A 115,343-nucleotide genomic window follows, 5' to 3' on the forward strand; every position below is an offset into this window, starting at 1 on the left:
TTTCGATTATGATGCAAAATACGAAGGACAGGTAGAAGAAATAACACCAGCTCGTATCTCTGACGAAATGACAAAAGAAATAAAAAGTCTAACATCTAAGATTTACGATTTGGTTGGAGCCAAAGGTATAATCAGAGCCGACTTTATTATCTCTGATAATACACCATACTTACTGGAAGTTAACACTACTCCGGGTATGACTAAAACAAGTTTTATCCCTCAACAGATAGCAGCTGCGGGATTAAATATAACAGAAGTGTTGACTGAAATTATTGAAAACGAATTTGATGTAAATTGAATTTATGAGCACCATGACGAATAAATTTGACGATATAGCACCTCTTTATGATCACGAGGTAGAACAAGCAATTCAGGAGATCTTAGTAGATCCCGGATTTCAACATGCAGTAAGATACATTATGCCCGATATCAACTGGGATGATTTTTCTGCTGAAATGTCTTCCTACAAGACAAAAGAAGAGTTTCAGACAAAAATGATTTATCCTGTAGTTAGAGCTTTGGGCATGAAAGCATCCCCTAGCTTTAAGCTTGATAAGTGGGAAACGATAGACCGTTCGGTAGAACATCTGTTTTTATCAAACCACAGAGACATCGTGCTGGATGCTGGCTTGTTAAACATCCTTCGTGTAGAAAAAGGTTTCAAAACTACAGAGATTGCTATTGGAGACAACTTGCTTATTCACCCTTGGATAGATAAATTGGTCCGTCTTAACAAGAGCTTTATCGTTCGACGTGGTCTTTCCTTGAAAGAGAGGTTGATTGCATCAAAGCATATGTCTGAATACATACATTACGCAATTAACACAAAAAAAGAGTCTATTTGGATTGCTCAGCGTGAAGGTAGAGCTAAGAATTCAGACGACCGAACACAAGATAGTCTATTAAAAATGCTTGCGCTGTATCCTGAAGACAAATCATTTATTGAGAGTCTGAAGGAAATGAATCTTATTCCTTTATCAATCTCCTATGAATACGACCCTACTGACTATTTGAAAGCTAAAGAGTTTCAACAAAAGAGAGACGATCCTGACTTCAAAAAGACTCAACGAGACGATCTTTTGAACATGGAAATCGGTATTTTAGGATATAAAGGCAATGTTATTTTTCGGTTTGGAAAGTGTATTAATCCGGAGCTTGACAAGATCACTGAACCTGACAAACGTTTGCAGCCTCAACTAGCGGCTCAGATAATTGACAAGGAGATTCATTCTAATTATGAAATCTATCCATGCAATTACATTGCACACGATTTGTACAACAAAGAAAGACGGTTCTCTGATAAATATACCGATAGTCAGGAAGATGAATTTAAGGCTTATCTAGATAAACAAATCAAGAAAATAGATCTTGATTATATAGACTATGACTTCGTTTGGGAAAAGATGTTAGAAATGTATTCTAATACACTAAAAAATCATTTAGAAGCAACTAAGGGATGAACAAACAAGGATTGAGACCATACGTTTAATTTAATTATTCTTATATTTGTAATATACAAACAACAAACTATGAGAAGATATATCTTTATTATTCTTGGGATCATCCTAACTATCAACACTTTTGCTCAAGTTGCCAAACAAGGGGAAAAGTTTAATAGTGTGCCTGTAATTGAAGAAAAAGTTACTTTTCTGAAAGAAGTATCTCTTGTTGAAAGTATGTCAGCTGATGGCAATTATACTTTGTTAAAAGATTGGGCTATTGAAAATTACGGGAAAGATCCATTTCTCTCTAGCGTTAGGCACGATACTAAGAATAAAGAGTTTATCGCAAAATCAAGAATTGAACTATTGCTTCCTGCAAACAAAAAAGGAGTAAGAGAAAAAATGGTTATGCGTTATCGCATCAATGGATTTATTTTTCAGGACAGATGTGTTTTAGAAGTAACTGATATTTCTTACTTATACGAAAATTCTTCAAAAAATAAACTTTTACCTCGTATTATCAGAGCTGAGGATTTCATTACTGACAATGCGATCAATATAGATGACGAAGTAAAAGAGTATAGAGAAAACACACGTAAAAGCACATTATTCTTCCTTAACGAGTTAGGCGAGAATTTTGAAAAGCATTTTAGTAACCGTTAAAAATCAAGAGTTAGCTGCTTATCTTTCAGATTAAAACTTAAACGATGATATTCAGAGATACCATATTCCTTTATGGCGTCTCTGTGTTTTTTAGTAGGGTATCCTTTATTCCCATCCCATCCGTAATATGGATATTCCTGATGAAGACCCAACATATAGTCGTCTCTATAGGTTTTAGCCAGCACCGATGCTGCCGCAATAGGCATCAATTTTCCATCACCTTTTACAATACAAGTATGCGGTATATCTTCATATTTCTTAAAACGATTCCCATCGATAAGCAGATGCTGAGGTCTCACTTTCAACGACGCTACGGCTCGCTGCATAGCAAGAAAAGAGGCATTTAATATATTTATCTGGTCTATCTCTTTATGATCAACAATTCCGACAGCCCACGCAATAGCCCGCTCTTCTATCAAAGGTCTTAATTTATAACGAGCTTTTTCATTCAACTGCTTCGAATCATTCAGTTCCTCGCATTCAAAGTCTTTAGGAAGAATTACTGCTGCCGCAAAAACTGGTCCTGCAAGACATCCCCTACCAGCCTCGTCACACCCAGCCTCTATCAAATCTGGATTAATATATAATTGTAGCATCTATTTATATATATATATATTTCTTTATTTATTTAAAAATATTAACTTCTCACACAGATTTATTTCATTATAAATTTGATTGCTTCTTCCAATAGTTCATCGCGTCCTTCTCTAACACCTTTCACTGTGGGACGAACAGGAATATCAATTTTAAGTCCAACACGTTGACACACTTCCCAGTTGGGATAATAAGTGCCTAAACCTGTATATGTAACCGAAATATTACCGGGAAGGCTAAACGTTTGTATATTTCCATCCGCTCCTGCTGTCTGGCTGCCAATAATAGCACTGCGAGGAGCTTTACGGTATGCCATGGAAGAGAACTCCCCATGACTTTGCGTTCCTTCATTTACAACAATAGCGACTTTCCCTTTGTAATAATCCGAATTTGCTTCTGTTTTATACTCTGCCATAAATTTGAAATTTCCTACTTGAGTAGATTCATTACTAGAAAACCATACATAAGGATAAGCTTTATCTGTTAAGAGAGGCACTAATGTCCTCATAACATTATAGTCCGGATAACTCCGCATGTCAAGAATTATACCATTCTTATTTTCTCGTACTATTTTACTTATCTCTTCAGCTTTAACTTTACTAACATCTATATAGCCAATATTATATTTCTCTAGAGTGTAACTTTGAGGCTTTCTTATACCTACTCTCTCTTTAGCTTTAGTCAATTTTCCGATCATCTTTTCTATTTGATTTCCATCACGTTCTATTGTCAACCGTGTTGGAGTGGAATCAAATGAAAAAATATAGGGTAACAGATCTCTGTAAAGTGTCGATGGATTTGATGTAGCCAAGTAAGGTTCTCTCTCCTTTATAGCCTCATCGATAGTTTTATCACCAACTTTTAAAATCACATCACCTCTCTGAAACTCTTCCCATTCCGTTTCACTTACAACAACTTTTCCTTCTTGCGATTTTATTAACTTAAGAGAAGTTGGTTCAGCCCAATAACGGGGTATAAAATGTGAACCTGATAAACTGTGATTAGGTATTCTAATCCCCCCGTGAGATTCATTAACATTAGAGAATAACTTTACGATAGACAGTTCATACTCCGTTTTATTTTCCCGTTTCAGGAACAGAGGGATATATTCCTTAAGAAGTGTTCTCCATGGATTATCCGTCATTTCCACATAAGGAGCACAATATTCGACAGCATTCCATAGCCTGAATAAGGTGAGTATTCTATATCCTTGGTCCTCCCATGAAATATTTTTATAGGCTTTTTCCATCCCATTATAATCTCTCCCCATACCTCTATAAAGGAGCATATAATAATTACTCTTCTTGCTGCGTTTAGCATTTTTTACTGTATTGAGTTTTTCAATTAACTCCTTATTAAAAATAGATTCATCATTCAACCAATCTAAATTGATAATTCGTGAATATTTACTGGAGTCAGCGATTATATACTCTTCCTTGTCTTTAATTTCTCCGTACTTGTCGATCCATTTACCTATTTGTTTACTCCGTTCTTCTTTATCTTTTGCATTGCCAATAGTCGGAAGCACTTTGAACAACTCATAATCCCAGTTATATTTACCTTTGGTTACTTCCGGATGATAGTATTTTAGAAATCCCCATACCCTTCCTAAAGCTTCTAGGTTTTCAAGCATCTGTGGAGTAAGCGAATCCAAAACAACCTTAGAAGACTCATCAAATTCCTTATCTTCTTTGATCGTTGGCACAGATAATTGATTTAGAGACTTGCCATCAATTTCACCTTGCCAGTTGCTTGTCCATATCTTTCCTTCGCCTTTCGACAAAATAAAGAAAAGAATACTGTGGACACTTTCATCCATATGAGATGTAAGATCAAAATTCAACCAATCGGAATCACCATTAATCGTTATTTCCTCTGTCACTTTAGTTATAGGGTTTCCATTCGGCACGATTTGCTGAATTCCAAAATGAACTTTGAGGCTATCCTTTGCAGATACCTTAAAATTTCCACTGAACGAAACAGAATCTCCTTCTATATTGATTACATCAAAGTTATAGAATGTTTGACAAATTTTTGAAGGGTCATTTTCTGCCGGAGTAGAGAGCAAAGAATAGAGATTATCTTTGTACAGAGTTGTAGTATCTACAACAGTGTTGCCATTAACTGTGAACCATCCGGTTTTGGTATCGGATTTCATATAACTATCCCACCCTTTACGGATCTCAGCTCCATTAAAAGACATCGTATTATCTTTATTGGATACATTACAGGATATTAATACTACGAGTGTTAATAACGAACAGATAAGATTTCTCATAGGTCAATGATATTAAGTTTATAAATAATCTAAACTACTATTTTAGGGGAATTGGGCTAAAGACTAAAGATAGAAAAAACCGCTCTATTTATCTGACTTTTAGAACATTATTTCAACATTATTATCTGCAGGCCAAAAGTCAAGTTCTAGATCATCTACATCAAATGGAGCATCCATACTTTCTGATAGTCCTTTTATTGATTTCAATAGAGCATCGTTAGGTTCTTCATCGCCATAAAGATGCAATACGAATAATTGGCTTAATGCTTCCACAAATTTAGGTAAAACATCGGGTGATAAATCGAGTCCGAAATTCTTCAATTTCTGTGCAGCTTGTTTTTCGGCTACAATTTTCATTCGCAAACGATCTTCTTCTGCCAAATTCGTATTGGAAGGAATTTCCGTTATATTTTTAGTTCTCACAATCAATTTATCCTTATATAAATCAACATAACGGTAGGCATAGGGATAAGATGATAGTGTACCGGTCTCTATATCATATATTTTGTTATCATTATCTGAAACAGCGGCCGATATATCATTCGAGTGAAAATGTCCTGTAAATATTGCTTTCATTCCCTTATCGGCAAAAGTTTTAGCTAAACGTTGCCAATCATCAACTAAATACTGTTCAAAAAATTCTGACTGATAGACAATATGCTCCGTCAGTCCCCAATGCATCATTCCTATTACCTGAATATCTTTACCCTGTGCCTCATTCAATATATTCATAATCCATTCTTCAGTTTGAGGCAAGATGCGTCCACTTGAAATACTCATATTCTCATATTCAGCATAGCGAGCTGCATCAATAGCTAACAGCCATATTTTATCGTCAAGTTGGGCTAAATAACTCAAAGAATGATCATCTTTTTTCAAGGCATTTGCATAACCACAGTCTGCATATATTTCCTCAAAATCATCAACAGAAACATTATCAACCTTATATATTTCACCCTCCTTATAGCCTACAGCATTTGGCATATTTATATCATGATTTCCGGGGATAACAAAAACACGAACTCCCTTTTCTTGCAAAGGCTTTAGTTTTTCTACAAAATCGAGATGGCTCTGACGCTCTCCATCTTTAGTCATATCACCACAAACAAATAGCATTTCTATATCACTTTCTAAATAGTCAGCCAAAACTTTATCTAATACCTCTGGCGTAGCCTTTATACTTTTCCCACTTGCTGCAATATACTGATCGATAGCTGATCCATCCTCCATCAATTTCTCTGAGAGGTAATGCGTATCTGATATTACTCCCATTTTTATCTGCGACGATACACAGACTGAAATAATTAACACCAGAAGAATTAAAATAGATCTTTTCATCTTATTTTTCATTTACTACAAACAAAAGTAAGCCATTTAAATAAAAGACCTTCCAGTTATTATTCCTATTTTTGTAAGCACTTATTAAATTATGTTACCTATATGAATAAGAATACAATATCACTTCTTACTGTAATCATTGCATTTCTACTCTTCTTGTCTTCGTGTGGAGTACAAAAACAACGTGTTACGTTCGTTGATATCACACATCCTAAACGAGAATTCCGAGGAGCATGGCTAAGCACAGCATGGCAAACAAGATATAAAAATATGACCGTACAACAAATGAAAACTTATTTTGTACGGACTCTCGACCAGTTACAAGCTAGTGGTATAAACGCTGTCATATTTCAAGCACGTCCATATGCTGATGCTTTTTACAAATCAGATCTTGAACCCTGGAGTGCATTTCTTACAGGAGTACAAGGTGTAGCCCCTGAAGGAGGATTCGATCCTTTAGCCTTTCTTGTCGAAGAATGTCATAAGCGTAATATGGAACTTCACGCCTGGTTAAACCCTTATCGTGTATCGGCTAGCACAAACGACACATTTGCAAGAAATCACATTTACCACAGAGAGCCAGAACGCTTCGTTACTTACGGTGGAAAAATTTATTTCGATCCGGGTATCCCTAAGAATAGACAATTCATCTGTGATATTGTAAAAGATATTGTAATGAGATACGATGTAGATGCCATCCATATGGATGATTATTTCTACCCCTACCCTATTGCAGGAGAAGCTTTTCCTGACGATAGAAGTTTCAACCAGTATGCCTCACAACAAGGTTTTGCTAAAAATCAATTAGGCGATTGGAGAAGAAACAATGTAAACATGTTGATAAAAGAAATAAAACATACCCTCCAAACTTCAAAACCTTGGGTAAGATTTGGTATCAGTCCTTTCGGCATCTACCGCAACAAGAAAAGCACTCCTGATGGATCGGGAAGTAATACCAACGGACTTCAAAATTATGATGATCTGTATGCAGATGTGAAACTATGGGTGAAGAATGGATGGATAGATTACAATATGCCTCAGATATACTGGGAAATAGGTCACAATTTAGCAGATTACAAAACCTTGATCAATTGGTGGGCAAACAATAATTATTCTGAACATCTTTATATAGGACAGGATGTAAAACGTACAATGGATGCACAGCAACCATCGGGAGACAGTCAGCTGAAAGAGAAAATGATTCTATCACGTAGTTTTACTTCCATACATGGTAACTGTTTCTGGCCTGCTTATGAATTACTTGATAATTACAAAGGCATAGTGAACGAGCTAAGAACAAATTACCATAAATACCCGGCGCTTATTCCTGCTTATAAACATATGCACAATAAGAGTCCTAAAAAGGTCAAAAATCTGAAAGAAGTATATACCGAGACGACTCACTCTCTGACATGGGAAAGTAACTCTGAAAAATATGATCCCGAGTCGGCTCAATATTATGTTATCTATCGTTTTCCTAAAGGAGAAAAAGAAAACCTCGAAAATGCACGTTACATAGTTGCTACGACTAAAGATAAGAGCTATATCTTACCTTACGAAGGGGGTAAAAAAGAATACAAATACGTAGTTACAGCAGTTGATGGTTTTCATAACGAATCCAAAGGAAAGTCGAAAACTGTAAAATTGTAGAACCCAAAAACACAAGCTGACATGAAAAAATTATTTGTTGTATTGTTATTAATATCTGCTTTTTATTCTTGCAATAAGAATAACCCTGAAACAGTAAATATTAATGAAAAAGACATTGCTTCATTTCAGTTGAGCATGGATAGTATCATTGCAGACACAACCAAAATAATATCAACTGAGCTTCCTATACTAATAGATAGCGCCAGAAGTATTTTGATATACGAAGTAAAAATCATGGGCATATCTGAGAAATCATTCGGAAAATTAAACAGCTATTCTAAAGATGGAGGATATAGTACAAATTACATTACGAATCTTATATTCGAAGAAGTTCCTTTAAATTCAAAAAATACTTTAACTGATTTATCTCTCAATATCTGGAGTTATTCATTTCAAGAGGAAATATATAATAAAACAGGAAAGAAATTCATTTTCTATACTATAACTGATAGTGATTCGAATAAAAACAATGCATTAGATTATGTTGACATAAAAAGCTTTTATATTAGCGATATAGATGGTACATCATTCTCTAAAGTAACAAAAAATAACGAAAATTTTTCGGAAGGGAAATATATTTCGCCTCTGAACAGATACTACTTCAAAACAATAGAAGAAACCGATAAATATAACATATTGGCTACAAAGCATTTCTACTATATTGATTTTAACAAAGAACCTTATCAAATAGAGGAATATTTTCCTCTTGATATATTAAAAAAATAATAACTAAAAAAGATTCTAAAGAATGGTATTTGATTGCACATGGGATGATGGCATAAAATTGGAAAGTTGTATAACTGGAACTATCCTCCTTATCTGTGCTATCCTTATTACTTGGAATTTAATTAAAGGAATAAAAAGTAAATCCTATTGGAAATCTTCTTTTTTAGGCATTACGATCATCTTTCTATTGTATATTGTATCTAGCTCTTTACTAAATACCCCTAAAGAGATAGAACTAACGGACAATCATTTATCGATCAACAATTACATTAGTTATACTCAAATAGATTATCAGAAAATAAAAGATATAAAGCGAGTAACAAAAGAGGACATTTTGGGAGAAACCAGAACTTTTGGTTCTTCCGGAATAGGAGCCGACCAAGGCAAATGGAACAGCAAAAAACTAGGCTATTATAAAAAATACACAACCGATCCTAAAAATCAGGTATGGATAGATATTATAAACAATGAGAATATTATGTTTAGTTGTGACAACCCCGATCAACTAGTTGAAATGGTAAAAGCCAGACTAAAATAAAGAATAAAAGTAGCAAATGGGCTACCAAATCAAAGAACAATATAGATGAGAAGACAATTTACGATGATAGCCAAAACGATGGCAGGCCTTGAGGAGGTATTAGCTGAAGAACTAATCGCCTTAGGGGCAAATAATCTTGAAATAGGCAAACGAATGGTATCCTTCGAGGGAGATTTGGCTTTAATGTATAAAGCGAATATCCATTGCCGTACTGCCCTGAGAGTATTACGCCCGGTTTATACCTTTAATGCAAAAACGACAGACGAGATATACAAAAAAGTCAAAACGATGAATTGGTTCGAACATCTGACCGAAGACAGCACGTTTGCCATCGACGCCATTACTTTTTCCGATTATTTCAATCATTCCAAGTTTGTTGCATATCGGGTAAAAGATGCTATTGCCGACTATTTTATGTCCAAGACGGGGAAACGTCCTTCCGTTGATACAAAGAATCCCGACCTTCTCATCAATTTTCATATTGCACATGATAAGTGTACTTTATCTTTTGATAGCTCGGGTGAATCGCTGCATAAAAGAGGCTATCGCGTAGCACAAACAGAAGCTCCATTAAATGAAGTTCTTGCAGCAGGGATGATTCTCAAAACTGGCTGGAGAGGTGAATCCAATTTTGTAGATCCAATGTGCGGATCGGGAACATTACTCATAGAGGCTGCATTGATAGCGATGAATGTACCTCCCGGCATATATCGTAAAAACTTTGCTTTCGAAAAATGGAAGAATTTCAACTCCGAACTATTCGAAACTATCTACAATGATGATAGCGGCGAACGAGAATTCAAATATAAAATATACGGATCTGATATTTTGCCGGAAGCGATTGACATTGCAACGAAAAATATAAAGAGTGCCGGAGTAGAGAAGCATATAGAACTGCAAGTATTACCTTTTGAGAAATATGAGAAAGTTCCTGCTGATAGCGGGATTCTCGTTACCAATCCTCCGTATGGCGAACGTATTAAGCCTGAAGATTTATCGGGTTTATATGAAATGACAGGAGAACGATTGAAGCATGTATTCATGGGATATTCAGCTTGGATACTCAGCTATAAGAAAGAGTGTTTTGATAAAATAGGATTAAAGCCAACAAAGAAGATACAGCTTGTAAATGGTTCTTTACCTTGTGAATTCAGGAAGTATGATATTTTTGCGGGTAAACGTAAGGATGCAAAAATAGTCTAAAACATTTTATCTATATCCACACATACTGTATCTTCTAAATCAATCATTGCATTTATTAGATACAGTTTTGAATAATCATGAATATCCTCTACCCTAATCTTTTTCTCTTTCACTATACCTTTATCTAGCAATTGCTTGCGCTTTGTACCTCCCAGCAGATATGTAGATGGAGTATAAAGCCCTGTTCTATCTTCCAATACCACATTGCTAAAAGAGGTATCGGTAATATGACCATCTTTAATAATAAGAATCTCGGAACAATCTTCTTTTTTCAGCAATAATGTTTGTAACACAGATCGATCGGCAAACTTAAATGAATAATCAATGTCACCACCTTCCACTAGCTTAAGGCTATTTAGCTGTGGATAATGATATGGTTCATACTCTGTTTTCACATACGAGTATGAATAAACAATACGGCATTTTGTCACACCCGATTGTAAAGCTTCGGGGATATCTCCTTTCCATAGTTCCACAAACATTGTTGTATTAAAGAATGTTATCATCGTACGATTCATCCTATCCATATGGTAAGCTAAGTTGAGAAATTTACCATCTACAACCTTTATAGTCTCAATAAAAAAAGGCTCATTCTTCATATTGGCAAATATACTTTTTCAATTACTTCTTCATACTCACTCTTACAGTCACTGTATGCTGTAATCCCTCCCCCACTACGAAAATAATATTTATCTCCATCTTTCTCTATATAGCGTATCAACACAGCAGTATCAAGAGTATCTCCGTCATAATAGCCAAAAACACCCGTATAGAAACCTCTTGGTTCGCACTCTGCTTTCTGAATTATACGAATGGTTTCTTCTTTTGGAGCACCTGATACAGAACCGGCAGGCAACATTCCTATTACAATATCACCCAACTTTTTACTTGAATCTCCTTTTAGCCGTCCTGATATTTCGGAGCTAACTTGTAATATTGCTTGCTTATTTGTTCCTATACGATCGATATAACGAAATCTGTCTACCTGTACATTTTGGGCAAATATACTGAGATCGTTACGCAATAAATCGACGATAGTATTATGCTCTGCTGTCTCTTTAAAATCGTTCAAAATTTTATTCTCCGCATCAGGAATAGAAGCATCTATTGTTCCTTTCATCGGATTGGTTGATATTTTACTTCCTCTGATACACACAAAGCGCTCAGGAGAAAAGCACACAAATCTGTTTGGCACAAACAATTTGTATGGAGCTTTACTCATCCTCATTATATCCTCTAGAAAAAGATCGAATGAGACTCGTGTTTTTACTGTCAGGTTTGTAAGATAAGAGTCTCCCTTTCTTAATCCATCAAGAACGATATCAAATTTCTTTTTATAGTCTGTATATGAAAGTGGCTGATAGTCAAATCTGGATGAAACCTCTTCTACCATTTTAGTTTTCGGGATATTCCCTCTACCATTTATTTCAAATAAAATATCCGACTGTGATAATGGGTTTTCTATGATAAAACCTTCTGTCATTTCAAAATTGATAGCGAATAGGAAAGGTTTGTTCAACCTTCCAAATTCATTCATTTTTAATCGGATATCATTTATATCAGTACGAAACATATGTAAAACTTCAAACTCATTTATCATTTGTAGATAACAAAAGTATGAAAAGCAAAACAGGCAACCAACAATTGGTCACCTGTTCTTATTTATTTTTGCTTTCTAATAAATCTCAATCATCATCATTTTTCCGTTTCTTTTTTTTACTCGAGAATAATGAACGTATCCTTTTCATTACATAACGGAATAAAAGAGGTTGAGCTATTTCCCACATCAATGGATAATAGCCGGACAAAAAGCCAAATACATTTTGAAAGATTCCTGACGAGCCCGATGGTTCTTCAATGTTCTTTGCTTTTTTTGAAGAAATCCGATGGCCAAAACCGAAATAGCCGGCAACAGCATTTACAGCACCATTGAAAAGAATAGGCACTGCATTTTCTGATACATATTCCCAATGTTCGGACAAACAAACTTCACTTTCTTTTACTTCTCTTCTGACAATTTCTTTCTCTTGGAGAAGTTCTTCTAATGGACTTAATTTATTCTGCATCATTAGCCTCCACTTTTCTTAAGAATTCAACTGTCTTATTCAATATACCTCGTTTAATCTTCTTTCTTGAGAGAATTACTACCGTAAGAACTAGAAGAGAGAATAAAGCCAGTATTCCAAATCCGGCAGCTAAACTATCCAGTAACTCACCGATAAAGAAAGCAGCACCGATAAGAGAAAAGAATAATATTACGGCAACAATACTAATAACGATTATCCCATATCCAAGAATAGAGGAAGAGATCGCTCCTTTCTCATAAGCATCGAGTTTAAATAACCGTGCTCTTCTGTTGATATAGATTAAAACATCCTGCTTGATTTCTTCAAGAGGAGTTTTAGGGTTATCGTCATTTATATCCGTATTATTCAACATCGTTTATATCTTCTATTCTGGTTCTTCCTTTAGCTGTTGCAGCTCTTACGTTGCCTTTTACTTTATCCACAAGACCATTTATATCCTTCAACCATTCTTCCTTCTTATCCGAAGCGGCAATATATCCTACTGCTGCACCCAAAGCAGCACCGATAGCTAAAAATAATAAATTCGAGCCTGTTTTATTCATAATATTTTCAGTTTAAATTTTTACACACATTTATTGAAATAACATTTTTTCAATTCCCTTTTCCAAAGAGACTTCTAATATAATTACTTTTTAAAGAAAAATGAAAAAATGCTTAGTGAAATAATGTTACAAAGCACTACACCTCTTCTCCAAACAATGTAGCCGAAGTACTTCCTGTTATTTTCACATTTACAAAGTCTCCGACCCTGTGACTACCTTTATCAAAAATAACTACTTTATTTTGTGAGGTACGCCCGAACAGTTGTTCTCTGGATCGTTTAGAGAAGCCTTCTACAAGCACTTCAAAAACTTTACCAATATCACGTTTGTTACTTTCGTTCGAACATTGATTCTGTAATTCAATTATAGCCTGCAAACGCTCTATTTTCACATCTTCGGGTACATCATCTGCTAATTTCTTAGCTGCATATGTTCCAGGACGTTCCGAATATTTAAACATAAAAGCCGAATCGAAGCAAACTTCTTTCATCAGCGATAGAGTTTCTTGCTGATCTTCCTCCGTCTCGGAATGGTAACCACACATTATATCAGTAGATAGTCCACAACCCGGAATAATCCGTTTAATGGCAGCTATACGATCAAGATACCACTCGCGGTCATATTTCCTATTCATCAACTTCAGCATACGCGAACTTCCCGATTGCACCGGAAGATGAATAAATTTACACAAATTATCATATTTAGCAATAACCTCTAAGGTTTCGTCTGTCATATCTTTTGGATGCGATGTTGTAAAACGCACTCGCATCTTTGGAGCTTCTAAAGCTACAATTTCCAGCAATCTTGAGAAATCGACCATTGTGCCATCTTCATTTTCGAAGCGATATGAATTGACATTTTGTCCGAGTAATGTTACTTCTTTGAAACCCTTATCGCGCAAATCGGCAACTTCGTTCAGAATGCTTTGAGGTTCGCGACTACGTTCACGCCCTCTGGTATAAGGAACAATACAATAGGTACAAAACTTGTCACACCCACGCATGATAGAAACATAGCCTGAAATATGGTTTCCTCCTATTTTTAAAGGTATCACATCTTTATATGTCTCCGTTTTCGACAACTCTACATTGATTGCTTTTTCTCCTTTTTCTGCTGCTCCTACCAGATTTGGTAGATCAAGATAGGCATCAGGACCGACAACTACATCTGCATGATGATTTTCGAGCAAGTCTTCTTTAACTCTTTCAGCCATACATCCCAAAACTCCAATTATCATATTAGGGTTCTTTTTCTTTCTGATAGCCGAAAAATATTCCAATCGTTGAATTACTCGCTGCTCGGCATTGTCTCGCACCGAACAAGTATTTACAAATACGGCATCGGCATCTTCCAGCTTGTCCGTCATAACATAACCATCCATCTGCATTACAGATGCCACAACCTCGCTGTCTGCCACATTCATCTGGCATCCATAGGTTTCGATGAACAGTTTCTTTTCTTCTGTCGAAGTCGTGGATTTAAAGTCCAGTCCTTGATCTTTGTTCATAGAAATATAGTTTAATTTCGTTTATTAAAGCTACGGCTTATCTCAAACCGCTTAGAAAGACAAAAGTACAACAAAAAAGAGAAATCTACTTAGTCTGACATTATTAATATTACCAGAGACTACCCCTTACAGACTATAGGGATATGATTGATGAACTAGACAAAGACTTATTTAAACTTTGTGGCACCATTTTTGTTATTTCATAGAGGCAATTAATAAAGATTGTATCTAAATAAGTTATTAGAAACAAAATCTTATATTTGTATATAAGACATTAAACATCAAATAGACGGTTATGGAAAATAATTTTTCACAAAGAGTTCGCAAAATCATGACTTACAGTCGTGAGGAAGTTGGACGTTTGCAAACCAACTATCTTGCACCGGAACATTTGATGCTTGGAATTCTCCGCAATGGAGAAGGATTAGCCATACAGGCATTAAAGGATTTTGGAATAGATTTGGTTGAATTTAAAGAAAGTATTGATAACAACATATTAAAACAGCAGGAGGAAACATACCCAAACAGTGAAGTAGTTTTAAGTAAAAACACTGAGAAAATTCTCAAAATGAGTCTACTTGAGGCTCGATTGACAAAGAGTAAAGAAACAGATTCGGAACACTTACTCCTTGCTATTTTAAAAGATCATACAAATGTTGCAGCTATGTTATTAGAAGAATATAATATGGATTATAATGGTGCATTTACCTATATCAAGAGTATGGGTGATATCATGCACAAGAACGTAAAGCAATCGCCTAAGATGGGGGCTGACTTTACGGACGATGATGATGAAGAAGACGAACCGACAAGCGGTAGTTCAAATATAGGAACACAGCAACCTCGCCAAGCAACAGATACTCCTGTTCTTGACAATTTTGGCATAGACATGACAAAAGCTGCAATGGACGACAAGCTTGACCCGATTGTTGGCCGCGAAAAAGAAATAGAACGCTTAGCTCAGATACTTAGCCGTCGCAAAAAGAACAACCCTATCCTGATAGGAGAACCCGGTGTAGGTAAATCGGCTATTGTAGAAGGGCTTGCTCTACGTATTATCCAAAAGAAAGTTTCCCGTGTATTGTTCGACAAACGAGTTATCGCGCTAGATATGGCATCAGTAGTAGCCGGCACAAAATATCGTGGGCAGTTTGAAGAACGAATCAAAGCTATACTGAACGAGCTTTCTAAAAACCCTAATATTATCTTGTTTATAGACGAGATACATACCATTGTCGGTGCTGGAGGTGCTACAGGCTCGCTAGATGCTGCCAATATGCTCAAACCTGCTCTTGCTCGTGGAGAGATACAATGCATCGGCGCTACGACTTTAGACGAATACAGAAAGAATATCGAAAAAGATGGAGCTTTAGAGCGTCGTTTCCAGAAAGTAATGGTAGAACCTACCACTGCTGAAGAAACGTTACAAATATTGCATAATATAAAAGAACGTTACGAAGAGCACCACAATGTAAAATACACAGAAGATGCACTAGAAGCTTGTGTTAAGCTAACTGACAGATACATTACAGATCGTAACTTTCCGGATAAAGCTATTGACGCTTTGGACGAGGCTGGATCTCGTATGCATATAGCAAACATCCAAGTTCCGGAAGAGATCGAAAATATCGAGAAAGAGCTTAAAGAGGCAATAGAGCAAAAAAGTGAAGCAGTTAAGGCTCAGAAATATGAATTAGCTGCAAGCTTTAGAGATACTCAACGTCAGTTGATGACCAAACTCGAAGAAGCTGAAGCAGCCTGGAAGGCTTCATTAAAAGAAAAGCCGGAGACAGTAGACGCTGAAATGGTAGCTGAGGTAGTATCTATGATGTCAGGAGTACCAGTACAACGTATTGGAGAGTCAGAAGGTATCAAGCTTGTTGGCATGAAGGACAAATTGACTGCATCTGTAGTTGGACAAGATGAGGCCGTTAAGAAGATCGTAAAAGCTATTCAGCGTAACCGTATCGGATTGAAGGATCCTAATCGTCCTATAGGTTCATTTATGTTCCTTGGGCCAACGGGTGTAGGAAAGACTCACCTAGCCAAAAAGATAGCTGAAGAATTATTCGATTCTGCTGATGCACTTATCCGTATCGACATGAGCGAATACATGGAAAAATTCAATGTATCGCGTTTGGTCGGAGCGCCTCCGGGATATGTTGGGTACGAAGAAGGTGGTTTATTGAGTGAAAAAGTTCGCCGCAAACCATATTCAGTAGTTTTACTTGATGAGATTGAAAAAGCTCACCCCGATGTTTATAACATCCTACTACAAGTAATGGACGAAGGTCATTTAACAGACAGTTTAGGACGTAAGGTTGATTTCAAGAATACAATCCTCATTATGACATCGAATGTTGGGACTCGCCAACTGAAAGATTTTGGTGGAGGTATCGGTTTCAACAAGAAAGATGCTGCTAACAGAGAATATTCGAGAAGTGTATTGCAAAAAGCGTTGAACAAAACATTCTCACCGGAGTTCTTGAATCGTGTAGATGACATTATCACATTCGATCAGTTAGATAAGAGCTCGATAGAAAAGATTATCGATATCGAACTGAAAGGGTTCTATAAGAGAATGACCGAACTAGGCTATACTATAGAGCTTAGCCAGGAAGCTAAAGATTTCTTAGCCGACAAGGGCTATGATGTGCAATTTGGAGCTCGTCCTCTTAAACGTGCAATACAGAACTATATAGAAGATGAAATTGCAGAGCTAATCCTTTCGGGAACAGTAAAAGAAGGAGGAACAATAAGCTTTGAAGTAGACAAAGAAAACGACAAACTTAAAGCTATTGGTAAATAAGCCCCCTATATATAAATACGGTAAAAGATCAGGCACATTCAGTGACCTGATCTTTTTCATAATCGTAATATTAAATTCTAATTTCTTTACAAAAACGTAACTTATCGGGGATTAAAAAACACTATCTTTGGTATAAATAAAATAAGAAAAGACAATATGAGAAAAAAATTAACAATAGCCTTGGTAGCACATGACCATCGCAAAGCAGATATGGTAGAATGGTGTTTCTACAACTCAGATTTCTTAGCAGAACACCATCTTGTTTGTACAGGAACAACAGGTACTCTTATAAAACAAGCCTTTGAGGAAAAAGGGATACATGCTGAAATTACTCGCATGAACTCCGGACCTATGGGAGGGGATGCAGAAATTGCAGCAATGGTTGTTCGTCACGAAATAGACTTGGCTGTATTTCTTATCGATGACTTGAACCCTCAACCACATGAGGCTGATATCATGATGCTTCTCCGCCAATGCCGTGTACACAATGTACCTATTGCATGTAATAGATATAGTGCGGATCTGATGATTACTAGCACACTTTGGGATGACGAGACCTATAGTCCAATGAACCCTAGATATGAGAATTTCGACAGGGCTAATTTTGATGCTAACTTCAGAAGAATCAAAGAATAGTTTATCTATTATTACAAAAAGATCTGACAAAGGTAACCCTATATAAAATAAATGAGATCTGTTACTTTTGTCACTTTTTAGTTAAAATCTTTTTTTTGATGTACGATTATGAATGACTGGAAAGACCGGCTAAATGTTGTGTATTCTACAAATCCGGACTACAAATACGAAACAGAAGAAGAGAAAGAACAAGATACCCTGCCTAAAGAAAAACAACTATTACGTATTTCTTTAGATAAAAGAAATAGAAAAGGAAAAGTAGTCACCTTAATCACAGGTTTTATTGGAACTACCGAAGACTTGGAAGACTTGGGCAAGTTTCTGAAAGTTAAATGTGGCGTTGGAGGATCGGCTAAGGATGGTGAAATAATTATTCAGGGTGACTTCCGCAATAAAGTATTAGAACTTCTTCAAAAAGAGGGTTATGTCAAAGCACGTATCATTTGATGACGAAATAAATCTACATGTATATAAAGCTTCGGCAGGTTCGGGTAAAACACATCGCCTGACTGCCGAATATTTGTCTATTCTATTTTCGTCTCCGAATGCATACCGCCATATACTTGCCGTAACCTTTACCAATAAAGCTACCGATGAGATGAAGACACGTATCATCGAAGAGCTGGCACATTTAGCCAAAGGAGATAAATCGCCTTACCTGAAAGATTTATCTGAAGAATATGGCTTAAACGAAGAACAGGTAAGAAAAGAAGCTAGAGATATACTGGTCAGAATCTTGCACGACTACTCATCTTTCTCAGTCAGTACCATTGATAAGTTTTTTCAACAAACCATGCGTTCCTTTACTCGCGAAATAGGATTGGGAGGCGGATACAATGTTGAACTTGATACTGATAAGGTTTTAGGAGAGGCAATAGATGATATGCTCTATGACCTGGAGAGCAGTGACAAAAAACTACTATTAGACTGGCTATTACGTTTCTCCGAAGAAAAAATAGAGAATGGAGAAACTTGGAATATAAGAAACGATATACAATCACTTTCTTCCGAAATATTTAAAGAAAGCTACAAGGCATACAGCAATCAAGTACAGTCTGACATATCAGATAAAAAACTGATGACAGACTATAAAGATATGCTATTTTCTATTATACAAACCTTCGAAAAGACATCTCAACAGCTAGGCGAGAAAGGACTGAATATTATATCCCGCTATGGGTTGAAACCTGAAGATTTTAAAGGAGGAACACGCTCTCCTTTTTTCTCTTTAGTCAAGTTAGCAAATAAAGAGATCAATGAACCGACTAAAACTTTTCGAGAACTGGTTGACAATCTTCCCAATTGGTATACAAACAAAACAGGAGGAGGCTTAAGAAGTAAGATAGAAGATGCTTTTCCAGAGCTTAACAGTTGTATAAGTGAAATAGTCAATCACTACGATGATTCTCGCATATATCAAACTGCCTTTGAAATAAATCGCTATTTCTTCACATTGGGAATACTTGGAGATGTTGACAAAAAAATCAGAGAAAATGCTGCCGGAAACAATATTATGCTAATCTCTGACACTACAGAATTACTCAATCGCATTATTGACGGTAACGACTCACCATTCATATACGAAAAGGTGGGGATGCGCATCAACAACTACATGATTGATGAATTTCAAGACACATCAGGGATGCAATGGCAAAACTTCCTGCCATTGGTAAAAGATAGTCTGGCGGCCGGGAATAGTAATTTCATTGTTGGCGATGTCAAGCAAAGTATCTATCGTTGGCGAAACTCGGACTGGAAGCTACTAGACGAACAATTGGACAAAGATTTCGCTAAAGAAGGGATTGACCACGAGACGTTGGATACCAATTGGCGAAGCGCTCGCAACATTGTTAAGTTCAATAATACTATATTTTCTTTAGGCTCTCAACTTCTACAAGAAACTTATAATAAGTCGCTAGAGGATAATGCTGACGAACGATTGCAACCATTCTTTCATCGTATCACAAAAGCATATAATGACCTTTGCCAAAAAATACCAGATCCTCATAAGGATAATGAGGGACATGTACGAGTAGAGTTTATCGATACAGATGAAGGTAACTGGCTAGATTATGCCTTAGAACAACTTCCAGGACAAATAGAACAGCTACAAGACAAGGGCTACAGCCTTAGAGATATAGCAATACTTGTGCGAACAAAAAAAGAAGGAGCAGCCGTAGCAAACAAGTTATTGGATTACAAGAATGAACATCTTGACTCTAATTACAAGTATGATATTATTTCAGACGAAGCCCTCTTTGTTAATAATTCGAAGAGTATAAAATTGATTGTAGCTTTATTGAAATATCTGCACAACCCTTTGGATAGCTCCTTAAAAGCCTTGGCTGTATATGAATATTTCAAATATAATAATCAGCTGGCTCCGGAAGATGCTTTACAAAAGTATTTCTCGGCAAATGAGGATCTTCCTGAAGAGATAGCTTATAAACTTGGTCAGATAAGAGAGTTGCCACTGTATGAAATGACGGAAGAGATTTTCGAGCTGTTTCGTGATGCCATGGAAGACGATGAACAAGTATATATTCAGTCTTTTCTGGATATGGTATCAGACTTCAGTGTAAGAAACTCATCCGACCTAGATGCTTTTATCAGGTGGTGGGACGAAACGGGTATAAACAAAACCATCTATACGCCGGACGGACAAGATGCTATCAGGATTATGACTATCCACAAATCGAAAGGACTAGGCTTTGAGGTTGTGCTTATACCTTTTTGCAATTGGGAAATAGACCATAAACTGACAACAATATTATGGTGCCATCCACAGAGTGAACCTTTCAATCAACTACATTTGGTTCCGGTTAAATATTCACAGAAGTTGAAGAATACAATATTTGACTTCGAGTATTTCAACGAGCGCCTGCATGCATTCATCGACAATCTCAATATACTGTATGTAGCCTTTACCAGAGCTAAAAATGATCTCATCATATTCGCTCCTAAGCCGAAAAAAGATGAGATTAATAATATTTCTTCTCTCTTAAATTCTTCTATCAAGTCTTCTGATGAAAGAATGAGCGAAAGTAAAACCTTCATCAACTTATCTGATTTTTTGGATGAAGAAACAGCTATATTAGAAATTGGCGAAGATTATAAACCTAAGGTTAAAATAAACTCCAGCGAGATAGGTGAAATAAATGTAAATACGCTATCAAGCACACCTTTCGGTGAACGCATCAAGCTCTTGTTAAAAAACAAATATTATTTTTCTGACTCCGGGCAACGCGATTACGGTACATTGATGCACGAAATAGTCAGTCAGGTGCAGACTGAAGCAGATATAGATGATGCTGTAGAAAGATATCATATTTCGGGAGATATTACCATAAGCCAAAAAGAAGAAATCACCTCTTTACTTAAAACATATCTTTCCGATCCCCTTGTTGCCACTTGGTACTCTGGAGAATACAAAGTATTGAATGAAGTTCAAATATTGCAACCAAAGGGTACTTTTAGCCGTCCCGATCGTGTTATGATAAAAGGGAATGAAGCGATTGTAATAGACTACAAATTCGGGGAGAAGGAAGATAAAAAATATATTCGACAGGTAAAATACTATTCAGATCAGATAAGAAAAATGGGGTATAAAAATGTAAAAGGATATATATGCTACATTACATTAGGCAAAGTTCTTGAGATTTAATACTATTCGTCAAATCTCAGGCTTTCTACTTTTTCCAAGCGTCCTTTTAGTTCATCAAATTGTCCTTTACGAATTTCTAGAGTCATCTTGCAATCCATATCATAGCTTTGACTTATAATAGTAGGCTCCATATCTTTTACAATCTTCATTACGTCGTTCATAAAAGGATATTCAAACTCAAAAAAGATTTCGCAATCGACTGTTTTCTCTATGATAGTAGCTTCAGATATTGCTTCAGCAGCGGCTTCTCTATAAGCAACGATCAGGCCACTTGTCCCGAGCTTTATCCCACCAAAATAGCGTACAACAGCAATCAGTATATCAGTCAGTTCATTCGCATTTATTTGCCCTAGAATAGGTTTTCCTGCTGTTCCTGAAGGTTCACCATCATCATTCGCTCTGAAATCTTTTCTCTCAGCTCCTAACATATATGCCCAGCAAACATGACGAGCATCGTAATATTCTTTACGTAATTTATCTATTTCTACTTTGACTTCATCTACTGTGGTCACAGGAATAGCATAAGCTATAAACTTACTTCGTTTCTCTGTATATATAGCTTTTGATGATTCTGTAATGGTTTTATAGACATCTTCCATAGTTGCAAAGATAATATTAATTAAAAATATTTTCTAATATAGATCAATAGAGTAGACTAAGCTTTATAACAAAAAAAGAAGCCTAAGACATTTCATCTCAGGCTTCCCCTAGTATATTATTATAACAATTGACTAATTACGTCCTCCTTTTTTCCAATTACGGCTGTAATATCCTTCATCCAAACGGCTAATAATCACCCCTTTCTTTATTGAAGCATGAACGAATTTCCCTTCACCCAAATAAATTCCAACATGATTGATATATTTCTTGCCAAAAGTAGAGAAGAATACCATATCTCCCGGCTTTAGATCTTCTTTATCATGAATAGATTCTTTCACATTCTTTGCAATTGTAGTACTTACCCGATCTAATTTCTGATCAAATACATTTTTGTAGATGATATTTGTAAAACCTGAGCAGTCAACAGCTTTGCGACTCATTCCTCCTCTTCTATAGCGAGTACCTAGCCAATCTGCAGCCTCTCTGTAAAGATCTAACATAGAAGCATCAGTAATAGTTACTCCCAATACGGAAGAGAGTTCTTCCATCTCTTTACGCTGAATCAATAATTCTTGCAGAGCCTTATTTGTTTTAGTAAGATCTATTTCAGCGAGTAACTGATTTTCTTTTACTATGGTAGATGGCTGGTCTACTATTTTCTGTTCCACTTTAGGTAAAGCTACTGTATTACCTCCTTTGGTTTTAATCTCAATATTCTCTTTATGAGATTTAACTATTTTTACCTTTTTAGGAGTTAATACTGTATTTTTCCCCGATTTATCTTTTTCTTTATTAGGATATAATGTAGTAGCCTTCATCTCAGGAGCAAATGCGCCTGACAATAAGATTGCGACCAACGATACATGTAATAATTTTGAAAGAAAAACCATGTTTTTAATTTTAAATCGGATAAAAATAGAGAATCTATTTCAATATAAAACAATCAATTAGCTTTTTTTAAACATTTTATCCAATTTCAAAATTATTTTAGTCGCCCACCTTTCTTCCATGTACGACGATAGTAATCTTCATACAAATGACTAACTATAACGCCTTTCGATGTAGAAGCATGAACAAAATAGCCATCTTTCAGATAGATACCTACATGATTTATTTTATTCTTTGATGATGTTGCAAAAAAAACAAAGTCTCCCGTTTGTAAATCATTCTTAGAAACTTTTTTCATTTTCATTCTTGACAGATCAGCCGTTGATCGAGGTATTTTCTTCCCATAAACCTTTTGATACATTAAGAAAGCAAAACCCGAACAATCAACTCCTTTGCGAGATAACCCTCCCCCACGATAAGGCACTCCTAACCATAGTGAAGACTCTGCATACAAAGGCATATTTTCATCATCATCTTTATCTAAGTTGCTTAATCTAACACCTAGTTTAGCCGACAAATTAGAAACTTCTGCGGGATCGTACAACAACCGATTACTCGTCATCTTTTGCGAACCACACGAAGAAAACAAAAGAAGAGAAACGACAAACGATAAGAGATAGGCGAATTTATGCTGTTTCATATGATAAAAATTTCAGATAAAGATACTCATAAAAACAGAAGAAGGGTGATTTTATTTCTAAAACCACCCTTTGTATCTAGTAAGATTCGAATCTAAATTATTTTTTATCGCCCGTGAAACTTACTTCCACATCTGGAGTACCTTCAACTCCTCCTAATTTTATCTTTGTAACACTTATATTTAAAATTAGCTTTCCATTTTTCACAGTAGATTGATGTAGCTTTACATCTGCTTTCAATGCACCTTCAGCCAAGCTGTATTCAGATAGAGTAACATCTGCTAATTTTACAACTCCTTCATTTTCTGAAACTGCAGTTGATACTTTGATATCACCTACAGGCATATCCATAAATGTAAAATTATCAAGAGACAATTCTATTGAATTATCTGCTTTTCTGGCAATTTTTATATCTCGTGTTATTGGATCTTGCTCTCCTCCTGCGGTTCCCAAATCAACAACCAACTTCCCATTATATGTTCCTGCAATCTGTGCCGCATAGTCAACAGCCGGATCTTCTTTTTCATCATCTCCACATGCTGTAAAGCCTAAACCTAGAGATAAAACAAACGCTACTAGTAAAAAAAGTTTCTTGTTCATAAGTTTCATATTATTTAGTTAGTAAATTTCGACGTTAAGACTTTAAGTATAAAATCTTGTGTGTTTTATTGAGCGCTACAAAGATAACCTTGTTTCCCCTGATTTTATCTTTAAGATTCTATTTATACACTTTTTATATCTTTTTTTAACAATCAGTTAACCATTCCATATAAAAAGAAACTCTCTGTTTTAATAATTGAAACAGAGAGTCTTTACTGAAATTGTATATCGATTATCTAATAAACAGAAGTTCTCTGTATTTCGCTAACGGCCACATATCATTATCAACTATCAATTCTAATTTATCAACGTGATAACGGATTTCATCCAAATAAGGAGCAACATTGTCGTGATAAGCAATTGCTTTCTCACGTTCCTCTTCTATACTATTCGCTACCTTACGAGCATCTATCATAGCATGCACTTTTGCATTGATTGCATTCACATGATTAGAAATTTTCTCTATCAATCGTAATTGTTCTGCTCCGAGCGTTTTATAATCATCAAAGACCTCTTTCAGTTTCGATACATTAGTCAATAAGATTGATTGGTACGAAATAGCTACTGGAATTATATGATTCAAAGCCAAATCGCCCAACACACGAGACTCAATTTGGATCTTCTTTGTAAAGATTTCCCACTTAACCTCATTGCGAGCATGCAATTCGACTTCTGATAAGATTCCCTCAAAAGTTTTGACACTTTGAGCTGAAGTATAACTATCATATATCAAGGGAACACTTGTTTCACAATCAAGACCACGACGACTAGCTTCCTCTTTCCATTCGTCACTATAGCCATTTCCATCGAAGCGAATAGGACGAGACTCTTTTATATATTTCTTTATTATCTCATACAAAGCTTCTTCTTTAGACTTGCCCTGAGCAATAAGACTATCTACCTCTTCTTTGAATGTTCTCAATTGTTCAGCAACAGAGGCATTCAATGCTGTCATAGCGGAAGCGCAGTTAGCCGAAGAACCCACAGCTCTAAATTCGAATCTATTACCTGTAAAAGCGAAAGGAGAAGTACGGTTGCGATCTGTATTATCTAGCAATATTTCCGGAATTTGCCCTACTCCTAAACTAATTTGTTTCTTACTATCAACTACTATCGCATCTTTTACTGAGCTTTTCTCAAATTTATCCAGGATGTCACTGACTTGACTTCCCAGAAAAACTGAAATGATTGCAGGAGGTGCTTCATTAGCTCCTAAACGATGTGCATTTGTAGCTGAAGATATAGAAGCTTTAAGCAGTCCGTTATTTTTGTGTACTGCAGCTAAAATATTAACTATAAAAGTTATAAAGCGTAGATTATCTACTTTATCTTTTCCTGGCGAAAGTAGGTTGATTCCAGTATCTGTTGTCAGCGACCAGTTGTTATGCTTTCCGGAACCATTTACACCTTTAAAAGGTTTTTCATGGTATAAAATTTTAAAAGCATGCTTACGAGCTACCTTATCCATTACAGACATAACCAACAGGTTATGATCTACCGCCAGATTACATTCCTCATATATAGGTGCTAACTCAAACTGATTTGGCGCAACTTCATTATGGCGTGTTTTCACAGGAATACCTAAAGAATAAGCTTCATATTCCAACTCTTCCATGAATTTTTGTACTCTATCAGGGATTGCTCCAAAATAGTGATCTTCCAGCTGTTGATTCTTCGCACTTTCGTGACTCATCAACGTTCTTCCTGTTAATGCAAGGTCGGGACGAGCCATAAACAAGTCTTCATCAACCAAGAAATATTCCTGTTCCCAGCCAAGGTTTGTTTGTATCTTCTTTACATCTTCATTAAAGTAATGAACAACGGATGTTGCTGCCTTATCAATTGTAGCTAATGATTTCAACAATGGTGTCTTATAATCAAGAGCTTCTCCTGTATAAGAGATAAAGATTGTAGGAATACACAATGTATCTCCAACGATAAATGCGGGAGAAGATGGATCCCAGGCTGAATAACCTCTTGCTTCGAAAGTATTACGCAATCCTCCCGAAGGAAAACTTGAAGCATCCGGTTCTTGCTGAGCCAATAATTTACCCTCAAACTCTTCGATCAAGCCTCCATTACCATCATGTTCTACAAAGGCATCATGTTTCTCTGCTGTACCATCCGTCAAGGGATGAAACCAGTGAGTATAGTGAGTTGCCCCATTTTCTAAAGCCCACATTTTCATTCCTGCTGCTATATGTTCGGCTAGGTTACGATCTACTGCCTCCCCTTTATCGATAGCATTATTTAGCGCCTGAAACGTTTCTTTCGAAAGATATTTAGACATTGCTCTCTTATTAAACACCTTTTCTCCGTAATATTCGGATGTTTTGAATTTAGGTATTTTCACTTCTATCGGTTTTCTTTCCGATGCTATTGCCACTGCTCTAAAACGTAACTTTGTCATAAAAAATGCTATTTCTTGTTTAATACAAACACACTCAAAATTGATGGGACACAATATAAAACAATCGCTGTTTTAAGTATTATTCAAATATAAGAATTATATCTATATTTAAGACTTGTATCGAGCAACACTCACAGAATATTGTTTAACAACAATATAAATAAACTTTGAACGTTTTGATATTATATCAAACAATTTGACGATGCAAATTTCATCTAATTTATTCTATCTCACAAGAAAGCTTAAACTTTTTTATACTAAAAAATGATGCTTTTTGAAGTTAAAATACGACTTGTAAATCTTAGCAGAAATAACGTTTGAACAAAAGGGCTATACAAATCTTTATTATAGCATTATACATAAAACATTTAAGCCTAATTTTAAGATTTATATATATCTTTGCATTACTTTTACAAAACAAATAAATTTCTTATGCGTAATACATTAACTGCTATATTTTTAATATGCTCAATCATAGCAATTACTTCTTGTAGTAAAAACAACGAATATGTAGAATCAACCCTTGACGGAGAATGGACTACTGTCGAACGACATGTTGATATAGATATCGATCCTGATTCTTTGTTGAGTCAAAGTTTCAAGAACTTATACGCCTTAGACGATAAAGACTATATCATCAAACGCGTATTCAGCGAATCTGAGAAAGGGCAAGGACACCTACAAATCAAAGCATTAAACAGAGAAACAGGATATGAAGATCGCTATAGGACAGCCGACTATCATACAGTAAAAGATACTTTATACATAAAAGACTCTGAAGCTGCGCAGACTTCATCTATTTTCAGACTAGACGGAAGAGTTCTCATCACATGGACAAAACTCAAAAAGAAAGATCTTGATTTTATTTATCGAGAAATAGGTGGAGATCCTAATTTAATCCCAGATGATGCTGAAGCAACACTAATAATGAGAGAAGTAAAGTAAGTTTTTCTTCAAAAACATTTGAAAAACTCACCACATTTTATTATCTTTGCCACCCGATTGCCAATAGGCCAAAAAGAAATCACATAAGGTGGTTCGCCTCAGGCACATAACCTGTAATATATAAAAACAGATGTACGTAATCGTAGACATTCAAGGACAACAAATGAAGGTTGAAAAAGACCAAAAATTGTATGTTCACAGAATCAACGCTGAAAATGGAGCTAGCGTAGAATTTGACAAAGTTTTACTAGTAGACAAAGATGGTTCTGTTACAGTAGGAGCACCTACAGTAGAAGGAGCTAAAGTTGTGGTAGAAGTAGTATCTCAAGTAAAAGGAGATAAAGTTCTTGTTTTCCACAAAAAAAGAAGAAAAGGTTATCGTAAACTAAACGGTCACCGTCAACAATTCTCTGAAATTGTAGTTAAAGAAATTATTGCTTAATCAGTTAAAGACAGAAGAAAATGGCACACAAGAAAGGTGTAGGTAGTTCGAAAAACGGCCGTGAATCGGAAAGTAAACGATTGGGCGTTAAGGTATTTGGAGGAGAAGCTGTAAAAGCTGGAAACATCATAGTTCGTCAAAGAGGTACAACTCATCACCCTGGTGACAATGTAGGTATTGGCAAAGACCATACTCTATTTGCTCTTACAGATGGAACTGTAGTTTTCCGTAAAAAAAGAGACAACAGATCTTTCGTATCTGTACTTCCTGCTACTGAAGCAGAAGCTTAAAAATACAGTTTTTAGAATATAAAAAAGCAGTTTGACTAAGTCAAACTGCTTTTTTGCTTTCTAGCTACTAACTAATAATGATAAAGTGTAAAAAAATTCATTATTATTCGGTATTGGTTTAAGTTTATACATCACGTTACTTTGCATTGTACACAAAATGGTAAACTTAAAACAATATACAATGACTAAAATAGGGATATACTACGGTTCTACAACAGGAAACACTCAAGACGTTGCCGAAGAAATAGCTAGAAAGCTAAATATTACTAAAGAAGACATACACGATGTAGCAAAAGCTAATGTAAACTTTTCCCCATATGATCTTATATTATTTGGATCTTCTACAATGGGTTTTGGAGATCTACAAGATGACTGGGAAGACTATATTGACAAAGTTAAAGACGCTGACCTTTCGGGTAAAAAAGTTGCTCTGTTTGGCTGCGGAGACTCATCTTCATACAGCGATACTTTCGGAGATGCAATTGGTAAAATTTATCAGGTAATAAAAGATAAAGGCTGTCAGGTTATTGGACATGTGGAAACCAAAGGATATACTTTTGATGATTCTGAAGCAGTTATAGACAATAGATTCATAGGGCTGCTTATCGACAACGATAACGAATCTGATCTAACAGATGACCGCATTGACAATTGGGTGACACAACTAAAGAATGAAATCTAAGATATGATTGATATGCGTTTTCTTCATCATCTTATTTACGAGTATAAAAAAGGAGTCAGAGATTTTATCCTTTGTACACTTAGCGGTGAATCTGAAGATAAAGTAAAGTTCAAATTAGAAAGAAATGCCATAAAATATGAAATACGTAAACTTGATAATGGAAATATTAATGTATTCTTCGGAAAGGACGAATGCATGAGAGTAGCCAACAAGATATGTATAAATAAACCTCTAAACTTATTAAGCCCTGAAGAAGATTTCATTTTAGGGATTCTGTTAGGATATAGCATCAGTGAGCAATGCTCCAGATATTGCAAAAGACGAAATATTAGAAATAAAGAAAAAGAATATGTTTAACTCATAACTTTTCTATAGATAGTTTTTTTAGTTGATCTGTAATCCTCATAGACGCGATGTCTGTGAGGATTATTTTTTTCGCTATCTTTATTATGTTATTTTGACACCGAAACTCTTTTTCATCTAAACAAAAGTATTACATTCACGTTATATAATAAACACAATAAATATAGAGAATGGATTTATTTGAACTAAGGAGAGATTTCACTCTACAAACATTGAACGAAGAAGATGTACCACAAATCCCAATACCTCTATTTGAACAATGGCTTAAAGAGGCAATAGAAGCGAAAGCACTAGAACCCAATGCAATGAATATTGCAACAGCAACTCCAGAAGGGAAACCCTCTTCCAGAACGGTTCTTTTAAAACAAGTAGCAAATGATGGTCTTATTTTTTTCTCTAACTACGACAGCAAAAAAGGAAAACAGATCGAACAAAATAAATACTGCGCTCTAACATTCGTCTGGCATGAGCTAGAGAGACAAGTTAGAATAGAAGGAATAGTGGAAAAGACTTCAGATACAGTATCAGACCTCTACTTCGAATCTCGCCCCGAAAAGAGTAAGCTTGGAGCCTGGGCATCTCCTCAGAGTGAAGCAATTCCAAACAGAGAATATTTAGAAAACTTAATAACTGACTTTGAAACTAAATTTTCAAATAAAGAAATTGCTCGTCCATCAAATTGGGGAGGATATATCGTAACCCCTTATTTAATAGAATTTTGGCAGGGAAGAAGTAGTCGTTTGCATGACAGAATTCAATACTCTTTAGAAAAAAACAGCTGGAAAATTGAGCGTCTTGCCCCATAAAAGGTTATATTCACATTCTGAAACTATCTAAATTACAGAATAAAATAGGCCCCATCTACCAGATTCTGATGAAAATAGAAAAAACAAATGCAGTCAGACTACTCGATAAAGAGAAGATTCCTTATGAATTAATCTCATACGAAGTTGATGAATCTGACCTTAGCGCAACTCACGTTGCAGAACAACTACAAGAAAATGTAGAGCAAGTATTTAAGACACTGGTTTTAAAAGGAGACAAAACCGGAAATTTCGTTTGTATAATACCTGGAGCAGAAGAATTAGACCTAAAAAAAGCTGCAAAATTATCAGGAAATAAAAATTGCGAAATGATTCCCATGAAGGAACTACTTCCCACTACCGGATATATTAGGGGAGCATGCTCACCTATCGGGATGAAAAAATTATTCCCTACATATATACACAACTCTTTTCATAGTTTTGACACCATCTATATTAGTGCCGGAAAAAGAGGGTTGCAAATACAAATAAATCCAACAAACTTAATAAATATGATAAAAATAAAATCAGGAGATCTTATCCTGAACCAACACTATACAGATAGTTAACAATAAGTTTTCTATCTTTTTTGCATAAATAAGTCTTATTTTATTACTTTATCAAACCAAATTCTTGTTTCAACAAAGGCTTAAATTAATGTAAGAAAATTTGATCTTGGTAATTTTGAGTAAAAGCTTAATATAATTTTATAAAATGGCTAAAATAAAAGGAACTGTGGTAGTAAACGAAGAACGTTGCAAAGGATGTAACCTTTGTGTTGTATCGTGCCCTTGTGATGTTCTGGAACTACAACCACGTAATGTAAATCAGAAAGGATATCATTTTGTATATATGAAAAATCCTGATGATTGTATAGGATGTGCAAATTGTGGCTATGTATGCCCCGATGGCTGCCTAACTATCTATAAAAAGAAATTTGAATAGCAACAACGAGTTACTACACAACAAAAAGCACTAGCAAAGCTATCGGTAATTCGTTCTAACCAAATTAGAATTTATGTCAAAAGAAATATTTTTAATGAAAGGCAATGAAGCGATTGCTCATGCCGCCATCAGATACGGAGTAGATGGATATTTTGGGTATCCTATTACCCCACAATCAGAGATTATGGAAACCTTAATGAGCGAGGCCCCTTGGAAAACAACCGGAATGGTTGTTCTGCAAGCAGAAAGCGAAACAGCCTCTATTAATATGGTTTACGGAGGTGCAGGATGCGGAAAGGCAGTTATGACCTCTTCTTCTAGCCCTGGTATGAGCCTTATGATGGAAGGAGTATCTTACATTGCGGCAGGAGAACTCCCATGCTTACTTGTAAACGTAATGCGTGGAGGTCCCGGTTTAGGTACAATACAACCCTCTCAAGCCGACTATTTCCAAGCAGTAAAAGGAGGAGGACATGGTGATTATAAATTAATAACATTGGCTCCTGCATCGGTACAAGAAATGGCGGACTTTGTTACTCTTGGATTTGATCTTGCATTCAAATATCAAACCCCTGCTATGATCCTGACAGATGGTGTAATAGGTCAAATGATGGAAAAAGTAACCCTCTCTCCATACAAACGTCGCAGAACAGATGCTGAGATAAGAGAGCAATGCCCTTGGGCTACACTAGGGAAACCCAAAGGTAACAAGCCTAATGTAATTACAACATTAGAACTTGATTCTCACAAAATGGAGATTATCAATTTGCGCCTGCAAGCCAAATACAAAAAAATAGAAAAAGAGGTATGTTTATATCAGGAGGTTAATTGCGAAGATGCAGATTACATACTGGTTGCTTTTGGATCTGCGGCTCGTATATGCCAAAAAGCAGTTGAACTTTCTCGTTCAAAAGGTATAAAAGTAGGGCTTATTCGTCCCATTACATTATGGCCATTCCCTTCCGATATCCTGAACCAATATGCTTCTAAGACTAAAGGAATGCTGACTGTAGAAATGAATGCAGGACAGATGGTAGAAGATGTTCGCCTTGCTGTTAATGGAAAAGTAAAAGTCGAACATTTCGGACGATTAGGAGGCATCGTACCTACTCCTAGCGAGGTAGTAGATGCTTTAGAAATAAAATTCGGTCTATAATCAGACCTTTTTCAATCACTAAATTTAGAAAAGAATGAGCACAATTATAATTGATCCGGCAAATTTAGTATATGCAAAACCCGAGTTGATGAATGACGAGGAAATGCACTACTGTCCTGGGTGTTCTCATGGTGTTGTTCACAAACTGATTGCTGAAGTGATCAGCGAAATGGACTTGAGAGAAAAAACAATTGGAATAGCCCCTGTAGGTTGCGCTGTTTTTGCATACAATTATTTAGATATAGACTGGCAAGAGGCAGCTCATGGTCGTGCGCCTGCATTAGCAACAGCTGTAAAACGTCTTCTCCCTGACAGGATGGTTTTCACCTACCAAGGAGATGGAGACTTAGCTGCAATAGGGACTGCAGAAACAATACACGCTGCAAATCGTGGAGAAAACATAGCCATCATATTTATAAATAACGGGATTTACGGTATGACGGGAGGACAAATGGCTCCTACTACCCTACCCAACATGAAAACATCTACATCTCCTGATGGTAGAGACATCAATGAAAATGGGCATCCGCTAAAGATACTAGATCTTTTGGCTAAACTTGATGGAGTCTGTTTAGCTACACGCCAAAGTGTACATACAGCAGCTTCTGTAAAGAAAGCTAAACGAATGATAAGAAAAGCTTTTGAAAACTCGATGGAAAACAAAGGTACTTCTATTGTAGAAATAGTATCTACTTGTAGTTCGGGATGGAAAATGACTCCCGCTCAATCAAACGACTGGATGGTAGAAAATATGTTTCCTGCATATCCGCTTGGAGATTTAAAGAATATCTAAAACACAAGAAAATGACAACAGAGATAATTATAGCTGGTTTTGGAGGACAAGGAGTTTTGTCGATGGGAAAGATATTAGCATACTCAGGATTGATAGAAGACAAGGAAGTTTCATGGTTTCCATCATATGGCCCTGAACAACGAGGAGGTACTGCTAATGTAACAGTCATATTAAGCGATGACCCTATCAGTTCACCAATCGTAAACGAGTATGATATAGCAATTATATTAAATCAACCATCTTTAGAAAAATTCGAACCTCATGTTAAGCCCGGAGGTATTTTGATATATGACCCAAGCGGCTTCCAGCATCCACCGACAAGGAAAGATATTTATATATACAAAACAAAAGCGATAGATACTGCTACCTTGATGCAGAACTCAAAAGCCTTTAATATGATCGTTCTTGGCGGATTGCTCAAAGTTAGTCCTATGGTCAAACTGGAAAATGTCATGCTGGGACTTAAAAAATCACTTCCGGAAAGACATCACAAACTACTTCCAATGAATGAACAAGCCATTCTAAAAGGGATGGAAATTATAGAAGAAGTTCACACACCCTGACAAATAAAAAAAACGCCTGATTAAAATTAATCAGGCGTTCTCATTATATATCGCAAATATCTTATCTTCTATTTTGAGCTGTATAAAATCTAGATTGAATATAGTCTAATTCATTCTCTATACGTATACGCTCATTTATTAATTCTTGCATATCTGTAAAGTGATGAGATAATTGTCTCAATCCCACTTGATAGATACAACCTCTATAATATCTATTATTAATGATATCAGACATAGAAGCATTAGTTAAAGCAGGAAGAACATTCTTGAAAGAAACTAAAGTCTCTGATCTTGATAAATATGCACTTATATCATCCATAGAGATCCAAAATAAAGGGAAATATTTTCCTCTTTCGAACAAAACAGGACAGATATGAGTTACTCTAGCTTCTCCTTTTGATGTTTTAGAGTCGAAATGCCATTTTTCTTTTACCAAGTAATAAGTTATATCCTCAGATGGGATATCGCTTCTTTTTACTGCATATGTTCCATCTGTATTAACAGTAAAAGGAATTGCGCACTCTTTCAAAGCTTCAGCACCTTCCAGACGATTTTCTGAATCTAAGATAGGTTGAGGATTAAACTTATAAATAGGAGTTTTGTTTGCACTCATTAGATCTACCAATAATGTAAAAAGATTTACATCTCTTTCATTTGTCTTTATAGGTAGAAAGAAAGAATCATTTCCATATGTATCTTTCCCTATTTGTCTGTAGATATCTTTTGACCAAGTTGATGTAGAAAAATCATTTTTAAAGCTTTCTATAATAGAGAATTCTCTAGTACTTGGTGATGCAACTACAGCCTCTATTTCATAAGATACAACATCTACCTGATCGACTACTTTTTCTTTAATTATGTTGTCTTGTGCAATAAGCGAGCTACAAAAGAAAAGCCCACTAAGCATAAATGAAACAATATATTTCATAATACAATATTTGTGTTAATTAATTCTTACTACCATTGTGTTAAGTTCTCTCTCCCCATCAGGTCCTTTAACCTTAATCTTTGTAATAAACAATTCAGAACCTCTAGCTAAGCGCTTGATCTGCTCTTTTTGCCTATCTGAAAATTTGGCTCCATTTGACAATTCCGGAGAAGCATTATTCATTGCGTCAAGAGAAAGAGTCGTAAAGCTTGTTACTGTAAACGGAATATTTAAAATTCCATCATCAATTGCAGCTTTTAATTCATCGGTGCCCAAAAGAACTGATCTTGAAAGATTTCCTCTTTTAAACATTTTAGCTTTCCCTTCTGCATCATTATAGGCTATGTATGGTGTAGGGTCAGGTAATCGTCTTATACGAAATTCTTTACCCGCGACAATTGTTCTTAAAGCTCCGTTTACTCTTGCCGAAACCGAAATCACAAATTTCTGTCCTACTTGAGCTGTAGCAGGTGCAGCAACCCAGTTTTTACCAGACTTAGTCAATGTTCCTCCTTTTACTGCTGTTGCTACAATATCTTGACTAGGTATTCCGGGAACCGAAATACTTATTTCATTCGGAATTCCGGCATATACAACATCCATCAAAAGAGGAGCAATAGTAGCCATTGGTTCAATAACAGTATATTCTTGTGTAAAATCTCTACGCAAAGAATTTCCCATCCGATCCAACAACTCTATATAACCATTAAATGATTTTGTTCCTACAGAAGCTGTGCCTACTTCATACAAACCATTATTATCTAATGGCAACTCTTTACCATCAATTACAACCTTAGGGCGCTGAGTAGTATCTACTGCAGCGAGAATAACATTTGCCCGATACGGAAGACCTTGCATTACTATATTGGACTGAGGAACTACAAATGCACTCAATTCATTAACACGCAAGTCTTTCACATCAATATCCTGAACTAGATTATTCAGCACCTCTCCTTCAGCTTGTCTAACATTCATCTCCAACTCTGTAAGTAGAGTTACAGCTGCAATACTAGGCATATTCTCGAAGGAAGCCTGCAACCAGTTCTTTCTATCTTTTCTAGCCCTTTCAGATGGCTCTGTAGATAAAGTTCTCCTTACTACATTTTGTTTGATACTATCCGAAATATACACGAGCATATTTTCTCTATATGCATCCAACATTTCTTTTAGTCTTTTTCCTTGTCCGCCGACAGGAGCCATCATCACTTCAGAAGAGGGACCTAATTTATCTTTTTTCTTAAGATTATCAGCATCTGCATCAGATCCATCAGTCTTTCGAGCAATATCTTCTTTCAATTTTTGAATAAACAGAACGACCGAATCGGACTGCAACTTTACCTTCTTAGAAAGCTCGTATGAGTCTCTCGTTTTTTCAGGATTACTAGTATACGATACATTTATATCTGAATAAAGCTTCTCGTTACGTTCATCTGCAATCTTAATTGATTCCTGAAGATTATCGTTCATCAACACAAACCCATCTAAGACTTCTGTGGATATATTTAAGGCAAGCATAGCGATAAAAACCAGATACATCAGATTTATCATCTTCTGCCGAGTCATTTGCCCTTTACTTAATGCCATCAGTTATCTCTTTTTAATTACTAATATTTAGCCTTTGCCAAAATTAGAAATTATTGGGGTTCATATTATTGTTATTATTATTTGTAGTCATCGCCTGCAACAGACGTGCATATACATTATTCAATGCTTCAATATGCTTAGTCATTTTAGCTGTTTCCTCTCTGAACATATAGCTATCACCAATAGCTCCATCATAGAGATTCTTCATTCTTTGCAGACTATCATTAATATATCTGATGGCGGACATTTGCTCTGTTATTGTTTGCAACTGACCATTGAACACATCATTTAGTCCTTTAATATTCTCATTTAATGTCGCAAGATTTTCAGCAAACTCGTGTGTCCCTGAAAGCTGTTTAGATATATCTTCTATTTTCTTTGAAGTATCATCTAAAGATTGTGCTACACCAGGATCAAATGCGCGATGAGCACTTTGTTGATCAACTGGTATAGTTTGAGTTCCAACAGAAGCCGAATTAACTACACCTCCTCGAGGATCTCCAGCAATCACAACTACAGAACCTTGTTGATTCATTGTTTGCTTATCCATCTTGTTCTTATTGGATGGTATGGCTTCTACTGCCGGAGTTATAGCAGAACCTCCTCCTATAATTACACCCGCTTGCCCCCCATCCGATGATGGGACATCATGAGAAGAATAGTCTAGTCCTGCCGCAATAAAGACAAGGACTTCAACTATCATTCCCGCCATTAAAATCCAATCACCACCAGGGAAATGCATGATTTTGAACATAACACCAAGTATAACTACGGCAGCACCCCAGCTATAAATGATATTAAACATTATCTGTCCTTTTCTACTTGCAAGAAAACGTTTTAGATTATGAGCTACATTCCCCATTGTTGTATTTCAACGAATATAATTAAGACTTTTTACTACTAATAATAATACAACGTCTAAAATTGTTTTTTATTATTATTGAAATTATCTGATTTTACCTTTTTCATCAACACCCCATGTTCTCACACATCTGAAGCCGATATAAGAACGAGATTTATCTTGAAATTCGATAGTTCTATCACCAGCCTTAACTGATGCATCTTTCCAAGAACCACCTTTTACTATTTTACGTTTTAGTATAGCCGGATCAGACAATGTAGCTCTATAGCTAAAGTCAGGATTAACTTCATCTGTCATACGATCGATAGATTCTGTATAAGATGTAACAGTCCATTCGGCAACATTGCCCACCATATCATACAAACCAAATCGGTTAGGCAAGAAAGTAGCTACCGGAGATACTAAATCTTTTAAATCTTCAGATGCTCTAAAGTTTGCATGAGCTAATCCCTCTGTTGTATGAGTTTTATCCGAGTACCATGAATAATCTAAATCTGAACGTCCATTTCTTGCAGCAAATTCCCATTCTGCTTCAGTAGGTAGACGATATCCTTCAAAACCACTCAAGTCACATTTACCTTCTGCGATGTAACGATCGGTTCTCCAAGCACAATAAGCTTCTGCAGCATCCCAGCTAACGCCAACCACAGGATGATTGTCATAAGCCTTGGTTGTAAAATAATTTTTCACATATTGTTCGCCTTTTGCATTAGCAAAATCTGTTGCCCAAGCATTTTCGTTTGGATAAATATTTACTATATATGTATGAGTAAAATCGACTGGATTACCGAAAGACTCTCTCGAAAGCGTTTCTCTAACAATTTCACCTCTAGTATTTACATAAGCTGTATCTTTTGCAATAACAATAGAATTCGCTTCGCCTGATTGCTTTTTAGAAATGAATTGATAAAAGCTTTTTGTATCAAACCAGTCATATTTAAAATTCATAGCAGACGGGATTATACTAGTTTGCATTGAATTAACCGAACTTGGACCAACTACACTTGCAATAGCCTCAGCTTCTCTAGCTGTTGGATTCTTCCAAGGAATTGGTTTTAACCAATTCACACGCTGACCTACCGAACCGTATTCACCCGACATGTCTTTTTCAGGTCTTACTAATACTTTAAATGTAGGATCACCACCAAATTTAGGATCAGATAAGCGTTCTCTGATAATAGAGTCACGTACCCAATATACAAATTCTCTATATTGTTTATTTGTCACCTCTGTTTCATCCATCCAGAAAGGACTTACTGCTACAAGTTTACGCGGCACAGTATCACCCCATAGAGGGTCAATTCCTGTCCCCATTTCAATATTTCCTCCAGGAACGAGAACCATCTTATCACATGCTCTGGCAATATTGTATGGTTGAACTAAACGTGATTCAATAGCAGGGTCAATGTATCTAGGTTTACCAAATTTATAAGTTACCCCTAAAGTAGCTTGAGCAATTCCATTATTACTAAAGTCTCCTTTTTGTCCATCAAACTCATCTGAGAGTAACACACCTCTTCCTTCAAGATAAACTTGGAAGTTCTTAGCAAAAGTAAAAGCAATGTGCCCCCCTACGCTACCACCAAGAAATGTATTATTCAGAGTTCCATGATGAGCAAAGCGTTGATATATACCTAATCCCACAAAAGGATAAATCTCCCATTTACGCAATGGTGTGTATCCGTTTATAGCATTAAGAAAGTTTAAAGCGACATCTCCTGTAGCACTAAAATAACGCATATGCTGCATATAATAATGTCCGTTTTCTTTCCAACCGGTAGGATGCCAAACATCAACACCAGACATATCAACCTTACCATAAGCATAGTCTACACCTTCAACCATACCTAGATAATCCCAATAAGGGTCTTTAGTCATATTTTTAATATCCAAACCAGTGGATCCGTCTTTCCCCCAACGGGTGTACGTTCCATTATACCCATCATTAAATCCGTGCAAAGAACCGCCGGATAACTGCAAACGAAGAATAAGCAAATTACCTATCCTACGTCCGATAGTAAGCGTTGGAGCCAAAGTTATTCTTTGGTTCAAACTAATTCTATTTCCAGGAACACCATTGTCGTCTTCCCCGAAATACACTTGTCCCCCTGCTCCTAATGAGATAAACCAGAGAGGATCTTTAAGCAAATATTCATTTCTTGAAGGAACTGAATATAGTCCAGATTGATCAGTTTGTGCATAAGACACTATTGATACACAGATCAATAACAGTGAAGTTAGTAAAGTTTTTTTGTTCATAAGTTTCATGTCAGTTGTAATAACTCTATATAACAAGTGGAGCAAAGATAATACATATTTTTAATTAAATTAATATTTTAACATGTAAAATAACACAAGTATACATAGAGTAACATTCTACATCTCTTTATTTTACATAAAACAGGGTAGATCCACACTGAGATCCACCCTGTAGTTTATAGAAATCAAGAATTATTAATTCTGCAATTCGGAAGTTTCATCAAACTTATCATAAACATCTGCTGCCATACGTTTATAGCTCTTATAACGCCACATAGCATTATTTTGCGCCGCTTCGTACAACTCTTGAGATTCACTTGGATTTGATTTCTGGAGAGAAGTATAACGCACTTCACCTCCTAAGAACTCTTGGAACTTAGACCAATCTGGTTCTTTACTATCTAATGTGAATGGATTTTTTCCTTCTTCTTCCAACATTGGATTGTAACGCCACAAGTGCCAGTATCCACATGCAACAGCTGCTTTTTCTTCATCCTGTGCATGTCCCATGCCTTTTCTTAATCCGTGACTAATACAAGGAGAGTAGGCTATTACTAAAGATGGTCCTTTATACTCTTCTGCTTCTTTAATAGCTTTCAAGCATTGTCCCTGGTTTGCCCCCATAGCAACTTGAGCTACATAAACATAACCATAAGTAGTTGCAATCATACCTAAGTCTTTCTTACGAACCTTCTTACCTGCCGCAGCAAATTTAGCAACCGCTGCTACTGGTGTCGATTTAGAAGATTGACCTCCTGTATTAGAATAAACCTCAGTATCAAGAACAAGGATATTCACATCTTCTCCTGATGCAATCACATGATCGAGACCTCCGAAACCTATATCATATGCCCAACCGTCACCACCAAAGATCCAGATAGAACGTTTTACAATATATTGTTTAAGATCTAGCAATTCTTTACATCTAGGACAACCTTGAGCACTTCCAGCTTCTAGAGCTACTACGATTTGAGGCTGCAGTTCTTTTGTTTTATCAGCATCATTTTTATTATCGACCCAAGATTGGAATAAATCTTTCACCTCTTGAGGTGTATGTTCTGAATCAATTCCTTCTTTCATCAATTTCTCAATACGATCACGCATGGTAATATTAGCCAAAGCAAAACCTAATCCGAACTCCGCATTATCTTCGAACAGAGAGTTAGCCCAAGCTGGACCCTTACCCTCTTCATTCTTACGATAAGGTGTAGAAGGAGCAGAACCTCCATAGATAGATGTACAACCTGTTGCATTAGCAATCATCATACGATCACCGAACAACTGTGTAATCAATTTTATATAAGGAGTTTCTCCACAACCAGAACATGCGCCTGAGAACTCAAACAAAGGAGTTGCAAACTGAGAGTTCTTCACATTCAGTTTTGTATCTACTAAATGAGCTTTACTTTTCACATTCTTGATCATGAAATCCCAATTATCTTGTTCTGGGAATTGACCGCCAATCTCAACCATTTTAAGAGCAGAGTTGCCTTTTTTACCTGGACAGATATCAGCACAGTTTCCACAACCCAGACAGTCTAATACATCCACTTGAATACGGAATGCCATACCGTCAAATTGTTTTCCTTGCGCTTTCAACAATGTTACATCTGCAGGAGCTTTCGCTTGTTCTTCCGCATCTAATACAAATGGACGAATAGTTGCGTGAGGACAAACGTAAGCACATTGATTACACTGAATACAGTTTTCAGCTTCCCATACAGGAACAAAAGCCGCAACCCCACGTTTTTCGTATTCGGTAGTACCATGATCCCATGTACCGTCTTCACGTCCCACAAATACTGAAACTGGAAGATCGTAACCACGTTGAGCATTTACCGGACGAACTACTTTTTTGATAAATTCAGGAGCATCATCCTCTTCTGGCTTACCAACAACTATATTAGCCCATTCTGCAGGAACTTCTACTTTTTCTATTTCATCACCACGATCTACAGCTGCATAGTTTTTCTTAACAACATCTTCTCCTTTACGTCCGTATGATTTTACAATGAATTTCTTCATTTGTTCTACAGCTAAATCGTAAGGGATTACTCCTGAGATTTTAAAGAATGCCGACTGAAGGATAGTATTAGTACGTCCTCCAAGACCTATTTCTGTAGCAATCTTAGTTGCATTGATAATATAGAAGTTGATATTATTTACTGCTAAATATTTTTTCACATTATCAGGTAGATAATTTCCAACTTCCTCTTTACTCCAAACAGAGTTTAGAAGGAATGTACCATTCTTCTTCAAACCTTTAGTCACATCATAAAGATGAAGATAAGCAGGCACGTGACATGCTACGAAGTTTGGAGTATTCACCAAATAAGTAGAACGAATTGGATGATCACCAAAACGAAGGTGAGAAGCAGTAAAACCTCCTGATTTCTTAGAGTCATAGGCAAAATACGCTTGACAGTATTTATCAGTATTTTCACCGATAATCTTAACAGTATTTTTGTTAGCACCCACTGTACCATCAGAACCTAAACCGTAGAATTTAGCTTCGTAATTAGATTCGTCTACAGAAACTTCTTCTTTTAGAGGAAGTGATTTGAATGTAACATCATCTACAATACCTATAGTAAAATCATTCTTAGGCATGTTCATTGCTAGATTCTCATATACAGACATGATCTGTGCAGGAGTAGTATCTTTAGATGAAAGTCCATAAATACCACCAACAACAGTTGGAGCATCTGGTTTTCCATAAAAACAGTCTTTAACATCCATATATAATGGCTGTCCAAGAGCTCCCGGCTCTTTTGTACGATCAAGAACTGCTATTTTTGTAGCTGTTTTTGGAACTGCAGACAAGAAAGCTTCAGCTTTGAAAGGACGATATAAGTGAACTGCTACCAATCCTACTTTTTCTCCCTTCGCTGTCAAGAAATCAATTGTTTCTTTAATAGCCTCTGTAACAGAACCCATCGCAATGATTACTCGGTCTGCATCTTCTGCTCCATAATAATCAAACAATCCATATTTACGTCCTGTAATTTTAGCTATTTCAGCTAAATATTTTTCTACAATTTCAGGAACTGCATCATAGAATTTATTTGCAGCCTCACGAGACTGGAAGTAAATATCATCATTCTGAGCAGTACCACGTGTTACCGGGTTTTCTGGATTTAACGCTCTCTCGCGGAACTCTTTTAATGCTTTTTGATCAATTAATGGAATCAAATCTTCTTGCTCCATTAATTCAACTTTTTGTATTTCGTGAGAAGTACGGAACCCATCAAATATATTCATGAATGGGATTCTTGACTCTAGAGTAGCTAAGTGAGGAACTGCTGATAAATCCATTACCTCTTGAACCGACCCTGAGAAGAACATTGCAAAACCTGTTTGGCGTGCAGCCATTACGTCTTGATGGTCTCCAAAGATAGATAAAGCTTGTGCTGCTAAAGCACGAGCCGATACATGAAATACACTTGGCAATAATTCCCCTGCAATTTTATACATATTAGGAATCATCAACAACAGACCTTGCGAAGCTGTATACGTTGTTGTCAAGGCTCCTGCTTGTAACGAACCATGCAGAGCACCTGCCGCTCCTGCTTCAGACTGCATTTCTTGCACTTTAAGTATTTCGCCGAATATATTTTTTCTTCCGGCTGCAGCCCACTCATCTACATATTCTGCCATAGTAGACGATGGGGTGATTGGATAAATCGAAGCTACCTCACTGAACATATAAGATATATGTGCAGCTGCCTGATTACCATCACATGTTAAGAATTTCTTTTGTTTAGCCATACTTTCTTTGTAATAGTTGATTATCTTTTAGTTTCTCTATTATCAATTTATATAATCATAGCCTGGATAGAGTTATCCAAACTTTCATATTTCTATTTTAGTACAAAAAGCCAAAAAGCCAAAGAGGAATAACATTTTTCTCTCCCTTATCCATATTGCCTACAGCATATAATAGATCAGATTTATGTTTACCTCGTCCCTTTTGCCCTTCTATTTTAAATTTATATTTAACTCTATTATTATCTGTTACTATAAACATTCCTACTTTCGGCCCCTTATTCAACTTACTATCGCTATGATGAAGCTGGTTGTAAAAGAAAGTTTCTCTTAAAGCCTGATCTTCTACCGGTTCTGAGTTTAGAGGAAACATTAGATTTGTATTATGCATATACACCAAATCCGGTTTCTTAGGATACTCTTCTCCTTCTTTATATAACATATTTATCAACCTTGCACTTTTCAGGTATTCCAAATAGTTAGTTACTGTAGCTCTCGATATTTCGCAATCGACACTAAGTTGGCTTATATTAGGTTTCCCCGGAGAAGTATGAGATAATAAATAAAGTAACTTCCGTAATTTAGGTAAATATGTCTGTTCAATTTGCCGGATAGATAGTACATCTACTTCAAGCATCATATTTACTGTTTTAAGTAGGTTTTCAGAAAAATTTCTTTTTTCCAAATAAAAAGGGTAATAACCATGATGCAAATATGCCCAAAAATGATCTAAAGGTCTTACCTTAGAGCAGATATCTTCTGCTATTTTTTCATGATTAGCTATTATTTCTTTTAAGCTATAAGGCTTAAATCGCTCACCTAGCTGAATATTCAGAAATTCTCTGAATGAAAACCCTCGTAAGTTATAAACACTAACAATCGAAGACAACTCTTCGTCTTCGTCTAGTTTCATTACAGTTGACCCTGCAAAAACAATCTTCAACTGAGGAAACTTCTCATGACATTCACGTAATTCTTTCGACCAATTAGGATATTTATAAACCTGATCTAAGAGTAGTGTACGGCCTCCCATTTCTACAAATTCTTGTGCAAAACTAGTAATGGTTCGCACAGTAAAGTAAAACTGGTTCATGTTCATGTAGAGGCAATCTTTCTTCTCTAAATCAAAGAATTCTTTTGCATATTGAAGCAGAAAGGTTGTTTTACCAACTCCTCTGGTCCCCTTTATGCCAATTAATGATTGAGTCCAATCAATCTGCTTTATTAATTGACGCGGAATAACCCCATCAAGATGCTCTACTAAATACCTATGTGTACGAAAGAATGCTTCCACTCTAAATATCACTTTATTAAATCTCACGAAGATAGTTCTTTTTTCACGTCATTGCAATGTCAAGATAGCAAATTTAATCTTTTTTTTTACACTTTTGTGCAAATAAAAGCGTAAGGAACACATATAACTATCAATAAAAGAGAAGGAAAGATGATATATCAAGAGAAGTTATTCATCATAGAGTTTGTATATAAGCTCTATTTATAATATTTATTGTAGAGATTTTTATACTCTTTTGTCTGTTTTAATTTCTTTATCCAATGATTTAAAGAATCGAGGAGTATTGTTGAATTCTGATTTACAGCCCACCCTTCTAAATGAGTGAAACCAATTGATGTCTTATAATCTACTTCAGGAATATCCTCCGCTACTGTTGATGCTATTTTCTCATCACAAACAGCATAATCAATCTCTTTTGCAGCAACCTTCATTATCAGTTGCTCCGGACCATATAAGCTATCTTCTCGTATATAAATAGAATCACCTATTTCATGAGATAGATTTTGTATACGAAGAATTGCCGGAGAATTCAGTGAGACAAATAATGTCTTCCCTGCTAAATCTAAATGACTCCTAAGAGGTTCAATATCCTCATTGTATTCTTTTTTCCGTTGCACAAGCACTTGCCTGTTTTGAAGAATTGGCTCTGTAAAACGCAACTCTTTTTTAGACTCAGTTGTTATAGGAAGAGTTTGAGCCAACAAGTCATATCTTCCTGTCTGAATACCTTTTATACTCTTCTCTAAATTAGACTCTAAAGCGATCTCCGCCTTTAGAGAAAAAGAGTTTACTAAAAGATTTATTAACTCGTAATTAAAGCCGGCAATCGTATCTCCCGACACAAAATAGCCAACCGAATTGTAATCGGTAACAATACGGATAACTCCGCTTTCTTTTATTTCATCAAAGTCTTTGATTGTATAGTTTTCCTCTTTCCTGAATATCAACCCAATTATGATCAATATTACAGCCAAAGTAGAAATTAATATGACATAGTACTTCTTTGACATTCGATTTAATTATTAAATTGCCAAGACAGACCTAACTTTAACCCCATAGGATTAACAGGGTATCTATACATTGAGAATGATTGTCCATTACCCATACCCTCTGCTACATTATACATCATTACAAAGAAACGAGTGTATTTCAGATGTAAATTCAAGTAAGCTGTTGTTATAGGGAAATTCCCTATTTTCTTTTCTCTTTGGTTGTAAAACTGCATTGTTAGCGGCTCGTATCCAGGTAGATAATATTCTGTATGAAAGTGTGCATCTACACCTAACTGAAGAGTAAGCACTTTAGCTATCTTTGTCATTATGTATAGATTAGAATATATACTCAAATCTGGCAGAGGAATAGCTTCATCATTTGTTGTCTTTTGATAAACAATCTGATTATCCCAGTGCAATATACCTGCTTTGAGATTTTGATCTAAACGCAAAGACACGACTTGTGCACTTCCTGAAGCTTGTCGTGGCAAGCCATCTGCCCCCCAATAGATATAGTTTTGAATATTCTCTACACCTCCACTAATCCGAGTTTTAGAAAATGAGAGTTCTGGTAGATTAATTTCACCTCCTACAAATACTCTTCTCGTATCACCAAAATCATTATTCCAGTTCCAATATTTAGAAGCAAAATGATTCTGAAAAAAACTAGGAGTTATATTTTTTATATATGCATTCGCTTTTACAGAAAGTTTCTTCCCTTTAAAGTCAAACATGGTCTCTACTTCTCCATCTGCCTTAAAGTCGTTTCGCAGCAAATCTTTCTCAACGGATGCTCTATACTTTAAGTATTTACCTTTTTCCTTAGAAAGGACACCTCCTATCAACAATGAGTTTTCGCTATATTTTTCTCCTAATTTTATATTAGGTGTAGGCATATTACTTGAAGCCCCTTCCTCTAATCCTGACATAAAGAGAGGTTTCAGATATTTCCTCATATCATACTCCACAAAAGCCGTTAAGCCAAACTTAGTCCAACTACGAAAACCTTCATTCATTGCTAGAGCCAATGTATTCTTGAAGGAATAATAAGACATATAATCATCTATATCGTCCCCATATTTAGGATTATTGACCAATTCCCCATTCTCGTAATAAGGAAAATAAATCTTATCCAATTCTTTATTCGTAGAAGTTATGTTTCTGCGCTGATCACTATAATGTGTTGTAAAAATAGCACTTGCCAGAGGCACATAATTAGCTTTTTTTCTTACTCCCGTAAGCGTATCATTTATCTGATATTCCTCCATATTGTCTCCCAAATCGTAACGATTGGTCACATAAATATGGCGACCTCTCATTTTGTTACGGGTATTTTCCATCCTTACTGGAATATCCAAAGAACTACCTTTAAAGCCATTACCTCCGTTTGCTGCATCGGGATTGGTTATATATAAAAGATCTTCTATACCTCCATTCTCTATATTCGTAAAGTTATTGTTGTATAGGAAAGCATGCATTTTATATTTATCGCCTATATAGCTGGCATAAAAATCATAACTAACTTGCTTATTGGACAGAGACTTATAAGAACCTCTAGAATACACATAGTCAAAATCAAACCCAACATTCAGTTTTTTCCCAAAATTCATTGTAAGTTCTGTTTGTAGACGATTTTCGGCAGTTTCTCCACCTCCACCACTTTGATACTTTACATTTGAATAGGGAACTTTTGTATTCAGGAAATAATGATCTTCCGGATTCTTCCGCCAAAGATACATTGGGTCTAAGAAAATGAAGCGAGATGCTTCGGGACGCTCAAAGAATATTTTAGACTGAGCGGGAGAGCCTATATTACCAAGGTATCCCATTGCTACACTTTTACCATCTACAGACATACTTTGGTGAAAATTCGTAGTCAATGTATCTCTTGGAACAAAAGTTCGCTCGCCTAGACGACGGGATATTTTCCAAGCATATATGTTAGGCATTTGCAAGCCTACTGTATCTATTATATTGCCCTTATTATGCAATAATGCTGAATCCAGACGAACTGAATCAGCATTATGTTCCATATGATCTCTTGATGGAATCTCTCTGTTTTGAGCATGAACAAACAAAAATGCAGCAAAAAACAGCAATATTGTTACCGTATATTTTTTCATCGGTGCAAACTTACACAAAAAATGAAAATTGACTAGTTAATGTTTCTATAAAAACAGTAGAAAGCCTTTATTTATTGTATTTAAGCGCCCAACATTCATCAAATTACTCCTTTTGTAGAAGGTAGCTCGTAGTTAAATATGTCTCTTTTTTTAGCCATCTTCAAAGCACGTGCCAATGATTTAAATATTCCTTCGATCTTGTGATGCTCATTTGCACCCTCAGCTTTTATGTTCAAATTCATTTTCGCAGCATCGCTTAACGACTTGAAGAAATGAAGAAACATTTCGGTAGGCATATCTCCTATCTTCTCACGTTTAAATTCAGCATCCCATACTAGCCACGGGCGACCTCCAAAATCAAGAGCAACCGAGCAAAGACAGTCGTCCATCGGCAGACAATATCCATATCTTTCGATGCCTCGCTTATTTCCTAATGCCAAATAAAGAGCCTCACCCAGCGCCAAAGCTGTATCTTCCATTGTATGATGTTCATCAACCTCCAGATCTCCATTTACTTTGATCGTAATATCTGTACCTGAATGTTTACCTATCTGATCAAGCATATGATCGAAGAAACCTAAACCTGTCGAAATATCAGTATCTCCTTTTCCATCTAGGTTTATCGACACATAGATATCCGTTTCTTTGGTAGTGCGCTTTACTTCAGCTTTTCGTTCGCCAGCAAAAAGATATTCAGATATTACATCCCAATCTGCAGTTTGCAATACACACACTTCTTTCAATTCAGCGGGAACAGCTACTTCATCATTCAAGAAAATTGCTTTTGCTCCTAAGTTATTTGCCAATTCTACATCGGTCAATCTATCTCCGATAACATAAGAGTTAGCAAGGTCATAATCTTCCGTCATATATTTACCCAGCATCCCTGTTCTAGGCTTTCGGGTTGGGGCATTATCCTCAGGGAAGCTACGATCAATTAAAATATCTTCGAATTGTATCCCTTCTCCTTCTAACGTTTTCATCATCAAGTTATGAGCCGGCCAGAATGTTTCTTCAGGAAAAGAAGAAGTTCCTAATCCATCTTGGTTTGTGACCATTACAAACTCAAAGTCAAGATTCTTTTTTATAAAATATAGGTTACGGAATACTTTTGGATAAAATTCCAGTTTTTCTAGACTATCCAATTGATAATCTATCGGAGGCTCTATAACTAAAGTACCATCACGGTCTATAAACAATGCTCTTTTTTTCATTTCTAGTCTATATTAAAAACTTTGAAGTGTTTCTATCAATATTTTATTTTCTTGGTCTGTACCTACTGTTATTCGCAAACATCCTGCACACAATGAAACCGAATTACGATTACGAACTATTACACCCTTGTCTGCTAACTTTTTATAAATACCGTTTGCATCGTTTACCTTCACTAATACAAAATTAGAGTCGGTCGGATATATTTTTTCTACAAAAGATAGTTTTGATAATTCTTCCACAAGAAAAGCCCTCCCTTTCAACAAAGTCTCTACCCACTCTTTGCGCAGAGAAAGTTTATCCAGTTCGTCTATAACAAAGTTCTGAGTAAGGATATTAACATTATAAGGATACTTCACCTTATTGAACAGCTTTATTATTTCAGGTGAAGCAAAAGCCATCCCCAAACGAACAGCCGCTAAGCCCCACGCTTTAGAGAAAGTTTGTAATATTATAAGATTAGGATAGTTGCCTAAATCATTTATCCATGTAGCGTCAGCAGCAAAGTCTATATAAGCCTCATCAACGATGACAATACCTTTAAAATTATTCAAGACTTTTTCTACAGCTTCCCTGTTCATCAGATTCCCCGTAGGATTGTTAGGAGAGCACAAGAATATCAACTTTGTATTATCATCTGTTTTGGCCAACAAAGCATCTGCATCCAAGTCAAAATTTTCATTCAGCAGCACTTTGCGATACTCTACATCATTAACATTGGCACATACCTCATACATACCATAAGTAGGATCTATAGCTACAATATTATCAATACGAGGTTCGCAAAAAACGCGGATAACCAGATCAATAGGCTCATCACTTCCGTTACCTAAAAATATATTTTCGGGATGGACTCCTTTTACTGTGCTTATTTTTTCTTTCAACTTCCATTGCAATGGATCGGGATAACGATTATATCTATCATTTAAGGGATTTTCGTTAGCGTCGAGAAAGACTGACGCCTCTCCTTTAAATTCATCTCTTGCTGATGAATAAGCTTTCATGTTCCATACGTTTTTACGTACCAGTTTCTGTAAGTCCATCGTTCAATTAAAATTTCTCTAATTTAAAATTCAAAAGCTTTTGTTCAATAACAATAGTAGCTACAATAATAAAGTCCATATTGCAGCTACTATATCTGTGTTTATAAATATAATTTATAATTCAATTTTAGCACCTAACAATTTATAAAACTCTCTTAGCACTGCCGGGTGACCTGGCCATGCAGGAGATGTCGTTAAATTACCGTCAGTTACCGCTTCAGTAGCAGGAACGTCTTTATAGTTTCCTCCTGCAAGCGTCACCTCCGGTCCTACGGCTACATAACAAGTCAAAGTGCGATCTTTCACTACTCCTGCCGCTGTCAAAATCTGAATTCCGTGACAAACTGCAGCTACGGGTAAATTCTTCTCAAAAAAATATCGCGTATAATCCAACACCCTCGGATCGAGGCGAATATACTCTGGGGCTCGTCCTCCTGTTATATATAAACCTGAATAGTCTTCCAATTTTACAGTATCGAAACTCTTATTCAAGGTAAAATTATGTCCTCTCAACTCTACATAGGTCTGAAAACCAACAAAGTCATGAATTGCTGTTGCAATCTGCTCTCCCGCCTTTTTACCGGGACAAACCACATCTACATGATACCCTATACTACTCAGCGCTTGAAATGGCACCATCAATTCATAGTCTTCTACAAAATCGCCAGCTAACATCAAAATTCTTTTGCTCATGATAAAACAGGTTTAATGGTTTAACATCTAGTAATTTCCTTAAATATAGTCAGAATTACTAAAACACCCCTGCTTTTACCGGCTATTTTTTGTTAACGAAGCCTATCAATTCTTTTCGTAGGTAGTAACAACAAATATTATCAGAGGCTCATCCCCTGTATTTATTATCGAATGATAATTATCATCGCCTTGTATAGAAGTCAGGTTACCTTTCTTCAGGTCAAACCTTCGAGTAATATTTTCTAGCCCTACACGCTCCATATATTCGCCTTGCCCATGAACAATGACATAAAGCTCTTGCTCTTTCTTAGCTCCATGTTCGTGAAAACCAGCTTGATCTCCTTTATTTAGCAATACCATATATGTTCCTATACGGTTATTTACCAGCTCTCCTTTTTCGAAGACAGACAGCATATACACAACTCCATTTCCACCATACATAGGATCGCGCTTTTCGACATCAATCACTGTACGCTGAGGTTTACCAAAAGGGGTTAATGTGATATCAATATATTTAGACACTTCGTCTATTACTTGTTGTTTATCTTTTTCCATATTTTATATTTATTTACTCAAATGCTTCGCCATTTTATAGTGAGGAATTCCTACTTCTAGGAACGATTCTCCTATTACTTCATAACCATACTTAAGATAAAAAGCCATAGCAACCTCTCTGGCATGCAATACAATTTGATCATATCCCTCTTTAGTCGCTACATATTCGGCAAAGGATAGCATTGCCGTTCCAATCTCTTTTCTTTGCATTTCTTTGTCCACTGCCATCTGACGCAGTTTAACTACCCCGCTTTCTAACGGCTTGAGGATACAACATGCAACTATTTCTCCTCCATTAGGCATAAAAGCTCCAAACAGAATATCTCCTTCATCATCTTTCAGTTCGTTTTCAGTAAAAGACAAACCTAAAGGCTCTCTCAGAATTTTAGATCTGAGATTAACCATCTGTTCATATTCGGGAGTATCGAGACTTATGATAATAAAGTCCATTATAAGTTTTTATTCATTAAGATATGAACAATACCTGCTTCAACAAATTCTTCCCCATTGAAATGATATCCGTTTTCCAGATAGAATTCTTCTACCTTTCGCTGTGCATGAAGCGTCACTTCCTTAAAGCTATTTTCTCTTGCAACATTTTCCGCAAAAGAGAGCAGTTGAGAGCCAATTCCCTGACGTTGATATTCCTCTGCTACTGCCATTTGTCTTAATCGTATTAAACGATTATCAAGTTCTGTAAGAACACAACATGCAATCAACTCACCGTCTTTGTAACCGGCACAAAAGAGACTTTCTTCGTCTTGCTCAAAAGCATCGTCAAAGTAAGGAAGCCCAATCGGCTCTAACAGAATGGTATTTCGCAATTCTACCATTTCGATATATTCTACCGAATTATATTCTATCGTTCTGAATTCCATAAGCTATTTAAGTCTTAAAGTGACTGCATTCTTGTGTGCAAAAAGTTCTTCGTTCTCTGCCATCACTTCAATGATCGGACCTAAGTTATTTATACCTTCTTTCGTAATCTCCTGAAATGTGATTTTTTTGATAAAGCTATCCAAATTGACGCCGCTATAAGCTTTAGCATAGCCACTGGTAGGCAAGGTATGATTTGTACCCGAAGCGTAATCTCCTGCACTTTCGGGCGTATAACTACCAAGAAAAACAGATCCTGCATTCACAATTTTCTCAGCAATATCCATATAATCTTCTGTTTCTATTATCAAATGCTCAGGAGCATATTCATTTGTAATATCAATAATTTCCTGAAGATCCCTTAATAGTATCAGTTTACTATTCTCCAAAGCTTGCTCCGCAATCTCCCTTCGCGGAAGTTTGGCTAATTGTTGTTCAACTTCATGGAACACTCTGGATATAAATTCTTCGCTCGTAGTAGTCAAAATCACCTGACTATCTATTCCATGCTCAGCCTGAGACAATAAATCTGCTGCAACAAAACTAGCATCTGTCATTTCATCTGCAATAACTTGCACCTCGGATGGACCAGCAGGCATATCAATGGCAACATCGCGAAGACTGACTAACTGCTTTGCTGCCATCACATATTGATTGCCCGGACCAAATATTTTATAGACTTGAGGTACTGTTTTTGTACCATAAGCCATAGCTCCGATAGCCTGCACTCCTCCTATCTTAAATATTTTATTTACACCTGCTTCTTTTGCAGCAAACAAAATAGCTGGATGAAGTTTCCCTTCTTTGTTGGGCGGAGAGCATAAAACGATTTCTTTGCAACCTGCTATTCTAGCCGGAACAGCAAGCATCAAGACTGTAGAGAAAAGTGGCGCTGTTCCCCCTGGAATATATAGACCCACTTTTTCTATCGCGACAGACTTTTGCCAACAAGTAACACCTTTTACTGTTTCTATTTTCTTTGTTTCGAATAACTGGCTACTATGGAATTTTTCGATATTTGCTTTTGCTATACGAATCGCATTTTTCAATTCATCTGAAACCAATTTATCAGCTTCATCTATTTCCGATTGAGATACTGCTAGGGAATTTAACTTCACTTTATCAAACATCTCTTCATATTCAAAAACAGCAGCATCCCCTCTTTCTCTTATTTCCGAAAGAATTTTTGAAACTGTATTATTTAAAGACGATGTATCAAATGACGGGCGAGACAAGATTTTTTTCCAGTCATTTCGCTCTGGATATTTTATAGTCTGCATATATTTTATTTTTGAAATTCTCTTTTAAGTAAGCTATATACTGCAATATCGGTAAAGATTCCATCAACCAACAGCTCTCCGTCTCGCTCTATTCCTTCAAGTTGGAAACCCAATCGTTCTCGTATACGGCGACTTTTATGATTACCTACTGCTACTTTTATTTGTACTCTATTCACAGAGAGACCATTAAAGGCATATTCCAACAATTTAAAGACAGACTTAGACATAATACCCTTTCCCTGAGCATATTGAGAAAGCCAATAGCCAATTTCTGTTTTCTTATTGTCTTTATCAGTATCCTTAAACCCTATAAGACCGACAAATTGATCTTTGTAACAGATTGTAAATTGCAAATCTTCCGACTCTAATACATGTTTTACAAAGTTTCCTGTATCTTCTACCCCCCTCGTAGTATCCACAAATGGCAACCACTCGCGCATATACTCTCGTTCTTGATCCAAGGTATTGAATATCTTAAAGATATCATCCACAGACAGAGGATAAAGAACTACATCTTCTGAGACTTGTATCATAATATCATTTTTTCGATAGGTAATACGATTATACCTTCTGCTCCTAAGGCTTTCAGGTTACTGATTACCTCCCAAAAACGCTTATCTTCTACAACAGATTGTACTGAACACCAACCTTTTGTAGCCAACGGTGTTACAGTAGGACTACGCATACCCGGAAGGATATCTATAATTTCATCTATCTTATCCTCAGGAGCATTCAACAATACATACTTTTTGTTGACAGCTGTCTGAACAGCTTCTATCCTAAAAATCAGGTCATTTAATATTTCCTTTTTCTCCGCTGTCAGCTCTTTATTTGCTATCAACAAGGCCTCCGATTGCATAACAACTTCAACCTCTTTGAGGCGATTGCTAACCAGTGTACCTCCCGAACTTACAATATCGAATATGGCATCAGACAATCCTATACCCGGGGCTATTTCTACCGAGCCAGAGATAATGTGTATATCCGATTTTACATTTTCTTTCTTCAAGAACGTCTTCAAAATATGAGGATAAGAGGTTGCTATCTTTTTTCCTTCAAACCATTTTACCCCATCATAAGTTTCATCTTTAGGAATAGCCAAAGAAAGCCTGCATTTACTAAAACCTAAACGCTTAATAACCTCCGCATCTTCGTTCTTCTCCACATACTCATTTTCTCCAACCACGCCTATATCTGCAACACCTGTTGCTACTGCTTGAGGAATATCGTCGTCACGCAAGAACAATATTTCAACAGGAAAGTCTTTTGCCGGAATCAGCAAAGTACGTTTAATATTATTCAGTTTAATACCTGCTTCATTCAGAAGCTCCATTGTTTCTTCGAATAGTCGTCCTTTCGATTGTACTGCAATTCTCAGTCTCATATTGTATTTTGTTTTATTGTGATTCGGATAAAAAAATAAGAGCCTACCACTATCAGGTAAGCTCTTATTATATTTTTGCAAACATCACATCAATATAGGTTACTTACCAGTGGAAAGTAAAAAATGATGATGATGATGCATTTTATTGTTCATAATTATGGCTTTAACGAAAGCAAAAATATACATTTTTTAGAAGAAACAAAACTTTTTGTTAGCTTTTTTACATCAAAATTGCAAGATAGACTCTTATTTTTCTCTATCTCTCTTACGCTCTTTGTGTCGCTTCAGCATTTCTTCTTTAAATTTCAGATCTGCAGCTCTGTATTTTTCTACTTTTTCGGCAGAAAGAACTTTTCCGAATTTTTTGAAGTATTCTATTTCCAGTTCAGCTTCTTTTTTATTTGCTTCCAGATTGACTGCCGTTATCTTTTTATAGTCAGCATCAGTCTTATTATCCTTCTGTCTCAACTCACGTGTTTCTCTACGCGCTTCTCTATTAATTTGGAATTTCTTATCTGTATACTCCGCTTCGAGAGGTAAAAATGCCTTAGCCTCCTCTTCGCTCAGACTCATTTCTTTTGTAAGAAAGTTCATCTTTTCCTTTTTGAAAGCTTCCACATCAAACCCTTTACCTTTATTAGGCTTACCTGGGCCACCCTGTGCGCACACACACAATGAAGCAAATAGAGTCAACAAGAGTAAAATATTTTTTAATTTCATCGATAACAAAATCTATACTTTTTAATTACTAAACATTATTTCTTTGTAGTAAGCATCTGACACTTCATCTTCGAGAAATAAGAAATAATCTTCTTCTACCGAATTTGAAGCAATCCCGGAAGACAAATATATATTCGTTTGTCCGGTGGTACCAGTTCCTTGCCTAAACACTCCTGTCATAAAAAGAACACCAAAAAGAGCTGCAGCTACAGCTGTCCAAGGGAAAACTTTTTTCCACATAGGTATCACTTTCTTTTGCGTTTCTTTAGCCGGAAGTTTAGTCATAATTTCCGCATTAAAATTCTCGAAGTAATTTTCCGGAACTTTAAACGGATTGCTGTTTTTATCAAATTTTTCCAACATAACTATCTTTCTTTATTGGACTATCTATATTATAGACTACTTAAACGTAAAAAGGTTTAATGCTCTTTCGATAAAAATTCTTCTATTTTTTTCACTGCATGATGATAAGATGCTTTTAATGCCCCAACCGAAGTCTCAAGCACCTCCGACATATCTTCATATTTCATATCATCAAAATACCTCATATTAAAAACAATACGCTGTTTTTCGGGCAGTGTAAGAATCGCTTTTTGCAATTGCAACTGAGCCTCATCCCCGTCAAAATATTCATCTCCTTCGAGACGCGAAAGAAGGAAAGAATCAGCATCATCCATAGACACATTATTCTGACTTCTTTGCTTATTCAAAAAGGTAATAGATTCGTTGACTGCAATACGGTACAACCATGTTGACAGCTTCGAATCTCCTCTAAAATTATCTATACTTGACCAAACTTTAATCAACGTATTTTGTAAAACGTCGTTGGCATCATCATGGCTCAACACAATCTTTCGTATTTGCCAATAAAGAGATTCACTAAACATTTTCACCAAATCGGAAAAGGCGGCCTGCTGTGTTGCCGGATCATGAAGCCTTTCTATTAAATCCTGCTCTGTATCTTGTAACATTTACTTTCTCTATTCTAGGACAGATTATTCTCCTTCTGATTCTATATCTGTATCATCTCCAAAATAAGCGTCCTCTTCCATATCACTTGAGACTCCCTGCCCATGTTCAAACCACTCAATAAAATTATCAACTTGAGTCTTATTATTCTCCCACCATTCGAGAGATTCCGGATAATATGCAACACTCACATACCGACAATAGGTTTCGAAGTGCCCCGATCCTAATATCTCTTCATAAGTAGGGACAAAGAAGAACCATAGCAAACCTGTTTGAGATTCATTTTGTAGCTGTCCTACATTAAAAAATATCAATTTTGACGCTTCTACAAAATAGTTATATTGAGAAACATTATCCGTAGCTCCGGTCTTTTTTTCTTGAAGCTGATCATATATTTTCTTACGATCAATATCGTTTTCTAAACCCAATTTATCACTTCCAACTTCCAACTTAGCAGTGATTATATCATACATTTCACCAAAAGCATCACGCGAGCGCTCTGTATTAGGCTCTAAAAGTAAGAAAAAATGGAAAGAGTAGAAACTCTGTACCCATTGCCCCAAATCATTTAAAGCATATGCATACAACAGAAAAGAACTTGCATGGGTTGCATCTATTTCTATTGCTTTTTGAAGATGATGAACTGCCATCTGGCTATCTTTTTTATTAAAATAACTGAGCCCTAAATTGAAGTGAAGCAGGTATTCATCTCCGCATTTCACCAATGCTTCTTTAAGTAAACTTATCCCTTCATCTATTTTGTCCTGTTTTGCCAAAGCTGTCCCCTTAACAATATAAGCATCCATCAGCAATGGCTTAAAATTGGCTGTAATAACCTTTGTACTATGCTCAATTGCTTTTTTGTAATCTTTCAGATGTAGATAAGACAAAGACATCTCATAGACAGCCGACATAGAACTAGGATTAACCTTCAGCGCATTTTCGTAACAAGTGATAGCTTCTTTATATTTCCCTTTATCATGTAAAGCAACACCCTGCCTGATCAATTTATCAGAAGAAGGTTGTGCATACAGAGATAATGTTGATATAAATAAAAGAAATATGATCGTTATATTTTTCATGCAATAATCTTTAGTAAACTACAAAAGTAAGAAAATACTCTTACATAATTTTATGGTTCTATTTTCTTAGATATTTTTAAGGGGAAAAGGTTTAATACTCTAATTAGAATAATTTATCAAGAATCAAACAAAACCATGCTTATTCAACACAAGAACACAAAATACCTGCCAAAACAATACATAAAGACAAAAAAAACTTATTAAACTTATCTTTTTATCATATTTTTGCCTATTTTTGCATTTATACATTTCACATTGGGAAGCATATTACTTTCAGAACGTATAGTTTAGCATTGATATTATTTCTTTATTGCTAATAAATATTATCTGTTAGACCAACATACCCAATACACAATGTAACGCACTAGTAACAAACAGAGTAATCCGACTCAAAGAGATGGTATTATTCTTCACTAAACAACAATTTACAGTTTTTATAAAATTAAGAATAAGACACACGGTTTACTATCATATTTTTTACAAAAAAATTAGTACATTGTAAACAAAAGAAACAATATAGATCAACTAAAATAAAATAGAGATGAAGAGTAATACTTTTGACATAGAGATGATTCGCAAATTTTATTCTACTTATACCCAAAAAGTAGAAAAGGCTAAAACTATGTTAAATCGCCCATTAACACTTAGTGAAAAGATCTTATATGCACATCTCTCTACTGACGAGCAGATCAAAGATTTTGAACGAGTTGTAGACTACGTCAACTTTGATCCGGACAGAGTAGCCATGCAAGATGCTACAGCACAAATGGCATTATTACAATTAATGAACTCAGGACGAACAGAGGTAGCTGTTCCATCAACAGTGCACTGCGACCACCTGATTCAAGCCTACAAATCAGCTAAAGAAGATTTAAACACAGCCGAAATTACCAACAAGGAAGTTTATGATTTTCTTAGCGCTGTATCAAACAAATTTGGTATAGGATTTTGGAAACCGGGAGCAGGAATAATCCATCAGGTAGTTCTCGAAAATTATGCTTTCCCCGGAGGCATGATGATAGGAACAGATTCACACACCCCTAATGCGGGAGGATTGGGAATGATCGCTATCGGAGTTGGAGGAGCCGACGCTGTTGATGTCATGGCAGGAATGCCTTGGGAACTAAAAATGCCTAAACTGATCGGAGTAAAACTTACCGGAAAATTATCAGGTTGGGCTTCTCCTAAAGATGTAATATTAAAGTTAGCCGGAATTTTAACTGTAAAAGGAGGAACAAACGCCATCATCGAATACTTCGGAGAAGGCACGCAATCTCTTTCTGCTACGGGGAAAGCAACCATTTGTAACATGGGTGCTGAAGTTGGTGCAACAACATCAATATTCCCTTACGACAAAAAATCATCAGATTATCTAAGAATAACAGACAGAAGTGATGTTGCTGAACTTGCCGATCAAATTATAGCATACTTACAAGCCGATGCAGACGTCATCAACAACCCTCAACAATATTATGATGAACTAATAGAAATAAATCTATCTACCCTAGAGCCATTCGTGAATGGACCTTTCACTCCGGATGCGGCCTACCCTATCTCTGAGTTTGCAAAAGTTGTCAAAGAAAAAGGCTATCCTCAGCAAATGGAGGTTGGCTTAATAGGCTCTTGTACAAACTCCTCTTACGAAGATTTATCGAGAGCAGCATCTATCGTAAAGAATGCGAAAGAAAAAGACATTAAAATAAAAGCTCAATTTATAATCAACCCCGGATCGGAACAAGTACGCTACACTGCCGAAAGAGACGGTATATTGCCAATATTCGAAGACGCAGGCGCAACCATTATGGCCAATGCTTGTGGACCTTGTATCGGTCAATGGAAAAGAGAAAATGACAACCCCGATCGCCCTAACTCAATCGTGACTTCTTTTAACAGAAATTTTGCTAAAAGAAATGATGGTAATCCAAATACACATGCATTTGTAACATCGCCTGAGATTGTAGCTGCATTAAGCATCGCCGGCGATTTATGCTTCAATCCAATGACGGATACCTTGACAAACGAAAAAGGCGAAAAGATAAAATTAGATGAACCAAATGGCTACGAACTTCCACCTCGCGGATATGCAATGGAAGATTCCGGATATGTAGCACCAGCAAGCGATGGAGGCAACATCATTGTCAAAATAGCTCCGGATTCGCAACGTTTACAAGAATTAAAACCTTTCCCTGCTTGGGACGGAAAGGATATTATAGATCAACCTTTACTTATCAAAGTAGAGGGTAAATGTACTACAGACCACATCTCTATGGCGGGACCATGGCTTCGCTTCCGCGGACATCTCGACAATATTTCGAACAATATGCTGATAGGCGCAGTAAATGCTTTCAATCAAAAGACGAACGCTGTACTGGACTCCGAATCGGGAGAATATATTGAAGTTCCTAAGCTTGCCCGAAAGTTCAAAGCTCAGGGAATTGGGTCTATCGTTGTAGCAGAAGAGAATTATGGAGAAGGTTCATCTCGCGAACATGCAGCTATGGAACCTCGTTTCCTGAATGTAAAAGCTATTATAGTAAAATCATTTGCACGTATTCACGAAACGAACCTTAAGAAACAAGGTATGCTGGCACTTACTTTTGTAAATAAAGAGGATTACAACAAAGTTAGAGAAGATGACAAGATAAGCATTCTCGGCTTAATAGATTTCAAGCCCGGACAAAACCTCACAATCGAACTACTTCATAGCAACGGGACTAAAGAATCGTTCGAAGTAGCTCATACATACAACGACATTCAAATAGAATGGTTTAAAGCAGGAAGCGCATTAAATTACATGAGCCGTAAATAAATCTTTTAAGAATCGAATGGTAAACGAGAATATTACACCGATAAAGGAAAAAGATTTCGACGAATTGATTCATCTTTTCAGAGAGTTCTCTATTTTCGAAAAATCGCCCGAAAAGATGATCAACTCTAAAGAAAAGATGATCCTCGAAAAAGATTACATCCATGGTTTTATAGCCAGAGGTGAAAACGATGAGATAATGGGCTATGCCACCTGCTTTTTCACCTATCATACTTGGGTTGGAAAATCTTTATATATGGACGACCTATATGTAAAAGAGAGATACAGAGGTAAAGGAGTCGGGTCAAGACTGATAAAAAAAGTTATCGCCTTTGCTAAAGAAAAAGAATGCAACAAACTACGATGGCAGGTATCCAACTGGAATGCTTCGGCCATTGAATTCTACAAAAAGATTGGAGCCGACATCAACGATGTGCAGCTAAACTGCGACCTCACACTCTCTGCCAATAATAACATTTAATATTACGACACCCCTAAGACTACCTATTATGGAAAGACTAAATAATAATGAAATAGTAAACCGTATATCCCAAACGGTTACCAACACCTCCAATATCAGTAATGAATTATTCAAACAATTCAACGTTAAACGAGGTTTACGCAATGAAGATCACACCGGAGTAGTTGTAGGACTTACCAAAGTCGGCGATGTTGTAGGATACGACAGAGACGAGAATGGCAACACATTCCCCATTCCGGGAAAACTTATGTATCGAGGAATGAGTCTTGAAGACATAGTGAGAGGCGCTCAAAAAGAAGACAGACTAGGCTTCGAAGAAGTTGTATATCTTATATTGTCAGGAGATTTACCTAACAAAAAAGAACTTGCTGAATTCTCTGATCTATTAAGCAAAACAATGGATCTGAAACCAAAGATTGTTATGCACATTCTCGATCTTGTAGGAAAAGACATCATGAATTACCTATCACGATGTGTGCTTGAATTATATACATTTGATGATAATCCGGATAGTACTTCTCCAGAGAACCTGATCAGACAGTCACTCAACCTTGTTGCTACTTTCCCTACAATTGTGGCTTACGCTCACAATGCGATAAGACATGAACAAGGAAAATCCTTGCATATCAGACACCCACAACCCAATTTATCATTGGCTGAGAACTTCTTATATATGATAAAAGGGAGAAACTATACTCCTCTAGATGTTAAAGTTCTTGACTTGGCACTAATGGTTCATGCCGATCATGGAGGTGGTAACAACTCTACTTTTACGGTACGTGTCACCAGTTCGGCCGGCACTGACACTTATTCAGCTATTGCTGCCGGTATTGGCTCACTCAAAGGTCCTTTGCATGGAGGAGCAAACCTCAAGGTTGTAGATATGCTAAAGCACATAAAACGCAATATCAAAGACTGGACCAACGTAGAAGAAGTGGACTCATACATTCATAAAATATTCAACAAAGAAGCCTACGATAAATCAGGACTATTCTATGGTATAGGACATGCTATTTATACCATATCCGATCCACGTACAGTCTTACTTAAAGAAATGGCACGAGATTTAGCTATAGAAAAAGGTCGTGAAGATGAATATAATTTCATGAACCTTTTGGAAGAGCGAGCAGTATATAATTTCATGGAATTCAAAGGGAAAGACAAAGGAAAGCAAGTTTGTGCAAATGTTGACTTTTACTCTGGCTTTATTTATGACATGATAGGATTACCTCAGGAAATATTTACGCCTTTGTTTGCTATGGCTCGTATCGTCGGTTGGTCAGCACATCGGATAGAAGAATTGAACTTTAAACAAAAAAGAATTATACGCCCGGCTTATAAGAACGCGGCTGAAATTAAAGAATACACTAAAATAGACGACAGAAAATGAAACAATGTGTTTTAATTATAGCTAGTATCTACGGAATGCTTTCTGTGATACTAGGCGCTCTTGGTGCGCATGCTTTTAAACAAATATTACCTGCCGAAAAGCTTCTCAGCTTCGAGACAGGAGTACGCTACCAGATGTATCACGCAATAGCACTCTTAGCAATAGGCTTTTTCTTATCATTCAGCACTTCTGTAGAAAAATGGGCAGCCATATGTATTATTCTAGGCGTATTCTTGTTTTCTTTTAGCATTTACTTCCTTTCGTTTGCCGATTACTGGAATGTAAACCTTCGCTTTCTAGGACCAGTTACTCCTATAGGAGGTTTATTTATGATTGCCGGATGGCTTCTGTTAATTATATATTTTATCAAGTATAAAACGATCTAATCAACAATTGGAGCAATCTACATTTATCCTCTTTAGATAAGACAAAAAGCGAGACTAGTTATTGAAATTAGTCTCGCTTTAATTTTTCATTTGATAATAAATCTATCATAAGCCAATCTGAGCTTTAACGAAGCCACTTGCTTCCTCTTCTGTTAGAAAATACCAAAATCCCCTAAACTCACACGGAAACTCATCAAGAGGTATTTGTAGTCTTTTTTTCTCACATTTTAAAGAAAAATCTTCAAAATTCGTAGTGGTGTAATTATACACATCTTCCGAACCGCTAACAACAAACACCTTCATCGATAAGTTTTTGGGGTTTACTCTATAGAGAACATCCCCTGCTTTCAAAATTTCCTGCAACAACATAAAACCTCCCTTTTAAACGATGAAACACAAAGCGGTATATCTATATAATGAACAACCACACTTAATTGTTCACTTAGTCTCTGAATATAGGAAATTTAATTCATATTTCCTATTCTTTTCTGTTAAAACAACGTCTACGGAAGGTTAAAAAGCAAGATCTCGTTCACAGCTTTCATTTTAAGAATCAAAAGATTAAAGCACACCCCTCACCTAGACTGCACAAAACACCAACATCTGTGCATATGCTCATTTTTTTTTATTATTTTAATTTCTTTGTCTTATATTTTAATAGTACCTTTGCGTCAAACCAAAATAATAACTTTTTTATAAAGATTAATCATGGATATTTCACACATTGAACATCTAGGTATCGCTGTAAAAAGCATCGAAGAACAACTACCTTACTATGAAGGAGTTTTAGGTCTAAAATGTTATAACATTGAGGTTGTAGAAGACCAAAAAGTAAAAACTGCTTTCTTCAAAGTAGGACAAACAAAAATTGAGCTTCTAGAGCCGACAAGCCCGGATAGCACTATCGCTAAATTCATTGAAAAAAGAGGCGAAGGCATCCACCACATTGCTTGGTGTGTTCAGGACGGAGTAGCTAATGCTCTGGCTGAAGTAGAAGCAAAAGGAGTTCAACTGATCGATAAAGCTCCTCGTCGTGGTGCAGAAGGTCTAGACATCGCTTTCTTACATCCGAAATCAACAGGTAGCGTTCTCACAGAATTTTGTGAAACTCCTAAAAAATAAAGTACAAAAGACTTTACGGCATCAAAAAAAACAGGTGCAGTAAAGTCTTTTCTTATCTAAACAGAAATCAAATTAATCAGAATCTAAAATAGAAAATATGAGCCAACTGGAAAAGATTAAGGAGCTTGTAGAACTTCGCGCTAAAGCTCGCCTTGGTGGTGGAGCAAAAAGAATAGAAGCTCAACACGCTAAAGGTAAATACACAGCACGCGAACGTGTTGCCATCTTACTTGACGAAGGTAGTTTCGAAGAGTTCGACATGTTTGTTGAACACCGTTGTACAAACTTCGGAATGGAAAAAACAAAATTCCTAGGTGACGGAGTTGTTACCGGTAGCGGTACTATCAACGGACGTTTAGTGTATGTATTTGCACAAGATTTTACAGTTATCGGAGGATCTCTTTCCGAAACACTAGCAATGAAGATTTGTAAAGTAATGGATATGGCTATGAAAGTAGGTGCTCCTGTTATCGGTCTTAACGACTCGGGAGGTGCACGTATCCAAGAAGGCGTAAACGCTCTTGCCGGATATGCCGAAATCTTCCAACGCAACATTCTTGCATCTGGTGTTATTCCTCAAATTTCTGGTATCTTCGGACCATGTGCCGGTGGAGCAGTATACTCTCCTGCATTGACAGACTTCACTCTTATGGTAGAAGGAATTTCTTACATGTTCCTTACTGGCCCTAAAGTGGTTAAAACTGTAACTGGCGAAGATGTAACACAAGAAGATCTAGGAGGAGCAAGTGTACATGCTTCTAAGTCGGGAGTTGCTCACTTTACAGCTGCTAACGAAGACGAAGGTCTTGAAATGATTAAAAAATTATTCGGATATCTTCCGTCAAACAACAGAGAAGAAGCTCCTCGCGTAGAGTGCAACGACCCTGTTGCTCGTATGGATGACAGACTAAACGAAATAATCCCAGACAATCCGAACAAAGCATACAACATGTTTGAAGTAATCGGAATGGTTGTTGACAATGGAGAATTCCTTGAAGTACATTCAGCTTATGCAAAAAATATCATCGTAGGTTTTGCTCGCATGAATGGACAATCGGTAGGTATCGTTGCCAACCAACCTATGTATATGGCTGGTGTTCTTGATATCAACGCATCTCGCAAAGCGGCACGTTTCGTTCGTTTCTGTGACGCTTTCAATATTCCATTAGTAACACTTGTAGACGTACCAGGATTCCTTCCGGGAACAGGACAAGAATACGGAGGCGTTATTACTCACGGAGCTAAACTTCTTTACGCATACGGAGAAGCTACTGTACCAAAAGTAACAGTTACTCTACGTAAATCTTACGGAGGTTCTCACATTGTGATGAGCTGTAAACAACTTCGTGGTGACTTGAACTATGCATGGCCAACTGCAGAAATTGCAGTAATGGGTGCAGAAGGTGCAGCTGAGGTTCTTTACGCTAAAGAAGTGAAAGAGGCCGGCGACAAAGCGGCTGAAGTAAAAGCTGAAAAATTAGCAGAATACAACAAGCAATTCAGCAACCCTTACAATGCTGCTCGTTATGGATACATCGAGGATGTTATCGAACCACGCAACACTCGTTTCCGCGTAATTCGTGGTCTTGAACAACTAAGAACTAAACAACAAGTGAACCCTGCGAAGAAGCATGATAACTTGCCTCTATAATTGTAACCAGATTACGAATAAATAAGTAAAAGCTTAAAATTATGAGTGATAAAAATATACCCACAGATGTTTTAGCTGCAATAGCGATGGCTATATACGACACTCAACATCAACACGATGAAGAGAGTAATGTACTTACTATCAAAAATGTATCTAAAGACAATCTTCCTTGGGTCGACAGAAGCAGTGCAATGCTTCAAATGCCAGTAAGAAAATAAAATTATAGAAATTATCATGAAACAATTTATATACAGAATCAACGGTCAGGACTATATAGTAGCCGTAAATAAGTTGGATAACTCTGTTGCTGAAGTTGCTGTTAATGGAAGCAATTATGAAGTAGAGTTGGTAAACAACGAAGAAGAAGTAACACTAATCTCTCGTCCTGTAGAGAAGAATGCAGCAGCACCTGCGCCTAAGAAAGCAACTGTAGCTGCAGCAACTCCAGCTCCTGCAGCAGGAGGACCTGGAGCCGTAAAATCTCCACTTCCTGGAATCGTAGTAGCAATCAATGTTAACGTTGGAGACAAAGTTACTAAAGGTCAAAACGTAGCTACACTTGAAGCTATGAAAATGGAGAATGCTATCGCTGCTCCTAAAGACGGGACAGTAGCTTCGATCAATGTAAATCAAGGAGATTCAGTTCTTGAAGGTGTTACAATTCTTACTATCGAATAAGAATAACAATCTTAATAATAAAAAAAGTTGCATGAGGTCATGCAACTTTTTTTTATATAAACATTACACAGCCATTAGACCTTTAATAAAATAATTCAGCCACATCAATTTTAATTCGTCTAAACATGGCGTGCTCTCCTTCTACAGAAGGATGTATACTATCCGCAACAACATACAAAGGCATCCAATTACCATTATCATCCGTAACTGCTCTACTAATATCCACATATCGCTCTCCACTAGCCCTAACCCATTCATTTATAGGCTTCGTCACCAAAGCGTAATCAACATCTGGCCGAGGAGTAACTGTTACGAGTATAGGAGTTTGCTTATTTCTTTTCACCTCCTTAATACATTCTTTTACATAAGTGATGTATTCATCCAAGGATCTATTATTTGTCCCCATAGCAATAAATACATAAGGAGATTTAAAATAACTATTTTCAATCTTAAATCGAGCAAGGAAAGAAGCATCAAGGGCATGTCCTGTACGAGCCATAATAGGAACTTTTTCATATCCTATTTCCTGTGCTACCAAATCACAATAACGATCTTTGAAGGTCCCCCCATTACCAACTAAGTTCGCCGCATCAAAAAAAGAATCACCCCAAAATGAGACAACTGTCTCTCTGTCATAACCAGTTGTAATAATAGCATCATTTACTAATACATTCCCATCTTTTACCCCAAAGAATGCTTGCCCCCAGGCTCTGACTACATTAAAGCCAGATCCTGTATCTATATTATATATTTTATCAAACTGACTATCTACTGAAACAATAGAATATTTGAGTCTATACCCATCAAGTTTATCTATTGAAATATTATATTTCGTGTTTTCAACTAAACAAAAAGGCAAATTAATGATATCTATCAAAGAAGAACCATTAAAATCATCCGAAATCTGATAAACACTCATCTGATTACCCAATATTTCGGCAAAACAAAACCCTTTGCCTATTCTTAATATGACATTCTTACTATTTACAGTAAAAGATACAGAAAATGACATTCTTTCAATTGTTGTATATACCGGATGTAATATTTGAGTAACATTCTCTACATTTGATGCATTAATACTATAACCTTCCGGAATCAGAGTCCCTCCTTTTAATTCCATATCTGACAAAGTAGCTTTTACTGCAGACACCCTGTCATTCCTCTCATCATTACAACATGAAAACAGAATCAATACTAATAAAACTATAATACTCTTCATTATCCCTCAAATACAAATTTTGTAAATCAATTCGCTTTTTTGCTAAATTATAAGAAAAAATTCACTCCATCAAAACACCACCTCTAAATTCTATTAATCAACACTTTACAGGCGACGCAAAAGACAATCATTATTCTTAAATACTAGATAAAAAACATAAAAAAGAAACTTCCATGCAACTTTTCCGATCAATAATACATCAATCACTTTGTAGAACAATTAATAACTTAATAATTTAAATGATTAGTATTATGAAGAAAAGTAAATTACTTTTAACCCTACTCATGGCCACCCTTTTTGTTGGATTCACTTCTTGTGACAACGACGACGATGAGATAAACCTAAAAGTTGAACAAAATGAAGTCAACATAGAAGTAGGAGAAAAAGCTGTAGTTAAAATTACTGAAGGAAATGGAGATTACAAAGCAATCGTAACTGATGAAGAAGTTGCTACTGCAGAAACGAAAGAAAGTGAAATCATAATCTCAGCTCTAGCAGAAGGAAGTACAACTGTTACAGTAACTGACAAAGAAGGTAAAAGTGCAACTATTACAGTTAATGTGGTTGGCATAGTTGGAACATGGAACCTAGACGAAACTAAACTAGCTGTAGAAGTTGAAGCTAACGAGGAAACTGCAGAGAAAATTAAAACAGAGTTAGCTAGCAACAACTTTAAGTCTATCGAATTGAATGACGACAAAACATTCAAAATGACAAAAGAAGGCGAAGAAGGTACTGAAAACACGGTAAGTGGAACTTATATTTATGTTGACAAAATATTGACTCTAGCCATTACTGAAGAAGGTCAAGAAGCTGAAACTATATCTATGACTATTACTGAAGTTACAAAAACATCTATTAAATTAAATTACGACCAAACTGAATCTTTTCAAACTAAATATCCAGAAGGAGAAGTTACAAAAGCTTTGGTCACATTAGAGCTTACAGCAGCAGCTAGTCAAGAATAAGACATATCCTATCGCAAAAAGATATAACTCTTATCAGAGACCAAACAAATCAGGGTGGAAATATTTCTACCCTGATTTGTTTTATACAATATCCCTACGGCACTTCACAATAGAATAAAGTTATACGATTTAAGAGAGAGAAAACATCCATATTTTATCTTCAGATCTACAGGAGTCTATATTATTTTACTTAAAATGTGTAAATAAATTAACTATTATAAAAAAATAGTAGACCAATTCAACTCCATAATAAATATTATGCTTACATTTGCCTAGCATTAGAGTTCTTACAGTGTATTGATTAAATTTTTCTGTTCAAGTCATTTTCCCTTATTGGTAACCTTTCTTGTCTAGTTTTTTTTATCCTTCCTACTTTATTTACATCTTCTGCAAAAAGTATTATAATTTTTACAATTTTATTTTTTTACAATGAACATTTTTATTGCAGGGTTGAGCTACAGCATCAACGACAATGATTTAAGAGATTTATTCAGCGAATATGGTGAAATCTCTTCAGCAAAAGTTATTATGGACAAAGCTACAGGTCGTTCTAAAGGTTACGGATTTGTTGAACTAGAAGACAATGCAGCTGCACAAAAAGCTATTGACGAATTAAACGGTGCTGAATATGATGGCAGAACTATCTCTGTATCAGAAGCTCGTCCACGCACAGAAGGCGATCGCCCTCGTAGAAACTTCGATAACAACAGAGGTGGAAACGGTGGTTTCAGAAGACGTGAATATTAATAAATATTTCCAGATATCGAAAAAGAGGATGGTTTTATAAAACCATCCTCTTTTATTTTCATATGAATCCAAACCTAGATTTTCTTTATTTTTAGCAACAAACTATTCGTAACAACGCTTACCGAACTTAAAGCCATTGCAGCTCCTGCAATCATCGGATTCAACAAAAAACCATTTATCGGATAGAGGATTCCTGCAGCTATAGGTACACCTATTATATTATAGATAAAGGCCCAGAATAAATTCTGTTTAATTGTTTTGACCGTTTCTTTAGATAGTTTCACAGCTTGAGAAAGTTTATTCAAGTCGGAAGAGATTATTGTAATCTGCGCCACATCCATTGCTATATCACTCCCTTTCCCCATTGCCACACTAACATCTGCAACAGCCAAAGCACCACTATCGTTAATACCATCCCCTACCATAATAACTACTTCACCTTGCTTTTGCAGTTCTTTGATAAAGTCTGTTTTCTCTGCCGGAAGAATACCAGCTTTTATTCGTTCTGAATCTATCCCCACCTGATTAGCTATAAGTTTTGCTGATCTATTGCTATCACCTGTCAACATATACACCTTTAACCCCATAGATTTTAGTTTATCAATGGCTTCAAGCGATGTACTCTTTACTGTATCTGTTATTGCAATTATTGCCAAAAGTTTTTGTTCGTCAGCAAACAGAGCAATACTATTCGAATTATTAATTTCTTTATCAATCCAAACCCTTTCTTCATCAGATAATAATATTCCTTGCTCTTCCAAAAGTTTCAAATTACCGATAAAATATTGCCTCCCATCGATTACCCCTACTACTCCTCTACCCGTCAAAGCTTTCACTTCTACACCTTCTAACAAACGAGCATTTTCTTTTACATATTGCTTTACCGCATTAGCCAAAGGGTGTTCAGAGTATGCTTCGATAGTATATAAAACATCATACAATACATCCGAGGGCTGCACAACCCAATTCATATTAGTTACATGAGGTTTACCTTCTGTAATAGTCCCGGTCTTATCCAAAACTACAGCTGTAGCTTTTTGAGCTTTCTCTAATGCTTCAGCACCTTTTATAAGAATTCCGTTTGTAGCACCTTTACCAATTCCCACCATTATAGCAGTAGGAGTAGCCAATCCTAAAGCACAAGGACATGCAATTACCAAAACCGTAACCATTGACAACAAACCCTGAGTAAAACCATTTTCTCCTCCCAAGAAAAACCAAGCGAAGAATGTTATTATAGCAATTGCACCAATAACCGGAATAAATATACTGGATACCTTATCTACCGTTTTTTGGATCGGAGCCTGACTTCCTTGAGCTTCTTGCACCATTCTTATTATCTGACCTAGCAAGGTATTCGCTCCAATCCTATTTGCTATGAAGTGAAAACTGCCAGTCTGATTAATAGTTCCGGCAAAGACTTTTTCTTTTTCCTTTTTCTCTACAGCAATAGGCTCTCCACTTATCATACTTTCGTCAACAAACGAACTACCTTTGCTTATAATCCCATCTACAGGAATTTTATCTCCGGGCTTAACGACTATCTCATCCCCTATCTGAATATTTTCGATCGGAACATCAACAAAAACTCCATTCTTTACAACCAATGCTGTTTTGGGTTGCAATCCCATCAACTCTTTAATTGCCGTTGTCGTACTACGCTTAGCTTTTTCCTCCATATAGCGCCCCAACAGGACAAAAGCAATAACAACACCCGACACTTCGAAATAAACATGCGGTTCTAATCCTCGTTGCTCCCAAAAAGATAGAACTAACGTATTAAACACACTAAACAAATATGCTGTCCCCGTACTCAATGCGACGAGAGTATCCATATTTGTTGACAGATGCTTTGCCTGTCGCCATGCTACAACAAAAAACTGTCTTCCAAAAACAAATATTATAGGAGTTGAGAGTGCCCACATTATATAATTAGCATACGGCATTGCATGGAAAAACATTGCGATGATAATTAATGGCACCGCAAAAACTAAAGATAGAATACAATTCCATTTCAATTTGCTTAGCTCTTTGTTTCGCAAGTCTTCGATTTCACCTTTACTCATAGCATCTACTATCAGATTATAGCCTGCATCTTGTACTGCTTTTTGCATTTTATCGGGAGAAGTGATCGAAGGTAAATATTCTACATACGCAGTAGCATTAGCTAAATTTACAGAAGCTTCTACTACTCCTGGTTGTTTACTTAAAGTAGACTGTACATGAGCAACGCACGAAGCACAAGTCATTCCGGTCACAGGGAAATCTTTTTTTTCGGTCTGTCCTGTAACCGGGATAACCTTAGCATTCAAGTTTATTTTACTCGGTTTAGAATTAGTTAATAAGCTTTTTGGTGGTATTTTTGATTTATTCATTTCTCTATATATTTTGACATCATATAAAGATAAACAATCTTTCGCGACAAAAGATCATTCCTTTTATTCAAAAAAAAATACAAACAAGCTGAACTTTTGACATCTAAACAACCTTTATCTGTATAAAAAAGGTTATTATTGAGGTATTAATGAGAATTAATCATTTTATTTGTGTACATTAACTTTTAAACACTAATAAATAAAAATTTATATATGAAAGTAAACGAATTGCTGCTAGCCCTAGAAGCTAAACATCCGGGAGAACAAGAGTATCTACAAGCCGTAAAGGAAGTATTGACAACCATCGAGGACGTTTACAACCAACATCCAGAATTCGAGAAAAATAAAATACTCGAAAGACTTGTTGAACCTGACCGCATCTTCACGTTTCGCGTTACATGGGTAGACGACAGAGGAAACATACAAGTAAATATTGGATACCGTGTGCAATTCAACAATGCGATTGGTCCCTACAAAGGTGGTATTCGATTTCACTCATCACTGAATATTTCGACTGTAAAATTCCTAGGCTTTGAACAAACATTTAAAAATGCTCTGACAACCCTTCCGATGGGAGGAGGAAAAGGAGGCTCTGACTTTAGTCCTAGAGGAAAATCGAGTGGCGAAATCATGCGATTTTGCCAAGCTTTCATGCTTGAACTCTGGAGAAATATTGGTCCAGACACAGACGTACCAGCAGGAGACCTTGGTGTTGGAGCACGCGAAATAGGTTACCTATACGGAATGTATAAAAAACTAGCCCGCAAAAATACTGGAACTTTCACAGGGAAAGGCTTAGAATATGGAGGTTCTCTTGTCCGCCCTGAAGCAACCGGATTTGGGGCTCTATATTTCGTTGTCGAAATGCTAAATACTAAAGGAATAGATATAAAAGGGAAGACCGTCGCTATTTCCGGCTTTGGAAATGTAGCTTGGGGTGCTGCTTTGAAAGCATCTCAACTAGGGGCTAAAGTTGTTACCATATCAGGACCTGATGGCTACATATACGATCCAGACGGTATATCTGGGGAAAAAGTAGACTACATGCTCGAACTTAGAAGTAGCGGTCTTGATATTGTTGAGCCATATATTGAACAGTATCCTAACTCCGTATTCCATAGAGGGAAAAAACCTTGGGGAGAAAAAGTAGATATAGCTTTACCTTGTGCCATTCAGAACGAACTAAACAAAGATGATGCAGAACAACTGATTGCAAATGGAGTTCTTTGTGTTGCAGAAGTTTCTAATATGGGATGTACAACAGAAGCAACAGATCTTTTCATCGAACATAATATTTTTTATGGACCTGGAAAAGCTGTAAATGCTGGAGGAGTTGCAACATCTGGACTAGAGATGAGCCAGAATGCTATGCATATCCAATGGACTGCCGAAGAGGTTGACCAACGCTTACAGTCTATCATGAAAAATATACATGACCAATGTGTAAAATATGGTAAAACTGAAAATGGATATATTAACTATGCAAAAGGAGCAAATATTGCAGGATTTATGAAAGTTGCACGAGCGATGATAGCCCAAGGTGTAATTTAATTTTCACCTTTCATTTCAAAAGATAAAATCCCTTAAATATTTAGACATTTAAGGGATTTCTATGCTATATATAAATAAAGGAAGGTAAAGAAAGGTAAACGATGAACTTACCTTTAATACAAACTCTTCCTTTTATATCAGAATATTTAAGTTTACAATCAGAATCTTTGAGTTAAGATTAGAGATAAATTATTTATTTATTCAAAAAAACTTTATACCTTTGCAGCCATTCTTTTTGAGTTTTTTATCTGAACGTGGCGAAATTTAGTTTATACAACATCCCATTAAGAGGATTATCTGAAGGAAAACATGAGTTTGAATACGACTTGGATGACAAGTTCTTTTCTCTCATTGATGATGGTACCGCTGATGTAAAAAGAGGTGCCCTAAAAGTGGTTGTATCTTTAAAGAAGACTTCAACAACATTTGAATTGAACTTCAACATCAAGGGTTCAGTACAAGTTCCTTGCGACAGATGCTTGGATGACATCGATATAGATGTTGAAACCAAGAATAAATTGATTGTTAAGTTTGGAAAAGAATATTCAGAAGAAAGTGATGAGATTGTAATTATTCCGGAAGAAGATGGAGCTATCAATATAGCTTGGTTCTTATATGAGTTTATTGTATTGAGCCTACCTGCTAAAAAAGTTCATGCTCCGGGAACTTGTAACAAAGCAATGTCATCAAAGTTAAATAAGCACAAAGTAAAAAGCAACGATGACGAAGATGATAATTCTGACGAAGAAGACACTTCTTTTGAAGAAGAGGACGCTTCTTTCTCTGATCCTCGTTGGGACTCTTTGAAAGACTTATCAATGGATGAAAATTAGAAAACGTATTTCTAAAATAGATATATAAAAACAACTAAATAAAAAAAAGAGATGGCACATCCGAAACGAAGACAATCAAAGTCTAGAACAGCTAAAAGAAGAACTCATGACAAAGCAGTAGCACCTACACTAGCTGTATGTTCTAATTGCGGATCATGGCATGTATTCCACACTGTATGTCCTGAATGCGGACACTATAGAGGAAAATTAGCTATAGAAAAAGGAGCTGCGGTTTAATTCGAGCCCAAGATTTAAAAAGCCCTAGACAATAGGGCATTTTTTTTATTAACCTATACAAAACCACAAAGGTATGATTAGAGCTGCAATCACAGGTGTTAGTGCATACACACCAGAAAAAATACTAACGAATGCAGATTTTGAAAAAATAGTTGACACTACGGACGAATGGATAATGAGTCGCGTAGGTATCAAAGAACGTCGTGTCTTAGACAAAGGACTAGGTACATCTACAATGGCTGCCGAAGCAGTAAAAAGTGTACTCGAAAAAACGAACACTAAGCCAGAAGAAGTAGAAGTTATCATCTTTGCAACTACAACACCTGACTATATCTTCCCTTCTACTGCAGCAATGACAGCAGAAGCTTGTGGAATAAAAAATGCATTAGGATTCGATATCCAAGCAGCATGTTCTGGATTCCTTTATGCTCTGGAAACAGGTTCTAATTTCGTAAAATCCGGTCAATACAAGAAAGTCCTTGTTGTAGCCGGAGACAAAATGACATCTATCACGAACTACAAGGATCGTACAACATGTCCTCTTTTTGGAGATGGAGTCGGAGCAGTTATGCTTGAGCCAACAGAAGAAGAATATGGAGTAATGGACTCGATACTACATGTTGACGGAGTTGGTATCCCTCACCTGCACATGCATGGAGGAGGATCAGTACACCCTGCATCTCACGAAACAGTAGACAATGACATGCACTATGTTTATCAAGAAGGACAAGTTGTTTTTAAACATGCTGTATCTAAGATGGCAGATGTATCTGTAGAGATCATGGAGCGAAATAACCTGACAAAAGACGATGTAAACTGGCTAGTTCCTCATCAGGCAAACATCCGCATCATCGAAGCTGTAGGAAACCGCATGGGATTATCTGCTGACAAGGTTATGATCAATATCCAAAAATACGGAAACACCAGTGCAGGTACAATCCCTATCTGTCTTGCTGAATGGGAATCGCAATTAAAGAAAGGAGACAATATCATCCTTACTGCTTTTGGAGCCGGATTCACATGGGGATCACTATACTTGAAGTGGGCTTATAATAAATAAGAATCAACAAACATATTTTAAAGCTGTCTCCTTTTCGAGGCAGCTTTTTTTATCTAATCTGTACAGAGAAGCACATCAAAGAATGATCTAATAAAACGTTTTTTACTTATCTTTACCATTCTATAAACAAAAGCCTCTTATGAAAACAGTTACATACTCAGTATTCTTCACAATTGCCTTTTCTTTTATGTTCTTTAGCTGTAGCAATGAAAATGAGCAAGAAAGAGTATTACGACAAACATATATAGATGTATCGGACTTCACCATGTATAAAGGCTCTCCTTCGGGAGGAGTAAAAGTCCAATTTAACAATCTTAAGAAGAAAGAACTTATTGAGAAATACCTATCAGAAGTTTTTAATCCTGATGCCTATAAGAATATAACATTACAATTCAACGAAAACAAATTAACTTATCTGGAAAGTGCCAGCGGTAACAGAGGGAAACAAATCATTTCCGATTATGTAATAGACAAGGACGGACTACATATAATGGTATTTGACTCCGTAACGAATACTAAAAATCCTAAATTCATAGCTTTGGTAGATGTGAATAGTAATTTCTATCTGAGAAGCGGACTCATCGGATATACAAACCCTAAATTCTCGTCAGAGCAAACAGATGAGCCCACTGAACCAAGATTTAAACAAGACTCATTAAATGCAGTTGTTGATATACAAACAGTATTAAATAGATTAGGCTACAACAGCATAGAAGAATTAACCAACCCTACAGACACTATTGTATGGTGCAATGTTATATATCCATTCAACTAGAAATCATCAGATATGAATTATTTTAAATATACTTTAATCTCAATAATACTGGCTTCTGCAACTTTATTCTCATGCGGAGACGATAAGACTGAAGGTGGTATACAACACAGAGAATCTACTATAGAATCAACCTTCGGTTATATAGGTTCTTCCTCTGGTGTTAAAGAACTACATCCTGATTCTATAAAAAAAATACTTGACCGAGTATTTCCAGCTACTTTATTTGAAGAATATGCTGATACCTATTTCATATTTCTCGACGAAATGACAGTTGCCATAGATCAAGGCGACTCTCGTCCGGAAATCAATAAATATATTTTTGAGAATGGTTCGTTATACCTCATAAATAACGACACTCCGGTATATTATGGAGAAGGTGACACCAATGAGCTAAAAATTCGCCAACATTATGTAGCATACAAAAGAGATGGTGAGAAATCCTTTACAACGAAACAAATTACGCCACGAAAAGAAGTTAGCGAAGAAGATGCTGCAACTGAAACACCTTTTTTATCAATAGAAAATATAAAATCGTCTAAAGACACTTTAATCTGGTGTACAAGAAGTTCGATATTCAAATAAAATTTCACTTTTTTAAGTAAAAATGAAGAGGCTCTTTAAATAAGAGCTTTTTTCATATCATAATGATTCAGAGAAATTACGTACCTTTGTAGCAAATTTAGAGAAAATCATTTATGGGAAATTTAGTAGCTATAGTCGGACGACCTAATGTCGGCAAATCAACTCTTTTCAATCGTTTGACCGAGAGCCGGCAAGCTATAGTCGATGAGACATCGGGAACGACAAGAGATCGTCAATATGGAAAAGTAGAATGGGGAGGTCAAGAATTCTCCTTAGTAGATACAGGTGGCTGGGTTTTGAACTCAGAAGATATATTTGAAAATGAAATAAACAAACAAGTAAAAATCGCTATAGAAGAGGCTGATGTCATTCTCTTTGTAGTAGATGTAATGAATGGCTTAACGGATTTGGACTCTACTGTGGGCAACATGCTAAGAAGATCGAGCAAGCCAATCATATTAGTCTCCAACAAAGCCGACAACTTCAACCTACATCATCAATCAGCTGAATTCTATTCTTTAGGATTAGGCGATCCGTTCAATATATCAGCAATCAATGGTTCAGGAACAGGAGATTTACTCGATACTATTATTTCTAAGTTCACCAAAGAAGGGGACGAAGAAGAATTGGAAGAAATTCCTCGTATTGCGATCGTAGGACGTCCAAATGCAGGAAAATCATCTTTTGTAAATGCATTGATTGGTGAAGAACGAAACATTGTTACAGATATAGCCGGAACAACAAGAGATTCTATCTACACTCGTTTCGACAAGTTCAATATGGACTTTTATCTGGTAGATACTGCCGGTATCAGAAAAAAAGGTAAAGTAACAGAAGATCTTGAATATTATTCAGTAATACGTTCTATCAAAGCAATAGAAAACTCTGATGTATGCGTCCTGATGCTTGATGCAACACAAGGAATAGAAAGTCAAGACTTGAACATATTCTCTTTGATACAAAAGAACAAGAAAGGACTTGTTGTATGTGTCAATAAATGGGACTTGGTCGAAGGCAAGGATCAGGCTGTTATCAAAACTTTTGAAAATGCGATCAGAAGTCGTCTTGCTCCATTCACAGACTTCCCTATCATATTTGCATCTGCACTGACTAAACAACGTATACTGAAAGTGTTGGAAACTGCAAAAATTGTATATAACCACAAGAAAACCAGAATACCAACTCATAAGTTAAACGAAGTTATGCTTCCTATTATAGAGCATACTCCACCTCCTGCAAATAAAGGTAAGTACATAAAAATAAAATATGTAACTCAGTTGCCTAACACGCAAGTTCCTTCATTTGTTTTCTTCTGTAATCTCCCTCAATGGATTAAAGAACCATACAAGAGATTTTTAGAGAACAGGATAAGGGAAAATTGGGATCTGTCAGGAACACAAATAAATATATTCATCAGAGAAAAATAAGTCTGGTTTTATGAAATATAGAAAAGAGGTGATCATACAAATCACCTCTTTTGCTTTTAAATAAGAGTTCAATAACAGATATTCTTCTAAAATTCTTATTTTTGTATGTTATTGCTTTTAAGTAAATAAAACACAACCAACAGTGAGCCAACAAAATATAAATATAAAGAATAAAAGAGCTAGTTTCGACTACGAATTCGTCGAAACATTTACTGCCGGAATAGTACTTACTGGAACTGAAATCAAATCGATTCGCGACGGGAAAGCTAGTCTGGTAGATACTTTCTGCATTTTCGAAAAGAACGAATTATGGGTTCGGAACATGTATATAGCAGAATACTTCTACGGTTCTTACAACAATCACTCGGCACGTCGCGACAGAAAATTACTTCTGAATAAAAAAGAGCTAAAAAAAATGCAGCGTTTAGTCAAAGAGACAGGCTATACGATTGTTCCTACCCGTCTTTTCTTGAACGAAAGAGGTTTGGCCAAAATCAATATTGCAGTTGCACGAGGTAAGAAACAATACGACAAGAGACAATCATTACGCGAAAAGGATGATAAAAGATCTATAGACAGAGCAATGAGAATAGGCTAATGGATATTCTGAGAAAAGTGATACAAGCATGTATAGAAAAAGATGGCGCCCCACGATTTACATTTTATGGGGTAGTATTTCTTGTAGGAATATTCTTTCTTATTCTAAACACTCTATACCCCATATATCTTGACGACTGGCACTACTCATTCAATCTGGTAGAAGGGGGAAAACTTACAGGAATAACAGATATTCTGAAAAGCCAATACGAGCATTATTTTTCGTGGGGAGGACGTAGTATTCTACACTCTATTGCTCAGTTTCTACTCTGGATAGGCGAACCGTGGAATAACCTTCTGAACACTCTCGCTTATATGCTTTTTGTTTTACTCATCTATAATATTGCGAATAAAGGGAACAAAACAAATACCATACTCTTTTTATATATCAATATATTCATATGGTTTTCGCTTCCATCATTGTCTCAGAATTTAATTTGGACTACAGGAAGTGCCAATTATCTATGGGGAGGTTTACTGGTATTTAGTCTATTGTATTATTACACATCTTATTATTTAAAAGATGACACTAAAGCAAGTAAAGGAAAAGCTATTGGCATTTTTCTTCTGGGAATACTTGCTGGATGGACAAATGAAAATGTAGGAATAGCACTTATATTTTTCATAATAGGATTACTTATTCTTTTAAAATTACAGAAAAAAGAAATTCCTTTATGGATGATCGCAGGACTAATAGGAACTATTATAGGATGTGCTTTTATGATACTTGCTCCGGGGAATGCGATACGAAGCAAAAATGATTTATGGGTTGCACATCAACTAAGAGAAACAGACCTATCTTTCTATTTTCACCGTTTCGCCACTGTTACTAAATTAGCTTACAGGCATTTACTTGTTTCGGGAATCATTTATCTTTCATCTATAATCTTATACTGGAAGATGGCTAAAAAAGAAAAAAAGAGAGACAAACTACAATTATCTCTATTGTTTGTTTTTACTGCAGCCATTGCTACTGTTGTCATGTCTGGCTCCCCGATGTTTCCAGAAAGAGCTTGGTTTGGTATACTCATCTTTCTCATTGTAGGAATCATGATTCTATACGCCAACCTAGATTTCTCTACTCAAGCGTTAAGAATAATAAATTGTACTATCTTTATCGTGATTCTTGGAATATATATTTTTTCATGTAAAATAAACTACGACGAACTTTCTAAATTCAGTGAGGTTTGCGAAAGAAGAGAGCAGATCATAAAGAAAGAGAAAAGTAAAGGAATACAAGATATCCTTGTTATAGACTCTAAGTTTGAAGAGAAAGAATCTTGCTTGATCGTTTTAGATTTACAAGACTGGATGATGATAGATCCGGGCTGGGATAAACGACTAGGAAAATACTACGGAGTAAATAGCATAAACTTTAAGAATAAAGACAAATAAAACTACCTTTTATAAACCAAAACATGTTGGATAAAGAAAAAGCAACTCTAAACAAACTTCTTCTAAGTGCAACAATACTTGTTACATTTATTGGAATATATGCTTTGAATCATTATTTCCCGCTATTTAATGATGACTGGCTTTATTCTTTTGTCTTTGGCAGAGATACAGACAGGGTTTCTAGTTTTGCAGATGTAATAGAATCTCAGTACAATCATTATTTCCTATGGGGAGGGCGGTCTGTTGCGCATACCATAGCTCAATCTTTTCTGTATATAGGGGAGGCATGGGCTGACATACTAAACAGTCTGGCATATGTAGCCCTCATTACTCTGATCTATACCACAGTAAACTACCGACACCAAGTAAATATTTTTCTATATATAGGAATCAGTGCCCTTATATGGTTCTTGGCCCCAGACTTGATGGTTTGCATTGCATGGCTGACAGGTAGCGCCAATTATCTTTGGGGCTGTATGCTTGTCATTTCTATACTATACCCCTACTCTATGTATTACCTAAAATATGATAACACAAAGCAACAGAGAGATTCTATTCTAAAGTGTGCTATCTTCTTATTTTGGGGAATTATAGCTGGATGGACTAACGAGAATTTAGTAGCCGGATTACTTTCCTTTCTTTTCTTATTTATACTCCTCTTAAAGTACGAAAAGAAAGCGATTCCAAAATGGGCTATTTTCGGATTTATTGGTGTTGCCATAGGCTGTTTTATTATGCTGTCTGCCCCTGGAAATTTTATCCGAAATAAAATAGAGCTTAACACTATACATGGCATTGCTGACGGTAAACCTGAGCTTTCATATTACTACTACAGAATGATTTCAGTAATAAAGACATTCTTTGTTTATGGCATTGTTCCTGCTATTATCTATATAGTAACTGCCATAGTACACTGGAAATGGGGAAAGAAGGAGTATAAGCAAACAGTATTCAGATTATCTCTCCTGTTTTTCATTATGGCTATTGTAGCTACAGTAGTAATGGCTGCTGCTCCTATATTTCCCGAGAGAGTCTGGTTTAGCATTATTGTTCTGATTATTACAGCTACATTACTGCTTTATATGAACCTAGACTTCTCTTTCAAGCCTCTATATATAACAAATTATATTATCTGGATTCCTCTAATTGCATTATTTTTTGCGTCCTATTCTTTCAGTCTGAAAGATACAATTCGACTAAGAGAAACCTTTGACAATAGAGAACAATATGTGCTGAAAGAAAAGAAAAATGGAACTATGGACTTCCTTTTCTATGATAGGTTTGTTCCTCAAGAATATCCAATATTTACTCAGAAAGTGTATGACATTCCTCACCTCAAAGACTATCTGTGGGAAGATGCATATGCTAAATATTATGGGATCACTTCAATTGAAATAAAATATGATCGATAGAAATGAATTGGCTTAAAAATATATTAAGTAATAAAATAGTCTTTGGCAGTGCAATTGGTTTCATTTTCATTATCATATTCACTTTCAACAGACTTCTTCCTCTATTTGCCGACGACTGGGTATATAGCTTCGTCTTCGAAAATTCATTTTTAGACCATTCGCTCAGACCCATCTCTAATCTGTCCGACCTTCTTGTATCTCAATACAATCATTATATGCTTTGGGGCGGACGAAGTGTTGTTCATTTTATAGCTCAAATTCTTCTTGCCTTAGATCCTTTACTTACAGACCTACTGAATAGCTTAGCTTATATCGCATTCGTTCTTTTAGTTTATAAGTTTATCAACTATGGGCAAAAAACAAATGTAGGTGTATTCATCTTTATCGTTTGTACATCATGGATATTCATGCCTCAGTTGGTAAGCAATATCTTCTGGATAACTGGTAGTGCCAATTACCTATGGGGAACGCTCATACTTTTAGTTTTCTTATATCCTTTCTATAAATTTTACATGCAGGAGTATAAGAGTAACAATAGTTCTGTTTCAAAATCAATCGGCTTTTTCTTTCTGGGTGTACTTGCCGGATGGACTAACGAAAATAGTGTTCCTCCCATCATATTAATACTTTTTGTCTTAAGCATATACTTATACAAGAAAAAAGAACTTCCTCTATGGATTATTACAGGTCTTATAGGTCTAATCATCGGCTTCCTTATTCTGGTCTTAGCGCCCGGGAATTATATTAGAATGGGGGCTGAACTAAGACATAATATAGATATGATAGATGCGCCTTTTATCACCATTATAAAAGATAGGATTTCAAGGTTTTTCTCCCGTAACTACCTAGGACACATGCGACCTTTAGTTATCCTATACCTCATCATGTGTGTCATTTATTATAAATATCGAAATACACATGAAAACAAGTGGAGTAAAAAGACAGTCGCATCTCTATCTTTCTTCCTCGCAGCACATGTATCATTCTTTGTAATGATAGCAGCAACAACATTTCCATTAAGAGCCATGTTTGCCATGATTATTTATATGATTATCGCAATAGGTATCTTATATTCTGAAATTAAAATAAATACCCGTTGGAAATTTGGGGTCAACATATTCTTCATTTTTGCATTAATGGGAATGTTTGGATACGATGTTTATAAGAAATATCCTTCAATCAACCTGATCTCTACGACATTCAAAGAACGAGAAGCTGTCCTAAACCAACAGAAAGCAGAAGGTGTTGAAGATATAGTATTCGACACTTGGATTGGACTACACGAAAAATACGGTTTTGTAGACCTTTCGCTCGATTCCACAAAATGGATGAATAGAGAATATTCAAAATACCACAGTGTTAAATCAGTAAAAATAGAGATCCCTTCTTTTGATAATGAACAAAATGACTCTCAATAATAAAAGACAGATAAGCTATAGGAAGGAGAAAATATTATTTTGTTGCTGTATTTTCTTATGCTTCTTACTCTCTTTCTTAATAAACATGATATACCCTCTATTGGGTGACGATTGGGACTACAGCTTTATTTGGGTACCCAATTATGGTTCATCCGATAGAATATCAAGTTTATCAGATATAATCATTTCTCAGTATGAACATTATTTTCATTGGGGCGGACGAGTTGTAAACCATGTTATAGCTCAACTTCTTCTTGCTTTAGACCCTTTTTGGTACGACCTACTCAATAGCCTCGTTTTTGTCGTATTGATTGCTGTAATCTATAAAATATCGGCACCTAAAGACAAGATCAATTTTTCCTTATTAACATTAATCGCCTTAGGACTTTGGTTTCTTTTGCCGGATTTTACATCAACTGTTTTCTGGATCACATACAGTGCCAATTATCTATGGAGTACTGTCATCATTTTATTATTTATACTTCCTTACCTGAACTACTATAAGTCAACAGAAAAGAAAGGCGAATCCTTCATCTTTCTTGTAATGATGTTCTTCTTTGGAATTATAGCAGGCTGGACGAACGAGAATACATCTGTTTCTTTAGTTTTCATGCTTATCATAGCTTTAGCTTTCTTCAAATACGAGAAAAAACAAATTCCTCGATGGGCTATTGCCGGACTCATTGGCGCCCTTATAGGATGTTTATTCTTATTATTAGCACCAGGAAACTATGTCAGATTAGACAGATCTCAAGAAATATCAATAGCAACAAGACTTTATTTCTTTTGCAAAGTTTATTACCATAATTTACTAATACCGTTTCTTATCTATATTTTTGTCTGTTTCTTATATAGCAGAGGAAAAAAAGATTTTTTTAAAAGTATACACTTCAAAATATCTGTATTTTTCTTTTTGTTTGCTCATTTTTGTGCTCTCGCCATGCTGGCATCCCCTGGCATCCCCGATAGAACAATGTTCGCATCCGTATGCTTTATGATTATTGCTATTGGTATCCTATACGCAAATATTGACATCAACACCAAAACATATAGGGCACTTAAAGCGTTGATTGTAGCAGTACTTCTAATCTATTTTGGCATAGATTATGTAAGTAAATATAAGTACACAGTCTATCTCAACGATTTCTGGCACCAAAGAGAGCTTTTTGTGCTTGAACAAAAACAAAAAGGAGTACTCGATATAGAGTTCAAGGGAAATTTGAATATGAGAGATGACTTCAATGTGTACAGATTAGGTAATTCTCCAGACGATTGGATAAATAAAATATACGCAAGATATTACGGAGTTCGTTCTGTCAAACAAGGCGAATGGTAAACAATACGAATGACAATGAATAAAATACAAGATATACTCAAAAATAGAATTCTGATTCTGGATGGTGCAATGGGTACTATGATTCAGAAATATAAACTTACCGAAGAAGATTTCAGAGGTGAGCGTTTCAAAGATTCAACCATCCTTTTAAAAGGAAATAATGACCTGCTCTGCCTTACTCGTGCGGATGTTATCGATGCTATCCACCGCGAATATCTGGAAGTAGGTGCAGACATAATAGAAACAAATACTTTCAATGCCAATGCCATATCGATGGAAGATTATAATATGGCTCATTTGGTAAAAGAAATAAATGTAGAAGCTGCTAAATTAGCCAAGAAGGCTGCAACTGATTATACAAATCTGAATCCGGACAAGCCTCGCTTTGTTGCAGGATCGATAGGACCTACCAATAAGACTGCATCAATGAGTCCGAAAGTAGAGAACCCTATCTTCCGTGCTGTTACATTCGACGACTTGCGATCAGCGTACAAAGAGCAAATAGAAGCACTTATTGACGGAGGTGTAGACTTGTTACTTATCGAAACTATCTTCGATACATTAAATGCAAAAGCTGCCCTATTTGCCGCCGAAGAAGTACAACAAGAACGAAATATTCACATTCCGATTATGATATCGGTTACTCTTTCCGACAAGGGAGGTCGTACATTATCAGGACAGACTATAGGCGCTTTTCTGGCTTCAGTTAGCCATATAGACTTTTTATCCATCGGACTAAACTGTTCTTTCGGAGCTTCGGATATGAAACCTTTTCTAAAAGAACTAGGACGCTTGGCTCCAAGCTATGTTTCAGCCTATCCGAATGCGGGACTTCCAAACCAATTTGGAGAATACGACGAGACTCCTGAGATAATGGCCGCCCAGCTGAAAGAATTCATTGACGAAGGATTAGTTAATATTTTAGGAGGATGTTGTGGTACTACACCTGCTCATATTTCAAAATATGTTGACTTAGTGAAAGGTGCTACTCCTCACAAGCCTGCAAATAAGCCTGAATACATGTGGATATCAGGATTAGAGCTTCTTGAGGCTAAACCTGAAATCAACTTTATAAATATAGGCGAACGACTTAATGTTGCCGGTTCTCGCAAATTCCTACGTTTGATTAAAGAACAAAAGTACGAAGAGGCTTTGTCAATTGCACACAAGCAAGTAGAAGACGGAGCTCAGGTGCTGGACGTAAATATGGACGAAGGGTTGTTGGATGGTGTAAAAGAAATGACAACTTTCCTCAACCTGATGGCATCCGACCCCGACGTGTCGCGTATACCCGTAATGATAGACTCCTCTAAATGGGAAGTCTTGGAAGCTGGCTTAAAGTGTGTTCAAGGGAAACCTATTGTCAACTCTATATCGTTAAAGGGAGGTGAAGAAGAATTTCTTCGCCACGCCAGACTGATTAAACAATACGGAGCTGCTGTTATCATTATGGCCTTTGACGAAACTGGTCAGGCTGATACCTTCGCTCGCCGTATCGAAATATGCGAAAGAGCTTACAAACTATTAGTTAATGATGGCTTCAACCCTCTTGATATCATCTTCGACCCTAATATTCTGGCTATTGCTACGGGAATAGAAGAGCATCGCAACTATGCAGTTGATTTCTTGGAAACTATAACATGGATAAAAGAAAATCTTCCTCATGCCAAAATTAGTGGTGGTGTAAGCAATCTATCCTTCTCTTTCCGAGGAAACGACTACATCCGGGAGGCTATGCATGCTGTATTCCTATATTATGCCATCCAACGAGGAATGGATATGGGAATTGTCAATCCGGGACAATCAGTCATATACGAAGATATACCAACAGACCTCCGAAATCTATTAGAAGATGTCATCTTCAATCGTAGACCAGAAGCAACTGACGAATTAATAGAATTTGCTGAGAAGATCAAAAACAACAAATCTGGAGAATCGGAGCAAAAAGTAGAAGAATGGCGCTCTTATCCATTGGATGAACGCATACAATATGCATTAATAAAAGGGATTAGCGACTATCTGGAAGAAGATTTAGCCGAGGCTTTAACAGTCTATCCAAAAGCTGTTGATATCATCGACAAACCATTGATGGATGGAATGAACAAAGTTGGTGATTTGTTCGGATCAGGGAAAATGTTCCTTCCTCAGGTCGTAAAGACAGCTCGTACGATGAAACGTGCTGTAGCCATCTTACAGCCTACACTAGAGGCACAAAAAGCATCTTCGGGCGGAAGCAATAAAGCCGGTAAACTCCTTATTGCAACCGTAAAAGGAGATGTCCACGATATAGGTAAGAACATTGTCTCTATTATTCTTGCATGTAATAATTATGAAGTGATAGACCTTGGCGTGATGACCCCACCTGAGGTTATCATACAAAAGGTAAAAGAAGAACAACCTGATATACTTTGTCTTAGCGGTCTCATTACTCCTTCCTTGGAAGAGATGAGTATCGTTGCCCATGAAATGGAGAAAGCTGGATTCTCTATTCCCCTGATGATTGGAGGTGCTACAACATCCAAGCTTCATACAGCCATAAAGATAGATCCTAAATATAATAACGGATCGGTAGTATACGTCAAAGATGCCTCTCAAGCTCCAGCGGCGGTTAGTAAACTTATTAATCCGAATACTAAAGAAATTTATATTGAAGAGGTTAGAAAAGAATACACATCTCTGAGAGAAAATATGGGAGATAAAAAAGCTGATTTACTTCCATTTTCAGAAGTTATAAACAAAGGTCTAAAAATAGATTGGAGCAACTATCAAGCCTGCGAACCAAATACAATTGGACGCCAAACGTTGAAACATATACCTGTAGAGGAGATTATTCCGTACATTGACTGGAAATTTTTCTTCCACTCATGGAACCTATCGGCTCGCTATGCTTCTGTTCAAAACATAGATGATTGCCCTTCTTGTAAAGCATCTTGGCTTAACACCTTCCCTGAGCAAGAAAGGGAAAAGGCTGCTGAAGGAATGCAACTCTATAAAGACGCCAAAGCTTTATTAGATCAACTCGTATTCGAAAAAGCGGGTTATATCAATGCTGTATTTGCTATTCACGAAGCTTATAGTGACGATGAATGTCTGTTCATCAACAATATTCGTTTCCCAATGCTCCGCCAACAAAAGAAGAATGACAAAGGAGTTTATCTTTCTCTGTGCGATTTTGTTGCTCCAAAAGTTTCAGGGAAGAAAGATTATGTAGCTGGATTTACTGTTACCGCAGGAGTCGGAGCCGAAGAATTAATGAGTAAATACGAACACGAGGGTGATGAATACAATGTACTCCTCCTAAAATCTGTCTTAGACCGTTTAGCCGAAGCTGCAACCGAGTGGTTACATGTTAAAATAAGAAGAGAGTATTGGGGGTTTGCAGCCGATGAAGATATTTCTGTGAACGAAATGTTCGCTCTCAAATATCAAGGAATCCGCCCTGCTGTGGGCTATCCGTCAATTCCTGATCAGTCAATCAATTTCTTATTGAATGAAGATTTATTACAATCAAAAGAAATCGGTGTAGATTTGACCGAAAACGGAGTTATGCTACCTAATGCATCGGTAAGTGGTATTATTATCTCTCACCCTGAGTCTAAGTACTTCAACATAGGAAACATCTTGGATGATCAGTTAGAAGCTTATACCGATCGTAGAGAAAAGGATGCTGCTCTTATTCGTAAATTCTTAGGAGCAAATATTATTTAATTAATAAAATCCAATTAGGATTAGCAAATGAATTTTTTAGATTTACTTTCATACACTTTTTTCCAGAATGCATTACTAGGAAGCTTATTTGCTAGTATAGCGTGCGGAATTATAGGTTCTTATATTGTTATCCGCCGCCTAGTTTTCGTTAGTGGTGGAATTACACATGCCTCATTGGGAGGAATTGGAATGGGTTTTTACTTTGGATGGAATCCTATATTCTCAGCAATGATTTTTTCTATTCTTTCGGCTTTTGGCATAGAATGGTTATCCTCTCGTCAAGGAGTGAGAGAAGACTCTGCCATTGGTTCTTTCTGGTCGTTAGGAATGGCTATCGGAATTATTTTCATCTACTTAAAACCTGGATTCGCTCCTAACTTATCCGATTATCTATTCGGCAATATTCTGACCATCACGCATAGCGATATCACTTATTTAGCTGTATTATCTTTTATTCTGATTCTGGTATTCGCCTTATTTGGAAAGCAGATACTATTTTCGGCATTTGATTCCGATTTTGCAAAGACGCGAAACCTTCCGGTCAATACAATTAAATACCTAATGATGATGGCAATAGCCATCACAATAGTATTATCTATACGCTTAGTAGGAATTGTCTTGTTAATGTCGATACTGACTGTACCTCAGATGACAGCTAACTTATTTACTTCGAATTTCAATAAGATGATCTTATTATCTATTCTGATTGGTTTCTTTGGATGTTTAGTTGGATTATTCCTTTCCGCAGCACTTGATGTACCTTCTGGTGTATTTATCATATTCACTCAGATTATTGTATTCCTTATCTCTAGGTATACAATACAATTTAGAAGAAGAGGTAAATCACAAAAAGTAATTGCTTAACCCTTGCCTATCACATCTTTGAAAGAAATATGTTTAACACTGGATTTTCTAAAAAGCAATGCACCAATACAGATCCCTATAGCTAAAGTGAAAAGTAAGGACATGGTCAGCATCAGATTATGAGCAGCCTCTACCAATATATAAGGGTCTTCCTTTACAATGGATAAATCCGTTATTTTAATTCCTGCCAGCATCGTACGATAAGCAAACATACCGGGAATCATCGTAATACATGCCGGCATGGTAAATACTACAGGCGGACTATCTACACGATGGGCAACGAAGATACCAACTAGTCCGACAATAACTGATCCTGCTAAAGTTGCTGTTATCATTCCGAAATCAAGCTGAATAAGAATAAAGCGCATGGAATGCCCCATTCCTCCCAATAATCCAGCTACAACCAATAATCGTTTAGGTGAGCCAAATAATACAGCCCAACAGAAACCGACGATAAAAGCTATTCCGAAGTCGCGAAGTATATTTAATAGAGTTAATTCTTCCATCTTCCTTCAATTTAAAAATTATCAATACCCATAAGTGTAATACAAAGTGTCATTCCTGCAGCGATACAGAGAAGTATAAAACCTCCGAATAAAGCTCGATTTATAGCTGATGATAAATAGCCTTCAATCAAATCAATCACGCAGTTGATCAGAGGCACACCTGGGATCAGATAAAGAACTGCCGTAGCCATAGCAGCTTCGGGATGTTCACCAATACCGTACAGACGTCCCAGTGCAGCGATTAAAGTTGTCACAAACGCAGCAATAGTAATACATATCATTGGGTTGAAATTCTTTTTTGCAAAGAAAACTCTCGTCAAAGAACCTACAAATGCAGCCACAAATGCCACTATTGCATTCATTGTATCCCCTAACGAGAATAGACACAGACCTGCACACGATAGACCGACTGCTACAGCAACAACCAGATCATTATAGTTAGGTTCTTCTTTTATCTTATGAAATTCTTGCTCCACATAAGCTATTGAAAGATTTTCTTCTTGTACCTTCCACGACAAATGTGAAACTTTTGTCAAAATGGCTAAATGGACTATATGTGTTGGTGAATTTTTGAAACGAGTAACAGAGTTGTCCGGATTATTCAAATCCTTCACACTAACCAATAAACCTTTGAATGTTGGATTCAATGTCAATTCAAATTCCCACGTAGCAGCTAAGCGACCAAGATTGCTATTGAGTCGTCCGCAATGTGCCCCTGATGCAAGCATATATGTTCCCATATCTAGAACAAGTTCGGCAAAGCGTTGCGCTGATATAGTCTCCTTATCTTTTACTTTAAAACTTTCCGGCATTTTTTTCGTATAAGAAAATTTTAGACAAAGATATTAAGAATTCAAAGAAAATGGAGCATTCCTATTTCTTTATGGTATTTTTTGATAATTAATCAAGAATTCAGATTATGATATAAAGCACATTATTATGCAATCGTTTGCAAATCAAATTCAATGAATATCAATCAGTCCACTATATTTTTCATTCTTTAATACTTAGTTTTGTGGCAGTTAATTGTACAATCAATATTAAGAGTTATTTTACCATTTAAATCATATATATTGCCATGAAGATAACACTACAAATCGACTACCACACCCAATGGGGACAAACTATATGGGTATGTGGATCAACATCTTATCTTGGTAACTGGAACGAGGAGAAAGCCTTAGAAATGTCTTATGCGTCTCCTTCAAAGTGGTCTTTAGAATTCGACACAAATGATGAATGCATTGAGTACTACTATTTAGTTAAAGAGAATGGCTACACAATTGATAAAGAATGGGGCGAGCCTCATACTTTAATTTTAGATAAGAATAAATCCGTTTTTGTTGACGATATTTGGAAAAGTATACCTCAACAGAAATTTTTATATACATCAGGATTTTCTGAAAGTTTCTTTTTTCACGAAGTAAGAAGAAAACTTAAATTTTATAAGAAAACTATACTTATAAATGTCTTCTGTCCTTACATAAATAAAGATCAATCTTTAGTATTATGTGGTGCTTCAAAAACACTTGGAGCATGGGATATAAAGAATGCCATTATCTTAGACCCAGTCCGATATGGGAACTGGCAAACAACGATTAATGCTTCTTCTATTAAATCCTCGGAAGAATATAAACTGGCTATCTACGATAATAATACACAAGAAATTGTATATTGGGAAGAAGGTGAAAACAGAAAACTCACGCCAATAGCATCGAAAGAAAAAGGAGATATAGTACAGGTAAACTCAATGGTATTCCGCCACAGTTGGATGGATTGGAAAGCTGCCGGAGTTGCAATACCTGTATTTTCGCTTAAATCTGAAGATAGTTTTGGAGTTGGAGAATTTTCTGATCTGAAGAAAATGGTAGACTGGGCAGCTATCACCGGTCAAAAGATGATTCAGATACTCCCCATCAATGACACTACAATAACATACTCTTGGGTAGATTCTTATCCTTATAATGCCATCTCGATCTATGCGCTTCACCCAATTTACCTAGGACTAAAAGCGTACCCTCTTAAAGATAAAGAGTTATATAAAAAATATACTGATGAGGCTATCACCTTGAATCAACTGGATTCAGTTGATTATGACAAAGTTTTAGCCTTAAAGATTGCTTACCTAAAAGACTTGTACAACGAAGTAGGAAGTGAAGTTTTAGGCAGCAAAGATTATCTTGATTTTTACAAGAAAAATGAAGAATGGCTTTTCCCTTATGCGTGTTTCTGTCATTTAAGAGACAAATATAAAACAGCAAATTACTCACAATGGAAAACTCACTCGGTCTTTAACAAGGCTAAATTGAAAAAATTCGCTGCAACTAAAGCTGTTGCTGAAGAAATAAATCTAGTATGCTTTATCCAATATTTACTCCACAAGCAACTTGTAGAAGTTAAAGAATATGCACACCAACACAATGTTGTTCTAAAAGGAGATATTCCGATAGGTATCAGTCGCAACAGTGTTGAAGCATGGGTAGAACCTCATCTATTCAATCTGGATGTGCAAACGGGTGCTCCGCCTGATGACTTTTCTTTCTTTGGTCAAAACTGGGGATTCCCTACATACAATTGGGATGAGATGGCTAAAGATGGTTATCAATGGTGGGTTAAGCGATTCAAAAAAATGGCTGACTACTTCGATGCTTATCGAATCGACCATATATTAGGTTTTTTTCGTATTTGGGAAATCCCCCTATCCTCTGTACAAGGGCTATTAGGCTATTTTAGTCCTGCATTACCAATGAGCGCAGATGAAATTCGTTCGTATGGAGTTTGGTTCGACGAGAACAGAATGTTGAATCATTATATCCATGAGCATTTCTTAGGCAATATTTTTGGTGAATATACACAAGAAGTTATTGATAAATATCTTGAACCAATAGAATGGCAACGGTTCAAATTAAAAGCTGAATACGATACTCAGCTTAAAATAAAAGAGCATTTAGGAAATGAGCTGGACGAGAAGAACAGAGTTATTCGCGATGGTCTTTATAGCTTGTGCAATGAAATATTATTCATTCGTGACAAACGCAATCCGGATAAATACCATCCACGTATAACTGCTCAGTATAGCTACTCATATCAGGATTTGGATCAAGGGACTAAGGATGCATACAATCGTCTTTATAATGACTTCTTCTTCAGACGTCACAGCCAATTTTGGCGTCACGAAGCAATGCAAAAATTACCTGCCCTGATTGCATCAACATCGATGCTTGTCTGTGGAGAAGATCTTGGAATGGTTCCGGCATCTGTTCCTTCAGTGATGCACGAACTTCAAATATTAAGCCTAGAGATAGAGCGAATGCCAAAAGATCCAAGTATCCCATTCAATCAGTTGCAGCATCTTCCTTATCTGAGCGTTTGTACAACATCTACACACGACATGTCTCCTATTCGCTTATGGTGGAAAGAAGACAGAGCTGTAACACAGAAATACTATAATGAAGTATTATGGAAACATGGTGCTGCTCCTGAAGAATGCACTGCTGATATTTGTTGGCAAATTGTAGTCAACCATCTCAACTCGCCGGCAATGCTAACGATACTTCCTTTACAAGATTGGTTATCTATCAACAATGAGATAAGAAGAGACAATCCGGAAGAAGAACGTATAAATATACCAGCAATTGCTCAACACTATTGGAGATACAGGATGCACCTAACATTAGAAGAACTGATTAATAATACAGAATACAATAAGCAAGTAAGATCAATTATAGAATCATCGGGACGAAAGTAAACTGGATAACACATATGAAAAAAAGTAGTTTATTAATCATATTATTTCTAGTTTTTATTACTCAATCTTTATTTTCGATTGAAATAAAAACGGTGGATCCTGCTTTTTGGTGGGCAGGAATGAAAAACCCAGAGTTGCAAGTTTTAATTTATGGAGAGAATGTAGCCAAAGCTGAGGTTACATCAACATCTACAACTACGACAATCAAAGAAGTTGTACGCCTCGAAAATCCGAACTACCTACTTCTTTACTTAGATGTTTCTAATGCTAAACCTGAGACATTCAACTTCATCTTGCAACAAGGGAAAAAGAAAGAAACAATCCCGTACGAACTAAAAGAGCGCAAGCCGAATTCTTCAGAAAGAGTTGGTTTCAATTCTAGTGATGTTTTATACCTTATTATGCCCGATCGTTTTGCAAATGGAGATCCTTCTAACGATGTAATATCCGGAATGCGTGAAAACAAGGTAGATAGAAACGGTCAGTACGCACGTCATGGAGGCGACTTTAAAGGCATCAGTGACAATATCGATTACATTCAGGATCTAGGCGTTACAGCTATCTGGCTCAATCCTGTACTCGAAAACGATATGCCCGCAGGTTCATACCATGGTTATGCCACTACCGATTATTATAAAGTAGATCGCCGATTTGGTTCAAATGAAGAATTTGTAGATTTAGTAGATAAAGCTCATGCTAAAGGTATGAAGATAGTAATGGATATGATTTTTAACCATTGTGGTAGTTATCATTTCTTCTTCACCGATCGTCCATCAGAAGACTGGTTTAACTATCCTGATAAATATGTACAAACATCCTATAAGACAACTACTCAGCATGACCCATACACATCCGACGCTGATAAGAAACTCGCTCTTGATGGCTGGTTTGTAGAAACAATGCCTGACTTGAATCAACGCAATCGCCATGTCGAAAAATACTTGATTCAAAATAGTATCTGGTGGATCGAATATGCAGGGCTAGACGGAATTCGTCAAGACACCCATCCTTATGCGGACTTTGATATGATGGCACGTTGGTGTAAAGAAGTAACAGATGAATACCCAGACTTCAATATAGTGGGAGAAACCTGGCTAAACAACAACGTTGCTATATCATACTGGCAAAAAGACAGTAAACTAGCTGCTCCTAAAAACTCAAATCTCCGTTCTGTCATGGATTTCCCTCTGATGTCGGCAATGGAAAAAGCTTTTGATGAAGAAACAACTCCTTGGGATCAGGGGCTGTCTCGTCTTCACGAATACTTGACTCAGGATATTGTTTATGCCAATCCACATGAGCTGCTTATATTCTTAGACAATCATGACACTTCTCGTTTTTACAGGAATAAAGAGCAAACTTCTAACCTCAATCGATTTAAACAGGCAATTACATTTCTGTTAACAACACGCGGTATTCCTGAAATATATTATGGGACAGAAATATTGATGGCTGCCGACAAGAGCGAAGGTGATGGTTATCTACGTAGAGATTTCCCCGGAGGATGGGCTGATGACTCGGTTAATGCATTCAATAGAAGTGAAAGGACTAAGGGACAAAATGAAGCCTTTGATTTTATGCGCAAGCTACTTCATTGGAGAAAAGGAAATGAAGCAATTTCTAAAGGTAGTTTAAAACACTTTGCACCACTAAATGGAGTATATGTATACGAACGTAAATACAATGACAAATCTGTAGTTGTAATACTTAGTGGCTCCGATAGTGAGAAGACAATCGATCTAGCAACATACAAAGAAGTTCTACCTAAAAACGAAGCAAAGGATATGATAAGCGGGATCGGTGTAGATTTAGCTAGCTCAACCTTAACTATCGCGCCAAGAAGCATTCTTTTGTTGGAATTTTGATTATTTTTATAGAAGTAATCAAATTCCTCGCTCATGAAAAAGGGACCTCTTACAATTAAGGACATTGCTAAAGACTTGAATGTATCAGCATCAACAGTATCCAGAGCTTTAAAAGATAATCCTGACATTAGTCCCGAAACGAGAAAACTAGTTCAGGACTATGCCAAGAAACACAAATACAAACCGAATGCTTTGGCACTGAGTCTAAAAATGCAACATACAAATATCATCGGCGTTATTGTACCGGAATTGGCCAACCATTTCTTTTCTGCAGTTGTGTCCGGTATGGAAACCCTTGCCGAAGAAAAAGATTATCACATCATTGTTTGTCAGTCTTTAGAAGATTATAAAAAAGAGGTGAGAAATGTTCAGACCCTGATAAAAGCCAGAGTATGTGGCGTTTTGATTTCGCAATCTAAAACGACCACTAAGTATGAGCATTTTCAAGAACTGATCGACAACGATATCCCCGTTGTGTTTTTTGATAGAATATCTACGGGAATAGACTCAGACAAAGTTGTAGCAGATGACTATTCAGGCACATTTGCGGCTGTAGAATACATGATAAAAACTGGTTGTAAGCGTATAGCCTTTTTCTCTGCACCATACCATCTGGAAATATCTAAAAATAGAAAGAACGGATATCTTGATGCTTTAAGAAGATATAACCTACCTGTAGAGGATAATCTTATAAGACAAGCCGACACTAAAATATTAGGATATCAAAGAGCGTTAGAGATATTACAGGAGCCCGACAGACCTGATGCTTTTATGGCGATGAATGATTATACCGCATCGGGAATTCTTGTTGCAGCAAAAGAACTAGGATTTAAAGTACCTGAAGAAATATCTATTTTTGGTTTTTCCAATTCTAATATTTCTCAAGATACAGACCCTATGTTAAGTACGATGGATCAACATCCTCAGAAAGTAGGAGAAGAAGCAATGGCTCTCATTTTGGAAAAAATAGAGAACCCAGAGATTACATCTCGCAAAAACAAATTAATAAAGACATCTCTCATTGCAAGACAAACAACACGAAAATTACCCGATGTGAGAGAATGAATAGAACATTAGAGTAAAATACTATGAAAAAGAAACCAACACTCTCTTTTTGGCAAATTTGGAACTTAAGCTTCGGATTTTTAGGCATTCAAATTGGCTATTCGCTACAAAGCTCGCAAACGAGTAGAATACTCTCTGCATTAGGAGCAGATCCTCATGATCTCCCTTTATTTTGGTTGGCAGCTCCAATAGCAGGGTTGATCGTACAACCAATAATAGGAATGTCGAGTGATCGTACTTGGACTCGTTTTGGCCGTCGTATTCCATTCATACTTGGTGGAGCTATCGTTTCGACTATAGCAATGTTTTTTATGCCAAATTCAGAGTTTGTAGCAGCTATTATGCCACCGGTATTCTTTGGTGCATTTATGCTTCTATTCATGGACTGTGCGTTTAATGTATCGATGCAACCATTCCGTTCTTTAGTTGGCGATATGGTAAATGATGAACAAAGAAATCAAGGATATGCAACTCAAAGTTTTTTGACAAACGTGGGAGCTGTTATTGGTTCTTTTCTCCCATTTATTCTCGCTTGGATAGGGATACAAAATATACCCGAAGCCGGAGAGAAAGTTGCACCCTCTGTTATATGGTCTTTTTACATAGGAGGAGGAGCTTTACTCCTTACTGTACTTTGGACTAGTTTCAAAGTAAAAGAATACCCTCCAAAAGAGTATAATGAATACAGTAATATTACCGAAGAAGAAAAGAAAACACAATCTTTCCTTGATATCCTAAAAAGTACACCAACCACGATGTTACAACTTGGTATCGTTCAGTTCTTCTCTTGGTTTGCCTTGTTCATCATGTGGGTGTACGCAATTGGAGGTATTGCCGAAAATGTATGGCAAACAACAGACCCTATATCTCAAGGGTATAATGATGCTGGAGACTGGAATGGTGTTTTAAGCGGAGTATATGCTATCTTTGCTGCCGTTTTCTCGGTATTCATGGCTAAGGTAGCAAATAAGCTTGGTCGGAAAAAAGTATATTCTTCTGCTCTGATACTGGGAGCTATTGGATTAGCATCTATGTATTTTTTCGATGACAAATACATGCTGTTACTATCAATGTTGGGTGTTGGAATTGCTTGGGCTGCAATCTTAGCAATGCCTTATGCTATACTTTCAGCTGCTTTGCCGGCAAGTAAAATGGGGGTTTATATGGGGATATTTAATGCTACCATAACAATTCCTCAGATAGTAGCCGGATTGACAGGAGGACTGCTACTTAAATATGTTGCAGGAGGTAGCTCAATCTCTATGATGCTTGTTGCAGGAACGTCTATGCTACTTGCTGCTATTGCTGTTGCTTTTGTCAATGACAAAAATGATGAGCTGAGAGCAGGACATATTAAATAAGGATACTTATTTATACATAACTAAATATTATTATAAACTGTAAATTATGAAAAAAACTTTATTGTTTGTCACTATGATACTTACCCTTCTGGGAACATCGTGTGGCAACAAACCCAAAGTAAAAGAAGAACCGAAAGAAAAATGTACCGTTCAACATTTAGACTGGACTCGTAACGCTGTTATTTATGAGGTAAATGTTAGGCAATATACAAAGGAAGGTACTTTTGCTGCCTTTGAAACACATCTACCTCGACTTAAAAAATTAGGTGTTGATGTTTTATGGTTTATGCCTATACATCCTATCTCTGAAAAAAACAGAAAAGGTACACTAGGAAGTTATTATGCCGTAAAAAATTATACAGAAGTTAATCCTGAGTTCGGAACAAAAGAAGACTTTAAACGACTAGTTACCAAAGCACATGAAATGGGATTCAAAGTTATCCTTGACTGGGTAGCTAATCATACTGGTTGTGATAATGTATGGACAACTGAGCATCCTGACTGGTATATGAAAGATGAGGCCGGTAACTTCAAAAGCCCTTATGACTGGACAGATACTTATGAGCTTGATTACGACAAACCAGAAATGCGTGCAGCAATGACTGAAGCGTTGAAATATTGGATCACAGAATTTGATATTGATGGTTATCGTTGCGACATGGCTCACGAAGTTCCAACTGATTTCTGGAATGATGTACGTCCGGCATTGGACAGTGTAAAACCTGTGTTTATGTTGGCAGAGTCAGAAGAGACTGATTTACTTGACCATGCTTTTGATTCAAACTATTCATGGGAGCTTATGCATTTGATGGCTGATGTTAACAAAGGGACTAAGAATGCTGACGACATTGCAGCTTACATTCAGAAACTTGACTCTCTTGCAAGCAATAACATAGTATGTGCAGATACTTACAAAATGAACTTCCTTACAAACCATGACGAAAACTCTTGGAATGGTACTGAATTTGAAAGATATGGCAAAATGACCGAGCTATTTGCGGTTCTTACATATACAATCAATGGTATGCCAATGATATATACAGGTCAGGAAGTAGGTCTAAAAAAACGCTTATCTTTCTTCGAAAAAGATATGGTTCCTTCATGGACTGAGAATGCAACAACAGCATTCTACAAAAAACTGAATGAGCTTAAGCATACCCATCCTGCATTAAGAGCTGGAGATATGGGTGGTGAATTCAGAAGATATAGTTCTACAGATGGAGATAAGTTGCTAATTTATTCAAGAGAAAGAGCGGGAAAAGAGATCATGGTGATGCTGAATATGTCTAATAAAAACCTCAACTATTCTAGCAATGATGCCTTATTCAGAGATGGATATGTTGACTTCTTCACTGGAAAGAAAGTTGGTCTGCTACCAACTTCGCTTAAAGCATATGAGTATAGAGTCTTTATTAGAGGCTAACCTCTTAAAAATGTAAAAGAAAGTCCAAACATCTAATTAGATATTTGGACTTTTCATATTTAATAATGCTTCTTTTATTACAAGTCTTTCAAATAAGCGACAACATTTTCCTTGTCTTTTCTTATCTGTTCTTTCAATGTCTCCAGATCTGAGAACTTAACATCTGGACGCATAAACTCTAAGAATTCGGCTGTCAACTCTTTATTATACAAATCTCCATCAAAGTCAAAAAGATTCACTTCAATACTTATATTATCTCCGTTGTGCAATGTTGGTCTTTTACCTATATACAGCATACCTTCATATCTGTTCCCTTCCACATGAACATAAACGGCATAGACTCCGAATGAGGGAATAACTTTGTACGTTTCCCAAACCTCGATATTAGCAGTAGGGAAACCAATTGTACGTCCGACCTTAAAACCTTCGACAATTTTACCCGAAATAGTATAGTTGTATGACAACAACTCTGCTGCTTTTGTTACATTTCCCTCTCCTAGCAATCTACGTATATGAGAAGAGCTGACATGATCCTCACTTGGTAATTCTTTAGCTTCAACTACATTTATTCCCAGTTCTTCACCATAACGCTTATAATCAGCAAAACCATCTTCTCTGTTGTGTCCAAAGCGATGATCATAACCGATCACCAAAGTGTTTACATTAAATCTATCCTTTAAGATTTCTTTCATAAACTGATAGGCTGACATCTTAGATATTTCTATTGTAAAATCGAGACAAATACAATAATCTATATCTGTAGAAGCTAGTCTTTCTATCTTTTCATCGAAACCACAAAGCAGTGCAGGCTGATAATCTTTATGCAAGACTTTTCTTGGGTGAATAGGAAAAGTTATTACAGCAGAACGTAAGTTTAGACTTGAAGCTTTATCATTCACTTGCTTTATCAAGTAACGATGTCCTAAGTGTACCCCATCGAAAAAACCAATAGTCGCAACTACAGGTTGTTTGTCTAACTGGTCGTTCTGTTTTATAAGCTGCATAGGTTTTTATTTTTCCAATAGACCTTTATCTACAAATACTTTACGCAAATCTTCATTCTGATCTGCCTGATAAACCTGAAAACCAAGTTCTGCTCCCATTTCCACATTCGCTTTTCCATCATCTAAAAAAAGAGTTTCAGCAGGATCCATTCCAGAATCTTTAAGTATATAATGATATATTTCCGGATCTGGTTTAGCACAACCTATCTGGAAAGAAAGATAGCACTTGTCAAAAAAAGCATCTATCGGTAATCCCTCTGGTGAAAAGTCTTTTGAATACGCCCACTTCATAACTGACGGGTTAGTATTACTTAACAGGTATACATTATATTTTTTTCGCAAATCTTTCAAAAGTTGAAATTTATATTCAGGGATACCTGTCAGAAAAGCCAACCAACCAGAGTCAATATCTTCAGATGAAATATTCTCATTTCCGGCTAATCGACGGAACTCTTTGTAAAATTCTTCTGGCCCGATCTTTCCTTCTTCATACTCTAAGAAAATACCTTCCTGACGAAATTCATTCAAGTACTTTTCGATATTAGGGAAACCTATTTCAGTAAATCGATCTAATGCATTTTGCTTGTTTAGGCTAACAATCACACCTCCAAAATCGAAGAGAATATTTTTAATCTTTTTGCTCATAAATAATAATTATAGTTAGTTGCTTTTCACTCTATTTTATAATTCAGAGACGAAGTTAGCCATTTATTCTGTAATAGCTATTGTTTTAAATTTTGTATTTGTATTTTTGCTTACACTAAATTTATCGACGTGCTTCATAAAACAAGAGGGTTAGTTTTAAATACCATAAACTATAACGATAAGTATATTCTTGTCCAGATTTTCACCGAATCATTTGGGCGGGTTACCTATATGGTATCAAAGGCAAAAGGTAAAAATGTGAAAGTACCCAAATCTTTATTTTCTCCGCTGGCTATACTCAACCTCGAAGTAGAACATCAAGCATCGAGAGATATTCAGCGAATAAGAGAAGCTCACCCCGAAGTTCACTTGTACGATATTTCGTGCAACCTTGGGAAAACATCGATGGCTTTCTTCCTTTCCGAATTTCTTACCAGAGTGCTGAGAGATGCAGACGAAAGTAACCATCTTTTCTATTTCTTGGAACAGTCGGTACAGGTACTTGAAATGACAGATAAAAGTATTGCAAACTATCATCTTGTCTTCATGCTTAAGTTAAGTCATTTCCTCGGTTTTTATCCTAACTTAGAAGAATACAGGGAGAATTCGCTATTCGACATGATGAATGGGGAGTTTGTTACCTATCAGCCTCTTCATCGACATTTTCTGAATAGGTACGATAGCAAGGCGCTTTCTTTACTGGCTCGTATCTCTTTCGAAAACATGCATCACTTCGTATTCTCCAGGCAGGATAGAGTGAATATTATCAATAAAATACTGGAGTATTACCGCATACATCTATATGATTTTCCTACTCTCAAATCCTTAGATGTATTACATGAATTATTTTAATTTGAATATGACACTAAAAGAAGTAAAAAAAACATACAATAATCTTATCGCACTAGAAAGCAAAAAGCTTGCTCAAATAAAGAAAACCATCTTTCAAGTAGGAACAGTCCGCCTACTGATAGTTTTAGGTTCTATTCTTTTATGTTATTTATTGTGGGGAAATGCAGAAATAGTTGTTCCTATTATAGGAATATCGATTGTATTTTTCCTTTTTCTGATGAAATATCATAACAAATTATTCTTCAAAAAAAGATATTGTGAAATTCTTATTTTAAACGCTGAGAATGAACTGAAAGCTTTGGACTATGATTTCTCCGCTTTCGATGGAGCTCCGGAAATGTCAGACGGAGATCACAGCTACAGCATGGACCTTGATTTGTTCGGAGATCATTCATTCTTTCAATCGATCAACAGAACCGTAACCTTCTCGGGCAAGAACAAATTGGCGAATACTCTACTCTATCCTTTTGAAGCTAAAGATGAAATAATAAAACAACAAGAAGCAATACAAGAATTGGCTTCTAAACCGGAACTATTACATCATTTCAGAGCTGTAGGACAAATGACAGATACCGGAGATCTGGATATCCATGAGTTTTCGCAACAGTTCAAAGAGACAAAACTACTATCCGATAGTTCGTGGAGGTATTTAGTATACATTGCTCCCACATTATTTGCGATTATAGTGCTTCTATCTATATTTCAAATTGTTCCGAGCTCTACGATTGGAGGATGTTGGGCATTCCTTTTTCTATTGAGTCTAGTTCCTCTAAAAGACATTAATCTAAAAATAGGTTTATTCAACAAAAGATTAGATACTTTACAGACTTATTCCCGACTATTCAAAATCATCGAGACAGAAACATTCTCCTCCCATCTTTTAAAAGAATTACAACAAAGAGTAACAGAACCGACTTCCGCATCAGTTGCGATACATAAACTAAAATCACATAGCAACAATTTAGATCAGTCATCTAATGTGCTTGGGTTATTGGTTTTGAATCCTATATTATTCTGGAATGTCGCCTATGCAATTAAGATAGAGAAATGGATTGACACATATGAAAATAACGTAAAAGAATGGTTTAGTTCATTGGCTCGATTCGATAGCCTCGTTTCATTTGCTTTATTCAGTTACAACCATCCCGATTATACATTTCCTCAGGTAGCCGATACCTATATGCTGGAGGGAAAAGAACTCGGACATCCTTTGTTAAATAGAGATATATGCGTTCGAAATGATGTTGATATAGAAAAGCATCCTTTCTTTCTAGTAGTTACCGGAGCCAATATGGCAGGGAAAAGCACTTACCTCAGAACCATAGGTCTAAACCTAGTTCTGGCCTGCTCGGGAGCGCCGGTTTGTGCCAATTCTCTTACTTTCTATCCATTCAAACTGGTGACTAATCTCAGAACATCAGATTCTCTCACCGATAATGAGTCATACTTCTTCGCCGAACTGAAGCGATTGAAAATGATTATCGATCGTTTACAATCGGGAGAACCTCTTTTTATTATACTTGACGAAATACTAAAAGGAACAAATTCGGAGGATAAACAGAAAGGGTCTATCGCTTTAATGAAACAATTAGTATCTTTAAACGGCAATGGTATTATTGCCACGCATGACCTAATATTAGGAAATCTGGAAAAAGAATTTCCTGATGCTATTAAAAATTACAGATTCGAAGCTGACATAAAAGATGAACATCTTTCTTTTACTTATAAAATCAGAGAAGGTGTTGCTCAAAATATGAATGCCAGTTTCCTTATGAAGAAAATGGGTATAACTGGGTTGGACTGAAACGCCTAAAAAACGATACCAAATACTAACTACTATGGAAGAACTATTGCACTATATATGGAAATTCAGACTTTTTCAGAAGAATCTCAAAAGCTCTGATGGACAAGAAATAGAAGTAATAGACGTAGGACTGCATAATACGAATGAAGGTCCGGACTTCTTTAATGCCAAAATCCGAATTGGAGATAAAATATGGGCTGGTAATATAGAAATTCATAAAACTTCTTCGGATTGGGTGAAGCATAATCATCATACTGACGAAAATTATAATTCGGTTATACTGCATGTTGTAGAAAAGATCAACACCAATATTATCAATCAAGCCGGACAAAATGTTTTACAATGTGAGATAACATACCCTCCTAATATAGAAGAGAATTACCAATTCCTATTACATTCAAATACAGATATTCCTTGTTGCAACTATATTGGGACTATGCCTTCTTTTCATCTCAATGCATGGATGAACAATCTGCTGATAGAACGTCTTGAACGGAAGTCTAATCATATAGAAGATCTGCTTTCCAGATTCAATAACTCGTGGGAAGAAGTTTTCTACGTGCTCTTATCCCGTAATTTTGGATTTGGATTAAATTCTGATTCATTCGAAAGATTGGCACTTAGCTTACCTTTAAGATATATACAGAAACAAGGAGATAACCTAGTTCAGATAGAGGCTCTCTTGTTCGGGCAATCGGGAATGCTAGATAAGATAGATAGCGGTGATGATTATTTTACTCTACTCAAAAAAGAATATGAGTTTCTAAATAATAAATATGAACTCATCCCGTTAGATTCATATGTGTTTAAGAATTTAAGAAGCCGCCCTACCGCTTTCCCTCAGATAAGGATAGCACAACTGGCTGCCCTTTTATATAATACACATGGTCTATTTTCAAAGATTATTTCTTGTGGAGACTTAGGACGTATGAGATTAATGTTTCACGTTAATGCTTCTGAATATTGGCAAACTCATTATTCTTTTGGTCTAAAATCGGAAAGGAAATCAAAATATTTAGGAGATGCATCTCTTGATATTATACTAATAAATACAGTAATACCAATATTGTTTATTTATGGTAAAAGTATCAATAATGATGCTCTTTGCGAAAGAGCCCTTTCTTTTCTAGAACAGCTAAAACCAGAGAGGAACAGCATAACGAAACGTTTTTCGAAATACCATCTCCCGCTCAATAGTGCAGCCGATTCTCAGGCGATTATTCAGTTGCAACGAGAATATTGCGAGCTCAAGAAATGCTTATTTTGCAGAATAGGGCATCAAGTACTGATCAATTAACAATAGCAACCATAAATGTCTAACATAACAGATAGATTTAAAAGATGAAATACATTGACCTCTTCAATCATTTAAAGAAAATTGTAAATTATAACGACAATGAAATTGAAATAGACGACGAAACGGTAATTCGCAATTTCACGTTCGAGTCTAACTATCGTTTTATACTTCCCGGAGGTTTGGGAAATAACGATGATTACGAATACATCCCAGGTATCCCCGAAGATTACGAACCTGATGTTATTCAGGAAATGCTGAACAAGAAGGATGCTGAGATTCCGGAAAACATAAAGTTCCGCTATCATATGATGATGCCTAAAAAAGAAATAAAATCTAAAGGCATTATCTTCTTATTTCACGGATTCAACGAAAAGACTTGGTACAAATATCTTCCGTGGGCAAAATACATCCTTGAAAAAACAGGCAAATCAATTGTTATGTTTCCTATCGCATTTCATATGAACAGAGCGCCTGCAGCATGGAGTGACACTCGCGAAATGTATCGTGTAAGTGAACAGCGCAAGGAACGTCATCCGGATATACTTTGCTCCAGTCTTTCGAATGTAGCCATCAGTACTCGTTTGCACAATAAGCCTCAACGGTTCATCTGGTCGGGACTTCAAACATACTATGATGTGATTGATTTTGTAGAACATATCAAAGCTGATTTACATCCTGCTATAGACAAAGATGCGAGTATAGATTTCTTTTCTTATTCGATCGGGACATTCCTAGGAGAGATACTTATGATGAGCAATAAAAATAATTATTTTTCTGAATCTAAATATGCTACATTCTGTGGGGGAGCTATATTCAACCGTTTATCACCTGTTTCTAAATTCATCCTCGACAGCGAGGCCAATGTCAGTCTATATTCATTTGTAGTAGAGCACTTGGAAAGTCATATGAAGCGAGATGAAGTACTTCGACATTATATGCATACCGATCCTGAAGGCAATAACTTTAGAAGTATGCTAAATTACAGGACACTGACCCTGGAAAGAGAAAAACGTTTTAGAGAGATGAGCCATCAGTTTTATGCAGTAACTTTGGCAAAAGACGAGGTCGTTCCTCCTTACGAAGTGATGAATACACTGCAAGGCTCGAGAAGAGACATTCTTGTAAATATTGAAGTATTGGATTACCCTTACAAATATATACACGAAGATCCTTTTCCTGCCTTATCTAAGATTGAAGATGAGGTGGATAAACAATTTCGTTATACCTTTGACAAAATTAGTAACTTTTTAAAATAAATATTTATGAGAAAAACGATTAGTACACTAACTCTTATTCTTACTGTAGCTTTATTGTTTAATTGCTCGGGTAAGCCAAAGGCCGAAGCTGAATCAAAAGCCGAAGTTAAAGTTGAGGCAGAAGAATTATTCAACGGGAAGGACTTGTCGAATTGGAATTTTGTTCTGCAAGATACAGCTCTTAACCCTGCTGATGTTTATACTGTTCGCGACGGAGTAATACATATTACCGGACAACTTGGATATATGTACACAAATAAAAAGTATAGTAACTTTAAACTTCATGCAGAATGGAGCTGGCCTAACGGAGTAGAGTCGAATAGTGGTATTTTTGTTCTGATCGAAGATACTAAAAACCCATTCCCGAATGGTATCGAATGTCAGTTAAAAGCTGGTATTGCAGGAGACTTTGTTCTATTAGGAGGATCTAACCTTGCTGAATTTAAAAGTCCGGAAGGGCAACCTCGTCCAGACTTCCCTGTAGTAACAAAGCAAGAAGAATCAAGTGAAAAACCCGCAGGAGAATGGAACACTGCCGAAATAGAATGTAAGGATGGTATAATAACTGTCTATATAAACGGAGTTCTACAAAACAAAGGAACTAATACTGTAAAAGAAGGATACATTGGACTTCAAAGTGAGGGTACTGATATTCAATTCAGAAATGTAACAGTTACTCCATTATAAAAAATTGGAGACAGGTTCTAAATACACATAAGGGGCAAACTTTACAGTTTGCCCCTTATATTTATTTTCTGATGTATTTTGTCTTACTAATTATTTCTTTTAGAGAATAACCAAGCTGAATCATATTTAGGATGCTCTTTTCTGAAAGAATCGAGAAAAGATTCTGCCTCTTTCTTATCTTCAAAAGATGATATGTAGATACGATATCTGTCTTGCGATTTAATGATAGATGCTCCCGGAAAATCAGATGCATGTATTTTATCTAAAAGTCTATTTGCTCTCGTTTCGTCTTCTTCTCCTCCTATAATAATATAATAAGTTCTAGTCGAAATCGGTTTGACTGACTCAAGTGGTTTTTCTATTTCGTTCTGAGTACTGTCAATATTTATTACTTGATCTAACTTTTTCTTAATATCAGAGCTGACTAAAGAGGTCGTAATTGATGACAAGAAATCAGCTTGTTGAACATTCCCTGTTTGATCTTTTATGTTGATGCTAGGACCAACAAAAAGAAGAAGCGCTGCTACAGCTGCCGCTACACCACCAATAGTGTGCCTTATATAGCTTTTCTTGTTTGTGGCAATAATCTTTCTTGGTATAGAATTCAGTTGCCTTAACTTAAGCGGTTCCAATCCATAATAATCAGGATGGATAAACTGATTATTGGCAGAGAATATTGTATTGCCAGACTGATCATGTGATAAGCATCCAATATTTCCACAAAGAACTATTTCTCCGGATTTTAAACGAGCTACTAGTTCTTTTACGAAAGATCTTATTTCCTTACTAGCGGTGTTGTATGATACTCCCTTGTTTTTAACAATATAAGAAGCGATCAGACCATCGTCATGTTTCAATTCAGGATTGAATACAATACTATACTCTGGTTGATTGATATTACTATCCGTATCAAATTTAGATGGCTTCATGTTGATGATAAAACCTCCAAATTCAGGTATAATAACACAATTGTGTATAGGAAGTAAAAATTCTAAATATTGAAATATTGATTTTTCCATAATGCAAATATAGTGATAACTTAATTATTTTTCTCATCCCGAAAACCAGATTTGCGTAAAACTCAGGGGTGTATTTATTAATAAATTGAATTAAAACTACTTCTGAGGAATAAATAATATAGATATTTATAATAAAAAACTAAATTTGTAAAAAAAGATTTATGAATACATCTAAAATAATACTAGATCAGATAAAAGAATCTATTTCTGTAAAGGAATCTATTCTTTCCTCTCAGTCATTGTTGGCTGATATAGAGAAAGCAGCCCTTATGGTTACTGAAGCTTATCAGTCAGGTTTTAAAACGTTATTAGCCGGTAATGGAGGTAGTGCAGCAGATGCTCAGCATATTGCCGGAGAGTTTGTAAGCCGTTTCTACTTCGATCGTCCGGGAATTCCTTCTATAGCATTGTCTACAGATACCTCAATAGTGACGGCAATAGGAAATGATTATGGTTTCGAGCGTCTTTTTTCTCGTCAGGTACAAGCACAAGGTCAAAAAGGTGATATTTTTATAGGTATAACAACATCAGGAAATTCAACAAATATCGTAGAAGCATTATCTGCATGTAAAGAAAAAGGGATAAAATCCATAATTCTGACAGGAACCTCTGGAGGTAAAACAGCAGATCTCTGTGATCTCTGTATCAAAGTCCCTTCGATGGAGACTCCACGCATACAAGAATCTCATATACTTATAGGACATATTATTTGTTGCATAGTGGAAGAGAGCCTATTTGGTCATCTGAAGAAATAAATTTGTAGATTAATATTCTAACTATGTCTCATTCACTTCTTGTAGAACATCGTTTATCGAAAGAAGATAAATATAAATCATTGATACCTCAGCTAGAATCCCTTGTGTCAGGGGAGGAGGATACTATTGCTAACTATGCTAATATATCAGCAGCATTAAAAATGGTCTTCAACTTTTTCTGGGTAGGGTTTTATATTGTCAAAAAAGAAGAACTTGTGTTAGGTCCTTTTCAAGGAACCATTGCCTGTACTCGTATTAAGTATGGAAAGGGTGTTTGTGGTACTGCATGGAAAGAAAAACGGATCGTGATTGTCGAAGATGTTAATCTGTTCCCGGGACATATAGCTTGTGATACAGCATCGCAATCAGAGATTGTATTACCTCTTTTTTATAAAGATGAAGTGATCGCTGTCTTAGATATAGACAGTGAGCATCTAAATCACTTTGATGAAATAGATGCTCAATATTTATCTAAAATAGTAAAACTTCTTGAACCTGTATTTTAATCCTTAGAATGGGAATAATAGAGGGAGTGCAATAATCATTACAATTCCCATAATAATTTGTAGAGGCAAGCCTACCTTTATATAATCCATAAAACTATAACGTCCGGCACTCATCACCAACGCATTTGGAGGTGTTGAGAATGGTGAAGCAAAACACATTCCTGCGGCTACTGCTACAGCGAATAAGAAAGGATAAGGACTTACACTCATCCCTATTGCGGCTTTTAATGCGATCGGGGTGAATAATACCGCAGTTGCTGTATTGCTTAGGAACATTGTTAGTAATGATGTACAGAAATAAACACCGGCAAGAAGAGCATATGGTCCCATATCTCCCAATTGATCAACTAATCCTCCTGAGATCAATGTATCTACTCCCGTATTTTGAAAAGCAGTAGCCATTGGAAGCATTGCTCCAATAAGAACGACACTTTCCCAGTTGATACTGCTATATGCCTCTTCTACATTTCTAAGGCATCCTGTAATAACCATTAATACGGCAGCTATCATGATTGCAATTACAGATGGCACAATTTCAAAAACCATTGCAATTACCATCAATATCATAACTGCTGCAGCTATTGGGGCTTTTTGATCCAACGTGACTTTAGCTGCTTCTTTCAGAGGTTGTCCTACAAGTACTAGATCGTCTTGTCTGTCATCCAAGTTTGCTAAGTCTTTCCATGTACCTTGTATTAATAGAGCGTCAGCCGAGTGAAGTTTGGTGTCGGTGAAGTCATGCATTTGGTATTCTTTTTGTCTCTTAATACCTAACACATTTACATTGTACTCTTCCCTAAAACGAATTTCAGAAATAGTTCTGTTGATTAGTTTCGAATTTGGCATGACAAAGATTTCTGCAATTCCAGATTCTTGGAAGTCTGAAAAATGCTTGTCTGTTGTTTCTATGTGTAATTTATTTTCAGCCGTAAAGAGTTCTATGTTTTCTTTTTCGCCTTGACAATAGAGTATATCATCTTTCTTTATAATTGATTTAGGACCGGCTACTTCTTCTGTAAAGTTTTTTGTAAAACGGGAATTGCCTACTTTCCTTACTATTTTGATGATACTTACTCCATATAGTGTAGCAATCTGAAGGTCTGCCAAGCTTTTGTTTATCAAAGGAGATGACCCTTCTTTAACTTCTATTTTATAAGACTGATGTGATAGATTATATTCCTCCGCTAATTCTTTAAGCGTTTTGCCTTTTTGCTTAGTACTTGAAGAACCGTCTTTCTTCGAGACTAGCATCTTACTTAGAAAAAATAGCACAACTATACCTACAGACAAAGCGATAAAGCCTATAGGAGCAAATGAAAAGAAAGACAAAGCTCCATATCCCGCCTCAATCAGTGCATTGTTGATAACTAGATTGGGAGGTGTACTTATCAGAGTAAACATTCCCATGCTACTCGCAAAGGCCAATGGCATCAAGTATCGCCGTGAATCTATATTAGCACTAGCTGCCATACTTACGATGATAGGCATCATAACAGCAACAGTTCCCGTATTGCTCACAAATGCACCTATGGACGCAGTAACTAGCATAACTGCAATGAATAATTTATTTTCATTTCCGCCTGCAGCTTGTATTATTTTACTGCTAATCATTTTCGCCAATCCTGTACGGAAGATTCCCGCCCCAACGACAAACAGACCTATCATCATGATCACGACTGAATTTGAAAACCCAGCCAAAGCTTCTGCTGGCGTTAAAATACCAAAAAGGGCTAAGGCCAACAAGGCACATACAGCTACAAGATCAGATCGAACTTTGCCTTTCATAAAGAAGAAGGCCGCGACTATCAATACAGTAAGCGTAATGTTGATAGGAGTTAATAGTGATGAAAAGTCCATATATAAGATGTATTATGAATAATCTCGTTGCAAATTTTATTATACAAATATACAAAATAGAGTGCTTCTAAAAGCAGAATCTAAGAACTTGAACAATGAAAAAAAGCTAAAAGTTCACTCCTTGCAGCTAAAATTATAAGTTAATTAAAAATCTATGTTTTTAATATAATTTTATTGGCTATATTTGTTTTTAGTATAAAGCCCAATTACTCATTTCTTTAATTTCTAATCACTATGAATAAATACGCATGTCAACTGTTAGTTGCATTTTTGGTCTCGTTTATGGGAATCGTGAATGCACAGGATATTAATCCGGAATTATTCAAGCGCCATTGGAATGCACAATGGATTACTTGTCCGGATATTCCTCTGAAAGATTATGGAGTTTTTAATTTTAGAAAAAAGATAACATTAGCTACCGCTCCAGATAGTTTTGTTATACATATTTCGGCTGATAACAGATACCGACTGTTTGTGAATGGACAGTCAGTGTGTTTTGGTCCTGCTAGGGGAGATATAGCAAATTGGTACTTTGAGACAATTGATATTGCTCCATATCTCAAGACCGGAGATAATATAATTGCTGCCTCAGTATGGAATATGGGCGTTCATGCCCCGGTTGCTCAGATATCTAACCAAACTGCATTCGTGATTCAAGGAAATACAGATAAAGAACATGTAATTAATACAAATAGTTCTTGGAAAGTAATTCAAAACAAAGCATACACCCCATGTTCTACTGATAATGGCGCACGCCTCAGAGCTTACATGGTGGTAGGTCCTGGCGATAAAATTGACGGATCTGTATATCCTTGGGGTTGGGAAACCTTAGAATATGATGATAGCGCATGGCTTAAACCTAATAGTTTTACGGCACCGACTCCATATGGCGCAGGGACCGATAACCTCTGGAATCTTACTCCTCGTAATATTCCGTTGATGGAAGAAAGCATGCAAAGAATGAAAACCATCCGCAAAGCTGAAGGAGTAAAAGTAACAAATGCTATGCTCGAAGGTAAGTCTCCGTTGACTATTCCGGCAAATAAGACAGTAAGCATTCTGATCGATCAAGAACATAATACAACAGCATATCCTTATATATCGGTATCCGGAGGAAAAGGTGCCTCTGTAAAAATGAGTTATACTGAAGCTTTGTTAGATCAAAAAATGCAGAAAGGGAATCGAAACGAGGTCGAAGGTCGTTCTGTTATAGGCAATTATGATATCTTCCTGCCTGATGGAGAAAATGATAGAATGTTTAGCACATTATGGCTTCGTACATACAGATATGTACAGTTAGATATAACTACTAAAGACGAACCCCTGATTATTGAAGATCTATACGGCCTCTATACAGGCTACCCTTTTGAGCAAAAAGCCGCATTTAAGTCTGATGACAAATCTCTGAAAGAAATATGGGATGTAGGTTGGCGTACAGCTCGATTATGTGCCGGTGAAACTTATTACGATTGTCCGTATTATGAACAATTGCAATATCCGGGAGACACACGTATTCAAGCCTTGATATCGTTGTATGTAACAGGTGACGATCGCCTGATGCGTAAAGCTATCCTGGACTTTTATAATTCAGTAGTACCGGAAGGATTAACACAAGGGCGCTATCCGAGTAGCCGTTTTCAGGTAATTCCACCATATGCCTTGTGTTGGATATCGATGATTTACGATTATTGGATGTATAGACAAGATGATCAATTTGTACGTCAGTTCTTACCTGCAATTAACAACGTCCTTTCATGGTACGAAGATAAGATAGATAAAGATAAAGGGATGTTAGGCCCGATGAGATGGTGGAACTTTGTTGATTATACAGATGGCTTCCCTGGAGGAGTTCCTCATGGAGCTACAGATGGGAATTCTACAGTAATCAGTATGCAATTAGCCTATACTTTGACCCAAGCGTCTAAACTATATGAGTACTTTGATAAAGCTTGTGAAGCTGAAAAGTATAAACTTATGTGTGACGAAATCAACAAAGCCACCTATAATTTGTGTTTTGACAAAGCTAAAAATGCAATGGCCGATACTCCCGAAAAGAAAACATATAGCCAGCATTCAAGTATCTTGGCTCTTCTTAGTGGAGCAATACCTGAAAGTCAACATCAAAGTGTAATGAAAACAGTTGTTGATGATTCATCATTGATTCCTGTAACTTTCTATTTCCGTTTCTATTTAACTCAAGCTCTTAAGAAAGCCGGATTAGGTGATATGTATTATCCTTCACTTCAGTATTGGAGAGATATGATAAACATAGGCTTGACTACCTTTGCAGAAAAGCCTGAACCAGCCCGCTCTGATTGTCATGCATGGAGTGCGAGCCCGCTGTATGATTACTTTGCTATTATTTGTGGTATTACCCCAAGCAGCCCGAATTTCAAAAACGTTAGTATAGAACCATCACTAGGAGATTTGAAGAATGTGGAAGCCTCAATGCCTCACCCCGATGGAGAGATAAAGGTAAAACTTGAAAGAATTGGCAAAAATGGAATTAAGGCAGAGATTTCTTTGCCGGAAAGAGTATCTGGAGAATTTAAATGGAATGGAAAGATAAATTCATTAAAGGGAGGAAAGCAAAATCTGACTGTTGAATAAGACATTTCTGTTCTTAAAAAATACGATGCTTGCCAAAATTGCAGTAATTTTGGCAAGCATTTTGTTGTATATGTAAAGCTTAATGGCAAATAATGGAGTAAAGCGAATGTAACTCTTCAGTATTGCTATTTAATCAACTGTAAATAAGAAAAATACTACAATATGGAAAAAGAAAATATGGAGAATAGCTTTGATAAAGAAGAGCTGTTAGATTCTACAGATATGACAAATGATCAGTCTCCCGAAGTGGATAACACAGAGGCAAGTGACAATGTGACTGACTGGGAAGCTAAATATAATGAGTTGAATGATTCATATTTGCGTCTGAATGCTGAATTTGATAACTATCGTAAAAGAACCCTGAAGGAAAAAGCAGACTTGCTTAAATCTGGAAGCGAAAGGGTATTAGTTGATATTATTGCAGTAGTGGACGATTTTGAAAGAGCATTAGACAATATTTCAAAAACAGAAGATATAGATGCAGTAAAAGAAGGTATTGATCTTATATACACTAAGTTTGTGAATTTCTTAACTAAACATGGTGTAACTGAGATAGAAACTATCGGTCAACCTTTCGATACAGACAAGCACGAAGCTGTTACAACTATTCCTGCTCAAAGCGAAGAAGATAAGGATAAAATTGTAGACAGCATTCAGAAAGGATATATGCTTGGAGATAAGGTTATACGTTATCCTAAAGTAATTGTTGCAAAATAAATAAGGGAAGATAATAGATGTCAACTAAGCGAGATTACTATGAAGTGCTGGAGGTAACAAAAACAGCAACTTACGAAGAAATAAAGAAGGCTTATCGTAAAAAAGCAATCCAGTATCACCCGGATAAGAATCCTGGAGACAAAGAGGCTGAGGAAAAATTCAAGGAGGCAGCGGAAGCTTACGAGATATTGAGTGACGAGCAGAAGCGTGCAAAATACGACAGATATGGACATACTGCACCCGGTGGCTTTGGAGGAAGTGCTGGAGGTTTCTCAATGGATGATATATTTTCTCAATTCGGCGATATCTTTGGCGGACACTTTGGTGGTGGATTTGGCGGCTTTGGCGGACAGAGAGGTCCTCGCACTAATAGAGGATCCGATCTACGGGTAAAGGTTAAAATGACTCTCAAAGACATTGCATCAGGAGTAGAAAAGAAAATTAAAGTCAATAAGTTTGTTGCTTGTTCTCACTGTAAAGGAACTGGAGCAGATAACGGCACAGCTTATGAGACTTGTTCTACTTGCAAAGGCTCTGGAGTTGTTACTCGCGTAGTGAACACTATTTTAGGACAAATGCAGTCTCAATCAACTTGTCCTACATGTAACGGAGAAGGCAAGACGATTACTAAAAAATGTTCTCATTGCTCAGGCGAAGGTATTGTTCGTGAAGAAGAGGTGATAACAATTAATATCCCTGCCGGAGTAGCAGAAGGCATGCAGTTGTCGATGAGCGGAAAAGGAAATGCAGCACGTCATGGAGGCATAAATGGAGATTTACTTATCCTCATTGAAGAAGAACCACACCCAGAACTATTCAGAGATGATAATGACGTTGTTTATAATCTATTGTTAAGCGTTTCAACTGCGGCTCTGGGCGGAAGCGTAGTAGTTCCTACTATCGATGGGAAAGCAAAAGTAACAATAGAACCAGGCACTCAGCCCGGCAAAGTTCTGAGATTAAAGAACAAAGGGTTACCAAGTATAAATCGTTATGGAACAGGGGATCTACTCGTAAACATAAGTGTTTATATTCCAGAAAGCTTGAGTGATAGTGAAAAAGAAACTCTGACTGGTTTAGAAAATTCACCGAACTTCCAACCAAGTAAATCTGTAAAAGACAAAATATTCGCTCATTTTAGAAAAATGTTCGATTAATATAAATGAAGCAGTCTTGAATGGCTGCTTTTTTTTATTTTATCACTTCTCTATTTCTTTATTATATTTTATCTTTGAGTAGAATAAGATATTACTTAGCGCTATGAAAATAAAAGAAATTTTACATACCATAGAACAGATTGCTCCGATTTCTTTGCAGGAAAGCTTTGATAATAGCGGAGTCCAGATTGGAGACGTTTATCAAGAGGCAAAAGGAGCTATTGTCTGCATTGACGTAACCGAAGCTGTTGTTGATGAAGCAATAAGTTTGGGGTGCAATCTAATTATATCCCACCACCCTTTAGCTTTCCGCAGTTTTAAATCCTTAACGGGAAAAAACTATGTGGAGCGTTGTATGATCAAAGCATGTAAACATGACATTGTAGTATATGCAGCTCATACGAATCTGGATAATGCATCGGAAGGCATAAATCAATACCTTGCAAAGAAGTTGAATTTACAACATGTAAGAATTCTTGATCCGCAGAAGAATAAATTGCTTAAATTAGTAGTCTTTGTTCCGCATTCTCATGTAGATCTAGTCCGAAATGCCTTATTTAATGCTGGCGCAGGAAATATTGGAAATTATGATTCATGTAGTTACAATCTCCGAGGAGAAGGAACTTTCAGAGCTCAGCAAAATACAAACCCTTTTGTGGGTGAAAAAGGCGAATTACATTACGAGCCGGAAACTCGTATCGAAGTCATAGTCCCTTCTTACAAACAATCGGAAATAGAGCGAGCCTTACTTGCAGTTCATCCATACGAAGAGCCG

At 36.4% G+C, this 115,343-nt stretch carries 105 protein-coding genes and 1 pseudogene (2 of these 106 running past the window's edge); 62 read left to right on the forward strand and 44 right to left on the reverse strand.

The window, feature by feature from the left end:
• The 3 genes from DHU68_RS09360 to DHU68_RS09370 all read left to right on the forward strand — a co-directional run.
• Window positions 1-298 carry the 3' end of a D-alanine--D-alanine ligase gene (locus DHU68_RS09360; RefSeq protein ID WP_108822725.1) on the forward strand. The gene continues 686 nt to the left of window position 1, outside the view, so only the last 298 of its 984 coding nucleotides appear in the window; the start codon falls outside the window, past its left edge; it ends in the stop codon at window positions 296-298.
• 13 nt (window positions 299-311) lie between these two features.
• Window positions 312-1,460 carry a hypothetical protein gene (locus tag DHU68_RS09365; protein ID WP_108822726.1) on the forward strand — a complete coding sequence of 383 codons (1,149 nt, stop codon included), beginning with the start codon at window positions 312-314 and terminating at the stop codon, window positions 1,458-1,460.
• Window positions 1,461-1,529: 69 nt separating this feature from the next.
• A complete protein-coding gene (locus DHU68_RS09370; protein WP_108822727.1) occupies window positions 1,530-2,105 on the forward strand; it encodes a DUF4468 domain-containing protein in 576 nt (191 codons plus the stop codon).
• On the opposite strand, the gene DHU68_RS09375 is transcribed toward DHU68_RS09370, so the two are convergent.
• The 3 genes from DHU68_RS09375 to DHU68_RS09385 all read right to left on the reverse strand — a co-directional run bounded on the left by DHU68_RS09375 (window position 2,102) and on the right by DHU68_RS09385 (window position 6,315).
• Window positions 2,102-2,701: a ribonuclease HII gene (locus DHU68_RS09375; protein ID WP_108822728.1), complete on the reverse strand. Its 600-nt coding sequence runs from the start codon at window positions 2,699-2,701 to the stop codon at window positions 2,102-2,104. The genes DHU68_RS09370 and DHU68_RS09375 overlap by 4 nt on opposite strands.
• A gap of 59 nt (window positions 2,702-2,760) precedes the next feature.
• Entirely contained in the window at window positions 2,761-4,977 is a 2,217-nt protein-coding gene (locus DHU68_RS09380) for a S41 family peptidase (protein WP_108822729.1), read from the reverse strand.
• A 99-nt stretch (window positions 4,978-5,076) separates the two neighbouring features.
• The gene (locus tag DHU68_RS09385; protein ID WP_108822883.1) at window positions 5,077-6,315 is read right to left on the reverse strand and encodes a metallophosphoesterase; all 1,239 of its coding nucleotides are present in this window, start codon (window positions 6,313-6,315) and stop codon (window positions 5,077-5,079) included.
• A gap of 102 nt (window positions 6,316-6,417) precedes the next feature.
• Here DHU68_RS09385 and DHU68_RS09390 point away from each other — a divergent pair, with 102 nt between their 5' ends.
• The 4 genes and pseudogenes from DHU68_RS09390 to DHU68_RS09405 form a co-directional block, all read left to right on the forward strand.
• Complete coding sequence (locus tag DHU68_RS09390; protein WP_108822730.1) at window positions 6,418-7,965, forward strand: glycoside hydrolase family 10 protein; 1,548 nt, start codon at window positions 6,418-6,420, stop codon at window positions 7,963-7,965.
• A gap of 21 nt (window positions 7,966-7,986) precedes the next feature.
• Window positions 7,987-8,691: a hypothetical protein gene (locus DHU68_RS09395; protein WP_108822731.1), complete on the forward strand. Its 705-nt coding sequence runs from the start codon at window positions 7,987-7,989 to the stop codon at window positions 8,689-8,691.
• Between the two features lie 22 nt (window positions 8,692-8,713).
• A complete protein-coding gene (locus DHU68_RS09400) occupies window positions 8,714-9,229 on the forward strand; it encodes a PH domain-containing protein (RefSeq protein ID WP_108822732.1) in 516 nt (171 codons plus the stop codon).
• 45 nt (window positions 9,230-9,274) lie between these two features.
• A pseudogene (locus DHU68_RS09405) lies at window positions 9,275-10,423 on the forward strand (class I SAM-dependent RNA methyltransferase); the annotation flags it as partial.
• A 5-nt stretch (window positions 10,424-10,428) separates the two neighbouring features.
• Here DHU68_RS09405 and DHU68_RS09410 read toward each other — a convergent pair.
• The 6 genes from DHU68_RS09410 to miaB form a co-directional block, all read right to left on the reverse strand.
• Window positions 10,429-11,031, reverse strand: coding sequence for an aminotransferase class IV (locus DHU68_RS09410; protein WP_108822734.1), 603 nt, complete (start codon window positions 11,029-11,031; stop codon window positions 10,429-10,431).
• The gene (locus DHU68_RS09415; protein WP_108822884.1) at window positions 11,028-12,005 is read right to left on the reverse strand and encodes an aminodeoxychorismate synthase component I; all 978 of its coding nucleotides are present in this window, start codon (window positions 12,003-12,005) and stop codon (window positions 11,028-11,030) included. Before DHU68_RS09415 ends, DHU68_RS09410 begins: the two co-directional genes overlap by 4 nt.
• A 112-nt stretch (window positions 12,006-12,117) precedes the next feature.
• Window positions 12,118-12,501 (reverse strand): hypothetical protein, encoded by a 384-nt coding sequence (locus tag DHU68_RS09420; RefSeq protein ID WP_108822735.1) that lies wholly within the window; start codon window positions 12,499-12,501, stop codon window positions 12,118-12,120.
• Entirely contained in the window at window positions 12,488-12,871 is a 384-nt protein-coding gene (locus DHU68_RS09425) for a hypothetical protein (protein ID WP_108822736.1), read from the reverse strand. Before DHU68_RS09425 ends, DHU68_RS09420 begins: the two co-directional genes overlap by 14 nt.
• Complete coding sequence (locus DHU68_RS09430) at window positions 12,861-13,061, reverse strand: hypothetical protein (protein ID WP_108822737.1); 201 nt, start codon at window positions 13,059-13,061, stop codon at window positions 12,861-12,863. The genes DHU68_RS09425 and DHU68_RS09430 overlap by 11 nt, the downstream gene beginning before the upstream one ends.
• Window positions 13,062-13,197: 136 nt before the next feature.
• Window positions 13,198-14,568, reverse strand: coding sequence for a tRNA (N6-isopentenyl adenosine(37)-C2)-methylthiotransferase MiaB (gene miaB / locus DHU68_RS09435; protein WP_108822738.1), 1,371 nt, complete (start codon window positions 14,566-14,568; stop codon window positions 13,198-13,200).
• A gap of 295 nt (window positions 14,569-14,863) precedes the next feature.
• On the opposite strand from miaB, the gene DHU68_RS09440 reads away from it, so the two are divergent.
• The 4 genes from DHU68_RS09440 (at window position 14,864) to DHU68_RS09455 (ending at window position 21,677) form a co-directional block, all read left to right on the forward strand.
• A complete protein-coding gene (locus DHU68_RS09440) occupies window positions 14,864-17,377 on the forward strand; it encodes an ATP-dependent Clp protease ATP-binding subunit (protein ID WP_108822739.1) in 2,514 nt (837 codons plus the stop codon).
• Between the two features lie 156 nt (window positions 17,378-17,533).
• Window positions 17,534-18,013: a methylglyoxal synthase gene (locus tag DHU68_RS09445; RefSeq protein WP_108822740.1), complete on the forward strand. Its 480-nt coding sequence runs from the start codon at window positions 17,534-17,536 to the stop codon at window positions 18,011-18,013.
• Window positions 18,014-18,121: 108 nt separating this feature from the next.
• Window positions 18,122-18,460 carry a translation initiation factor gene (locus DHU68_RS09450; protein WP_108822741.1) on the forward strand — a complete coding sequence of 113 codons (339 nt, stop codon included), beginning with the start codon at window positions 18,122-18,124 and terminating at the stop codon, window positions 18,458-18,460.
• Window positions 18,438-21,677 carry an exodeoxyribonuclease V subunit beta gene (locus tag DHU68_RS09455; RefSeq protein ID WP_108822742.1) on the forward strand — a complete coding sequence of 1,080 codons (3,240 nt, stop codon included), beginning with the start codon at window positions 18,438-18,440 and terminating at the stop codon, window positions 21,675-21,677. The genes DHU68_RS09450 and DHU68_RS09455 overlap by 23 nt, the downstream gene beginning before the upstream one ends.
• A 2-nt stretch (window positions 21,678-21,679) precedes the next feature.
• On the opposite strand, the gene DHU68_RS09460 is transcribed toward DHU68_RS09455, so the two are convergent.
• The 5 genes from DHU68_RS09460 to DHU68_RS09480 form a co-directional block, all read right to left on the reverse strand.
• Window positions 21,680-22,276 (reverse strand): YigZ family protein, encoded by a 597-nt coding sequence (locus tag DHU68_RS09460; protein WP_108822743.1) that lies wholly within the window; start codon window positions 22,274-22,276, stop codon window positions 21,680-21,682.
• Window positions 22,277-22,408: 132 nt separating this feature from the next.
• Window positions 22,409-23,167 (reverse strand): C40 family peptidase, encoded by a 759-nt coding sequence (locus tag DHU68_RS09465; RefSeq protein WP_108822744.1) that lies wholly within the window; start codon window positions 23,165-23,167, stop codon window positions 22,409-22,411.
• 92 nt (window positions 23,168-23,259) lie between these two features.
• Window positions 23,260-23,805: a C40 family peptidase gene (locus DHU68_RS09470; RefSeq protein ID WP_108822745.1), complete on the reverse strand. Its 546-nt coding sequence runs from the start codon at window positions 23,803-23,805 to the stop codon at window positions 23,260-23,262.
• A 97-nt stretch (window positions 23,806-23,902) separates the two neighbouring features.
• Window positions 23,903-24,403, reverse strand: coding sequence for a calycin-like domain-containing protein (locus DHU68_RS09475; RefSeq protein WP_160111117.1), 501 nt, complete (start codon window positions 24,401-24,403; stop codon window positions 23,903-23,905).
• A 232-nt stretch (window positions 24,404-24,635) separates the two neighbouring features.
• Entirely contained in the window at window positions 24,636-26,813 is a 2,178-nt protein-coding gene (locus DHU68_RS09480) for a glutamine synthetase III (protein WP_108822747.1), read from the reverse strand.
• Window positions 26,814-27,245: 432 nt separating this feature from the next.
• On the opposite strand from DHU68_RS09480, the gene DHU68_RS09485 reads away from it, so the two are divergent.
• The 11 genes from DHU68_RS09485 (at window position 27,246) to DHU68_RS09535 (ending at window position 33,795) form a co-directional block, all read left to right on the forward strand.
• Window positions 27,246-27,758 carry a hypothetical protein gene (locus DHU68_RS09485; protein WP_108822748.1) on the forward strand — a complete coding sequence of 171 codons (513 nt, stop codon included), beginning with the start codon at window positions 27,246-27,248 and terminating at the stop codon, window positions 27,756-27,758.
• Between the two features lie 130 nt (window positions 27,759-27,888).
• Window positions 27,889-28,200 (forward strand): 50S ribosomal protein L21, encoded by a 312-nt coding sequence (gene rplU, locus DHU68_RS09490; protein WP_108822749.1) that lies wholly within the window; start codon window positions 27,889-27,891, stop codon window positions 28,198-28,200.
• Window positions 28,201-28,220: 20 nt separating this feature from the next.
• Window positions 28,221-28,490 (forward strand): 50S ribosomal protein L27, encoded by a 270-nt coding sequence (gene rpmA, locus DHU68_RS09495; protein ID WP_108822750.1) that lies wholly within the window; start codon window positions 28,221-28,223, stop codon window positions 28,488-28,490.
• Window positions 28,491-28,671: 181 nt separating this feature from the next.
• Window positions 28,672-29,172: a flavodoxin FldA gene (gene fldA / locus DHU68_RS09500; protein WP_108822885.1), complete on the forward strand. Its 501-nt coding sequence runs from the start codon at window positions 28,672-28,674 to the stop codon at window positions 29,170-29,172.
• Between the two features lie 12 nt (window positions 29,173-29,184).
• On the forward strand, window positions 29,185-29,529 hold the full coding sequence (locus tag DHU68_RS09505; RefSeq protein WP_108822886.1) for a DUF2023 family protein: 345 nt from the start codon (window positions 29,185-29,187) through the stop codon (window positions 29,527-29,529).
• Window positions 29,530-29,705: 176 nt separating this feature from the next.
• A complete protein-coding gene (pdxH, locus tag DHU68_RS09510) occupies window positions 29,706-30,341 on the forward strand; it encodes a pyridoxamine 5'-phosphate oxidase (protein WP_108822751.1) in 636 nt (211 codons plus the stop codon).
• A gap of 68 nt (window positions 30,342-30,409) precedes the next feature.
• On the forward strand, window positions 30,410-30,907 hold the full coding sequence (gene ybaK / locus DHU68_RS09515; protein WP_108822752.1) for a Cys-tRNA(Pro) deacylase: 498 nt from the start codon (window positions 30,410-30,412) through the stop codon (window positions 30,905-30,907).
• Window positions 30,908-31,052: 145 nt separating this feature from the next.
• Entirely contained in the window at window positions 31,053-31,283 is a 231-nt protein-coding gene (locus DHU68_RS09520) for a 4Fe-4S dicluster domain-containing protein (RefSeq protein WP_108822753.1), read from the forward strand.
• A gap of 73 nt (window positions 31,284-31,356) precedes the next feature.
• Complete coding sequence (locus tag DHU68_RS09525; protein ID WP_108822754.1) at window positions 31,357-32,439, forward strand: 3-methyl-2-oxobutanoate dehydrogenase subunit VorB; 1,083 nt, start codon at window positions 31,357-31,359, stop codon at window positions 32,437-32,439.
• Window positions 32,440-32,473: 34 nt separating this feature from the next.
• On the forward strand, window positions 32,474-33,232 hold the full coding sequence (locus tag DHU68_RS09530) for a thiamine pyrophosphate-dependent enzyme (RefSeq protein WP_108822755.1): 759 nt from the start codon (window positions 32,474-32,476) through the stop codon (window positions 33,230-33,232).
• Window positions 33,233-33,243: 11 nt separating this feature from the next.
• Window positions 33,244-33,795 (forward strand): 2-oxoacid:acceptor oxidoreductase family protein, encoded by a 552-nt coding sequence (locus DHU68_RS09535; RefSeq protein ID WP_108822756.1) that lies wholly within the window; start codon window positions 33,244-33,246, stop codon window positions 33,793-33,795.
• Window positions 33,796-33,856: 61 nt separating this feature from the next.
• Here DHU68_RS09535 and DHU68_RS09540 read toward each other — a convergent pair whose 3' ends face one another.
• From DHU68_RS09540 to DHU68_RS09640, 21 genes are all read right to left on the reverse strand, one after another.
• Window positions 33,857-34,723 carry a gliding motility protein GldN gene (locus DHU68_RS09540; RefSeq protein WP_108822757.1) on the reverse strand — a complete coding sequence of 289 codons (867 nt, stop codon included), beginning with the start codon at window positions 34,721-34,723 and terminating at the stop codon, window positions 33,857-33,859.
• Between the two features lie 15 nt (window positions 34,724-34,738).
• Entirely contained in the window at window positions 34,739-36,307 is a 1,569-nt protein-coding gene (gene gldM / locus DHU68_RS09545; RefSeq protein ID WP_108822758.1) for a gliding motility protein GldM, read from the reverse strand.
• Between the two features lie 43 nt (window positions 36,308-36,350).
• Window positions 36,351-37,112 (reverse strand): gliding motility protein GldL, encoded by a 762-nt coding sequence (gldL, locus tag DHU68_RS09550; RefSeq protein ID WP_255412478.1) that lies wholly within the window; start codon window positions 37,110-37,112, stop codon window positions 36,351-36,353.
• Window positions 37,113-37,253: 141 nt separating this feature from the next.
• Window positions 37,254-39,428, reverse strand: a complete 2,175-nt coding sequence (locus tag DHU68_RS09555) for an SUMF1/EgtB/PvdO family nonheme iron enzyme (protein ID WP_108822887.1) — start codon at window positions 39,426-39,428, stop codon at window positions 37,254-37,256.
• A gap of 195 nt (window positions 39,429-39,623) precedes the next feature.
• Window positions 39,624-43,196 carry a pyruvate:ferredoxin (flavodoxin) oxidoreductase gene (nifJ, locus tag DHU68_RS09560; protein ID WP_108822760.1) on the reverse strand — a complete coding sequence of 1,191 codons (3,573 nt, stop codon included), beginning with the start codon at window positions 43,194-43,196 and terminating at the stop codon, window positions 39,624-39,626.
• Between the two features lie 97 nt (window positions 43,197-43,293).
• Window positions 43,294-44,487 (reverse strand): ATP-binding protein, encoded by a 1,194-nt coding sequence (locus tag DHU68_RS09565; protein ID WP_185117502.1) that lies wholly within the window; start codon window positions 44,485-44,487, stop codon window positions 43,294-43,296.
• Between the two features lie 197 nt (window positions 44,488-44,684).
• Window positions 44,685-45,497, reverse strand: coding sequence for a transporter substrate-binding domain-containing protein (locus DHU68_RS09570; RefSeq protein ID WP_108822761.1), 813 nt, complete (start codon window positions 45,495-45,497; stop codon window positions 44,685-44,687).
• Window positions 45,498-45,502: 5 nt separating this feature from the next.
• The gene (locus DHU68_RS09575) at window positions 45,503-47,602 is read right to left on the reverse strand and encodes a putative porin (RefSeq protein WP_108822762.1); all 2,100 of its coding nucleotides are present in this window, start codon (window positions 47,600-47,602) and stop codon (window positions 45,503-45,505) included.
• Window positions 47,603-47,700: 98 nt separating this feature from the next.
• The gene (gene hisB / locus DHU68_RS09580; protein ID WP_108822763.1) at window positions 47,701-48,816 is read right to left on the reverse strand and encodes a bifunctional histidinol-phosphatase/imidazoleglycerol-phosphate dehydratase HisB; all 1,116 of its coding nucleotides are present in this window, start codon (window positions 48,814-48,816) and stop codon (window positions 47,701-47,703) included.
• Window positions 48,817-48,828: 12 nt separating this feature from the next.
• The gene (gene hisC, locus DHU68_RS09585) at window positions 48,829-49,857 is read right to left on the reverse strand and encodes a histidinol-phosphate transaminase (protein ID WP_108822764.1); all 1,029 of its coding nucleotides are present in this window, start codon (window positions 49,855-49,857) and stop codon (window positions 48,829-48,831) included.
• A gap of 114 nt (window positions 49,858-49,971) precedes the next feature.
• Window positions 49,972-50,550: a DJ-1/PfpI family protein gene (locus DHU68_RS09590; protein ID WP_108822765.1), complete on the reverse strand. Its 579-nt coding sequence runs from the start codon at window positions 50,548-50,550 to the stop codon at window positions 49,972-49,974.
• 105 nt (window positions 50,551-50,655) lie between these two features.
• Entirely contained in the window at window positions 50,656-51,105 is a 450-nt protein-coding gene (locus DHU68_RS09595) for a cupin domain-containing protein (protein ID WP_108822766.1), read from the reverse strand.
• A 9-nt stretch (window positions 51,106-51,114) separates the two neighbouring features.
• Complete coding sequence (locus tag DHU68_RS09600; protein ID WP_108822767.1) at window positions 51,115-51,555, reverse strand: GNAT family N-acetyltransferase; 441 nt, start codon at window positions 51,553-51,555, stop codon at window positions 51,115-51,117.
• Window positions 51,555-51,983, reverse strand: coding sequence for a GNAT family N-acetyltransferase (locus tag DHU68_RS09605; RefSeq protein WP_108822768.1), 429 nt, complete (start codon window positions 51,981-51,983; stop codon window positions 51,555-51,557). The genes DHU68_RS09600 and DHU68_RS09605 overlap by 1 nt, the downstream gene beginning before the upstream one ends.
• A 3-nt stretch (window positions 51,984-51,986) precedes the next feature.
• Window positions 51,987-53,261: a histidinol dehydrogenase gene (hisD, locus tag DHU68_RS09610; protein WP_108822769.1), complete on the reverse strand. Its 1,275-nt coding sequence runs from the start codon at window positions 53,259-53,261 to the stop codon at window positions 51,987-51,989.
• Between the two features lie 5 nt (window positions 53,262-53,266).
• Window positions 53,267-53,794: a GNAT family N-acetyltransferase gene (locus tag DHU68_RS09615; protein WP_108822770.1), complete on the reverse strand. Its 528-nt coding sequence runs from the start codon at window positions 53,792-53,794 to the stop codon at window positions 53,267-53,269.
• Entirely contained in the window at window positions 53,791-54,645 is an 855-nt protein-coding gene (gene hisG / locus DHU68_RS09620; RefSeq protein ID WP_108822771.1) for an ATP phosphoribosyltransferase, read from the reverse strand. The genes DHU68_RS09615 and hisG overlap by 4 nt, the downstream gene beginning before the upstream one ends.
• A gap of 246 nt (window positions 54,646-54,891) precedes the next feature.
• Complete coding sequence (locus DHU68_RS09625) at window positions 54,892-55,365, reverse strand: hypothetical protein (RefSeq protein ID WP_108822772.1); 474 nt, start codon at window positions 55,363-55,365, stop codon at window positions 54,892-54,894.
• Window positions 55,366-55,386: 21 nt separating this feature from the next.
• Window positions 55,387-55,728 carry a hypothetical protein gene (locus DHU68_RS09630; protein WP_108822773.1) on the reverse strand — a complete coding sequence of 114 codons (342 nt, stop codon included), beginning with the start codon at window positions 55,726-55,728 and terminating at the stop codon, window positions 55,387-55,389.
• Window positions 55,729-55,784: 56 nt separating this feature from the next.
• Window positions 55,785-56,336 carry an RNA polymerase sigma factor gene (locus tag DHU68_RS09635; protein ID WP_108822774.1) on the reverse strand — a complete coding sequence of 184 codons (552 nt, stop codon included), beginning with the start codon at window positions 56,334-56,336 and terminating at the stop codon, window positions 55,785-55,787.
• A gap of 24 nt (window positions 56,337-56,360) precedes the next feature.
• Complete coding sequence (locus DHU68_RS09640; RefSeq protein WP_108822775.1) at window positions 56,361-57,416, reverse strand: tetratricopeptide repeat protein; 1,056 nt, start codon at window positions 57,414-57,416, stop codon at window positions 56,361-56,363.
• Window positions 57,417-57,957: 541 nt separating this feature from the next.
• Here DHU68_RS09640 and DHU68_RS09645 point away from each other — a divergent pair.
• From DHU68_RS09645 to DHU68_RS09660, 4 genes are read left to right on the forward strand one after another with little or no spacing between them, the layout of a single operon-like run.
• The gene (locus DHU68_RS09645) at window positions 57,958-60,225 is read left to right on the forward strand and encodes an aconitate hydratase (RefSeq protein WP_108822776.1); all 2,268 of its coding nucleotides are present in this window, start codon (window positions 57,958-57,960) and stop codon (window positions 60,223-60,225) included.
• Between the two features lie 16 nt (window positions 60,226-60,241).
• The gene (locus tag DHU68_RS09650; protein WP_108822777.1) at window positions 60,242-60,703 is read left to right on the forward strand and encodes a GNAT family N-acetyltransferase; all 462 of its coding nucleotides are present in this window, start codon (window positions 60,242-60,244) and stop codon (window positions 60,701-60,703) included.
• A gap of 28 nt (window positions 60,704-60,731) precedes the next feature.
• Entirely contained in the window at window positions 60,732-62,093 is a 1,362-nt protein-coding gene (locus tag DHU68_RS09655) for a citrate synthase (RefSeq protein WP_108822778.1), read from the forward strand.
• Entirely contained in the window at window positions 62,090-62,479 is a 390-nt protein-coding gene (locus tag DHU68_RS09660; RefSeq protein WP_108822779.1) for a DUF423 domain-containing protein, read from the forward strand. Before DHU68_RS09655 ends, DHU68_RS09660 begins: the two co-directional genes overlap by 4 nt.
• Window positions 62,480-62,584: 105 nt before the next feature.
• Here the strand turns inward: DHU68_RS09660 and DHU68_RS09665 are convergent, their stop codons facing one another.
• The gene (locus DHU68_RS09665; protein ID WP_108822780.1) at window positions 62,585-62,848 is read right to left on the reverse strand and encodes a hypothetical protein; all 264 of its coding nucleotides are present in this window, start codon (window positions 62,846-62,848) and stop codon (window positions 62,585-62,587) included.
• Between the two features lie 339 nt (window positions 62,849-63,187).
• On the opposite strand from DHU68_RS09665, the gene mce reads away from it, so the two are divergent.
• The 4 genes from mce to DHU68_RS09680 all read left to right on the forward strand — a co-directional run bounded on the left by mce (window position 63,188) and on the right by DHU68_RS09680 (window position 65,930).
• Window positions 63,188-63,601, forward strand: a complete 414-nt coding sequence (gene mce, locus DHU68_RS09670; protein ID WP_108822781.1) for a methylmalonyl-CoA epimerase — start codon at window positions 63,188-63,190, stop codon at window positions 63,599-63,601.
• Between the two features lie 97 nt (window positions 63,602-63,698).
• Window positions 63,699-65,252: an acyl-CoA carboxylase subunit beta gene (locus tag DHU68_RS09675; protein ID WP_108822782.1), complete on the forward strand. Its 1,554-nt coding sequence runs from the start codon at window positions 63,699-63,701 to the stop codon at window positions 65,250-65,252.
• A gap of 41 nt (window positions 65,253-65,293) precedes the next feature.
• The gene (locus tag DHU68_RS14260) at window positions 65,294-65,470 is read left to right on the forward strand and encodes a hypothetical protein (protein WP_185117503.1); all 177 of its coding nucleotides are present in this window, start codon (window positions 65,294-65,296) and stop codon (window positions 65,468-65,470) included.
• Between the two features lie 16 nt (window positions 65,471-65,486).
• Window positions 65,487-65,930 (forward strand): acetyl-CoA carboxylase biotin carboxyl carrier protein subunit, encoded by a 444-nt coding sequence (locus DHU68_RS09680; RefSeq protein WP_108822783.1) that lies wholly within the window; start codon window positions 65,487-65,489, stop codon window positions 65,928-65,930.
• An 82-nt stretch (window positions 65,931-66,012) separates the two neighbouring features.
• Here DHU68_RS09680 and DHU68_RS09685 read toward each other — a convergent pair whose 3' ends face one another.
• Window positions 66,013-67,149 carry an SGNH/GDSL hydrolase family protein gene (locus tag DHU68_RS09685; protein ID WP_108822784.1) on the reverse strand — a complete coding sequence of 379 codons (1,137 nt, stop codon included), beginning with the start codon at window positions 67,147-67,149 and terminating at the stop codon, window positions 66,013-66,015.
• Between the two features lie 251 nt (window positions 67,150-67,400).
• On the opposite strand from DHU68_RS09685, the gene DHU68_RS09690 reads away from it, so the two are divergent.
• Window positions 67,401-68,117, forward strand: coding sequence for a pilus assembly protein N-terminal domain-containing protein (locus tag DHU68_RS09690; RefSeq protein ID WP_160111118.1), 717 nt, complete (start codon window positions 67,401-67,403; stop codon window positions 68,115-68,117).
• 429 nt (window positions 68,118-68,546) lie between these two features.
• Entirely contained in the window at window positions 68,547-68,864 is a 318-nt protein-coding gene (locus tag DHU68_RS09695) for an RNA-binding protein (RefSeq protein WP_108822786.1), read from the forward strand.
• 74 nt (window positions 68,865-68,938) lie between these two features.
• Here DHU68_RS09695 and DHU68_RS09700 read toward each other — a convergent pair whose 3' ends face one another.
• Window positions 68,939-71,239 (reverse strand): cation-translocating P-type ATPase, encoded by a 2,301-nt coding sequence (locus tag DHU68_RS09700; protein WP_108822787.1) that lies wholly within the window; start codon window positions 71,237-71,239, stop codon window positions 68,939-68,941.
• A gap of 213 nt (window positions 71,240-71,452) precedes the next feature.
• Between DHU68_RS09700 and gdhA the strand changes: the two genes are divergently transcribed.
• The 14 genes from gdhA to DHU68_RS09770 all read left to right on the forward strand — a co-directional run bounded on the left by gdhA (window position 71,453) and on the right by DHU68_RS09770 (window position 88,434).
• Complete coding sequence (gene gdhA, locus DHU68_RS09705; protein WP_108822788.1) at window positions 71,453-72,790, forward strand: NADP-specific glutamate dehydrogenase; 1,338 nt, start codon at window positions 71,453-71,455, stop codon at window positions 72,788-72,790.
• 254 nt (window positions 72,791-73,044) lie between these two features.
• Window positions 73,045-73,623, forward strand: a complete 579-nt coding sequence (locus DHU68_RS09710) for a DUF177 domain-containing protein (protein WP_108822789.1) — start codon at window positions 73,045-73,047, stop codon at window positions 73,621-73,623.
• A 51-nt stretch (window positions 73,624-73,674) separates the two neighbouring features.
• Window positions 73,675-73,860, forward strand: coding sequence for a 50S ribosomal protein L32 (gene rpmF / locus DHU68_RS09715; protein ID WP_108822790.1), 186 nt, complete (start codon window positions 73,675-73,677; stop codon window positions 73,858-73,860).
• A gap of 73 nt (window positions 73,861-73,933) precedes the next feature.
• Window positions 73,934-74,920: a beta-ketoacyl-ACP synthase III gene (locus DHU68_RS09720; RefSeq protein WP_108822791.1), complete on the forward strand. Its 987-nt coding sequence runs from the start codon at window positions 73,934-73,936 to the stop codon at window positions 74,918-74,920.
• 139 nt (window positions 74,921-75,059) lie between these two features.
• A complete protein-coding gene (locus DHU68_RS09725; protein WP_108822792.1) occupies window positions 75,060-75,695 on the forward strand; it encodes a hypothetical protein in 636 nt (211 codons plus the stop codon).
• Window positions 75,696-75,707: 12 nt separating this feature from the next.
• Entirely contained in the window at window positions 75,708-76,277 is a 570-nt protein-coding gene (locus tag DHU68_RS09730; protein WP_108822793.1) for a hypothetical protein, read from the forward strand.
• A 113-nt stretch (window positions 76,278-76,390) separates the two neighbouring features.
• On the forward strand, window positions 76,391-77,704 hold the full coding sequence (gene der, locus DHU68_RS09735) for a ribosome biogenesis GTPase Der (RefSeq protein ID WP_108822794.1): 1,314 nt from the start codon (window positions 76,391-76,393) through the stop codon (window positions 77,702-77,704).
• Window positions 77,705-77,846: 142 nt separating this feature from the next.
• A complete protein-coding gene (gene smpB, locus DHU68_RS09740) occupies window positions 77,847-78,302 on the forward strand; it encodes an SsrA-binding protein (protein ID WP_108822795.1) in 456 nt (151 codons plus the stop codon).
• Window positions 78,302-79,696 carry a DUF6056 family protein gene (locus DHU68_RS09745; RefSeq protein ID WP_108822796.1) on the forward strand — a complete coding sequence of 465 codons (1,395 nt, stop codon included), beginning with the start codon at window positions 78,302-78,304 and terminating at the stop codon, window positions 79,694-79,696. The genes smpB and DHU68_RS09745 overlap by 1 nt, the downstream gene beginning before the upstream one ends.
• Before the next feature lie 23 nt (window positions 79,697-79,719).
• Window positions 79,720-81,108, forward strand: a complete 1,389-nt coding sequence (locus tag DHU68_RS09750) for a DUF6056 family protein (protein WP_108822797.1) — start codon at window positions 79,720-79,722, stop codon at window positions 81,106-81,108.
• A 2-nt stretch (window positions 81,109-81,110) separates the two neighbouring features.
• Complete coding sequence (locus DHU68_RS09755; RefSeq protein WP_108822798.1) at window positions 81,111-82,526, forward strand: DUF6056 family protein; 1,416 nt, start codon at window positions 81,111-81,113, stop codon at window positions 82,524-82,526.
• Window positions 82,513-83,862 carry a DUF6056 family protein gene (locus DHU68_RS09760; RefSeq protein WP_221405558.1) on the forward strand — a complete coding sequence of 450 codons (1,350 nt, stop codon included), beginning with the start codon at window positions 82,513-82,515 and terminating at the stop codon, window positions 83,860-83,862. Before DHU68_RS09755 ends, DHU68_RS09760 begins: the two co-directional genes overlap by 14 nt.
• 9 nt (window positions 83,863-83,871) lie before the next feature.
• Window positions 83,872-87,570 carry a methionine synthase gene (gene metH, locus DHU68_RS09765; RefSeq protein ID WP_369831336.1) on the forward strand — a complete coding sequence of 1,233 codons (3,699 nt, stop codon included), beginning with the start codon at window positions 83,872-83,874 and terminating at the stop codon, window positions 87,568-87,570.
• A 27-nt stretch (window positions 87,571-87,597) separates the two neighbouring features.
• Window positions 87,598-88,434: a metal ABC transporter permease gene (locus DHU68_RS09770; protein WP_108822800.1), complete on the forward strand. Its 837-nt coding sequence runs from the start codon at window positions 87,598-87,600 to the stop codon at window positions 88,432-88,434.
• Here the strand turns inward: DHU68_RS09770 and DHU68_RS09775 are convergent.
• Both DHU68_RS09775 and DHU68_RS09780 read right to left on the reverse strand, forming a co-directional pair.
• Complete coding sequence (locus DHU68_RS09775; RefSeq protein ID WP_108822801.1) at window positions 88,431-88,940, reverse strand: threonine/serine exporter family protein; 510 nt, start codon at window positions 88,938-88,940, stop codon at window positions 88,431-88,433. The two genes, DHU68_RS09770 and DHU68_RS09775, sit on opposite strands and share 4 nt — an antisense overlap.
• An 11-nt stretch (window positions 88,941-88,951) precedes the next feature.
• Entirely contained in the window at window positions 88,952-89,752 is an 801-nt protein-coding gene (locus tag DHU68_RS09780; protein WP_108822802.1) for a threonine/serine exporter ThrE family protein, read from the reverse strand.
• A gap of 266 nt (window positions 89,753-90,018) precedes the next feature.
• Here DHU68_RS09780 and DHU68_RS09785 point away from each other — a divergent pair, with 266 nt between their 5' ends.
• Genes DHU68_RS09785 through DHU68_RS09805 form a run of 5 tightly spaced genes read left to right on the forward strand, consistent with a single transcriptional unit; the run spans window position 90,019 to window position 98,402 of the window.
• Window positions 90,019-92,688 (forward strand): 4-alpha-glucanotransferase, encoded by a 2,670-nt coding sequence (locus DHU68_RS09785; RefSeq protein ID WP_108822803.1) that lies wholly within the window; start codon window positions 90,019-90,021, stop codon window positions 92,686-92,688.
• A gap of 14 nt (window positions 92,689-92,702) precedes the next feature.
• Window positions 92,703-94,553 (forward strand): glycoside hydrolase family 13 protein, encoded by a 1,851-nt coding sequence (locus tag DHU68_RS09790; protein ID WP_108822804.1) that lies wholly within the window; start codon window positions 92,703-92,705, stop codon window positions 94,551-94,553.
• Window positions 94,554-94,586: 33 nt separating this feature from the next.
• A complete protein-coding gene (locus DHU68_RS09795) occupies window positions 94,587-95,618 on the forward strand; it encodes a LacI family DNA-binding transcriptional regulator (protein ID WP_108822805.1) in 1,032 nt (343 codons plus the stop codon).
• Window positions 95,619-95,641: 23 nt separating this feature from the next.
• A complete protein-coding gene (locus DHU68_RS09800) occupies window positions 95,642-96,979 on the forward strand; it encodes an MFS transporter (protein WP_108822806.1) in 1,338 nt (445 codons plus the stop codon).
• Window positions 96,980-97,025: 46 nt separating this feature from the next.
• Window positions 97,026-98,402, forward strand: a complete 1,377-nt coding sequence (locus tag DHU68_RS09805) for an alpha-amylase family glycosyl hydrolase (protein ID WP_108822807.1) — start codon at window positions 97,026-97,028, stop codon at window positions 98,400-98,402.
• A gap of 77 nt (window positions 98,403-98,479) precedes the next feature.
• Here the strand turns inward: DHU68_RS09805 and ribF are convergent, their stop codons facing one another.
• A complete protein-coding gene (gene ribF / locus DHU68_RS09810; RefSeq protein ID WP_108822808.1) occupies window positions 98,480-99,406 on the reverse strand; it encodes a riboflavin biosynthesis protein RibF in 927 nt (308 codons plus the stop codon).
• A gap of 6 nt (window positions 99,407-99,412) precedes the next feature.
• On the reverse strand, window positions 99,413-100,051 hold the full coding sequence (locus DHU68_RS09815; RefSeq protein ID WP_108822809.1) for an HAD family phosphatase: 639 nt from the start codon (window positions 100,049-100,051) through the stop codon (window positions 99,413-99,415).
• A 129-nt stretch (window positions 100,052-100,180) separates the two neighbouring features.
• Between DHU68_RS09815 and recO the strand changes: the two genes are divergently transcribed.
• The 5 genes from recO to DHU68_RS09840 are packed head-to-tail and all read left to right on the forward strand — an operon-like array spanning window position 100,181 to window position 105,947.
• Entirely contained in the window at window positions 100,181-100,903 is a 723-nt protein-coding gene (recO, locus tag DHU68_RS09820; protein ID WP_108822810.1) for a DNA repair protein RecO, read from the forward strand.
• Window positions 100,890-102,707 (forward strand): MutS family DNA mismatch repair protein, encoded by a 1,818-nt coding sequence (locus tag DHU68_RS09825; RefSeq protein ID WP_255412479.1) that lies wholly within the window; start codon window positions 100,890-100,892, stop codon window positions 102,705-102,707. Before recO ends, DHU68_RS09825 begins: the two co-directional genes overlap by 14 nt.
• A gap of 34 nt (window positions 102,708-102,741) precedes the next feature.
• Entirely contained in the window at window positions 102,742-104,004 is a 1,263-nt protein-coding gene (locus tag DHU68_RS09830; RefSeq protein WP_108822811.1) for a DUF2851 family protein, read from the forward strand.
• A gap of 44 nt (window positions 104,005-104,048) precedes the next feature.
• Window positions 104,049-105,260: a DUF6051 family protein gene (locus DHU68_RS09835; protein ID WP_108822812.1), complete on the forward strand. Its 1,212-nt coding sequence runs from the start codon at window positions 104,049-104,051 to the stop codon at window positions 105,258-105,260.
• Between the two features lie 6 nt (window positions 105,261-105,266).
• Entirely contained in the window at window positions 105,267-105,947 is a 681-nt protein-coding gene (locus tag DHU68_RS09840; RefSeq protein WP_108822813.1) for a DUF1080 domain-containing protein, read from the forward strand.
• A gap of 86 nt (window positions 105,948-106,033) precedes the next feature.
• On the opposite strand, the gene DHU68_RS09845 is transcribed toward DHU68_RS09840, so the two are convergent.
• Entirely contained in the window at window positions 106,034-106,966 is a 933-nt protein-coding gene (locus DHU68_RS09845) for an SPOR domain-containing protein (protein ID WP_108822814.1), read from the reverse strand.
• Window positions 106,967-107,127: 161 nt separating this feature from the next.
• Between DHU68_RS09845 and DHU68_RS09850 the strand changes: the two genes are divergently transcribed.
• The gene (locus tag DHU68_RS09850) at window positions 107,128-107,721 is read left to right on the forward strand and encodes an SIS domain-containing protein (RefSeq protein WP_108822815.1); all 594 of its coding nucleotides are present in this window, start codon (window positions 107,128-107,130) and stop codon (window positions 107,719-107,721) included.
• Between the two features lie 23 nt (window positions 107,722-107,744).
• Window positions 107,745-108,227, forward strand: coding sequence for a GAF domain-containing protein (locus DHU68_RS09855; protein ID WP_108822816.1), 483 nt, complete (start codon window positions 107,745-107,747; stop codon window positions 108,225-108,227).
• A 3-nt stretch (window positions 108,228-108,230) separates the two neighbouring features.
• Here the strand turns inward: DHU68_RS09855 and DHU68_RS09860 are convergent, their stop codons facing one another.
• The gene (locus DHU68_RS09860; RefSeq protein ID WP_185117505.1) at window positions 108,231-110,057 is read right to left on the reverse strand and encodes an SLC13 family permease; all 1,827 of its coding nucleotides are present in this window, start codon (window positions 110,055-110,057) and stop codon (window positions 108,231-108,233) included.
• A 261-nt stretch (window positions 110,058-110,318) separates the two neighbouring features.
• On the opposite strand from DHU68_RS09860, the gene DHU68_RS09865 reads away from it, so the two are divergent.
• From DHU68_RS09865 to DHU68_RS09880, 4 genes are all read left to right on the forward strand, one after another.
• The gene (locus DHU68_RS09865; protein ID WP_108822818.1) at window positions 110,319-112,694 is read left to right on the forward strand and encodes an alpha-L-rhamnosidase N-terminal domain-containing protein; all 2,376 of its coding nucleotides are present in this window, start codon (window positions 110,319-110,321) and stop codon (window positions 112,692-112,694) included.
• A 162-nt stretch (window positions 112,695-112,856) separates the two neighbouring features.
• Window positions 112,857-113,411 (forward strand): nucleotide exchange factor GrpE, encoded by a 555-nt coding sequence (locus DHU68_RS09870; protein ID WP_108822819.1) that lies wholly within the window; start codon window positions 112,857-112,859, stop codon window positions 113,409-113,411.
• Window positions 113,412-113,428: 17 nt separating this feature from the next.
• Window positions 113,429-114,568 carry a molecular chaperone DnaJ gene (dnaJ, locus tag DHU68_RS09875; protein ID WP_108822820.1) on the forward strand — a complete coding sequence of 380 codons (1,140 nt, stop codon included), beginning with the start codon at window positions 113,429-113,431 and terminating at the stop codon, window positions 114,566-114,568.
• 103 nt (window positions 114,569-114,671) lie between these two features.
• Window positions 114,672-115,343: the 5' portion of a Nif3-like dinuclear metal center hexameric protein gene (locus tag DHU68_RS09880; RefSeq protein ID WP_108822821.1), read on the forward strand. Its footprint extends 423 nt past the window's final position; only the first 672 of its 1,095 coding nucleotides appear in the window; it begins with the start codon at window positions 114,672-114,674; its stop codon lies off the right edge, out of view.

Source organism: Dysgonomonas sp. Marseille-P4361, assembly GCF_900343125.1.
Taxonomy (GTDB): domain Bacteria; phylum Bacteroidota; class Bacteroidia; order Bacteroidales; family Dysgonomonadaceae; genus Dysgonomonas.

What these genes read in the sequence shown, in the direction of transcription:
- DHU68_RS09520 (WP_108822753.1), top strand. Translation starts at nt 31,053, where the DNA reads ATGGCTAAAATAAAAGGAACTGTGGTAGTAAACGAAGAACGTTGCAAA.
- ybaK (WP_108822752.1), top strand. Translation starts at nt 30,410, where the DNA reads ATGAAAATAGAAAAAACAAATGCAGTCAGACTACTCGATAAAGAGAAG.
- DHU68_RS09555 (WP_108822887.1), bottom strand. Translation starts at nt 39,428, where the DNA reads ATGAACAAAAAAACTTTACTAACTTCACTGTTATTGATCTGTGTATCA.
- DHU68_RS09865 (WP_108822818.1), top strand. Translation starts at nt 110,319, where the DNA reads ATGAATAAATACGCATGTCAACTGTTAGTTGCATTTTTGGTCTCGTTT.
- DHU68_RS09365 (WP_108822726.1), top strand. Translation starts at nt 312, where the DNA reads ATGACGAATAAATTTGACGATATAGCACCTCTTTATGATCACGAGGTA.
- DHU68_RS09440 (WP_108822739.1), top strand. Translation starts at nt 14,864, where the DNA reads ATGGAAAATAATTTTTCACAAAGAGTTCGCAAAATCATGACTTACAGT.
- DHU68_RS09795 (WP_108822805.1), top strand. Translation starts at nt 94,587, where the DNA reads ATGAAAAAGGGACCTCTTACAATTAAGGACATTGCTAAAGACTTGAAT.
- DHU68_RS09750 (WP_108822797.1), top strand. Translation starts at nt 79,720, where the DNA reads ATGTTGGATAAAGAAAAAGCAACTCTAAACAAACTTCTTCTAAGTGCA.
- DHU68_RS09595 (WP_108822766.1), bottom strand. Translation starts at nt 51,105, where the DNA reads ATGGAAAAAGATAAACAACAAGTAATAGACGAAGTGTCTAAATATATT.
- DHU68_RS09525 (WP_108822754.1), top strand. Translation starts at nt 31,357, where the DNA reads ATGTCAAAAGAAATATTTTTAATGAAAGGCAATGAAGCGATTGCTCAT.
- DHU68_RS09775 (WP_108822801.1), bottom strand. Translation starts at nt 88,940, where the DNA reads ATGGAAGAATTAACTCTATTAAATATACTTCGCGACTTCGGAATAGCT.
- gldL (WP_255412478.1), bottom strand. Translation starts at nt 37,112, where the DNA reads ATGTTTAATATCATTTATAGCTGGGGTGCTGCCGTAGTTATACTTGGT.
- DHU68_RS09815 (WP_108822809.1), bottom strand. Translation starts at nt 100,051, where the DNA reads ATGAGCAAAAAGATTAAAAATATTCTCTTCGATTTTGGAGGTGTGATT.
- gdhA (WP_108822788.1), top strand. Translation starts at nt 71,453, where the DNA reads ATGAAAGTAAACGAATTGCTGCTAGCCCTAGAAGCTAAACATCCGGGA.
- DHU68_RS09450 (WP_108822741.1), top strand. Translation starts at nt 18,122, where the DNA reads ATGAATGACTGGAAAGACCGGCTAAATGTTGTGTATTCTACAAATCCG.
- DHU68_RS09855 (WP_108822816.1), top strand. Translation starts at nt 107,745, where the DNA reads ATGTCTCATTCACTTCTTGTAGAACATCGTTTATCGAAAGAAGATAAA.
- DHU68_RS09725 (WP_108822792.1), top strand. Translation starts at nt 75,060, where the DNA reads ATGAAAACAGTTACATACTCAGTATTCTTCACAATTGCCTTTTCTTTT.
- DHU68_RS09700 (WP_108822787.1), bottom strand. Translation starts at nt 71,239, where the DNA reads ATGAATAAATCAAAAATACCACCAAAAAGCTTATTAACTAATTCTAAA.
- hisD (WP_108822769.1), bottom strand. Translation starts at nt 53,261, where the DNA reads ATGCAGACTATAAAATATCCAGAGCGAAATGACTGGAAAAAAATCTTG.
- DHU68_RS09390 (WP_108822730.1), top strand. Translation starts at nt 6,418, where the DNA reads ATGAATAAGAATACAATATCACTTCTTACTGTAATCATTGCATTTCTA.
- DHU68_RS09755 (WP_108822798.1), top strand. Translation starts at nt 81,111, where the DNA reads ATGAATTGGCTTAAAAATATATTAAGTAATAAAATAGTCTTTGGCAGT.
- pdxH (WP_108822751.1), top strand. Translation starts at nt 29,706, where the DNA reads ATGGATTTATTTGAACTAAGGAGAGATTTCACTCTACAAACATTGAAC.
- DHU68_RS09720 (WP_108822791.1), top strand. Translation starts at nt 73,934, where the DNA reads ATGATTAGAGCTGCAATCACAGGTGTTAGTGCATACACACCAGAAAAA.
- hisG (WP_108822771.1), bottom strand. Translation starts at nt 54,645, where the DNA reads ATGAGACTGAGAATTGCAGTACAATCGAAAGGACGACTATTCGAAGAA.
- DHU68_RS09575 (WP_108822762.1), bottom strand. Translation starts at nt 47,602, where the DNA reads ATGAAAAAATATACGGTAACAATATTGCTGTTTTTTGCTGCATTTTTG.
- DHU68_RS09805 (WP_108822807.1), top strand. Translation starts at nt 97,026, where the DNA reads ATGAAAAAAACTTTATTGTTTGTCACTATGATACTTACCCTTCTGGGA.
- DHU68_RS09790 (WP_108822804.1), top strand. Translation starts at nt 92,703, where the DNA reads ATGAAAAAAAGTAGTTTATTAATCATATTATTTCTAGTTTTTATTACT.
- DHU68_RS09695 (WP_108822786.1), top strand. Translation starts at nt 68,547, where the DNA reads ATGAACATTTTTATTGCAGGGTTGAGCTACAGCATCAACGACAATGAT.
- DHU68_RS09380 (WP_108822729.1), bottom strand. Translation starts at nt 4,977, where the DNA reads ATGAGAAATCTTATCTGTTCGTTATTAACACTCGTAGTATTAATATCC.
- DHU68_RS09635 (WP_108822774.1), bottom strand. Translation starts at nt 56,336, where the DNA reads ATGTTACAAGATACAGAGCAGGATTTAATAGAAAGGCTTCATGATCCG.
- DHU68_RS09680 (WP_108822783.1), top strand. Translation starts at nt 65,487, where the DNA reads ATGAAACAATTTATATACAGAATCAACGGTCAGGACTATATAGTAGCC.
- DHU68_RS09420 (WP_108822735.1), bottom strand. Translation starts at nt 12,501, where the DNA reads ATGATGCAGAATAAATTAAGTCCATTAGAAGAACTTCTCCAAGAGAAA.
- DHU68_RS09660 (WP_108822779.1), top strand. Translation starts at nt 62,090, where the DNA reads ATGAAACAATGTGTTTTAATTATAGCTAGTATCTACGGAATGCTTTCT.
- DHU68_RS09400 (WP_108822732.1), top strand. Translation starts at nt 8,714, where the DNA reads ATGGTATTTGATTGCACATGGGATGATGGCATAAAATTGGAAAGTTGT.
- DHU68_RS09540 (WP_108822757.1), bottom strand. Translation starts at nt 34,723, where the DNA reads ATGAAATATATTGTTTCATTTATGCTTAGTGGGCTTTTCTTTTGTAGC.
- dnaJ (WP_108822820.1), top strand. Translation starts at nt 113,429, where the DNA reads ATGTCAACTAAGCGAGATTACTATGAAGTGCTGGAGGTAACAAAAACA.
- DHU68_RS09480 (WP_108822747.1), bottom strand. Translation starts at nt 26,813, where the DNA reads ATGACAAAGTTACGTTTTAGAGCAGTGGCAATAGCATCGGAAAGAAAA.
- DHU68_RS09825 (WP_255412479.1), top strand. Translation starts at nt 100,890, where the DNA reads ATGAATTATTTTAATTTGAATATGACACTAAAAGAAGTAAAAAAAACA.
- DHU68_RS09845 (WP_108822814.1), bottom strand. Translation starts at nt 106,966, where the DNA reads ATGGAAAAATCAATATTTCAATATTTAGAATTTTTACTTCCTATACAC.
- fldA (WP_108822885.1), top strand. Translation starts at nt 28,672, where the DNA reads ATGACTAAAATAGGGATATACTACGGTTCTACAACAGGAAACACTCAA.
- DHU68_RS09675 (WP_108822782.1), top strand. Translation starts at nt 63,699, where the DNA reads ATGAGCCAACTGGAAAAGATTAAGGAGCTTGTAGAACTTCGCGCTAAA.
- DHU68_RS09640 (WP_108822775.1), bottom strand. Translation starts at nt 57,416, where the DNA reads ATGAAAAATATAACGATCATATTTCTTTTATTTATATCAACATTATCT.
- der (WP_108822794.1), top strand. Translation starts at nt 76,391, where the DNA reads ATGGGAAATTTAGTAGCTATAGTCGGACGACCTAATGTCGGCAAATCA.
- DHU68_RS09835 (WP_108822812.1), top strand. Translation starts at nt 104,049, where the DNA reads ATGAAATACATTGACCTCTTCAATCATTTAAAGAAAATTGTAAATTAT.
- DHU68_RS09535 (WP_108822756.1), top strand. Translation starts at nt 33,244, where the DNA reads ATGACAACAGAGATAATTATAGCTGGTTTTGGAGGACAAGGAGTTTTG.
- DHU68_RS09650 (WP_108822777.1), top strand. Translation starts at nt 60,242, where the DNA reads ATGGTAAACGAGAATATTACACCGATAAAGGAAAAAGATTTCGACGAA.
- nifJ (WP_108822760.1), bottom strand. Translation starts at nt 43,196, where the DNA reads ATGGCTAAACAAAAGAAATTCTTAACATGTGATGGTAATCAGGCAGCT.
- DHU68_RS09465 (WP_108822744.1), bottom strand. Translation starts at nt 23,167, where the DNA reads ATGGTTTTTCTTTCAAAATTATTACATGTATCGTTGGTCGCAATCTTA.
- hisC (WP_108822764.1), bottom strand. Translation starts at nt 49,857, where the DNA reads ATGGACTTACAGAAACTGGTACGTAAAAACGTATGGAACATGAAAGCT.
- DHU68_RS09605 (WP_108822768.1), bottom strand. Translation starts at nt 51,983, where the DNA reads ATGGAATTCAGAACGATAGAATATAATTCGGTAGAATATATCGAAATG.
- hisB (WP_108822763.1), bottom strand. Translation starts at nt 48,816, where the DNA reads ATGAAAAAAAGAGCATTGTTTATAGACCGTGATGGTACTTTAGTTATA.
- DHU68_RS09630 (WP_108822773.1), bottom strand. Translation starts at nt 55,728, where the DNA reads ATGTTGGAAAAATTTGATAAAAACAGCAATCCGTTTAAAGTTCCGGAA.
- DHU68_RS09590 (WP_108822765.1), bottom strand. Translation starts at nt 50,550, where the DNA reads ATGAGCAAAAGAATTTTGATGTTAGCTGGCGATTTTGTAGAAGACTAT.
- DHU68_RS09655 (WP_108822778.1), top strand. Translation starts at nt 60,732, where the DNA reads ATGGAAAGACTAAATAATAATGAAATAGTAAACCGTATATCCCAAACG.
- DHU68_RS09410 (WP_108822734.1), bottom strand. Translation starts at nt 11,031, where the DNA reads ATGAAGAATGAGCCTTTTTTTATTGAGACTATAAAGGTTGTAGATGGT.
- DHU68_RS09850 (WP_108822815.1), top strand. Translation starts at nt 107,128, where the DNA reads ATGAATACATCTAAAATAATACTAGATCAGATAAAAGAATCTATTTCT.
- DHU68_RS09415 (WP_108822884.1), bottom strand. Translation starts at nt 12,005, where the DNA reads ATGTTTCGTACTGATATAAATGATATCCGATTAAAAATGAATGAATTT.
- DHU68_RS09745 (WP_108822796.1), top strand. Translation starts at nt 78,302, where the DNA reads ATGGATATTCTGAGAAAAGTGATACAAGCATGTATAGAAAAAGATGGC.
- rpmF (WP_108822790.1), top strand. Translation starts at nt 73,675, where the DNA reads ATGGCACATCCGAAACGAAGACAATCAAAGTCTAGAACAGCTAAAAGA.
- DHU68_RS09485 (WP_108822748.1), top strand. Translation starts at nt 27,246, where the DNA reads ATGCGTAATACATTAACTGCTATATTTTTAATATGCTCAATCATAGCA.
- DHU68_RS09840 (WP_108822813.1), top strand. Translation starts at nt 105,267, where the DNA reads ATGAGAAAAACGATTAGTACACTAACTCTTATTCTTACTGTAGCTTTA.
- DHU68_RS09505 (WP_108822886.1), top strand. Translation starts at nt 29,185, where the DNA reads ATGCGTTTTCTTCATCATCTTATTTACGAGTATAAAAAAGGAGTCAGA.
- DHU68_RS09385 (WP_108822883.1), bottom strand. Translation starts at nt 6,315, where the DNA reads ATGAAAAGATCTATTTTAATTCTTCTGGTGTTAATTATTTCAGTCTGT.
- DHU68_RS09455 (WP_108822742.1), top strand. Translation starts at nt 18,438, where the DNA reads ATGTCAAAGCACGTATCATTTGATGACGAAATAAATCTACATGTATAT.
- DHU68_RS09475 (WP_160111117.1), bottom strand. Translation starts at nt 24,403, where the DNA reads ATGAACAAGAAACTTTTTTTACTAGTAGCGTTTGTTTTATCTCTAGGT.
- DHU68_RS09375 (WP_108822728.1), bottom strand. Translation starts at nt 2,701, where the DNA reads ATGCTACAATTATATATTAATCCAGATTTGATAGAGGCTGGGTGTGAC.
- rpmA (WP_108822750.1), top strand. Translation starts at nt 28,221, where the DNA reads ATGGCACACAAGAAAGGTGTAGGTAGTTCGAAAAACGGCCGTGAATCG.
- DHU68_RS09425 (WP_108822736.1), bottom strand. Translation starts at nt 12,871, where the DNA reads ATGTTGAATAATACGGATATAAATGACGATAACCCTAAAACTCCTCTT.
- DHU68_RS09430 (WP_108822737.1), bottom strand. Translation starts at nt 13,061, where the DNA reads ATGAATAAAACAGGCTCGAATTTATTATTTTTAGCTATCGGTGCTGCT.
- DHU68_RS09395 (WP_108822731.1), top strand. Translation starts at nt 7,987, where the DNA reads ATGAAAAAATTATTTGTTGTATTGTTATTAATATCTGCTTTTTATTCT.
- DHU68_RS09460 (WP_108822743.1), bottom strand. Translation starts at nt 22,276, where the DNA reads ATGGAAGATGTCTATAAAACCATTACAGAATCATCAAAAGCTATATAT.
- DHU68_RS09600 (WP_108822767.1), bottom strand. Translation starts at nt 51,555, where the DNA reads ATGGACTTTATTATCATAAGTCTCGATACTCCCGAATATGAACAGATG.
- DHU68_RS09770 (WP_108822800.1), top strand. Translation starts at nt 87,598, where the DNA reads ATGAATTTTTTAGATTTACTTTCATACACTTTTTTCCAGAATGCATTA.
- DHU68_RS09690 (WP_160111118.1), top strand. Translation starts at nt 67,401, where the DNA reads ATGAAGAAAAGTAAATTACTTTTAACCCTACTCATGGCCACCCTTTTT.
- DHU68_RS09665 (WP_108822780.1), bottom strand. Translation starts at nt 62,848, where the DNA reads ATGTTGTTGCAGGAAATTTTGAAAGCAGGGGATGTTCTCTATAGAGTA.
- DHU68_RS09800 (WP_108822806.1), top strand. Translation starts at nt 95,642, where the DNA reads ATGAAAAAGAAACCAACACTCTCTTTTTGGCAAATTTGGAACTTAAGC.
- miaB (WP_108822738.1), bottom strand. Translation starts at nt 14,568, where the DNA reads ATGAACAAAGATCAAGGACTGGACTTTAAATCCACGACTTCGACAGAA.
- DHU68_RS09685 (WP_108822784.1), bottom strand. Translation starts at nt 67,149, where the DNA reads ATGAAGAGTATTATAGTTTTATTAGTATTGATTCTGTTTTCATGTTGT.
- DHU68_RS09645 (WP_108822776.1), top strand. Translation starts at nt 57,958, where the DNA reads ATGAAGAGTAATACTTTTGACATAGAGATGATTCGCAAATTTTATTCT.
- DHU68_RS09530 (WP_108822755.1), top strand. Translation starts at nt 32,474, where the DNA reads ATGAGCACAATTATAATTGATCCGGCAAATTTAGTATATGCAAAACCC.
- DHU68_RS09370 (WP_108822727.1), top strand. Translation starts at nt 1,530, where the DNA reads ATGAGAAGATATATCTTTATTATTCTTGGGATCATCCTAACTATCAAC.
- mce (WP_108822781.1), top strand. Translation starts at nt 63,188, where the DNA reads ATGGATATTTCACACATTGAACATCTAGGTATCGCTGTAAAAAGCATC.
- DHU68_RS09785 (WP_108822803.1), top strand. Translation starts at nt 90,019, where the DNA reads ATGAAGATAACACTACAAATCGACTACCACACCCAATGGGGACAAACT.
- DHU68_RS09470 (WP_108822745.1), bottom strand. Translation starts at nt 23,805, where the DNA reads ATGAAACAGCATAAATTCGCCTATCTCTTATCGTTTGTCGTTTCTCTT.
- ribF (WP_108822808.1), bottom strand. Translation starts at nt 99,406, where the DNA reads ATGCAGCTTATAAAACAGAACGACCAGTTAGACAAACAACCTGTAGTT.
- DHU68_RS09570 (WP_108822761.1), bottom strand. Translation starts at nt 45,497, where the DNA reads ATGTCAAAGAAGTACTATGTCATATTAATTTCTACTTTGGCTGTAATA.
- DHU68_RS09870 (WP_108822819.1), top strand. Translation starts at nt 112,857, where the DNA reads ATGGAAAAAGAAAATATGGAGAATAGCTTTGATAAAGAAGAGCTGTTA.
- DHU68_RS09445 (WP_108822740.1), top strand. Translation starts at nt 17,534, where the DNA reads ATGAGAAAAAAATTAACAATAGCCTTGGTAGCACATGACCATCGCAAA.
- rplU (WP_108822749.1), top strand. Translation starts at nt 27,889, where the DNA reads ATGTACGTAATCGTAGACATTCAAGGACAACAAATGAAGGTTGAAAAA.
- DHU68_RS09760 (WP_221405558.1), top strand. Translation starts at nt 82,513, where the DNA reads ATGACTCTCAATAATAAAAGACAGATAAGCTATAGGAAGGAGAAAATA.
- DHU68_RS09780 (WP_108822802.1), bottom strand. Translation starts at nt 89,752, where the DNA reads ATGCCGGAAAGTTTTAAAGTAAAAGATAAGGAGACTATATCAGCGCAA.
- DHU68_RS09615 (WP_108822770.1), bottom strand. Translation starts at nt 53,794, where the DNA reads ATGATACAAGTCTCAGAAGATGTAGTTCTTTATCCTCTGTCTGTGGAT.
- DHU68_RS09625 (WP_108822772.1), bottom strand. Translation starts at nt 55,365, where the DNA reads ATGAAATTAAAAAATATTTTACTCTTGTTGACTCTATTTGCTTCATTG.
- metH (WP_369831336.1), top strand. Translation starts at nt 83,872, where the DNA reads ATGACAATGAATAAAATACAAGATATACTCAAAAATAGAATTCTGATT.
- DHU68_RS14260 (WP_185117503.1), top strand. Translation starts at nt 65,294, where the DNA reads ATGAGTGATAAAAATATACCCACAGATGTTTTAGCTGCAATAGCGATG.
- DHU68_RS09830 (WP_108822811.1), top strand. Translation starts at nt 102,742, where the DNA reads ATGGAAGAACTATTGCACTATATATGGAAATTCAGACTTTTTCAGAAG.
- DHU68_RS09730 (WP_108822793.1), top strand. Translation starts at nt 75,708, where the DNA reads ATGAATTATTTTAAATATACTTTAATCTCAATAATACTGGCTTCTGCA.
- gldM (WP_108822758.1), bottom strand. Translation starts at nt 36,307, where the DNA reads ATGGCATTAAGTAAAGGGCAAATGACTCGGCAGAAGATGATAAATCTG.